The sequence below is a fragment of the Bradyrhizobium sp. NBAIM08 genome, from assembly GCF_020193935.1.
In the GTDB taxonomy this organism is placed as follows: Bacteria; Pseudomonadota; Alphaproteobacteria; order Rhizobiales; family Xanthobacteraceae; genus Bradyrhizobium; species Bradyrhizobium yuanmingense.
This window is the reverse complement of record NZ_JADYVR010000008.1, coordinates 222,596-318,655: the sequence shown is the minus strand read 5'-3', so window position 1 is coordinate 318,655 and position 96,060 is coordinate 222,596. Positions and strand designations below refer to the sequence as shown.

General features: G+C 65.3%; 89 protein-coding genes, 3 tRNA genes and 1 riboswitch (1 of these 93 running past the window's edge). Of the genes, 46 read left to right on the top strand and 46 right to left on the bottom strand.

Annotated elements, in window-relative coordinates; translation table 11 throughout:
* Nucleotides 1–1,639, top strand: a 1,639-nt coding sequence (locus tag I6F37_RS26940) for an OmpA family protein (RefSeq protein ID WP_225153170.1), incomplete at its 5' end; no start/stop codon positions are given.
* Nucleotides 1,640–1,689: 50 nt separating this feature from the next.
* On the opposite strand, the gene I6F37_RS26935 is transcribed toward I6F37_RS26940, so the two are convergent.
* Nucleotides 1,690–2,646: a homocysteine S-methyltransferase family protein gene (locus I6F37_RS26935; protein ID WP_036002790.1), complete on the bottom strand. Its 957-nt coding sequence runs from the start codon at nucleotides 2,644–2,646 to the stop codon at nucleotides 1,690–1,692.
* A gap of 231 nt (nucleotides 2,647–2,877) precedes the next feature.
* Here I6F37_RS26935 and I6F37_RS26930 point away from each other — a divergent pair, with 231 nt between their 5' ends.
* Complete coding sequence (locus tag I6F37_RS26930; protein ID WP_036002793.1) at nucleotides 2,878–3,498, top strand: TetR/AcrR family transcriptional regulator; 621 nt, start codon at nucleotides 2,878–2,880, stop codon at nucleotides 3,496–3,498.
* A 92-nt stretch (nucleotides 3,499–3,590) separates the two neighbouring features.
* Here the strand turns inward: I6F37_RS26930 and I6F37_RS26925 are convergent, their stop codons facing one another.
* The 7 genes from I6F37_RS26925 to I6F37_RS26895 form a co-directional block, all read right to left on the bottom strand.
* Nucleotides 3,591–5,348 (bottom strand): alkaline phosphatase, encoded by a 1,758-nt coding sequence (locus I6F37_RS26925; protein WP_225153168.1) that lies wholly within the window; start codon nucleotides 5,346–5,348, stop codon nucleotides 3,591–3,593.
* Between the two features lie 113 nt (nucleotides 5,349–5,461).
* Complete coding sequence (gene argG / locus I6F37_RS26920; protein ID WP_036002800.1) at nucleotides 5,462–6,799, bottom strand: argininosuccinate synthase; 1,338 nt, start codon at nucleotides 6,797–6,799, stop codon at nucleotides 5,462–5,464.
* Between the two features lie 91 nt (nucleotides 6,800–6,890).
* Complete coding sequence (locus tag I6F37_RS26915) at nucleotides 6,891–7,667, bottom strand: phosphatase PAP2 family protein (protein ID WP_036002803.1); 777 nt, start codon at nucleotides 7,665–7,667, stop codon at nucleotides 6,891–6,893.
* A gap of 57 nt (nucleotides 7,668–7,724) precedes the next feature.
* The gene (locus I6F37_RS26910; RefSeq protein ID WP_036002806.1) at nucleotides 7,725–8,219 is read right to left on the bottom strand and encodes a hypothetical protein; all 495 of its coding nucleotides are present in this window, start codon (nucleotides 8,217–8,219) and stop codon (nucleotides 7,725–7,727) included.
* Between the two features lie 163 nt (nucleotides 8,220–8,382).
* Nucleotides 8,383–9,585: a 23S rRNA (adenine(2503)-C(2))-methyltransferase RlmN gene (gene rlmN, locus I6F37_RS26905; RefSeq protein WP_036002808.1), complete on the bottom strand. Its 1,203-nt coding sequence runs from the start codon at nucleotides 9,583–9,585 to the stop codon at nucleotides 8,383–8,385.
* Nucleotides 9,586–9,771: 186 nt separating this feature from the next.
* On the bottom strand, nucleotides 9,772–10,440 hold the full coding sequence (locus I6F37_RS26900; RefSeq protein WP_036002810.1) for an invasion associated locus B family protein: 669 nt from the start codon (nucleotides 10,438–10,440) through the stop codon (nucleotides 9,772–9,774).
* A 116-nt stretch (nucleotides 10,441–10,556) separates the two neighbouring features.
* Nucleotides 10,557–11,396, bottom strand: a complete 840-nt coding sequence (locus I6F37_RS26895; protein WP_225113195.1) for an SDR family oxidoreductase — start codon at nucleotides 11,394–11,396, stop codon at nucleotides 10,557–10,559.
* 254 nt (nucleotides 11,397–11,650) lie between these two features.
* Between I6F37_RS26895 and I6F37_RS26890 the strand changes: the two genes are divergently transcribed.
* On the top strand, nucleotides 11,651–12,625 hold the full coding sequence (locus I6F37_RS26890) for an NADPH:quinone oxidoreductase family protein (RefSeq protein ID WP_225153166.1): 975 nt from the start codon (nucleotides 11,651–11,653) through the stop codon (nucleotides 12,623–12,625).
* A gap of 192 nt (nucleotides 12,626–12,817) precedes the next feature.
* Here I6F37_RS26890 and I6F37_RS26885 read toward each other — a convergent pair whose 3' ends face one another.
* Both I6F37_RS26885 and I6F37_RS26880 read right to left on the bottom strand, forming a co-directional pair.
* Nucleotides 12,818–13,204 (bottom strand): YkvA family protein, encoded by a 387-nt coding sequence (locus I6F37_RS26885; RefSeq protein ID WP_225153165.1) that lies wholly within the window; start codon nucleotides 13,202–13,204, stop codon nucleotides 12,818–12,820.
* Between the two features lie 114 nt (nucleotides 13,205–13,318).
* On the bottom strand, nucleotides 13,319–13,609 hold the full coding sequence (locus I6F37_RS26880; protein ID WP_225153163.1) for a 4a-hydroxytetrahydrobiopterin dehydratase: 291 nt from the start codon (nucleotides 13,607–13,609) through the stop codon (nucleotides 13,319–13,321).
* A 152-nt stretch (nucleotides 13,610–13,761) separates the two neighbouring features.
* Between I6F37_RS26880 and I6F37_RS26875 the strand changes: the two genes are divergently transcribed.
* From I6F37_RS26875 to I6F37_RS26865, 3 genes are all read left to right on the top strand, one after another.
* Nucleotides 13,762–15,207, top strand: a complete 1,446-nt coding sequence (locus tag I6F37_RS26875; RefSeq protein WP_225153161.1) for a TAXI family TRAP transporter solute-binding subunit — start codon at nucleotides 13,762–13,764, stop codon at nucleotides 15,205–15,207.
* Between the two features lie 186 nt (nucleotides 15,208–15,393).
* The gene (locus I6F37_RS26870) at nucleotides 15,394–16,935 is read left to right on the top strand and encodes an alkaline phosphatase (protein WP_225153159.1); all 1,542 of its coding nucleotides are present in this window, start codon (nucleotides 15,394–15,396) and stop codon (nucleotides 16,933–16,935) included.
* Between the two features lie 211 nt (nucleotides 16,936–17,146).
* Nucleotides 17,147–17,770, top strand: coding sequence for a hypothetical protein (locus tag I6F37_RS26865; RefSeq protein WP_225148239.1), 624 nt, complete (start codon nucleotides 17,147–17,149; stop codon nucleotides 17,768–17,770).
* 4 nt (nucleotides 17,771–17,774) lie between these two features.
* On the opposite strand, the gene I6F37_RS26860 is transcribed toward I6F37_RS26865, so the two are convergent.
* Nucleotides 17,775–18,155, bottom strand: a complete 381-nt coding sequence (locus I6F37_RS26860) for a response regulator (RefSeq protein WP_225153157.1) — start codon at nucleotides 18,153–18,155, stop codon at nucleotides 17,775–17,777.
* Nucleotides 18,156–18,333: 178 nt separating this feature from the next.
* On the opposite strand from I6F37_RS26860, the gene I6F37_RS26855 reads away from it, so the two are divergent.
* From I6F37_RS26855 to I6F37_RS26830, 6 genes are all read left to right on the top strand, one after another.
* A complete protein-coding gene (locus I6F37_RS26855; RefSeq protein ID WP_036002835.1) occupies nucleotides 18,334–19,098 on the top strand; it encodes a Crp/Fnr family transcriptional regulator in 765 nt (254 codons plus the stop codon).
* A gap of 222 nt (nucleotides 19,099–19,320) precedes the next feature.
* Nucleotides 19,321–20,037, top strand: coding sequence for a prolipoprotein diacylglyceryl transferase family protein (locus I6F37_RS26850; RefSeq protein WP_036002838.1), 717 nt, complete (start codon nucleotides 19,321–19,323; stop codon nucleotides 20,035–20,037).
* Nucleotides 20,034–21,479 (top strand): radical SAM protein, encoded by a 1,446-nt coding sequence (locus I6F37_RS26845; RefSeq protein WP_036002841.1) that lies wholly within the window; start codon nucleotides 20,034–20,036, stop codon nucleotides 21,477–21,479. Before I6F37_RS26850 ends, I6F37_RS26845 begins: the two co-directional genes overlap by 4 nt.
* A complete protein-coding gene (locus I6F37_RS26840) occupies nucleotides 21,476–21,760 on the top strand; it encodes a hypothetical protein (RefSeq protein ID WP_036002844.1) in 285 nt (94 codons plus the stop codon). The genes I6F37_RS26845 and I6F37_RS26840 overlap by 4 nt, the downstream gene beginning before the upstream one ends.
* A 239-nt stretch (nucleotides 21,761–21,999) precedes the next feature.
* A complete protein-coding gene (gene typA / locus I6F37_RS26835) occupies nucleotides 22,000–23,826 on the top strand; it encodes a translational GTPase TypA (RefSeq protein ID WP_036002847.1) in 1,827 nt (608 codons plus the stop codon).
* Between the two features lie 101 nt (nucleotides 23,827–23,927).
* Nucleotides 23,928–25,172: an NAD(P)/FAD-dependent oxidoreductase gene (locus tag I6F37_RS26830; protein WP_036002850.1), complete on the top strand. Its 1,245-nt coding sequence runs from the start codon at nucleotides 23,928–23,930 to the stop codon at nucleotides 25,170–25,172.
* A 22-nt stretch (nucleotides 25,173–25,194) separates the two neighbouring features.
* On the opposite strand, the gene I6F37_RS26825 is transcribed toward I6F37_RS26830, so the two are convergent.
* The 4 genes from I6F37_RS26825 to I6F37_RS26810 are packed head-to-tail and all read right to left on the bottom strand — an operon-like array spanning nucleotide 25,195 to nucleotide 28,354.
* Nucleotides 25,195–25,602 (bottom strand): thiol-disulfide oxidoreductase DCC family protein, encoded by a 408-nt coding sequence (locus I6F37_RS26825; RefSeq protein ID WP_036002852.1) that lies wholly within the window; start codon nucleotides 25,600–25,602, stop codon nucleotides 25,195–25,197.
* A gap of 60 nt (nucleotides 25,603–25,662) precedes the next feature.
* Nucleotides 25,663–26,982 carry an SDR family oxidoreductase gene (locus I6F37_RS26820; RefSeq protein WP_036002855.1) on the bottom strand — a complete coding sequence of 440 codons (1,320 nt, stop codon included), beginning with the start codon at nucleotides 26,980–26,982 and terminating at the stop codon, nucleotides 25,663–25,665.
* Between the two features lie 8 nt (nucleotides 26,983–26,990).
* Nucleotides 26,991–27,458 (bottom strand): DUF2269 domain-containing protein, encoded by a 468-nt coding sequence (locus I6F37_RS26815; protein ID WP_036002858.1) that lies wholly within the window; start codon nucleotides 27,456–27,458, stop codon nucleotides 26,991–26,993.
* Nucleotides 27,455–28,354 carry a S9 family peptidase gene (locus I6F37_RS26810; RefSeq protein WP_036002862.1) on the bottom strand — a complete coding sequence of 300 codons (900 nt, stop codon included), beginning with the start codon at nucleotides 28,352–28,354 and terminating at the stop codon, nucleotides 27,455–27,457. Before I6F37_RS26810 ends, I6F37_RS26815 begins: the two co-directional genes overlap by 4 nt.
* A 272-nt stretch (nucleotides 28,355–28,626) precedes the next feature.
* Between I6F37_RS26810 and I6F37_RS26805 the strand changes: the two genes are divergently transcribed.
* Nucleotides 28,627–29,136 (top strand): GNAT family N-acetyltransferase, encoded by a 510-nt coding sequence (locus tag I6F37_RS26805; protein WP_024338772.1) that lies wholly within the window; start codon nucleotides 28,627–28,629, stop codon nucleotides 29,134–29,136.
* A gap of 179 nt (nucleotides 29,137–29,315) precedes the next feature.
* Nucleotides 29,316–29,852: an inorganic diphosphatase gene (gene ppa, locus I6F37_RS26800; protein ID WP_036002867.1), complete on the top strand. Its 537-nt coding sequence runs from the start codon at nucleotides 29,316–29,318 to the stop codon at nucleotides 29,850–29,852.
* A gap of 104 nt (nucleotides 29,853–29,956) precedes the next feature.
* Here ppa and folD read toward each other — a convergent pair whose 3' ends face one another.
* Genes folD through I6F37_RS26785 form a run of 3 tightly spaced genes read right to left on the bottom strand, consistent with a single transcriptional unit; the run spans nucleotide 29,957 to nucleotide 31,523 of the window.
* Nucleotides 29,957–30,841: a bifunctional methylenetetrahydrofolate dehydrogenase/methenyltetrahydrofolate cyclohydrolase FolD gene (gene folD, locus I6F37_RS26795; protein ID WP_036002869.1), complete on the bottom strand. Its 885-nt coding sequence runs from the start codon at nucleotides 30,839–30,841 to the stop codon at nucleotides 29,957–29,959.
* A 10-nt stretch (nucleotides 30,842–30,851) separates the two neighbouring features.
* Nucleotides 30,852–31,217, bottom strand: coding sequence for a DUF167 domain-containing protein (locus I6F37_RS26790; protein ID WP_051056859.1), 366 nt, complete (start codon nucleotides 31,215–31,217; stop codon nucleotides 30,852–30,854).
* A gap of 15 nt (nucleotides 31,218–31,232) precedes the next feature.
* On the bottom strand, nucleotides 31,233–31,523 hold the full coding sequence (locus tag I6F37_RS26785) for a YggT family protein (protein WP_036002872.1): 291 nt from the start codon (nucleotides 31,521–31,523) through the stop codon (nucleotides 31,233–31,235).
* 204 nt (nucleotides 31,524–31,727) lie between these two features.
* Between I6F37_RS26785 and I6F37_RS26780 the strand changes: the two genes are divergently transcribed.
* Nucleotides 31,728–31,803: transfer RNA gene (locus tag I6F37_RS26780), tRNA-Ala, on the top strand.
* A gap of 122 nt (nucleotides 31,804–31,925) precedes the next feature.
* Here the strand turns inward: I6F37_RS26780 and I6F37_RS26775 are convergent.
* The 7 genes from I6F37_RS26775 to I6F37_RS26745 form a co-directional block, all read right to left on the bottom strand.
* Nucleotides 31,926–32,738 carry an enoyl-CoA hydratase gene (locus I6F37_RS26775; RefSeq protein WP_036002884.1) on the bottom strand — a complete coding sequence of 271 codons (813 nt, stop codon included), beginning with the start codon at nucleotides 32,736–32,738 and terminating at the stop codon, nucleotides 31,926–31,928.
* A 111-nt stretch (nucleotides 32,739–32,849) separates the two neighbouring features.
* Nucleotides 32,850–33,644 carry a glutamine amidotransferase gene (locus I6F37_RS26770; RefSeq protein WP_036024207.1) on the bottom strand — a complete coding sequence of 265 codons (795 nt, stop codon included), beginning with the start codon at nucleotides 33,642–33,644 and terminating at the stop codon, nucleotides 32,850–32,852.
* 129 nt (nucleotides 33,645–33,773) lie between these two features.
* A complete protein-coding gene (locus I6F37_RS26765; protein ID WP_225153155.1) occupies nucleotides 33,774–34,553 on the bottom strand; it encodes an SDR family oxidoreductase in 780 nt (259 codons plus the stop codon).
* A gap of 188 nt (nucleotides 34,554–34,741) precedes the next feature.
* On the bottom strand, nucleotides 34,742–35,263 hold the full coding sequence (locus I6F37_RS26760; protein WP_036002890.1) for a TerB family tellurite resistance protein: 522 nt from the start codon (nucleotides 35,261–35,263) through the stop codon (nucleotides 34,742–34,744).
* A 178-nt stretch (nucleotides 35,264–35,441) separates the two neighbouring features.
* Nucleotides 35,442–36,851 (bottom strand): adenylate/guanylate cyclase domain-containing protein, encoded by a 1,410-nt coding sequence (locus tag I6F37_RS26755; protein ID WP_036002893.1) that lies wholly within the window; start codon nucleotides 36,849–36,851, stop codon nucleotides 35,442–35,444.
* 50 nt (nucleotides 36,852–36,901) lie between these two features.
* Nucleotides 36,902–38,272 (bottom strand): cytochrome P450, encoded by a 1,371-nt coding sequence (locus I6F37_RS26750; protein ID WP_036002897.1) that lies wholly within the window; start codon nucleotides 38,270–38,272, stop codon nucleotides 36,902–36,904.
* Nucleotides 38,273–38,307: 35 nt separating this feature from the next.
* Complete coding sequence (locus tag I6F37_RS26745; RefSeq protein ID WP_225153153.1) at nucleotides 38,308–39,669, bottom strand: hydrolase; 1,362 nt, start codon at nucleotides 39,667–39,669, stop codon at nucleotides 38,308–38,310.
* 137 nt (nucleotides 39,670–39,806) lie between these two features.
* On the opposite strand from I6F37_RS26745, the gene I6F37_RS26740 reads away from it, so the two are divergent.
* Nucleotides 39,807–41,495, top strand: coding sequence for an MFS transporter (locus I6F37_RS26740; RefSeq protein WP_225153151.1), 1,689 nt, complete (start codon nucleotides 39,807–39,809; stop codon nucleotides 41,493–41,495).
* A gap of 113 nt (nucleotides 41,496–41,608) precedes the next feature.
* Here the strand turns inward: I6F37_RS26740 and I6F37_RS26735 are convergent, their stop codons facing one another.
* A complete protein-coding gene (locus I6F37_RS26735) occupies nucleotides 41,609–41,824 on the bottom strand; it encodes a hypothetical protein (RefSeq protein WP_036002903.1) in 216 nt (71 codons plus the stop codon).
* Between the two features lie 152 nt (nucleotides 41,825–41,976).
* Nucleotides 41,977–42,270 (bottom strand): hypothetical protein, encoded by a 294-nt coding sequence (locus tag I6F37_RS26730; protein WP_036038816.1) that lies wholly within the window; start codon nucleotides 42,268–42,270, stop codon nucleotides 41,977–41,979.
* 252 nt (nucleotides 42,271–42,522) lie between these two features.
* Between I6F37_RS26730 and I6F37_RS26725 the strand changes: the two genes are divergently transcribed.
* Complete coding sequence (locus I6F37_RS26725) at nucleotides 42,523–43,578, top strand: polysaccharide deacetylase family protein (protein ID WP_225113180.1); 1,056 nt, start codon at nucleotides 42,523–42,525, stop codon at nucleotides 43,576–43,578.
* A gap of 132 nt (nucleotides 43,579–43,710) precedes the next feature.
* Here the strand turns inward: I6F37_RS26725 and I6F37_RS26720 are convergent, their stop codons facing one another.
* From I6F37_RS26720 to I6F37_RS26700, 5 genes are all read right to left on the bottom strand, one after another.
* On the bottom strand, nucleotides 43,711–44,103 hold the full coding sequence (locus I6F37_RS26720) for a hypothetical protein (RefSeq protein WP_036002911.1): 393 nt from the start codon (nucleotides 44,101–44,103) through the stop codon (nucleotides 43,711–43,713).
* Between the two features lie 143 nt (nucleotides 44,104–44,246).
* Nucleotides 44,247–44,322: transfer RNA gene (locus I6F37_RS26715), tRNA-Thr, on the bottom strand.
* A gap of 99 nt (nucleotides 44,323–44,421) precedes the next feature.
* Nucleotides 44,422–46,221 carry a heme biosynthesis protein HemY gene (locus tag I6F37_RS26710; protein ID WP_225113179.1) on the bottom strand — a complete coding sequence of 600 codons (1,800 nt, stop codon included), beginning with the start codon at nucleotides 46,219–46,221 and terminating at the stop codon, nucleotides 44,422–44,424.
* 35 nt (nucleotides 46,222–46,256) lie between these two features.
* The gene (locus I6F37_RS26705) at nucleotides 46,257–47,477 is read right to left on the bottom strand and encodes a COG4223 family protein (protein ID WP_036002917.1); all 1,221 of its coding nucleotides are present in this window, start codon (nucleotides 47,475–47,477) and stop codon (nucleotides 46,257–46,259) included.
* Nucleotides 47,478–47,541: 64 nt separating this feature from the next.
* Complete coding sequence (locus I6F37_RS26700; protein WP_225113178.1) at nucleotides 47,542–48,288, bottom strand: uroporphyrinogen-III synthase; 747 nt, start codon at nucleotides 48,286–48,288, stop codon at nucleotides 47,542–47,544.
* 157 nt (nucleotides 48,289–48,445) lie between these two features.
* Between I6F37_RS26700 and tsaD the strand changes: the two genes are divergently transcribed.
* From tsaD to I6F37_RS26685, 3 genes are read left to right on the top strand one after another with little or no spacing between them, the layout of a single operon-like run.
* Nucleotides 48,446–49,513: a tRNA (adenosine(37)-N6)-threonylcarbamoyltransferase complex transferase subunit TsaD gene (gene tsaD, locus I6F37_RS26695; RefSeq protein ID WP_193375182.1), complete on the top strand. Its 1,068-nt coding sequence runs from the start codon at nucleotides 48,446–48,448 to the stop codon at nucleotides 49,511–49,513.
* A gap of 2 nt (nucleotides 49,514–49,515) precedes the next feature.
* Nucleotides 49,516–50,496: an NAD(P)H-dependent glycerol-3-phosphate dehydrogenase gene (locus I6F37_RS26690; protein ID WP_225113177.1), complete on the top strand. Its 981-nt coding sequence runs from the start codon at nucleotides 49,516–49,518 to the stop codon at nucleotides 50,494–50,496.
* Nucleotides 50,497–50,498: 2 nt separating this feature from the next.
* Nucleotides 50,499–50,912, top strand: coding sequence for an EVE domain-containing protein (locus I6F37_RS26685; protein WP_225113176.1), 414 nt, complete (start codon nucleotides 50,499–50,501; stop codon nucleotides 50,910–50,912).
* Nucleotides 50,913–51,004: 92 nt separating this feature from the next.
* Here the strand turns inward: I6F37_RS26685 and I6F37_RS26680 are convergent, their stop codons facing one another.
* A complete protein-coding gene (locus tag I6F37_RS26680) occupies nucleotides 51,005–52,099 on the bottom strand; it encodes an adenylate/guanylate cyclase domain-containing protein (RefSeq protein WP_225113201.1) in 1,095 nt (364 codons plus the stop codon).
* A 101-nt stretch (nucleotides 52,100–52,200) separates the two neighbouring features.
* On the opposite strand from I6F37_RS26680, the gene I6F37_RS26675 reads away from it, so the two are divergent.
* Entirely contained in the window at nucleotides 52,201–52,656 is a 456-nt protein-coding gene (locus I6F37_RS26675; protein WP_225113175.1) for an SRPBCC domain-containing protein, read from the top strand.
* Between the two features lie 37 nt (nucleotides 52,657–52,693).
* Here the strand turns inward: I6F37_RS26675 and I6F37_RS26670 are convergent, their stop codons facing one another.
* On the bottom strand, nucleotides 52,694–53,863 hold the full coding sequence (locus I6F37_RS26670) for a DNA topoisomerase IB (RefSeq protein WP_225113174.1): 1,170 nt from the start codon (nucleotides 53,861–53,863) through the stop codon (nucleotides 52,694–52,696).
* A gap of 392 nt (nucleotides 53,864–54,255) precedes the next feature.
* Here I6F37_RS26670 and acs point away from each other — a divergent pair, with 392 nt between their 5' ends.
* Nucleotides 54,256–56,202, top strand: coding sequence for an acetate--CoA ligase (acs, locus tag I6F37_RS26665; RefSeq protein ID WP_036002939.1), 1,947 nt, complete (start codon nucleotides 54,256–54,258; stop codon nucleotides 56,200–56,202).
* Nucleotides 56,203–56,638: 436 nt separating this feature from the next.
* Nucleotides 56,639–57,154, top strand: coding sequence for a L,D-transpeptidase (locus I6F37_RS26660; RefSeq protein ID WP_036024233.1), 516 nt, complete (start codon nucleotides 56,639–56,641; stop codon nucleotides 57,152–57,154).
* Between the two features lie 53 nt (nucleotides 57,155–57,207).
* Here I6F37_RS26660 and I6F37_RS26655 read toward each other — a convergent pair whose 3' ends face one another.
* Nucleotides 57,208–57,792, bottom strand: coding sequence for a thermonuclease family protein (locus I6F37_RS26655; protein ID WP_225153150.1), 585 nt, complete (start codon nucleotides 57,790–57,792; stop codon nucleotides 57,208–57,210).
* Between the two features lie 202 nt (nucleotides 57,793–57,994).
* Between I6F37_RS26655 and I6F37_RS26650 the strand changes: the two genes are divergently transcribed.
* From I6F37_RS26650 to cysN, 4 genes are all read left to right on the top strand, one after another.
* Complete coding sequence (locus tag I6F37_RS26650; protein WP_225153148.1) at nucleotides 57,995–59,713, top strand: methyl-accepting chemotaxis protein; 1,719 nt, start codon at nucleotides 57,995–57,997, stop codon at nucleotides 59,711–59,713.
* Between the two features lie 155 nt (nucleotides 59,714–59,868).
* Nucleotides 59,869–60,888, top strand: a complete 1,020-nt coding sequence (locus I6F37_RS26645; RefSeq protein WP_225144191.1) for a sulfotransferase family protein — start codon at nucleotides 59,869–59,871, stop codon at nucleotides 60,886–60,888.
* A 5-nt stretch (nucleotides 60,889–60,893) separates the two neighbouring features.
* Nucleotides 60,894–61,856 (top strand): sulfate adenylyltransferase subunit CysD, encoded by a 963-nt coding sequence (gene cysD / locus I6F37_RS26640; RefSeq protein ID WP_036024260.1) that lies wholly within the window; start codon nucleotides 60,894–60,896, stop codon nucleotides 61,854–61,856.
* Nucleotides 61,856–63,751 carry a sulfate adenylyltransferase subunit CysN gene (gene cysN, locus I6F37_RS26635; RefSeq protein WP_225153146.1) on the top strand — a complete coding sequence of 632 codons (1,896 nt, stop codon included), beginning with the start codon at nucleotides 61,856–61,858 and terminating at the stop codon, nucleotides 63,749–63,751. Before cysD ends, cysN begins: the two co-directional genes overlap by 1 nt.
* Before the next feature lie 49 nt (nucleotides 63,752–63,800).
* On the opposite strand, the gene I6F37_RS26630 is transcribed toward cysN, so the two are convergent.
* A complete protein-coding gene (locus tag I6F37_RS26630; protein WP_036024240.1) occupies nucleotides 63,801–64,010 on the bottom strand; it encodes a DUF1674 domain-containing protein in 210 nt (69 codons plus the stop codon).
* Nucleotides 64,011–64,199: 189 nt separating this feature from the next.
* Here I6F37_RS26630 and I6F37_RS26625 point away from each other — a divergent pair, with 189 nt between their 5' ends.
* The 3 genes from I6F37_RS26625 to purH all read left to right on the top strand — a co-directional run bounded on the left by I6F37_RS26625 (nucleotide 64,200) and on the right by purH (nucleotide 69,180).
* Nucleotides 64,200–65,546, top strand: a complete 1,347-nt coding sequence (locus I6F37_RS26625) for an RsmB/NOP family class I SAM-dependent RNA methyltransferase (protein WP_036024242.1) — start codon at nucleotides 64,200–64,202, stop codon at nucleotides 65,544–65,546.
* 157 nt (nucleotides 65,547–65,703) lie between these two features.
* A complete protein-coding gene (locus tag I6F37_RS26620; RefSeq protein WP_036002964.1) occupies nucleotides 65,704–67,422 on the top strand; it encodes a heparinase II/III family protein in 1,719 nt (572 codons plus the stop codon).
* A gap of 59 nt (nucleotides 67,423–67,481) precedes the next feature.
* Nucleotides 67,482–67,563: riboswitch (ZMP/ZTP riboswitch) on the top strand.
* Between the two features lie 24 nt (nucleotides 67,564–67,587).
* Entirely contained in the window at nucleotides 67,588–69,180 is a 1,593-nt protein-coding gene (gene purH, locus I6F37_RS26615; protein WP_225153144.1) for a bifunctional phosphoribosylaminoimidazolecarboxamide formyltransferase/IMP cyclohydrolase, read from the top strand.
* Nucleotides 69,181–69,301: 121 nt separating this feature from the next.
* Here purH and I6F37_RS26610 read toward each other — a convergent pair whose 3' ends face one another.
* Nucleotides 69,302–70,687, bottom strand: a complete 1,386-nt coding sequence (locus tag I6F37_RS26610; RefSeq protein WP_225153141.1) for an MFS transporter — start codon at nucleotides 70,685–70,687, stop codon at nucleotides 69,302–69,304.
* A gap of 100 nt (nucleotides 70,688–70,787) precedes the next feature.
* On the opposite strand from I6F37_RS26610, the gene ggt reads away from it, so the two are divergent.
* Entirely contained in the window at nucleotides 70,788–72,539 is a 1,752-nt protein-coding gene (gene ggt / locus I6F37_RS26605) for a gamma-glutamyltransferase (RefSeq protein ID WP_081494498.1), read from the top strand.
* A 30-nt stretch (nucleotides 72,540–72,569) separates the two neighbouring features.
* Here ggt and I6F37_RS26600 read toward each other — a convergent pair whose 3' ends face one another.
* Complete coding sequence (locus I6F37_RS26600; protein WP_036002974.1) at nucleotides 72,570–73,235, bottom strand: glutathione S-transferase family protein; 666 nt, start codon at nucleotides 73,233–73,235, stop codon at nucleotides 72,570–72,572.
* Nucleotides 73,236–73,386: 151 nt separating this feature from the next.
* On the opposite strand from I6F37_RS26600, the gene I6F37_RS26595 reads away from it, so the two are divergent.
* The 4 genes from I6F37_RS26595 to panE all read left to right on the top strand — a co-directional run bounded on the left by I6F37_RS26595 (nucleotide 73,387) and on the right by panE (nucleotide 77,154).
* Entirely contained in the window at nucleotides 73,387–73,983 is a 597-nt protein-coding gene (locus tag I6F37_RS26595) for a DUF2239 family protein (protein ID WP_109141984.1), read from the top strand.
* An 88-nt stretch (nucleotides 73,984–74,071) separates the two neighbouring features.
* On the top strand, nucleotides 74,072–75,421 hold the full coding sequence (locus I6F37_RS26590) for an MATE family efflux transporter (protein ID WP_225153139.1): 1,350 nt from the start codon (nucleotides 74,072–74,074) through the stop codon (nucleotides 75,419–75,421).
* 101 nt (nucleotides 75,422–75,522) lie between these two features.
* Nucleotides 75,523–76,131: a 2-hydroxychromene-2-carboxylate isomerase gene (locus I6F37_RS26585; RefSeq protein WP_193374950.1), complete on the top strand. Its 609-nt coding sequence runs from the start codon at nucleotides 75,523–75,525 to the stop codon at nucleotides 76,129–76,131.
* Nucleotides 76,132–76,230: 99 nt separating this feature from the next.
* Nucleotides 76,231–77,154 carry a 2-dehydropantoate 2-reductase gene (gene panE / locus I6F37_RS26580; RefSeq protein WP_225153138.1) on the top strand — a complete coding sequence of 308 codons (924 nt, stop codon included), beginning with the start codon at nucleotides 76,231–76,233 and terminating at the stop codon, nucleotides 77,152–77,154.
* A 21-nt stretch (nucleotides 77,155–77,175) separates the two neighbouring features.
* Here panE and I6F37_RS26575 read toward each other — a convergent pair whose 3' ends face one another.
* From I6F37_RS26575 to I6F37_RS26560, 4 genes are all read right to left on the bottom strand, one after another.
* Entirely contained in the window at nucleotides 77,176–77,772 is a 597-nt protein-coding gene (locus tag I6F37_RS26575; protein WP_225142298.1) for a c-type cytochrome, read from the bottom strand.
* 191 nt (nucleotides 77,773–77,963) lie between these two features.
* Nucleotides 77,964–79,238 carry a sorbosone dehydrogenase family protein gene (locus I6F37_RS26570; protein ID WP_036003007.1) on the bottom strand — a complete coding sequence of 425 codons (1,275 nt, stop codon included), beginning with the start codon at nucleotides 79,236–79,238 and terminating at the stop codon, nucleotides 77,964–77,966.
* Nucleotides 79,239–79,619: 381 nt separating this feature from the next.
* On the bottom strand, nucleotides 79,620–80,606 hold the full coding sequence (locus I6F37_RS26565; protein WP_225153136.1) for an NAD(P)-dependent oxidoreductase: 987 nt from the start codon (nucleotides 80,604–80,606) through the stop codon (nucleotides 79,620–79,622).
* Between the two features lie 75 nt (nucleotides 80,607–80,681).
* Nucleotides 80,682–80,756 (bottom strand) — tRNA-Gly (locus I6F37_RS26560).
* A 271-nt stretch (nucleotides 80,757–81,027) separates the two neighbouring features.
* Between I6F37_RS26560 and trxA the strand changes: the two genes are divergently transcribed.
* The gene (trxA, locus tag I6F37_RS26555) at nucleotides 81,028–81,951 is read left to right on the top strand and encodes a thioredoxin (RefSeq protein ID WP_025033093.1); all 924 of its coding nucleotides are present in this window, start codon (nucleotides 81,028–81,030) and stop codon (nucleotides 81,949–81,951) included.
* Nucleotides 81,952–82,056: 105 nt separating this feature from the next.
* Entirely contained in the window at nucleotides 82,057–82,734 is a 678-nt protein-coding gene (locus I6F37_RS26550) for an LON peptidase substrate-binding domain-containing protein (RefSeq protein ID WP_036003016.1), read from the top strand.
* Nucleotides 82,735–82,869: 135 nt separating this feature from the next.
* Here I6F37_RS26550 and I6F37_RS26545 read toward each other — a convergent pair whose 3' ends face one another.
* Nucleotides 82,870–85,371, bottom strand: coding sequence for an EAL domain-containing protein (locus tag I6F37_RS26545; RefSeq protein WP_074447583.1), 2,502 nt, complete (start codon nucleotides 85,369–85,371; stop codon nucleotides 82,870–82,872).
* Nucleotides 85,372–85,724: 353 nt separating this feature from the next.
* Complete coding sequence (locus I6F37_RS26540) at nucleotides 85,725–86,075, bottom strand: hypothetical protein (protein ID WP_036003036.1); 351 nt, start codon at nucleotides 86,073–86,075, stop codon at nucleotides 85,725–85,727.
* A 90-nt stretch (nucleotides 86,076–86,165) separates the two neighbouring features.
* On the opposite strand from I6F37_RS26540, the gene I6F37_RS26535 reads away from it, so the two are divergent.
* Both I6F37_RS26535 and I6F37_RS26530 read left to right on the top strand, forming a co-directional pair.
* Nucleotides 86,166–86,696, top strand: a complete 531-nt coding sequence (locus I6F37_RS26535; protein ID WP_225127953.1) for a TetR/AcrR family transcriptional regulator — start codon at nucleotides 86,166–86,168, stop codon at nucleotides 86,694–86,696.
* Between the two features lie 57 nt (nucleotides 86,697–86,753).
* Nucleotides 86,754–86,951, top strand: coding sequence for a Trm112 family protein (locus I6F37_RS26530; RefSeq protein ID WP_036003042.1), 198 nt, complete (start codon nucleotides 86,754–86,756; stop codon nucleotides 86,949–86,951).
* Between the two features lie 67 nt (nucleotides 86,952–87,018).
* Here the strand turns inward: I6F37_RS26530 and I6F37_RS26525 are convergent, their stop codons facing one another.
* Nucleotides 87,019–88,239, bottom strand: coding sequence for a ubiquinone biosynthesis hydroxylase (locus I6F37_RS26525; protein ID WP_225127955.1), 1,221 nt, complete (start codon nucleotides 88,237–88,239; stop codon nucleotides 87,019–87,021).
* Nucleotides 88,240–88,444: 205 nt separating this feature from the next.
* Between I6F37_RS26525 and tesB the strand changes: the two genes are divergently transcribed.
* Entirely contained in the window at nucleotides 88,445–89,308 is an 864-nt protein-coding gene (gene tesB, locus I6F37_RS26520; protein ID WP_036003028.1) for an acyl-CoA thioesterase II, read from the top strand.
* 30 nt (nucleotides 89,309–89,338) lie between these two features.
* Here tesB and I6F37_RS26515 read toward each other — a convergent pair whose 3' ends face one another.
* Nucleotides 89,339–90,217, bottom strand: a complete 879-nt coding sequence (locus tag I6F37_RS26515; protein WP_225127957.1) for a DUF4339 domain-containing protein — start codon at nucleotides 90,215–90,217, stop codon at nucleotides 89,339–89,341.
* A 260-nt stretch (nucleotides 90,218–90,477) separates the two neighbouring features.
* Here I6F37_RS26515 and I6F37_RS26510 point away from each other — a divergent pair, with 260 nt between their 5' ends.
* The 6 genes from I6F37_RS26510 to I6F37_RS26485 form a co-directional block, all read left to right on the top strand.
* Nucleotides 90,478–90,816, top strand: a complete 339-nt coding sequence (locus I6F37_RS26510) for a P-II family nitrogen regulator (RefSeq protein WP_008142802.1) — start codon at nucleotides 90,478–90,480, stop codon at nucleotides 90,814–90,816.
* A gap of 74 nt (nucleotides 90,817–90,890) precedes the next feature.
* Nucleotides 90,891–92,192 (top strand): ammonium transporter, encoded by a 1,302-nt coding sequence (locus I6F37_RS26505; protein WP_225153134.1) that lies wholly within the window; start codon nucleotides 90,891–90,893, stop codon nucleotides 92,190–92,192.
* Nucleotides 92,193–92,501: 309 nt separating this feature from the next.
* The gene (locus I6F37_RS26500; protein WP_008142813.1) at nucleotides 92,502–92,840 is read left to right on the top strand and encodes a P-II family nitrogen regulator; all 339 of its coding nucleotides are present in this window, start codon (nucleotides 92,502–92,504) and stop codon (nucleotides 92,838–92,840) included.
* 37 nt (nucleotides 92,841–92,877) lie between these two features.
* Nucleotides 92,878–94,326 (top strand): ammonium transporter, encoded by a 1,449-nt coding sequence (locus I6F37_RS26495; RefSeq protein WP_225127959.1) that lies wholly within the window; start codon nucleotides 92,878–92,880, stop codon nucleotides 94,324–94,326.
* A gap of 325 nt (nucleotides 94,327–94,651) precedes the next feature.
* Nucleotides 94,652–95,866, top strand: a complete 1,215-nt coding sequence (locus I6F37_RS26490) for an aminotransferase class I/II-fold pyridoxal phosphate-dependent enzyme (protein ID WP_109141975.1) — start codon at nucleotides 94,652–94,654, stop codon at nucleotides 95,864–95,866.
* 9 nt (nucleotides 95,867–95,875) lie between these two features.
* On the top strand, nucleotides 95,876–96,060 hold the beginning of the coding sequence (locus tag I6F37_RS26485; protein WP_225127960.1) for a DNA translocase FtsK. It continues 2,296 nt past the right edge of the window; the window shows 185 of its 2,481 coding nt (coding positions 1–185); it begins with the start codon at nucleotides 95,876–95,878; its stop codon lies beyond the right edge, outside the window.

The following is a 96,060-nucleotide window of genomic DNA, read 5'->3' as shown; positions in this document are numbered from 1 at the left end:
GCCGCCGCCCCCTCCCGCAGCGGCTCCGCCGGCTCGGCCGACTCCCGCGCCTGCGCCCACGGCAACACCGCCTGCTCCGACAGCCGCGCCCCCGGCCCGCCCCGGCGCGCCTGCGCCGGCAGTCACGCCGGCTCCAACGGCGACCCCGGCACCGACGACGCCACCTGCGCCAACCGCAACGCCGGCTCCCGGCAGCACGCCCGGCGCAGCGCCGGCTGGTCGCCCCGGCGCACCTCCGCCCGGCGTACGTCCTGGCGCGCCGCCGCCCCCGGCGGGATCACCCGCACCCGGCGCCACGCCCGCTCCAACGGCAACGCCCGCGCCCGGCAGCACGCCGCCACCCCCGCCGCCCGGACGTCCGGGGTCGGCAACGCCCGCGCCCGGCGCAACCCCGGCCCCGACAGCGACGCCAGCCCCGGGGCAGCAGGGTGGAACGCCTCCTGCCGGCGCGCCCGCCGCCGGGACTCCGGCTGCGCCGCCGCAGGCTGGTGCGCCCGCCCGGCTGCCGGCACCTCCGGCCGGCGCCGCGGCTCCGACCGTGGTGCCCGGCACGCCGGCCGCAGCGCCGCCGCCCGACCGGGCACAATACAGACCGCCGACGGTCGCGCCGGCTTTCCGCGCCGCGCCGACAGTCGCCGCGCCCCTGCCGCCGCCGCCGCGTCCGCAGCAGCGTGACCTGACGCCGCTCGCGATCGGCGCGGGCGTGGTGGCCGGCGCGGTGATCGGCGCCACCATCGCCGATATCCATAACCAGCGGCGCGAGGTCGTCGAAGGCGGCCGCACCGTCTACACCGAGCCGGACCGCATCATCATCCGCGATCCGGGCGGGCAGGCTTACGTCCGCGGCAACGATCTCTATCGCTTCCGCTATGGCGCCCGCGACATCCGCACCGACACCGTCGGCGGCGAAACCCGCACCGTCGTGATCCGTCCCGACGGCAGCGAGGTGATCACCGTGGTCGGGCCGGACGGCTCGCTGCTGCGTCGTATCCGCCGGGACCCGCGCGGACGCGAGATCGTGATCATCGACAACACCTACCGCGATCCGCGGGCGGTCGGCGGCTTCTACGTCGACGTGCCGCCGCCGGTGGTCAACATTCCCTACGATCGCTACATCGTCGACGCCCAGGAGGCGCCGCCGCAGGTGATCTACGAAACGATGCGGGCTCCGCCGGTGCAGCGGATCGACCGGCGCTACTCGCTCGACGAGATCCGCTACAGCCCGAATGTTCGCATGCAGATGCCGAGCATCGACGTCAACACGATCAACTTCGAGACCGGATCGTGGACCATTCCGCCGGATCAGGCGGCGCGGCTGCAAGTGATCGCCGACGGCATCAACCAGGCGCTCCAGGCCAACCCGCAGGAGGTGTTCCTGATCGAGGGCCACACCGATGCGGTCGGCAACGAGGTCGACAATCTGTCGCTGTCGGATCGCCGCGCGCAGGCCGCAGCCGAATTGCTGACGCAGCAATTCAGTGTGCCCGCGGAGAACCTGACGTCGCAGGGCTATGGCGAGCAGTATCTGAAGGAGCAGACGCAAGGCGCGAGCCTGATCAACCGGCGCGTCACCGTCCGTCGCATCACGCCGTTGCTCAACGGCGACCAGGCCAACGCGGCGCCTCCGCCGCGCCAGTAAGACCTTCGCAAGAAGACAATGGCCGGGAGCGATCCCGGCCATTTTTCTTGTCACGCCGTCATTGCTTCCGATGGCAGGCATGCCTCGCAAACGGCGGCAACATGCCGGTGATCGGTGCCGCAACAGCCGCCGAGAATGCGCATGCCGGGGAATGCGCGCCTGAGCAAATGGTAGCGGCGGCCGAGATCTTGGGGATCACCACTGTCCAGCGCCTCCGATTCGTCGAGCTCGGCATGGCTCTTGACCGATGCATTGGCTCTGATGCCGTGGATGCGCTGCACCCACGCCTCGCCTGCGGCGAGTGCACTCTCGAAGTGAGTTGGGTGCGCGCAATTGATCAGAAAGTATTCGCAGGCACGTTCAGTTGCGTCGTCGACCGCCTCGATCGCCTCGCGCAGCGACTCTCCCCGGACGAGGCGGCCATCGGTTTCGACCGTGAAAGAGATGGCGACCGGAATGTCCTGCCTCTTGGCTGCACGGACCACGCCCACCGCTTCGTTGATGCTGTTCAGCGTGAATGCAGTCACCATGTCGGCGCCCGCCTCGGCGAAGGCCGCAATCTGGCCTGAGTGGTAGGTTTCCGCCTCCGCCGCGTCCATGTTGCCGGCCTTGTAGCCGTCGCCTCGCGGACCGATCGCGCCATTGATGACGCAGGGCGTGCCGGGCAACTCCCAGACGCCGCGCAACTCGTCGAGGAAGCGGATGGCGCGCATGTTGATGGCCTTAAGCCTGGCCGCATCATAGCCGAGCTTGGCGCCCCAATCGGGGTTGGCGCGCCAGGTCGGACTGTCGAGGACAAAGCCGAGCCCATGCTGCCGCGCGATACGCAGGTAGGCTTCGTAGTACTGCCTCAAATGCGCGCGGCCATCCGCGCTGTCGAGCAGCACGAATGCCGCAAAGTGGGGCAGCTCCAGCCCGTGCTGAAAGATGAGGGTTGTTTCCATGCCGCCGTCGGTCAGGAAAATGCCGCCGCCGCGCTGCGGCAGACCATGTCTGTATCTGGCCATCGATCGCTCCATCATTTGGACGGGCCCGCTCTCTTCACTCGGTCGCGCTAGGCCCGTGTTCGGTCGCGGCATTTGGTGCCGCATAATGTCGCGTCGCTCTAGAAGCCCCGTGGTGCGGCTGAACTTCCACCCGCAAGCGGAGACAAATCAATGATTTGCACGAGTCACGCGGAGTGGGCCTTGGCCCCAAGAACCAATTTCCGCACCGTCGGTACAGTTCTGGAGACATCGATGGGAAAGGGCGAAGCGACGCGCGAGCGCATTCTGGAGATCGCGGAAGCGGCGGTGCTTGCAAAGGGCTTCGGCGCCACCTCGATCGAGGAGGTCATTGCCGAGGCCGGACTGACCAAGAGCGGGTTCTTCTATCACTTCAGGGACAAGAACGCGCTCGCACGGGAGATGCTGCGCCGGTACGTGGATACGAATGACCGCCTGTTCGACGAGATCTTCAGGCGCGGACGTGAGCTCTCCGACGACCCGCTGCAGTCGTTCCTGATCTCGCTGAAACTACTCGCTGAAGTCATGGCCGATCTGCCGAACGGCCATCCCGGCTGCCTGATCGCCAGCATCTGCTATCAGGAGCGCCTGTTCGACCGCGATGTTCGCGATCTAACCGCGCAATCGGTCCGGAGCTGGAATGCGCACTTCCGCGAGATTCTCGACGGCATCGCCGCCATCTATCCGCCCCGCGAGCCGATCGATCTCGACGATCTCGCGGAGATGATCTCGTGCGTAGTCGACGGCGCAATCATCATGTCGAAGACGCTCAACGACCCGAAGCGGCTGGAGCGACAGATCCTGCTCTTCCGCAGCTGCGTGAAGCTGGTCTTCACGCCGCCTCACTCGTCGTGAATTGATGGAACGTGAGCGGACCAGGGCGGCCCGGCCTGCCGCGCTCGCCTGCGGCAGGAATGTGATTGGGCCCAGGTTGGCAGTCGCCCCCATCATTCTCGCGCAGCCAATCCCAGCGCATCGGCCATGACACGGAACACTTCGGTATTGTCCATCGAGCCGTGCACGCGCTCGCTCCCCGGGCCCGCCGCCGTGACAATGACGTCCTCGCCCGAATGCACGCTGGCGCCGACCAGCGACGACAGATTGCCGGGGCGCAGCACCGCGCCCGGGACCTCCTTGTATTTGTCGTTGGCCTTGAAGGTGCCGTCGTCGCCGGCCTTGACGGTCGGCTCGTTGGGATTGTCGAGCTTCGGACGGAACGTCTCGTAATGATCGGGCAGGCTCGCCGAGAAGATGGCAAGCCGGCGGCTCACGTCGATGCGTGACGGGTAGCCTTCCGCGTCTGGGGCCGGATAGTTCGGAAATCCGGCCTTGTCGTAAACCCCGACGCGCTCGCGTAAGGGAACGTTGGGCACGGTGGCCATGTCGTCATTCACTGTGCCGACCAGGCTGTTGGGGTGATTGTGATCGGCCAGCACCAGGATGAGGGTGTCGTCGCCGCGGGCGCGCGCCCATTCGCGCGTCTGACGCACCGCGTTGTCGAGCATGATCGTGTCGTAGACGGCACGCTCCATGTCGAGCAAATGTGCGTATTTGTCGATCATTCCGGATTCGACCATCAGGAAGAAGCCGGCTTCGTTCTTCGAGAGGATTTTCAACGCCGCCTGCACCTGCTCGGTCAGATCAGGCTGCTCGGGGAATTTCTTGACGCCGCCGCCCTTGAGGAATTTGCGGTCGAGCGCGCCGTCCATGTTGCCGGTGGCGAACAGGCCGAGCAGCTTGCTCGTCTCCTGCTTGGCGGCAGAGGCGCTGAGCTCGCCCGCGGTGGTCGCCACCTGATAACCGGCATCGCGAAACTTCGCGATGTAGTCGGTCTCGTCCTTGCGCTTGGAGCCGGCAGCCGACTTCGGCAGAAAATTTGCGCTGCCGCCGCCCATCATCACATCCGGCTTTGCCGCGAAGAACTGCTCGACGATGTCGTCATAGGCGGCGCGGCGGCGGGTGTGCGCGACCATCGCCGCCGGCGTCGCGTCTTCGATCTCGGTATTGGTGACGACACCGATCGCCATGCCGAGCCGTCTTTTGGCGAGGCTGGTGATGGTTTCGACCTTGGGATCGTCGAGCGGGCTTGCGCTGCGGTCAGCGTAGACGCCGAGGGCATTGACGGCGCTCTTGTGCCCGGTCGCATAGGCGCTCGCCGAGTTCGCGGAATCCGTGATGATCGAGTCCGAGCCGGCGGTTGCCACCAGGGCCATATGGGGCATGTCGTCGATGGCGAGCTTGCCGCGGCTCTTGCCTTCCGAAATGCCCTTGGACAGGATTCGCGCGGCGACCCGATGCGCCGGCGACATGCCATCGCCGATGAACAGGATGACGTTCTTCGCCTTGCGCGGGCCGGTGTCGTAGACCGTCCAGGTGACGCTGCGCTGGCGCGTGCCGTCGCTCACCTCCACGGCGACGCTACCCGGCTTGGTCAGCGTGACGTCGCGCAGGACCAGGGCCGACTGCTCCTTGCCGTCCTCGCGCTCGACGAAGGTTCCGGAGCGGCCGAACGCGGCCGCGTAATCCGCGCCGTTCACCGTCACCTTCAACTTGGCGGGATCGACCAGCCCCGGGAGCTCGACCTTGAAGTCGAACTTGGCTCCGGCCAGGATCTCGGCGCGATCGATCGGATAGATCGTCTGCGCCGACGATGATGATGCCCAACAGAGAACAATGAGAGAGGCGAGTGCCGATCCCCTGACCATGTGCGATGCTCCGCAATCCCGTTTCCAACAGTGGAAGCGTAGCGGTCGAGAATGACAGCGTCATTAAGCTCGGTGCCCGGATGGAGCGAAGCGCAATCCGGCTCCGGAAAGCCTCAGCCCTTGTCGCTCTCGAGCCGGAAGATCTGCGAGCCTTCGCTGCCCGACAACAGGCCGGTCTTCGAATAGAGACCGAGCTTGGTGCGGGTGTCGGCGATGTCGAGGTTGCGCATGGTGAGCTGGCCGATGCGGTCGGCCGGCGTGAAGGCGGCGTCCTCCACCTTCTCCATGCTCAGCCGCTCCGGCGCATAGGTAAGGTTGGGGCTCTCGGTGTTGAGGATCGAATAATCGTTGCCGCGGCGCAGCTCGAGCGTGACTTCGCCGGTGACGGCGCGGGCGACCCAGCGCTGTGCGGTCTCGCGGAGCATCAACGCCTGCGAATCGAACCAGCGGCCCTGATAGAGCAGGCGCCCCAGGCGCATGCCGCTGATCCGGTACTGTTCGATCGTGTCCTCGTTGTGGATGCCGGTGACGAGGCGCTCATAGGCGATGTGCAGCAGCGCCATGCCGGGCGCCTCATAGATGCCCCGGCTCTTGGCCTCGATGATGCGGTTCTCGATCTGGTCGCTCATGCCGAGGCCGTGACGACCGCCGATCGCGTTGGCCTCGAGGAACAGCGAGACCGGATCGGAGAAGGTCTGGCCGTTCAGCGCGGTCGGCTGCCCTTCCTCGAAACGCACCACGACCTTCTCGGCCTTGACGGCGCAGTCGTCGCGCCAGAACGGCACGCCCATGATCGGGGTGACGATCTTGATGCCGCTGTCGAGGCTCTCGAGATCCTTTGCCTCATGGGTGGCGCCGAGCAGATTGCTGTCGGTCGAATACGCCTTCTCCGCGCTCATCTTGTAGGCGAAGCCTTGCGCGGTCATGAATGCCGACATCTCGGCGCGGCCGCCGAGCTCGTCGATGAACTGCTGGTCGAGCCAGGGCTTGTAGATCTTCAGGCCGGGATTGGTGAGCAGGCCGTAGCGGTAGAAGCGCTCGATGTCGTTGCCCTTGAAGGTCGAGCCGTCGCCCCAGATGTTGACACCGTCTTCCTTCATCGCTGCGACCAGCATCGTGCCGGTGACGGCGCGGCCGAGCGGCGTGGTGTTGAAATAGGTGATGCCGCCGGTCGAGATGTGGAAGGCGCCGGACTGGATCGCGGCGATGCCCTCGTGGACCAGCTGCGTGCGGCAATCCACGAGGCGCGCGTTCTCGGCGCCGAACTCCATCGCCTTGCGCGGGATCTCGTTGTAGTCGGCTTCATCCGGCTGACCGAGATTGGCGGTGTAGGCGTAGCAGCGCGCCCCCTTCTGCTTCATCCAGAGCAGCGCCGCAGAGGTGTCGAGGCCGCCCGAAAAAGCGATGCCGACTTTCTCACCCTTGGGCAGGCTTTTCAGGATCGTGGTCATGGGGCTTCCAATCGGGTCTCAAGCTGATGTGATGGGTGCGTTCGACCGCGCGAATATCAAATTTCGCGGGGCTCGGCACCCCTTTAATGGCTCAAACCGAGGGCTCGGGGCCGGTCTTGCGGCCGAACAGGCGCTGGCGGAGCCGGTAAGCGGGCATGTTCAGCCGGGTCAGGGCGGCATCCACCGCTTCGTCCGAGAACCGCGTGCGCGGCCAGCGATAGATCAGCGCGTAGGCGAACCAGATCACGACGAAGGTGACGAGGCCCGCGATCGAAACGTCGGTGAAAAAGTGCCCGCCGAAGGCCATGCGCAGGGCGCTGGTCAAGGCGCCGAACACCACGGCGGCGGCATAGGCGAGCGGCCGCCACGCCGGCGGCGCCAGCGCGGCCGGCGCCAGCGTCCAGAACGCCGTCGCGCCTTCGCCGGAGAAGAACGAGCAATTGCGCCCGCAAGTGCCGCGCGGATCCCACCACGGCACGAATTGCTGATCGCCGGCAAACTCGGTCACCACCACCGGACGCGGACGGCCCCAATAATTCTTGAACGTCAGGTTGGTCAAAATACCGGCCGACATGGTCATCGTCACCAGCAGGAAGATGACCGTACGCCCCGGCACCATCAGCGGCCGGTCGGGCCGGATCATCTTGACCACGAGCGCGACGATCGAGGGAAGGGCGAAGGCCCAGGCGATCCACATCGCCGCATCGCGCGCAAAGCCGGCCCACCCGTTCAGCTTGAGCGGAAACGTCTTGGTCTCCGCGTCGAAGAACAGCGAAGCGAGCTTGAGGTCGAGCTCGGGATAGAGGCCGAAGACGACGCCGATCACGAGCCACAGCGCCAGGGCGATGAAGAGTCCAGTCCTGTTCATGGCGCGCGGTTTAGCGGAGTGGGGCGGGGATGGAAACCCCAGGGGAGGGTAGGAAACTCACCGCGGGCCCGGCCTTGAATTCGCCGGCAATGGCGGCGGTGGTTTGCGCGGGGGCGGCGGGATGCGCCAGGCGCCGGCGTTGCGGCCGGCGATCAGCCAGTAGACGAAGCCGGCAACGATGCCCGCGCCGGTCATGATCTCCAGGTGACGCCGGACGATGCCCTCAAACTGCAACGTGTCGGAATGGAACGGGACGAGGCCGAGATAGCAGGCGAGCCCGACAAGGCCGCCGCCGACGGCATAGGCGATCGCACTGCGGATATAGAGCGCTTCGGTGATCGCGACGATCACCGCCGCCGGCACCACCGCAAAGCCGGACACGAAGATGAAGCCGAAGCCGAGCAGGATGTCGATCGTGCCCTGGTCGACCGGACCGGCGCCGAGATCGGCGAATTCCGGAAACAGCAGCGCGACGACGACGATCATGCCGCCGACAAAGCAGGCGGCGAGGAAGCCGATGAAGATGACGACGAGGCGGCCGATCAGGGACATGACGTCAAAATCACCTCGCCGTCATTGCAAGGAGCTCGCGACAAAATTGCGCAGCAATTTTGCGCTGATGCGACGAAGCAATCCAGACTGAGGCCGCGGAGATATTCTGGATTGCTTCGCTGCGCTCGCAATGACGAGGAGGCGAGAGCACGGGCATGACACACTAATCCGTCATCGCCATGGCGCGCAGCGCCTGGCGCTCGCGCGCTGAGAGCTTTTCCGTCTCCGACTTGAGCTGGCCGCAGGCGGCGAGGATGTCGCGGCCGCGCGGGGTGCGCACCGGCGAGGAATAGCCGGCGTTGAAGATGTATTCGGAGAACTTTTCGATCTGGTCCCAGTCCGAGCATTCATAAGCGGTGCCGGGCCAGGGATTGAACGGGATCAGGTTGATCTTGGCCGGAATGCCCTTGAGCATCTTTACCAGCAGCTTGGCGTCGTCGAGCGAATCGTTGACGCCCTTGAGCATCACATATTCGAAGGTGATGCGGCGCGCGTTGGAGGCACCGGGATAGTCGCGGCAGGCCTGCAGCAGCTCCTTGATCGGATATTTGCGGTTGAGCGGCACCAGCTCGTTGCGCAGCTCGTCGCGCACCGCGTGCAGCGAAATCGCGAGCATGACGCCGATCTCCTCGCCGGCGCGCACGATGTTCGGCACCACGCCCGAGGTCGACAACGTGATACGGCGGCGGGAGATGCCGATGCCTTCGTTGTCGCCGACGATCAGAAGCGCATCGCGCACCGCGTCGAAATTGTAGAGCGGCTCGCCCATGCCCATCATCACGATGTTGGTGACGCGGCGCGTGCCGTCCTCGCGATCGGCCCAGTCATTCAAACGATCGCGCGCGACCATCACCTGCCCGACGATCTCGCCGGCGGTGAGATTGCGCACCAGGCGCTGGGTGCCGGTGTGGCAGAAGGCGCAATTGAGCGTGCAGCCGACCTGCGAGGAAACGCAGAGCGTGCCGCGGTCGGTCTCGGGGATGTAGACGCATTCGACTTCATGCGCCTTCTGAACATTATCGCCGCTCGGCAGGCGCAACAGCCATTTGCGAGTGCCGTCGTTGGAGATCTGCTCGGCCACGACTTCCGGCCGGTCCACGGTGAAATGCTGGGCGAGCTCGGCGCGGATGCCCTTCGAGATCGAGCTCATCTCGTCAAAACTCTGGGCGCCGCGGAAATAGAGCCAGTGCCACAGCTGCTGCACCCGCATCTTGCGCTGCGCCGGTGCGACGCCGATCTCGCCGAGCCGATCGGCCAGCTCGGTGCGCGACAGGCCGATCAGCGACGGCTTGGCCGGCGGCACATAGGTTTCGAGCGGGGTCTTCTCCACCAGGAGGCCGTTGTGCGGCTCGGTCGTCGGTTGCATTGAATGGACCTAATGGCTTGGTCGTTCCGGGATGGTCCGAAGGGATCGCGAAGCGACCCTGAGGACCAGACCCGGAACCTCGGAGATTCCGGGTTCGTGCTGTGCGCGCCCCGGAATGACGAAGAAATCTGGAACGGCCCTATATAACAACCGGAACCGCCGATTGCGACCTTATCGCCCGCAGTCTTAACGCCGGCAATCCTGCGCGATCTTGTCGAGCGCCTGGGCGAGGCCCTTCAGCGAGAAGGTGTCGGTCGTCTCGGTCCCCTTGGCCGAGACGCCTTTGACGACGAGATCGGCGGATTTGCGCATGGCTTCGACCATCCGCTCCTCCTCGGCCGCGTTCTTGATCCAGAGCCCGTCCCCCTGCGTGTACATGGCGAAGGAGGCGCCGCCGACCTCGGCGGTCGATTCCGAGCCCGGCTTCAGCGCATAGCCGATCATGACCGAGACTTCGTTGTTGACCTTCTCGGCCGGCCGGGTCGAGACGAAGGCATAGGCGGGATCGCGCGGCCGGTTCGGCGGATTGGTCTTCGACGATGACGGCTTGGCCAGCGCGAAGCAGACCTTCTTGCCGTTCGGCGTCGCCGAATAGGCACCCCAGGTGCCGAACTGCCCGATCAGGGTCGGCTCCGCGCCCCCCGCAACGGCCGCAGCCGGGGCCGCCGGCTTGCTCTCGGGCTTCGGGGCCGCCTTTGCGTTGGTGTTGGCCGGCGGCGCCGCCGGCTTCGGTGCCGCCTCTTTTGGAGCTGGACTGGACTTGGGCGTCGGTTGCGCCGTCTGCGCCCGCGCAGACACGGCGATTCCCCCGGCCGCCACGCCAGTCATCAAAGCTAAAATCAGCACCCGCCACATGCCGCGTTGGTTCCCTCAATATTGTGACTGGAAGATGGCCCGAGCGCGCTTTGTCCCCGGGCAGGGATAGCCGGGAAAGTTCAATTTGGGAAGGCAGTTAGCGGTATCTTCGGCGGCTAGGCCCTGGATCGGGCGGCGCGTTGCGCGGCCCATTGCGCCTCGGTCCAGCCGAGCAAATCCTCGGCGCCGGAACTGCGCAGATGCGCGCCACCGTCGATCACCACCATCTCGCCATTGATGTAGGCGGCATGATCCGAGACCAGGAAGCTGGCGAGATCGGCGAGCTCGCCGTGCTCGCCGGTGCGGCCGAGCGGATTGCGCGAGGTCCAGCCTTCGTCGCGGCCTTCGGGACGGAGCTGCCCGGTGGCCCCTGCGGTCGGAAACGGGCCCGGCGCGATCGCCACGGTCCGGATGCCCTTCGGGCCCCATTCCACCGCAAGACTCCTGGTCATCGCCAGCAGTGCGGATTTCGCCATCGCCGAGGGAACGGTGAAGGCGCGGCCGGTAATGGTGGAGGTCGAGAGGATCGACAGCACGACGCCGCGATGGTTAGCCTCGATCCAGCGCCTGCCGGCGGCGAGCGTGCAATACATCGCGCCATGCAGTGTCGGTGCCAAGATCGCGTCCGCGGCGCGGAAGGAGAGATGCTCGCTCTGTGCGATGAAGGTGGCAGCGGCATTGTTGACGAGGATGTCGAGCGGCGCCTCGCGCCAGATCGCATCCATCATGCCGTCGACCGCCGCACCGTCGCGGATATCGCAGGCGATGGTGATGACCGTGCCGCCGGTCTCGTCGCGCATCTCGCGCGCCGTCGCCTCGAGCCGCTCGAGCTTGCGGCCGCAGATCACGAGCTCGGCGCCGAGCGCGAGGAAGCGACGCCCCATCGCAGCGCCGAGACCCGAACCACCCCCGGTAATGAGGATGCGCTTGTTCTTCAGCAGGCTTGTTTCAAACATCGTTTGAATCCTTTCTCCGCGGATTTCGTCATTGCGAGCCACCGGGTCCGCGCGAAGCGCGGCCCGATGACGGGCTTCGCGAAGCAATTCAGACTATTCCGCAGGACGGACTCTGGATTGCTTCGCTGCGCTCGCAACGACGGAGGATAGGCCGTCGCTGACCCCAGACAAAGAATCCGGATTGTCGCCAGTGCCTAAATCCGGCAGAAACGGCCAAACTATAATTCCACCCGAAACGCCCTCAAGGTGCCGCCATGAAAGCCATCCTCTGCTCGCAATATTGCCAGCCCGACGACCTCGTCCTGACTGAGGTGCCCGATCCGGTGGCGGGGCCCGGCGAAGCCGTGATCGCGATCAAGGCGGCGGCGCTGAATTTCTTCGACATCCTGATGATCCAGGGCAAGTACCAGATCAAGCCGCCGTTCCCGTTCTCGCCGGCCGCGGAAGTTGCGGGCCTGATCGAGAGCATCGGCGCTGGTGTCACTGATCTCAAGGTCGGCGATCGCGTGGTCGCCTCCTGCGGCCACAACGGCGCACGCGAGAAGATCGCGCTGCCGGCGGCATCGATCGTGAAGATCCCCGACAATCTCGACTACGACCGCGCGGCCGGCATCATCATCATCTACGGCACCGCGCTGCATGCGCTAGAAGATCGCGCCAGCCCCAAGCCGGGCGAGACGCTCGCTGTGCTGGGCGCGGCCGGCGGCACCGGCCTTGCGGCCTGCGAGCTCGGCAAGCTGATGGGCTTGAAGGTGATCGCCTGCGCCTCGTCGGACGAGAAGCTCGAATTCGCCAAGGCGCACGGCGCCGAGCTGACGCTGAACTACGCCAAGGAAGATCTGAAGGAAGGCCTGCGCAAGCTCACCGGCGGCAAGGGCGTCGACATCATCTTCGATCCCGTTGGTGGTGCTTACGCCGAACAGGCGCTGCGCTCGATCGCATGGGAAGGCCGCTTCCTCGTCATCGGCTTTGCCGCCGGCGACATTCCGAAGATGCCGCTGAACCTCGCGCTGCTGAAGGGTTGCGACATCCGCGGCGTGTTCTGGGGCGCCTGGACCCGGCTCAACCCGGCCAAGAACCGCGCCAATCTCGAGAAGCTGGTGAAGTGGACCGCGGAAGGCAAGATCTCATCGCATGTCGACCGCACCTTCCCGCTGGCGCAGACGGCCGATGCGTTGAAGGTGTTGGCGGGACGTCAGGCCATGGGCAAGGTGATCTTGCATCCGTGAGGATGCGAGACGGAAACGCGTTTGTCGCGACCTGCACACCACACACTCACTGTCATCGCCCGCCTAGTGCGCAATTGCGCACAGGGGCGGGCGATCCAGTACTCCGTGACGTCAGCGATTGAACCGAGAGGCCGCGGCGTACTGGATTCCCCGCCTTCGCGGGGAATGACAGCGGAAGGCGTGGCGAAACTGTTACGCTTCCTCGACGTCCGCCTCATCTACGCCGCGCCTCAGCACGGCGCGGGCGGCCTCGCGATGCTCGTTCGTGATGTGGCCGGCAACCATGCGGATGGCGGTGGCGAGCACGGCGGCGTCATCGGCGAAGCCGAGCATGGGCATCACGTCCGCGACGAAATCGAACGGCAGGACGAAATAGGCGATTGCACCGAGCAGCGAAGCCTGGACGTGACGCGGCGTCTGCCGGTCGAACGCGCAGTAATAGGCGGCAAGTAGATCCTCCGCGAACGGCAGATGCGCAGCGACCCGCTTCAGCTTGCGCCAGAAGCGGCGGCGCACGCTCTCGCGATCTTCCGCAAGCCGATCGGCCGGCTCGAAGCCAACGCTGTGCTCGGCAGCCATGCTCAAATGCTCCCCGTTCTGCGGGAGGCGGAGGACCGCCCGATCCCGGCTGATCACAAGATGGGGATGCAGCCGGTCCCTGCAAGACGTCTGCTTCAAGACGTCTGCTTGGTGTCAGCCTGCGATGGCGTTCATCGCCTTGGCGAGCGCCATGTCGCGCGCGGTGACGCCGCCGGCGTCATGGGTCGACAGCACCACCTCCACCGTCTTGTAGACGTTGCACCATTCGGGGTGGTGATCCATCTTCTCGGCGACCAGCGCGGCGCGGGTCATGAAGCCGAACGCCTCGTTGAAATCCTTGAAGACAAAGGTTTTCCCGATGGCGTCGCGGCCTTGGACGTCAGTCCAGCCGGATAGTCCGCCCAGCGCCTGCCTGCGCGCCTCCGCCGAGAGCCGTTCTGCCATGGTCGTCTCCGTCCTCTAGGGGGAACTTTACTCTAACACCGCCCCGGCGCCCCGGTTCATACGGGATTTCCTGCATCCGCTAACCATGACGGAGATGTAACCCCGCCGGACAAGAAATTTGCTACAATTGCGGGCGTAAATCGCCGGCCAAGATGAAACTGAGCCTGAAGCGCCTGTTTGGGAGATCGATGACCGGGGGATTGGACCTGGCCGAAGCGCCCCCTCCGCCTTCGCCGCGATCCGCGGCGCGGAAGACGGCGCTCGTGTCTCTGGCGTTCCTGCTTGCGATCGTCGGCGTGGTCGCCGGCGGCTATTACTTCGCGATGCGTCCCGTGACGCTCAGAATCGCGGTCGGCCCCGCCAACAGCGACGACGTCAAAGTCGTGCAGGCCCTGACGCAAGGCTTTGCGCAGCACAAGAGCTACGTGCGGCTGCGCCCGATCCAGACCGACGGCGCAACCGCCAGCGCGAATGCGCTCGCCGAAGGCAAGGTCGATCTCGCCATCGTGCGCGGCGATCTCGACGTGCCGAAGAACGCGCAGGCTGTCGCGACCCTGCGCAAGAACGTCGTGGTGCTGTGGTCCGTGCCCGCCAAAGGAAAGAAGAAGGGCGCGAAGATCACCAAGATCGCGCAGCTCGCCGGCCATCGCGTCGGGGTCGTCGGCCGCACCCAGGCCAACGTCAATCTGCTCAAGGTGATCCTGCACCAATACGGCGTCGACCCGGCCAAGGTCGAGATCGTGCAATTTCCCGTCAATGAAGTTGCCGAGGCGATCAAGGCGCAGAAGGCCGACGTCTACCTCGCGGCAGGCCCGGTCAACAGCAAGATCACGGCGGACGCGATCTCGGCATCGGTCAGAGAGGGCGGCACGCCAACCTTCCTCGCCATCGATTCCGCCGATGCGATCGCGCAAAACCATCCAGTCTATGAAGCGGGCGAGATCCCCGCCGGCACCTACGGCGGCTCGCCCGACCGGCCCGAGGACGAGGTCAAGACCATCAGCTTCGCGCACCACATCGTAGCGCGCAAAGGCGTGTCCGAGGCCGACATCGCAGCGTTCACGCGCCAGCTCTTCGCCGTGCGCCAGCAACTGGTGACGGAATTCCCGCTGGCGGCGAAGATCGAGACGCCCGACACCGACAAGGATGCAGTGATCCCGGTGCATCCGGGTGCGGCCGCTTTCGTCGACGGCGAGGAGAAGACCTTCCTCGACAAATACAGCGATTACATCTGGTGGAGCCTGATGGCGCTCTCGGCCATGGGCTCGGTCGGCGCCTGGTTCGCCGGTTATCTGAAGAAGGACGAGCGCGACAACAACAATCACCAGCGCGAACGCCTGCTCGACATGATCGCCGCGGCACGCAAGTGCGAGACGACCGAAGAGCTGGACCAGATGCAGACCGAGGCCGACGAGATCCTGCGCGACACGCTGCGCTGCTTCGATCACGGAGCCATCGAGGAAGCCGCGCTCACCGCCTTCAACATCGCACTCGACCAATTCCACGCCGCCGTCGCCGACCGCAAGGCTGTGCTGTTCAGCCTGCCGCCGAACCTGCAACGTGCCAGCGCGCAGTTCCGGGCCGCCGGCAACGCGTGAGCGCCCGCGCGCGTTATTGCTGCGTCACATTGTCTCAATATAGCTCCCAACGTCATTCCGGGGCGATGCGAAGCATCGAACCCGGAATCCATTGCGCAGCATTCGCGGGGAGACATGGATTCCGGGTTCGCGCTACGCGCGCCCCGGAATGACGGACTCCATCGCAAGCCCCGGGGTCGGAGCCTCATGACCATCACATTCTCCCGCCGCCGCTTCCTCACCAGCAGCGCCGGTGCGCTCGGCACGCTGGCGATGCCGTATCTTTCGCGCGCGGCCGACCGGCCGGCAGTCACCCACGGCGTGCAAGCGGGCGACATCACCGTCGACGGCGGCGTGGTGTGGGCGCGCGCCGACTGTCCATCGCAGATGCTGGTCGAGGTCGCCACGAGCGAGTCCTTTAGGGACGCCCGGGCATTGCCGCCGATTGCGGCGCTGCCCGAGAGCGACTTCACCGCCAAGATGCTGGTCGAAAATCTACCCGCCGGCCAGGACATCTTCTACCGCGTCCGCTTCCGCGATCTCTCCCACAGCGCGATCGAGGGCGAGGCGGTGACCGGCCGCTTCCGCACCGCGCCGGCCGACCGCCGCGACGTCAGCTTCGTCTGGGGCGGCGACGTCGCAGGGCAGGGCTGGGGCATCAATTCCGACGACGGCGGCATGGTCACCTTCTCGACCATGCGCAAGCACCGGCCGGATTTCTTCCTGCACTCGGGCGACACGATCTATGCCGACGGTCCCATCCAATCCGAGGTGAAGCTCGCCGACGGCAAGATCTGGAAGAATCTGACCATCCCGGAGAAGGCCAAGGTCGCCGAGACGCTGGACGAGTTTCGCGCCGCGTACAAATACAATCTCACCGACGACAATCTCCGCGCCTTCAATGCCGAGGTGCCGGTCTTCGTGCAGTGGGACGACCACGAGGTCACCAACAACTGGTCGCTGTCGAAAGACTTGCCGGCCGCCTACAAGGTGCGCGACATCTCACTGCTCGCAGCCCGCGCGGGCCGGGCCTTCCACGAGATGTACCCGATGCGGGAGAGCATCACTGAACCCGGCCGCGTCTATCGCCAGATCTCCTACGGCCCGCATCTCGACGTATTCGTGCTCGACGAGCGCAGCTATCGCGCACCGAACGGCGCCAATCTCGAAACCGCCTATGGCCCCGCCAGCTATTTCCTCGGCCCGGAGCAGATCGCCTGGCTCAAGCGCGGCCTGCTGAATTCGCGCGCGACATGGAAGGTGATCGCATCGGACATGCCGATCAGCCTGATCGTCTCCGACACGCCGAAGGGCGGCTCGGAAGCCGTTGCGCAGGGCGACGGCCCGGTGCGTGGCCGCGAGTTCGAGATCGCCGACATCCTACGCTTCATCAAGATGGCGCCGATCAGCAACACGGTGTGGCTGACCGCGGACGTGCACTACGCCGCCGCGCATTATTACGATCCGAACAAGGCGCAATTTCAGGAGTTCGAGCCGTTCTGGGAGTTCGTCTCGGGCCCGCTGCACGCGGGCACGTTCGGCCCGAACGCGCTCGACAATACCTTTGGCCCCGAGGTGCGCTTCATCAAGGCGCCGGGCAAGGACAGCCAGAATCTGCCGCCGTCCGCGGGCATGCAGTTCTTTGGTCACGTCAAGATCGACGGCGCGTCCGGCCGGATGACGGTGACCCTGCGCGATCGCGCCGACGTCGCGCTGTGGTCGACCACGCTCGATCCGAAGCTTGCGTGACGGCCAATTCGAAGCCGGATGAACCCTCCGGCCGGCCCGGACGACAATTGCGAGCGCCAGCGCATTTTCGAGGGCGTGATGCCGTCCGAGCCATGTTCGAGTTGATACCGTGCCGTTCAGCCGCCCAACGATCGTTATCGCGCTGCTGCTGAGCGCAGCATCCCCCACATGCGCGCAGACCCAAGAGAAGGCTCAGGACAGAGCGACGCTGGTGCGCGAGGCCCTCGCTTCGCCTTACGGCAAGGCGCTGACCGCCGAGCTCGGCAAGTCACTGCGCGCAAGCGCCGACCCGGCATGTCTGACGGATAAGGGGTTGGCTGCCGACCAGCTCGAACCGCGCGGCCGCGATATCGTCATCAGATGGGGCACGCGCATGTTGGAAGGCGCATCGGCGTTCATCGACCGGCAGATCTCCGACAATCCATTTGCCGGCGCAGCCGAATTGGAAAGCCTGAAGAGCAATCCGGATGTGAAGCGCTATCTCGCGATGGAAGAGCCGATACGTCAGGCGAAGATCCTGGATTTGATCTTCGAGCATTTCGACCGCTACAACGTGATCGCCCGCGTGAAACTTGGAGGGGTCTATCCATTGCAGACAGGCAACGAAGCTCTGCTCCGTCTCAATCCGACCGATGCAACGGAAGAGCGGTTGGAGACGTTCGCCAGGAAAAGTCGCTCGAAGGCGCTGAAACGTTTCCTGCAATTGTCCGATCAAGAGGCGATTGCGCAGAGTGCGGCGATCAGGAAGGCCTCATCGCCGGCGCCGTTTCCGCACACCTTCTTCAAGGGCGTCGAGACCGACCTCGCCGAGCTCTGCATTCGCTCCGGCAAATAGGCGATCAGGTGTCCCGTGCCTGCAGCGCCGCCTCCAGCGCCTCGCTCGAGCACGGCTTCTGCAGCCGCGGCCGGCCCGCCAGTTCGGACGGAATGCGCGCCTCTGCGCCGTAGCCGGTGACGAACACGAACGGAACCTTTAGCGCGATCAGCCGCTCGGCGATCGCAAAGCTCGTCTCGCGGATCAGCTCGACATCGAGCAGCGCGAAATCGGGTGTCCGTTTGGCGATGGCGTTCAACGCCTGCGTCACCGAACCCGCGGTCCGCACGGCGGCCACACCAAATCCGAGCAGGCGATCCTCGAAATCGATCGCGATGATCGGATCGTCCTCGACGATCAGAACATCGGCCGGCCAGCCTGTTCCATTGCAGTTTGCGGGTGCCATGATCGCATCTTGGTTCGAGGTTTTCGGATCAGGACTGCCGCGACACGATGCCTGCGCGCAGCGCATCGGGGGGTTCCCGGAACGAAACTCACCACATCATCGTTCTCTGGTCTGTCCACTTGTGCACACAGGAAACGGATGGAACTCGCTAAGGTGGGAGGAAGGGTGGGAGTTCAGAATGGATGCGCGTATCGGCAAGATCACCGAGGTCGAGAGCCGGCCGGCCAACAATCTGCTGCGGCGTTTGAGTCAGGTCGACTACGGCCTCGTGGCGCCGCACGTGACCGTCGAGGACTCTGCAGCCGGGCACTTGCTCTACAATCCCGGCGATGACGTGCAGGTGGTCCACTTCCCCTGCGGCCCGTCGCTCGCGACTTTCCTCGTCCCCAACGAGGATGGCCGCGACGTCGAAACCATTCTGGTCGGCCGCGAAGGCGCGGTGGGCGGCATCGTCAGCGAGGGGTTTCTGCCGGCCTATACCCGGATCTGCGTCAAATTCGGCGGACCGTTTGCGCGCATTCACGTTGCCAAGCTGGAAGCGGCCAAGCTGCGCTCGGCGTCGCTGCGCAACGTCTTTGCCCGCTATGCCGATTGCATGCTGGCCCAGATCTTCCAGTCGACCGCCTGCAACGCGATCCATTCGATCGAGCAGCGCACCGCCAAATGGATCCTGGCGGCGATGGAGCGGACCGGCGACGAGACCAGTGTGCCGCTGACCCACGAACAGCTCGCGACTTTGCTCGGCGTTGGCCGCTCCTATGCCAGCCGCGTGCTTCAGTCGTTCAAGGCCGAAGGCGTGCTCGACACGCGGCGCGGCTCGATCCTCGTCCGCAACCGCGACGGCCTGAGGCTGCGCGCCTGCCTGTGCAACGATGCGGTGAAGATGCATTTCGAGGAGGTGCTGCGCGGGGTCTATCCGACCGAGGAGCGGGAGGCCGGGTAAGCGGTTCTTGCTTTCTTCCTTCTCCCCCTGTGGGAGAAGGTGGCGCGAAGCGCCGGATGAGGGGTTCTCTCCGCGCTCACACTTGCAAATGAGTATGCGGAGAGACACCCCTCACCCCAGTGAGCCTGTGTCTGCGAGCGGTGATGCCCTCTCCCACAAGGGGAGAGGGCGCAATCATGCGCATCGCGCTGTTTGAACGTAGCCGTGCTATACTGGCCCCGCATGAGCGGGGCTTTCCTTCACACTCTCTTCGACATTCTGGCCTGGCTGGCGGCGGCTGCCGCCGTCTATTGGCTGTCGCGACGGGGCTTGCAGTTTCCCTCGCAATCCTTCGCGCTGCCCTATATCGCCACGCTGGTGTTTGGCGCAGGCCTTGGCGCCTATCTGTTCGGCTCCGCCAATCTGTGGCTGTCCGGGCAAAGCGGCATTGCGCGCTCGGTCGAGGGCGGGCTGGCCGGCGGCATCGTGGGAATCGAGCTCTACAAATGGTCCGCAGGCGTCACGGTGCGAACCGGCGCGCGCTTCGCGCTGCCGCTGGCGCTCGGCATCGCGATCGGCCGGATCGGCTGTTACCTCGCGGGCCTCGACGATTTCACCTATGGCACGCCGACGGCGCTGCCCTTCGGCCATGATTTCGGCGACGGCGTTCGCCGCCATCCCGTGCAGCTCTACGAGAGCGCGGCCATGGCCCTGTTCGCGCTCGCCTATGTGGTGGCGGTCTTGAACCGGAACGCGTTCACGATCATCAATGGTTTCTACCTGGTGCTCGCCTATTACGGAATGCAGCGCTTCCTATGGGAATTCCTCAAGCCCTATGGCACGCTGGTCGGGCCCCTGACCCTGTTTCACCTACTGTCGCTGTCCGTCCTGCTCTACGCCGCATTCATGCTCGCGACGGCACCCCAAGCGAGACGCTTACAAAACGAGTCACTTGCATGAACGCGCCGCTGCGTAAGTCGCGCCCCTACATCTTCTGGGGCCAGACCCAATCTGTTTGCGAGACCTGCCTGAAGCTGGTTCCGACCAAGATCCAGATTCTCGGCAACGAGGTCTGGTACGAAAAGCGTTGCAGGGAGCACGGCGTGCAATCGACGTTGGTGTCGACCGATGCCGCCTATTGGCGGCTGTGCAAGGATTTCATCAAGCCGGGCGACCGGCCGCTGCAATTCCAGGAACGAACCCAATTCGGCTGCCCCTATGATTGCGGCCTCTGTCCCGACCACGAGCAGCATTCCTGCTTGGCGCTGATCGAGATCACCGAGCATTGCAACCTCACCTGCCCGGTCTGCTTTGCGGAGTCCTCGCCGGCACGAACCAAATTCACGCCGCTCGCGACGGTGGAGAAGATGCTCGACGCGCTGGTCGCGAGCGAGGGCGAGCCCGATCTCGTGCAGATTTCCGGTGGCGAGCCGACGCTGCATCCCGACTTCTTCGCGATCCTGGACGCCGTGCGCGCCCGGCCGATCCGCCACGTCATGATCAACACCAACGGCCTGCGCATCGCCCGCGAAAAGGATTTCGTGGCGCGGCTCGCCGAGAACAAGCGCGGGCTGGAAGTCTATCTCCAATTCGATTCGCTGCAGCGCGACGCGCTGATCAATCTGCGCGGCGCGGACTTGCGAAAAATCCGCCAGCAAGCGCTGGAGAATCTCGAGCATTACGGCATCTCGACCACGCTGGTCGCGACCATCAAGCGCGGCGTCAACGACTCCGAGATCGGCGACATCGTGCGCCACGCGCTGACCTGGACGTGCGTGCGCGGGGTGACATTGCAGCCGGTCCAGGATGCCGGCCGCAACGAGAGCTTCGACAAGAATACCGACCGCATCATGCTGTCGGAGATCCGCAAGCGCGTCGTTGAGACTGGCGTGTTCGGGGACAAGGACATGATCCCGCTGCCCTGCAACCCCGAGAGCATCTCGATCGGCTATGGCCTGCGCAACGGCGAGAAGGTGCTGCCGCTGACCTCGTTGATTCCGCAAGAGCAGCTGGTTGCGGTGATGCCAAACACGATCAGCCCGGAAAAGTATCCGATGCTGCGGGAAAAGTTCATCGACCTGTTCTCGCTCTCCTCAGGGCCCCTCAACACGTCCGAGCGCGTCTGCGAATTGTTGTGCTGCCTGCCGAGCTTTCAGGTGCCGGACGGCCTCACCTACGAAAACGTCTTCCGCGTCACCATCGTGCAGTTTCTCGACCGCTTCAATTTCTGCGTCGGCAACGTCAAGCGCAGCTGCATCCATTTCGTGACCGAGCAGGGGGCGATCATCCCGTTCGACACCTACAATCTGTTCTATCGGAATGGCGCCATCTCCCGGATTCGCGCCGGGCTCGAGGGGCAGACCTATCACGAGGCGAGGCAAACCGAGGAGGCACCACGATGAGCGACACGCCACCGCCGGTTCTACCACCCGCACCAACGCCCGACCCAGCTCGCAGCGGCTGCCTCACCGCCCTGATGGCGATCGCCGGGATCTTCATGCTGCTGCCGGGTGTCTGCGCGCTGCTGTTCGGCGGAGTGTCGATGTTCGAGGACGGCAAGATAGCTGGCGACATCGCGCCGTTCGTCCTTCTGGGACTGGTCGTGGGCATCGGCGGGGTCGCCATGATCTGGGCGGCCATCAAGGGGCGCAGGGTCCCCGCTCACCCCCCGACCCAGCCCTAAGCCCCGGGGATTCCCGGACAAAATTCAGTCAACCAACGGTCAAAGAACACATTGTTTTTTGGCCGTTTTTGCATATATTGCGCCGCAACGCGCAGGGCGCCCGGTCTGATATGGCCGGGCTTCCTTTTTGGGCGGAAAGCGCCCCGTTTCCAGTCTTCCAGCGTTGTTTCGAGAAGAGGTCCCGGTCCGACCGGCGAGATCGCGCTTAACCCATTGTTCGACCGCAAAGAAGCTCACTCATGAATCTTCGTAACGTCGCCATCATCGCCCACGTCGACCACGGCAAGACGACCCTGGTCGACAAACTCCTGCAGCAGTCCGGCACGTTCCGCGAGAACCAGAAGGTGACCGATCGCGCCATGGATTCCAACGATCTGGAGCGCGAACGGGGCATCACCATCCTGGCCAAGGCGGCGTCGGTGCAGTGGAAGGACACCCGCGTCAACATTGTCGACACCCCCGGCCACGCCGATTTCGGCGGCGAGGTCGAGCGCATCCTGAACATGGTGGACGGCGCCCTGGTGCTGGTCGACGCCGCCGAAGGCCCGCTGCCGCAGACCAAATTCGTGGTCTCCAAGGCGCTCAAGGTCGGCCTCAAGCCGATCGTCGTCATCAACAAGGTCGACCGCCCCGACGCGCGCCCGACCGAAGTCATCAACGAGGTGTTCGACCTGTTCGCGGCGCTCGATGCCAGCGAGGAGCAGCTCGATTTCCCGATCCTCTACGGGTCGGCCAAGCAGGGCTGGATGGCGGATAGCCCCGAAGGTCCGCAGGACAAGGGCATGGAGCCGCTGTTCGACCTGATCCTGCGCCACGTCGCCCCGCCGAAGGTCGAGGAAGGTCCGTTCCGCATGATCGGTACCATCCTCGAAGCCAACCCCTATCTCGGCCGCATCATCACCGGCCGCATCTCTTCCGGCACGCTGAAGCCGAACCAGCAGGTCAAGGTGCTGAACGCCGACGGCAAGCTGGTCGAGTCCGGGCGCATCACCAAGATCCTGGCATTCCGCGGCCTCGAGCGCACCCCGCTCGATGAAGCCGAAGCCGGCGACATCGTCGCGATCGCGGGCCTCACCAAGGGCACCGTCGCCGACACCTTCTGCGACCCGACCGTCGAGGTGCCGCTGCCGGCGCAGCCGATCGATCCGCCGACCGTGTCGATGTCGTTCATCGTCAACAACTCCCCGCTCGCCGGCACCGAAGGCGACAAGGTGACGAGCCGCATGATCCGCGACCGTCTCCTGCGCGAAGCCGAGGGCAACGTCGCGCTGCGCGTCGTCGAATCCGCCGACAAGGACGCGATGGAAGTGTCGGGCCGCGGCGAACTCCAGCTCGCGATCCTGATCGAGACCATGCGCCGCGAAGGCTTCGAGCTCTCGGTGTCGCGTCCGCGCGTCGTCTACCAGAAGGACGAAGCGACCGGCGCCACCATGGAGCCGATCGAGGAGGTCGTGATCGACGTCGACGAGGAGCATTCCGGCGTCGTCGTGCAGAAGATGAGCGAGCGCAAATCCGAGCTGATCGAGATGAAGCCCTCCGGCGGCAATCGTCAGCGCCTGGTGTTCTACGCGCCGACCCGCGGCCTGATCGGCTACCAGGGCGAATTGCTCACCGACACCCGCGGCACCGCGATCATGAACCGCCTGTTCCACGGCTATGCCCCTTACAAGGGCGAGATCCAGGGCCGCCGCAACGGCGTCCTGATCTCCAACGACCAGGGCGAAGCGGTGGCTTACGCCATGTTCAAGCTGGAGGATCGCGGCCCGATGATGATCGAGCCGGGCTGGAAGGTCTATCGCGGCATGATCGTCGGCGAGCACACCCGCGACAACGATCTCGAGATCAACGTGCTCAAGGGCAAGCAGCTCACCAACATCCGCACCACCTCGAAGGACGAGGCGGTGCGCCTGACCCCGCCGATCCGCATGACGCTGGAAAAGGCGCTCGCCTATATCGAGGACGACGAGCTGGTCGAGGTCACCCCGAAGTCGATCCGCCTGCGCAAGAAGCACCTCGACCCGAACGAGCGCAAGCGCGCGGAAAAGGCCAAGGAAGCGGTGGCGTAAGCGGGCGAATGGGGATTGGCGAGTAGCGAATAGGGCCGTTTGGCCACAGGCCCTAGTTCCGATACTCTATTCGCCATTCGCCACTCACTATTCGCTTTTTCATGTCCCTCCCCTCCTCCGTCGACGTCGCGATCATCGGCGCTGGTGCCGCCGGCCTCGGCGCGGCGCACGCGCTGGCGGGCCGTGGCCTCTCCGTCATCGTGCTGGAGGCACGTGACCGGCTCGGCGGCCGGGCCTGGACGGTGCAGGCCTCACCCGAGGTGACGTTCGACGTCGGCTGCGGCTGGCTGCATTCGGCCGACAAGAACTCTTTCGTGCCGATCGCGCGACAGCTCGGTTTCGAGCTCAACAAGGACCTGCCGCCCTGGCGCGAGCGGGCCTACGGCAATGCCTTTCCGGAAAGCGAGCGCGACGATTTCATGCGCGCAATGGACGCGTTCTATGAGCGTCTGTGGGAAGCGGCGCAAACAGGTAAGGACGAGGCCGCGAGCTCGCATTTGGAGCCCGGTAATCGCTGGAATCCGATGATCGACGCGATCTCGACCTATATCAACGGGTGCGAGCTGAAGGATATGTCGACGCTGGACTGGGACGCCTATGAGGACACCAACTTCAATTGGCGCGTCCGCCGCGGCTATGGCGCGCTGATTGCGGCCTATGGTGCGCCCTGCCCGGTGGCGCTGAATTGCAATGTCGCGCTGATCGATCATTCGGACAAACGCGTCCACATCGAGACGTCGCGGGGCGCGCTGACCGCGGACAAGGCGATCGTCACCGTGCCGACCAATCTCATCGCGGAAGAAGCCATCCGCTTCTCGCCGCCGCTCCCCGCAAAGGTGAACGCAGCGGCGGGCCTGCCGCTCGGCGTCGACGATAAGGTGACGCTGGCCCTCGATGACGCCGAGACCTTTCCGACAGAAGGCAATCTACGCGGCGCCACCATGCGCACGGAGATGGGCACCTATCACATCCGCCCGTTCGGCCAGCCCTGCATCGAGGGCTTTTTCGGCGGCAGCTTTTCCCGCGCGCTGGAAGATGCCGGCGACGGTGCCATCGCCGCCCAAGCCATCAGCGAGATCGCGGGTTTTCTCGGCAACGATATCCGCCGCAAGCTGAAGCCGCTGTATGAATCGCGTTGGGCCCGCGATCCCTTTGCGCGGGGGTCGTATTCGCATGCGCTGCCCGGCCATGCCGGCGACCGTGCCGTGCTGGCTGCGCCGGTGGATGCACGTCTGTTCTTCGCGGGCGAGGCGACGTCGCCGACCTTCTTCACGACCGCGCATGGTGCACGGGACAGCGGCGAGCGGGCGGCGAAGGAAGTGCTGGCGGCTCTGGGCAAGCCTTAGCTGCAAGCTCCGTCATTGCGGGCTACTCGATCACTCGCGCTCGCAAATCCGCATCTGGCACGAAGCAGGGGTCATACTTTCCGAAGATGCGATAGCGGTTGCGCGCGACGAGGCTGTAGACCGCATCCCGCAGCGGCTTCGGCAACACGAATAATGCGCGCACCCAGCGCCAGCCTGGGAGTTGCGACAGCACCGTCAGCACAGCATCCGACTTCATGAACACCTCGCCGCCGTGGACAACCGCGTTGGTGTCGGGATCATCGGGGTCGATGCCGAACGTGCGCGCGAGCCGGGCGCCATAATCCGACTGGATCGGCGTGAACCGAAACTGCCTCGCCGTGTCGCGCTTGGCGACGAAGCGGACCCAGCGTGAGCAGAAGATGCAGACGCCGTCGAACAGAATGACGTCGTCCTCAGGCCATTTGGGCATCAGACTCTCTTTTTGACGCGTTTTCTTCACGCGAACCGGAATCCACTTCGCTCGAAAACGCTATCGGTTATCCAGCATCAGGAGCGCGACGACCATCAAGACGATCGCCGGCCCGGTCTTCACCAGCGCGCCAAGCGGCTCGATCCAGAGGTCGGGCGTCAGGATCGCCGCGCCCAGCATATAGCCGAGCGAAGCGAAAATACCCGCGACCAAGCCGATCGCAGCCGTTCGGCGGAAGGCGATCAAGACACCGATGCTCATGTCCATCAGGCTGGTGCCGATGGTGATGGGATCAACCAGCGCGGGCGGAAAGTTGTGCGCGGTCAAAATGCCGGCGGCGGCACCGTAGGACACGAACAAGGCGATGAAACCGGAGACGACCCAGAACGCGACCAGGCTTGCGAAAATCAGCGCCTTGACCAGGAACAGGCGCGCGAACCATTTGTCCTGGATGCTGGCAGGATGGCGTCCGATCGCCTCAGCCAGATGCTTCGGCGCGATACCCGTCGCGGCGCTCCACGCTGACGGATCGCCAGTCACGCCGCGACGCAGCTCGGCAATGGCGGTCGAGCGCATCGGCGGCGTCCAGCCGAGATAGCAGGCGACATCGCCGAGTTTCACGCCGAGATCGAGCAGGAAGCGGGGCATCGCGATGCGCGGCCAGCCGTCCGTGCCGAACGCATGGCGAAACGGCTTGATGACGCCGGCCATGGTGATCGGTTCGGCCTGCATCAGGTCCCAGCTCACCGCCCTCAACGAGGCATCGTCGATGTCGCGCGCGGCGAGCCAGGCGATGGTCGCCGTAATATCCTCGATCGCCACGGGCTGAAATGGCGTTGCCATGTCCTTGGCCGGCAAATCGATCGGAAAGGCTGCAAGCGCGCGGAGCATGGCGCTACCGCCATAGGCTGACGGTGCGACCACGAAGCCGGGCCGCAGGATGGCATGAGGAATGCCGCTAGCCCCGATCAGGCGCTCGGCCTCGCGTTTGGTCGTAGCGAAGGCGGTGCGGTCCGCCTCCGCGGAGCCGGGGATCGAGATGTGCACCAGCCGGATTGCGCGGCCGCTGCCGCCGATCGCCCGAAGCAGTCGCGCGACGAAATCGCGATGCACCGCGCTCGTGTTGCTGCCGGGGCCATCCTGGAGCACGCCGAGACAGTTCACGACGACGTCTACCGCGTGCTCGCTGAGGAGACGCGTCAGCGCGGCCGTGTCGAGGATGAGGATCGGCAGCTCGATGTCCAGCGCGCTCATCCTCTGCGCCGGCGACAGGCTCCGCGCCACGCCGACGACGCGAAAGCCCCGCGTGCGCAGATCGTCGGTGACGAAGCGGCCGATCAGGCCGGAGGCGCCGAGCACCAAAACGGTTCGCTCACTCATCGCTTCTCTCAAAACGGTTTCGCGATCATCAGCCACAGGATGGCCATCGTCGCGCCGAAGCCGGGGAAGCCGAACGCGAACCAGCGGCGGAATAGCACGAAATAGCGCTGTGGGAGCGCACTGCGCTGCGCAGCAGCCTTGCGCGCGAGGTCGCGCATCTCGATCTGCATGAACACGACCGGCACCCAGAACAAGCCGGCAATCGCGTAGAGCGCGAGTGAGGCCAGCAGCCAGCGCTCCGTGATCGAGGTCGCCGACAGCATCATCAGCACGCCGCCGCTGACCGGCTGGAGGATCACGGCCGACAGCGTGAAGATCGCATCCGCGATGACCACGACCGAAGCGGTGCGGGCGATGAACTCCGGGTCCTGCGTGCGATGCGCCATCAGCATGAAGAAGGCGATGCCGGTCCCGGTGCCGAGAATGACGATGGCTCCGAGGACGTGTACAAATTTGACCAGGAAATACAGCGTCATGGCTTCTTGGTCGCCACAGGCTTGGGCGGGTTCAGCGCCCGCGCGAGCTCGCCGCTGGCGGCTTTGACGCCGGCTTCGGTTTCGATCATCCAATGGCCTTCGCTGCCGACGGCCGCCAGCGGGCGAAACTCAGCCTTGCCGCCCGTGCCGCGAAACGCATCGACGAGTTTCTGCGAGAATGCCGGCGCGAAATAGCTGTCATTGGGCGCAACGAGCCAGGTGACGGGAATGCGCGCGGTCTTGCCGAATTCCGCTGCGGCGGCGAGCAGGGTGTGCGGCGCGCAGATTCGGTTCGGTTCATCATTGGCATGGCCGCCGCGTCCCGGTGCAAACACGGTGATGGCGGAGATCACCTTCGGATCGGCACCGGCGAGCGCCAGCGCACCCCATCCGCCGGCGGAATGGCCGATCACGATCGCGCCATCCTTGCGGATGAAATCCTGCTGTTGCAGCTGGACCAGCGCCAGTTTGATTGCGTCGGCCGTTGCGCGGCCCGAGCGCGTGTAGTCGGGCTCGCCGCAGCCGCCCTGATCCTCGAGGTAGCGGCCGCCGGTGGCACCATGGCCTGGCCGCTCCGGCACCAGCACGGCAAAGCCGCGCGCGACGAGATAGCCGGCGAGCGGGCGGTATTCCGGCTGCGGCATTTGCACCCGACGTAGCGTGTTCTGCGTCGAGGCGTGTGCGATCACCGCGAGCCGGAACGGACCTGGGCCCGAGGGGCGAAACAGCAGGGCATGCGCAGCAAGATCGGTATCCGGCGTTGGCACGCGCCATTCCTGCCGACGAAACGGTTCGCCCTCCTCTCCCGATGGACCGAACCTGACCTCTGCGCACAGAGGCGGCGCGGTCAGCAAGGCCAGCAGAGGCAGGAGCGCGATGGTATTGAGGAGCCGCATGAATTGCCGAGGGCGAACAAGAACAGCGACAGGCACACTAGTAGGAACGAATCACAATGAGCGGACTTTCTGCGGTGCCCATTGCCGTTCTTTCGTTGCCGCAAGCAACAGGAGTTTTGCACCGACGGCACGCACGCAGGTGCCCTCGGAGTTGCCGTCCTGTCTTTTTTCGGCACAACTCGGTTGAAATACTGATGCAGAAAGTCCACAGGTTAACCGATAATTAACGATAGGTCTTGCCGCCGGCGCGGCGACTTGGTTTGATCGCGTCCATGAGCACAACCCTGATCGAGGTCCGGCCGGCCAAAGCCGCAGATGCAACTGCGGTGGCGTCGACCCATGACGAAGCCTGGCGTTCGGCCTATCAGGGCATCATTCCCGGCGCCGAGCTGGAGAAGCTGATCAACCGCCGCGGTCCGCAGTGGTGGGACAGCGCGATCCGCAAGGGCAGCCGTGTCAGCGTGCTGGTGTTCGGTGACAAGATCGCCGGCTATGCCAATTACGGCCGCAACCGGGCCCGCAGCCTGCATTTCGACGGCGAGATCTACGAGCTTTATCTGCGGCCCGAGTTTCAGGGCCTCGGCTTCGGCCGCCGCCTGTTTGCCGCCGCCCGCCGCGACCTGATGCAGAGCGGGCTGAAGAGCATGGTGGTGTGGGCGCTCTCGGACAACGATCCCGCTACCGAGTTCTACCGCGCCCTGGGTGGTCGCATGGTGGCGCGCTCGTCGGAGCGTTTCGGACCGAAGGCGCTCGACAAGGTTGCCTTCGCTTGGACCAATTGAGCTGCTGAAACCCTAGCCGGGCAGCGTTCCCATCCGTCGATACCGCAGGCCGCTTGCGCCGGTGATCGCCGGATTCATTATTTCACAAAAACGCGATGGATCAGCGGGCCAAGCCCGCGTATGACAGCGCCAAAATCGCTGCCGGGCGCGATTTATCCTCGGCAACAACGGAGCCTTGAATGCGTATCGATGCGGTCTCGATCGGAAAGAACGTCCCCCACGACGTCAATGTCATCATCGAGGTCCCCGTGGGCGGCGAACCGATCAAGTACGAGATGGACAAGGAGGCCGGCACGCTGGTGGTCGACCGCTTCCTCTACACGCCGATGCGTTACCCCGGCAATTACGGCTTCATCCCGCATACGCTGTCGGATGACGGTGACCCCTGCGACGTGCTGATCATCAACACCCGCGCTATCATCCCCGGCGCCGTCATGAGCGTGCGCCCGGTTGGGGTGCTGTTCATGGAGGACGAAGCCGGCGGCGACGAGAAGATCCTGGCGGTGCCGTCGTCCAAGCTGACGCAGCGCTACGACAAGGTGAAGTCGTATTCCGATTTGCCTGACATCACGCTGCAGCAGATCCAGCACTTCTTCGAGCACTACAAGGATCTCGAAAAGGGCAAGTGGGTGAAGATCCTGCGCTGGGGCGGCCCGGAGGAAGCGCACCAGCTGATCCAAGAAGGCATCGAGCGCGAGAAGAAGAAGAAGGGCTGATCCGCACGGTCATTCCGGGGCGCGTCAGAGCGAACCCGGAATCCAGAGGTCGGGGCGCGAGATTCCGGGTTTGGCTCTGCGAGCCGCCTCGGAATGACGCTCAACTACACCGCCGGCTTCGGCAGGCCGGCGATCGCGCAGGCCGCGCGGAGCGTGTTCACCAACAGGCACGCCACCGTCATCTGGCCGACACCGCCCGGCACCGGCGTGATCGCGCCGGCAACGGCAAGCGCTTCCTGATAGGCGACATCGCCGACGAGGCGCGTCTTGCCGTCCTCCTTCGGGATGCGATTGATGCCCACATCGATCACGGTCGCACCCGGCTTCAGCCAGTCGCCGCGCACCATCTCTGGCCGGCCCACCGCCGCATAGACAAGATCCGCTTTCTTCACGAGGCCAGGCAGGTCGCGCGAGCGCGAATGCGCGATCGTCACCGTGGCGTTCTCGTTCAGCAGCAACTGCACGAGCGGGCGGCCGACCAGGTTGGAGCGGCCGATGACGATGGCGTTCATGCCTTCGAGCGAGGCGTGCACGCTTTTGGTCAGGATGATGCAGCCGAGCGGCGTGCAGGGCGACAGCGCCTCGAAGCCGCCGGCGAGCCGGCCGGCATTGTTCGGATGCAGCCCGTCGACATCCTTGGCGGGGTCGATGGCGTTGATGACGGCCTCGGTGTTCAGCCCCTTCGGCAACGGTAATTGCACGAGAATGCCGTGCACGGCGGGATCCCGGTTGAGCTTTGCGACCAGCGCCAGCAGATCTGCCTGGGAGACGTCGGCCGGCAGCTTGTGCTCGAACGAGGCCATGCCCGCGGCCTGGGTCTGGGTGTGTTTTGAACGGACATAGACTTCGCTGGCGGGGTCGTTGCCGACCAGGACCACTGCAAGGCCTGGCACCAGATTGTGCTCGCGCTTGACGCGGGCGACCTCCTCGGCGACGCGGCCACGGAGTTCCGCCGCAATGACTTTTCCATCGATGATATCAGCGGTCATGTCCGTTCTCTCAATCTGTCGGTTTGGCCGATGTGAGCTGGCGCAGGGTTTCGCCGAGACGCGCCGGATCGCCGTCGACCGCGATCTGCTTCAGCCGCGACGTGGCTCCGGATAGCAGCTTTACATTGCTCTTGGGCACGCCGAGCGATTTCGCCAGCAGCGCCAGCACGGCCTTGTTGGCCTCGCCGCCATCGGCAATGGCGCGCACCCGCACCTTGAGCACGCTGCGGCCATCCGAAAGCTGCTCGATCCCGTCGATGTCGTCGCGGCCGCCGCGCGGCGTCACCCGCAGCGCGATGCTGATTCCTGCGGCCGAGTAGCGCCAAGGGTCCTTAGGGCAAGGCTCCTGACAACAAGGCTCCTTGTTGGCAACCAAGGCGCTCCCGCCCGCTTAGACCACGTTCGGGTAGATGTAGTACAGGATCACCCGCTCGATGAACATGATGATCAGGATCAGGATGATCGGCGAGATGTCGAGACCGCCGAGGCTGGGCAGGAAATTGCGAATCGGCGCCAGCAGAGGCTCGGTGATCCGGTAGAGGAACTCCGCCACCGCCGACACGAACTGGTTACGGGTGTTCACCACGTTGAAGGCGATCAGCCAGGACAGGATCGCGGAGGCGATCAGCAGCCAGACGTAGAGGTCGAGCACGATGATGACGATGTCGAGAACGGCACGCATGGCTTATGAGGCCTCTGGCTTTTGGAAACTCTGGCTCGGTCGGGATTGACGCCCCGTTTGCTAGATATCGGTTCCGTCAGGCCCAAACAAGGGAAGTCGGCACCCTGAGAGCTAAAACCGGGTTACGCCCGTCCTTGACTTGACCTTGGCGGGGACTTAAATGGCGCCCGGTTGTCGGCCGCGTTCACCAGAGCGGCCAGCAAAGGGGCCATAGCTCAGCTGGGAGAGCGCGTCGTTCGCAATGACGAGGTCGGCGGTTCGATCCCGCCTGGCTCCACCAGCCTTCGCTCGCTTCGCGAGCTACGGCTAGGCAAGCCAGCCGTGCTCTCTCGTAGCGAAGTGAGCGAAGGCTGTCCCGCCATAGCCCGAAGGGCGACGGCGGACCCTCTCCGTGAACTCCCCCTACCTCCCCGTAAACCTTGGCGGCCGCTTCTCCATGAAGCTCGCCACGCCCTCCCTGAAATCACTCCCGTTCAGCGCCACCATCATCTCCCTGTTGGCCTCGATCGTCGCCTCGGCCAGCGTCTGGAACGGCACCTCGTAGAGCTGGCGCTTGATCACGGCCATCGCGCTCGGCGAGACGAAATCGGCGAGATCGCGCGCGTAAGTATACGTCTCTTCACGCAGCTTCTCCGGCGGACAGAGCCGGTTGACCAGCCCGATCCGCAGTGCCTCCTCGCTCGACACGCGCCGCGCCGAGAGCAGCAGATCCAGCGCATTGGCGTGGCCGACGATGCGCGGCAGCATCCAGCTGATGCCGTGCTCGGCGATCAGGCCGCGCCGCGCGAAGGCGGTGGTGAACACGGTGTTGTCGGCGGCAAAGCGAAGGTCGCAATAGAGTGCATGCACCAGTCCAATGCCTGCCGTCGCGCCGTTCAGCATGGCGATCACAGGCTTCTTGATGGAAGGATAATAGCCGTACCGCGTCTGCCAGTCCGGCCGGCGATTCATGTCGAACGGCGGCAGGTTCGAGGCGCGCCTGACGTCGTTGGGATCGAGGCCCTTCAGCGCATCCATGTCGGCGCCGGCGCAGAAGGCGCGGCCCGCGCCGGTGAGGACGATGACGCGGACATTGTCGTCGGCGCTCGATGCCTCCATCGCGTTGCGCACGTCGCGCTCCATGACCGGCGTCCATGCATTCATGCGATCGGGGCGGTTGAGCGTGATGGTCGCGATCTTGTCGCTCACCTCATAGAGAATGTGTTCGTAGGCCATGACGCTCTCCCTTGTTTGCCGGCACGCGTTCGCACGCGCTCGTTAGAAGCGAGCCTAGCATACCCCGGGATGGGAGAAGGACTTGCGCCAAGGACTTGCGCGAAGCCGCGATCACTCGGCGGCTTGCGCCAGCATCGGCCGGCGCTCCAACCAGCCGTCGAGGAAATGATCGAGCCAGGCGCGTTCGGCGACATCGTAGACGGCGCGATCCGCGAAATGATGATGCCGCTGCCGTGCACCGGGCGCGCTGAATCCGTCATAGCCGCGCGTGGTCCAGCGGCACATCATCGCATAGGTCACATCGGGGTGGAACTGCACGCCGAAAGCATTGCCCGTGCGGAACGCCTGCACCGGGAAATCATCGCCTTCGGCGAGCAAGTCGGCGCCTTCAGGCAGCTCAAAGCCCTCGCGATGCCAGTGATAGACCTGCGCCGGCCAGTGCGGGCAGAGCGCGCGGCCGGCGGCGGTCGGCCTGATCGGGTAGTACCCGATCTGCGTCAGCGCCTGCGCATGCGGCGCGACACGGGCCCCGAGCTGCATCGCCAGCATCTGCGCCCCTAAGCAGATGCCGAGCAACGGGCGCTGCTCGCGGAGCGGAATTTCGATCCAGTCGATCTCACGGCGAATGTAGTCGTCGGAATCATTGGCGCTCATCGGCCCGCCGAAGATCACGGCCCCGGCATGCTGATCGAGCGTCTCGGGCAGGGGATCGCCGAAGCGAGGACGGCGGATGTCGAGGCGGTGGCCGAGCGCGCGCAACGCATTGCCGACGCGGCCGGGTGTCGAGCATTCCTGATGCAGGACGATCAGAACCGGCAGCCGGGTTTCAGCGGCGGCGACGCTCGCCGCCCTCTGTGGGAAGGCGACCACCTCTGCGCCACCAAACCTGTCCGTCCGGAACGACATGGCCTCTGCGAGTGCTATCGGTTCAGACCGCCAGCATAGCTAAGCGATGGTTAACATCGTGTGAGTTTGCGCACACACGCGCACGTCTGGAAGCAAGCTCCGGGCCACTACGGACGCGGGCGGCGGCGTTCAGCGCCGCTGCCGCTGGAACCGGCTAGTGGCCGCCAGGATGAAGCCGCGTGGGAAGAAGCGCAGCGCGAACGGCACAATCTTGTTGCCGAGGCCGGGCAGCACTGCCCGTTTGTTGGCCATCAGAGCGCGATACGCCTCCCGCGCAACTTCGGCGGCAGAGACGTTGAGCATGGCCGTATCGTGTTGCGAGCCAACGCCGGCGCGGGCCTGGAATTCCGTGGGGACCGGGCCCGGGCAAAGCACGGTGACACGGACGCCGCGGGGAGCGAGCTCCGCCCGCAATGCTTCGGTGAAGGAAATCACATAGGCCTTGGATGCGTAGTACACGGCCATGCCGGGGCCGGGCAGGAAGCCTGCAACCGAGCCGACATTGAGAAGACCGCCCTTGTTCCGGATGAGCTGATCGGCGAAGCGCAGCGACAGATCCGTCAGGGCGCGGACGTTGACATCGACGATACCGAGCTGCGCGACGCGATCGCGCTCGATGGCATCGCCGAATACGCCGAAGCCGGCATTGTTGACGAGATGATCGAGCTCGACGCCTTCGGCGGCAAGTGCCGCGGCGATCCTCTCACCGGCATGCGGGTCCTCGAGATCGCAGGCGATCACGATCGGCTTCTTGCCACCCTTGGCGGCGATCTCGTTCGCGAGCGCTTCGAGCCGATCCACCCGTCTCGCCGTCAATGCGAGGCGATGTCCATTGGCGGCAAACACACGCGCCAGCTCCATCCCGATGCCCGCCGAGGCACCGGTGATCAACGTTACCCGCTCAGTCACGATCGAAGTCTCTTGAATCGAAGTCTGTGGTCCCGGCAATACCAGAACGAGAGCATAAGCCGTGCGCGCCAGGCAAGCGGCGCTGGCAGCATGGCTGCTTGTGAGAGCGACAGTGGAAGCAGGAAAGACCGGTATTTGCAGTCGAATCAGCAGAAGCGGGGGACCGCCGGGCTTATATTAAAGTTTCGTCATGTGGCTCGCAGGCCAGGCAATCCGCCGGGGACCGGTCCGACGGCGCGATCCTTGACCTGGCCACCGGCACGCTCCGCAATGGCGTGCTTCAGCTCGATCCGGTCACGCTGGGAGATGCCGAGCAGGTCGGACGCGCGCCAGACCACATTGTCCTCGAACTCGCTGACCTCTCCGTCGGCATAGACCAGCTCCCACATCATCTGCACGATCCGCTTGCGACCCGCTTCGTCGAGCGAGCGCATGATGACGCTGGTGAAGTGATAGAGGTCGACGGCCTCGCCTTCGACCTGGGTGGCGTCGGCGATGAGACGGTCAGCGGTGCCGCGGTCGAGCCCGAAATGGCTTTCGATCAGGCTGTGCAGCTTGCGCTGCTCGGCCGCGCTCGGCTGGCCGTCCAGCGAGACCACATGGACCAGCAGCGCGGTCGCGGCCAGCCGGTAATCGCTGTCGCCAAATGCGCGGTCCTGGGCTTGGGGACCGACAATGTCGGCGATGAATTGGCGCAAGCCGTCGAGCATAGGTCCTACCGAGATTGATGACGCCGCAAGGAGCGCGGCCGTTACCAGCATTATATGAGCAAGAAACCCAACCGGCGCAACGTGCGTCAGTTCCGCGCGCGTATTACGTTTCGGCAATCTGTTCACGGTCATTCCGGGGCGATGCGCCAGCATCGAACCCGGAATGACGAATGATGCCTCACGGTATCTCGTACACCACCATCTTGTCGGCGATGCCGCGCAGCGCGGCCTGCTTCTGGATCGGCTTGATCGCGCGCTGCTCGAGCACCTCGGCGACTGCGGGAGCGTCCAGCACCGGGCCGGTGATGTGGATCTCCTGCGCGGTCGACAGGCTCTGCACGCGGGCGGCGATGTTGACGGTCTGGCCGAAATAATCCTGCCGCTCGTTGAGCATGACCGCGAGGCAGGGGCCTTCGTGGATCCCGATCTTGAGAATGAGGTCGTTGGCGCCGCGCTGCTTGTTCAATTCGTCCATCGCCGCGCGCATGCGCAGTCCCGCGGTGATGGCGTGCTCGGGCCTGACGAAGGTCGCCATCACGGCATCGCCGATCGTCTTCACGACCGCACCCTTCTCGGCGGCGATGATCTCCAGCAGCGCGCGAAAATGCGCCCGCACGAGGTCGAAGGCATTGAGGTCGCCGACCCGCTCATACAGCGCCGTCGAACCCTTCAGGTCGGTGAACAGGAACGTCAGGGACGTGATCTTCAGTCGCTGGTCGACATTGAGGTTGTCGGCCTTGAAGACGTCGCGGAACGTCTGGTTGGACAGCATGCGCTTGGCGGTCAGGATCGGCTTGCGCTTGCCGATCATCTCGTGCAACGCGTGGTCGGCAATCCAGACCGAGGGCAATACGCGACTGTCCGATTGGTTCTCGAGCATGAGACGCAACGGTCCGGGGCGCATCACGGTGGTCCCCGTCGGCGCCTCCAGCTTGTTGAACATGATCGACAGCTGCTGACGCTCGCTGGTCGGCTCACCCTGAACGTCCAGGAAATGGGCGGAATGGGTGACCGGCTCGAACACGATGATGAACTGGCTCGGCAGATTGAGTGAGAGGATCGCCTTCTCGCCGGCGGGCAATTCGAGGGCTTCGAGCGTTACCTGGTTGATCAGGCGGGAAAAGGATTCGTCGTTGATGTCGACGCCTGAGCTCCAGAACATCTGCCGCACATACTCCCAGATCGGCAACGTGTCGGGATCATGAGCACCGATGCGGCGGACCCGCGGGCTGACGGTGAAGGCCACTTCGACCATCTCGTCGACGGAGGCCTCGTATCCGGCGGCGCAGAGCGCGCAATTGTAGTCGTCGTGCTTCAACGACTTCAGTGTGGCGTGCGCGCCCAGCACGCCTCCGCAGCCGGGACACAGCACGTTCCAGCTCATGTCGAACAGGCCGAGCCGCGAGGCGTGCAGGAAGCCGGAAATGACCTTCTCCTGGTCGAGCCCGGTCCGGTCGGCAAAATCCAGCGCATTGATCCGGTTGAGATCGCGATCATGACCGTTGGCGATCAGCTGCGCGATGGCCTCCACCACAACGGAATCGGCGGTCTGCTTCAGAACGGAGAACTGGGCCTGGATGTCGCTCATGGCGGAACTCTATGTAGGCTGGGTCACGCCAGCGGCCAGACGCGAGCCTGTCACCGACGCGTGATGCGGAACAGGGGTGAATGGTCCGGCTGGGTGGTGACGACGCCGAGCGGGATCACGGGGGTCGCGGGGTCGGCAAGCTCGATTCGATACGCTCCGATCAGCCGCGCCAGCGCCAGCACGGATTCGGCTTGGGCAAACGGTGCGCCGATGCAGACGCGCGGACCTGCGCCGAACGGCAGGTAGGCAAAACGGTCCGGCGCCTCCTGCGACATGAACCGTTTTGGAATGAAAGCGTTCGGCTGATCCCACAGCTTCTCGTGCCGGTGCAAGAGCCAGGGCGCGATCATGATGATGTCGCCCTTGCCGATCTCGACGCCCGCCGCATTGTCCCTATCGCGCGCGGCACGCGCGACCAGGAAGGCCGGCGGATAGAGCCGCATGGTTTCGTCGATCACCGCGCGGGTGAATTTCTGGCGATCGATGTCGGCCATGCTGTCGAGATGCTCGCCGCGGGTCTCGGACGCCACCTCCTCCTGCGTATCGGGATCGAGCGCGAGCAGGTAGAGCGCCCAGAACAGCGCCGTCGCCGTGGTCTCATGACCGGCGAGGATCATGGTCGCGACCTCGTCGACCAGCTGCTCGTCGGAGAAGCCCTGGCCCGTCTCGGGATCGCGTGCCTCGTCCATGAGATCGAACAAATCGCGCGGCGGCGCACCGTCCTTCTTGCCCGCCTTACGCCGCTCGGCGATCAGCATGGCCACGAACTCGGTCCAGCGCTTGCGGAAACGGGCGCGGGCAAAATCCATCGGGCTCGGCCAGGACACCGGCAGCACCATGTCGAGGAAGTACGGACGCCCCAACCGCGCGGCATATTCCATGATGAAGTTGCGCAGGGTTGCGCCGTGCTGGTCCATGCCGAACGAGAACATCGTGCGACCGGCGATCTCGAGCGTCATGCGCTGCATGATCGCGCGCAGGTCGACCGGCTCACCGGTTTGCGCGTCCAGCTTGGCGATGGTTTCGTCGAGCACGGCCGTCATGTGCGGAACGAGGTTTGCGGTCGCGCGCGGCGTGAAGGCCGGCGCCAGCGTGCGGCGCTGAAACGTCCAGGAATGACCTTCCGCGATCAGAAGGCCGTCGCCGAGAACGGGGCGCAGCATGCGGATGCCGGCCGGCGTGCGCGTGTAGTTCTCGTAATTGCTGAGCAGCACGTGCCGGATCGCGTCCGGCTGGTTCAGGATGAAGCTATTGCGGAAGAAGAAGCGGCCAGAAATGACCTCTTCCTCGTAGGCGCGTTGACCCCAGGTCGCGATCATATTCTGCCTGATGACCGCGAGCCGGCCGAAGAACGACATATCGTCGGGCGCTCGCGGAGGAGCCGGAGGGGTGATGGGCCGACGCACGCTGGCGATATTCATGGCTCTCTCCCGCAAGGTGGGACGCAGGTAAATAGCTAGTAAGTCAGCTCGGCGATGGCAATCCGGTTCTCGGACGCAGCCCAGGCGCGTGCCACAATCCGTTCTTCGCCGAATTGGGCCACGATGTTACGGCCAACCTCGGTGGCGGGAAGCCGCAGGGTGGCTGCCGCATCCGTGGGCACGCCCGGCTTGACGTCGGCCGGCTCCTTGCCGTCGAGCAGCACCACGTCGCGCGGCAGGCCGAAATAGCCGCGCGGACGCGACATGATCACGACGGCGCCGGCGGCCTTGTCGGCCGGCCCGAGCGGCCGCGCGGGCCGCAGATGCACAACCTCGGACGAGCGCGGGAAGGGCGAGCGGTAGATGTGCGTCGTCGGCGCATCCGGCGAGGTCAGCACGAATTCGAGCGACCAGGCGGGATCGACCTGCGCCGGCCCCCAACGGCCATCTGAGCCTGTTGTCGAGCTGTACAGCGCACCGTCTTTGCGCTCCCCGGTATCAGGATCGTCACGGAAGACATCGACGATTGCACCCGCGACCGGACGATTGGTCGGCACGCCGCCGGGCGTACCCGTGACGAGGCCGCTCAATCTCACGCTGGTCTCCGGCACGATCGCGATGCGCGCAGGTTCGCGCCCCGCGATGAACTTGTAAATCTCGCGGAACGCGCGCGGGTGAAACGCCACCTCGCGATGGTCGAGCGCGCCGAGCACGAGATTGGTGGCGCCCTTCAGCTCCGGCCCTTCGGCGGTGACATTGGTCGGCATGCCGGGCTTGCCGATAAAGCGGCCATCGGGTTGCGCGAATTTGTCCAGACCGTCGCTGCGCAGCGTGAGGAAAGCGACTCCCGGCGTCACCTCACTCTCGCCCTCGTTCAGTCCGCGCAGGAACGTGCCGCGGCCATTGAATTCGTTGTTCGGCTGGTCGTCTGTTGCGAACACGCCGTGATTGGGCGTACCGCACAGCACCGCATGGCTGACATCACCGGCGCCGCCGTTCTTGATGACGTTACGGATCGCGTAGCCGCCGCGCGAGCTGCCGACCAGCGCCACGCGGGCTGCGCCGGTGCGGCGCTTCAGCTCGGTGATGGCGGCAGCGAGCTCGAGGCGCTGGTCCTCGGTCGAGGAGCGACCCGCCTGCTCGACCTTGTCGTCGTTGCGCGCCAGCGGGTCGGTGAAATTGATCGCCATCATGCGATCGCGCGCGATACCGTTGGACTCCATCCGCCAAAGCGTCGTCATCCAGAGCGCGCCGTAATCGCCATTGCCGTGGACGAACAGAATCGGCGGCAGCTCCGTGGCGGGCGCGGTCTGCGCCGGCGCGCCCGTCCGCAAGCTCGCAAGTGCGAAAGGCACGCTCGCAGCCCCTTGCAAGATCGTCCGTCGCGACAGCTTCATCTGTTCCTCCCCGGCAAACCTAGCTCTTTGCACTGCTTATACCGGCCTAAGCACTGGACAGCGAAGGACTTTCGCGGGCATCACTGAATTGGCCGGAATCACCACGACCACTTCTGCCATCCGACATGGAAGGGGATATGACCGAGCAGCCGAACCGCCCGAAATTGGCCGCCGACGGCATCACTGCGCCCCTGCGGTACACCGTGTTCCGGCGGATCTGGCTCGCCAGCCTGCTCTCCAATCTCGGCCTCCTGATCCAGGGCGTGGGTGCGGCCTGGGCGATGACGCAGATGGCGGCCTCGGCAGACAAGGTGGCCCTGGTGCAGACCGCGCTCATGCTGCCGATCATGCTGATCTCGATGCCGGCCGGCGCCATCGCCGACATGTATGACCGCCGCATCGTCAGTGTGATTTCGCTGTCGATCGCGCTGATCGGCGCGAGCGTGCTCACCGTGCTGGCCGGCTTCAACCTGATCACCCCGGAATTGCTGCTCGCCTTCTGCTTCATCGTCGGCAGCGGCAATGCGCTGTTCGGTCCGGCCTGGCAGTCCTCGGTCAGCGAACAAGTGCCGCCCGAGGCATTGGCGTCCGCGGTGGCGCTGAACGGCATCAGCTACAACATCGCGCGCAGCTTCGGTCCGGCGGTCGGCGGCGTCATCGTCGCTGCGCTCGGTGCGGTGGCCGCATTCGCCTGCAATGCGATCCTCTATCTGCCGCTGCTGGTGGTGCTGCTGCTCTGGCGCCGCAACACCGAGGTGTCGCGCCTGCCGCGGGAAAAGCTCAACCGCGCCATGGTCTCGGGCGTGCGCTACATCACCAATTCGCCGCCGATCAAGATCGTGCTGTTGCGCACGCTGGTGATGGGCCTGATCGGCGGCGCGGTGATGGCGCTGATGCCGCTGGTCGCGCGCGACCTCCTGCATGGCGGCGCGCAGATGTATGGCATCATGCTCGGCGCCTTCGGCATGGGCGCGGTGATCGGCGCGCTCAACATCCACGAATTGCGCAAGCGCATGAGCGGCGAGGCCGCGATCCGCGCCTGCACCATCACGATGGCCTTCACCATGGCCGCCCTCGCTTTGAGCACGGAGCCGGTGCTGACGGCGGCCGCGCTGGTGCTAGGCGGCGCAGTCTGGATGGCGGCGATCGCGCTGTTCAATATCGGCGTGCAGCTCTCGGCCCCGCGCTGGGTCGCCGGTCGCTCGCTCGCAGCCTTCCAGGCCGCGATCGCCGGGGGCATCGCGATCGGCGCATGGGGCTGGGGCCATCTCACCGACTATGCCGGCGTCGAGATCGCATTGCTGACCTCGGCCGGCCTGATGCTGATCTCGCCGCTGCTCGGCATCTGGCTCACGATGCCGCGTGTCGGCGCCCGCAACGAGGATGCGGACATGCTGGCCGATCCCGAGGTGAGGCTGTCGCTGACAGGGCGCAGCGGCCCGCTCGTGGTCGAGATCGAATATCGGGTTGCGCAAGAGAATGCGCGCGCGTTCCACAACGTGATGCAGGACGTGCAGCTCTCGCGCCAGCGCAACGGTGCCTATGGCTGGTCGATCGCGCGCGACATCGCCGACCCCGAGCTGTGGACCGAGCGCTATCACTGCCCGACCTGGCTCGACTATTTGCGTCAGCGCAACCGTGCGACCCAGTCCGAACGCGCGCTGCATCAGCAGGCGATCGATTTCCACATCGGTCCCGAGCCGGTGCGGATCCGCCGCATGCTGGAGCGCCCCTTCGGTTCGGTGCGCTGGAAGGACGACACGCCGGACCGCGCCAACAGCGAGGTGCTGCCGGTGGTCGCGACCGCGGCGGGAAGCAGTACGTAGTCCTCTCGTCATTCCGGGGCGCGCCGTAAGGTGCGAACCCGGAATCCATTTATCGCAGGAGTTGGTCGCGCGATGGATTCCGGGTTCGCGCTTCGCGCGCCCCGGAATGACGATCACTGCCCGTGCTGGGTCAGCACCTTGTCGCAGGCCTTGCTCAGCTTGGTGCGGTTCTGCTTCAGGCAGGCCAGCACGGCACCGTCGCCATTGTCCATTACGGGACGGCAGAAGCGCGTGACGTCGCGCGCGCAGGCATCATGGCCGGGCTGCTGTTGCGCGGAGGCGCTCGATGCGCACAGGAGCAAGGAAATAACGAAAAGCAGTCTGGTCATCGCGCAATTGCCTCTTACCCGGAAAGACGTGCGGGCGAAGCTAGTGCGACGATCCCGCACCTGCAACGGCTTTGTTGACTAGCTGCAGGGCGCCGCCGCATCACCCCGGCTACATGCCGGGGGGCATGACGAGGGGAGCTGCAGCGTCTTGGTTACTGTGTGTCCTGAGCGTCAGCGACCTTGCGCGAGGCGCCCTTGGCGAGGGTCTTGTCCATCACCGCGCGGCATCCGGCGCTGAGGTCCGAGCGATGCTTGATCATGCACGCGGTGATCTTCGGGATATTGGGGATCTCGGCCGAGCAGAGACGGAAGGCATCGCCCGTGCACATCTGCTGCGCCTCGGCCGAGAAGGCGAAGCTCGCGCCCGTCGAAGCGATCGAGACGATGGCGGCAAAGCCCAGGGCCAGGCTGGTGTCGCGGATCTTGCCGGTAAACGACTTGGTCATTTGAAGCTCCCGTTGGCGCCGCCTCAGCGGGCCCGTTGTCGATGGGAGCTACGATGCTCCGGCAAAACCGTTTCCACTGTGATGACGCTCACGGGAGACCCGTCCTCTGTGATCTCAGTCACTCAGACGCAGCCCACTGAAATTCCTTCGCAACCGCTGTCGTGTTGGTGTCACGTTAACTCTTACTTCGCATTAATGGCTCGTCGCGCGGGAAATTCCGCCGGTTTGGTTGCGTAATTGGAAAGAGTAACGATGCGTAATGCGTTGGGCCTGATGCTGGCCAGTGTAGTTGCGGCGGTCGTGATCGCCGCCGGCGGTTGGTTTTATTATTCCGCGCGCGCCGACCAGGGCGCTCCCAAGACAGTTGCCGCCCGTGCCGCCGACCCATTGCCGGCACAGGCGAAGCTCGCCGCCAAGGACGACGTCGAGACCACCGCGGCCGTCGCGGCCAAGCCGGCCGCAGCAGCTCCAGCACCTGCCCCCGTGCCGGTCATGCCGATGCAGTCGAAGCAGGCCTGCGCCAATCCGAACGCGCTGGGTGTGTCCCGCGTCGTCGAGATCGACACGACGGGCGGCCCCGGCTTCGGCTTCGAGCATTTCAAGCAGTTCGACTTTCTGACCGAGAAGGAGGTCGTGCTGACCTTCGACGACGGTCCGTGGCCGGTCAACACGCCCACGGTGCTGAAGGCGCTCGCGGACGAATGCACCAAGGGCCTGTTCTTCTCGGTCGGCAAGCACGCGACCTACCATCCGGAGATCCTGAAGCAGGTGCTGGCCCAGGGCCACACGGTGGGCACGCACACCTGGTCGCATGTCAATCTGAACAGCAAGAAGTTGACCGAGCAGCAGGTCAAGGACGAGGTTGAGAAGGGCTTCAGCGCAGTGAAATTCGCGCTCGGCACCAACCCGGCGCCGTTCTTCCGCTTTCCGCAGCTTCAGCACAATCCCGCGATGGTGAGCTATTTCGGCACCCGCAACGTCGCGATGTTCTCGACCGAAATCGACTCCTTCGACTTCAGGAAGGGCGCGACGCCGGAGAAGATCGTCGAGACCGTGATGACGAGGCTGGACAAGCTCGGCAAGGGCATCATCCTGATGCACGACTTCCAGAAGAACACGGGCCTCGCCCTGCCGACGCTGCTCGCGCGGCTGAAGGCCGGCGGTTACAAGGTCGTGCAGATGAAGGCCAAGACGAGCCTCCAGACGCTGCCGGAATATGACGAGGCGCTGATGAAGGACATGAAGGTGCCGACCGCGGGCACGAACACGCGCCCGATCGCGAGCGTCGTGCAAACGGTCTCGCAGTAAGCGCCAAATCCAAAACTCTTGCGTCATGGCCGGGCTTGTCCCGGCCATCCACGTTTTAGGATCAGGCGCGAAGACGTGGATGCCCGGGTCAAGCCCGGGCATGACGGCGAGATCCGGGTACAGGTCGGCGCCTCACCAATAGATGCCGTGTCGATGCAGCTCGCTGATGATGCGGCGCTCGGTCCAGCTGCGCTTGGGCTTCGGCTTGTCCGCCTTTGCCGTGGTCTTGGCCGCGGGCTTGGTCGTCGTGACCGGCACGGAGGCCGTCGCCGGTGTGGTGACGGTCGGAGTGGTCGCCACTGTCGGCGCGGAGAGCGACACCGCCGGCGGACGATCATGATATTTCTGAACCTCGGTGGCCGGCGCGGCTTCGCTCACCTGCGCCGTCACGGTGCTCGCCGATGTCGTGGTTTGCGGAGTGGAGGTCTGTTCGCCTGCCGCCGCCAGCGACAGACCGCGGGAGCCGCCTGCCTGGGCGGAGGCAGAAGCCAGCAGCATGGCGGCAATCAGAATGATCTTGCGCATGTGAAGTCTCCCCGTGTTGGCGTGACAGGACGTTAGGGGAGCCATGTCTGCGATTATGTGATCGCGATCACGCAGCCGAGCGAGCCCTGATGCAGGCTGATGCCTGGTCATCGGAGCGCTTGAGGTCGGATGAACCGGGGCGCTGGTGCCGCAAGAGGGATTCGAACCCCCGACCCCGTCATTACGAATGACGTGCTCTACCGACTGAGCTATTGCGGCGAACCTGCCGGGACCAAAGCAATGCCGGCCCCGATACGTGCGCCCCTGATATCGGGCATGGCCCGAATTGGCAAGGACAAGCGGGAGGCGAAATACCGCTCACGCGCCCCAGCGGGACCAGAATCCGCGCCAGCCGCCCGCCTGGGCTTTGGGCGTGCCGATTTGTTCCGTAAATTCGTCGCTTGGGCCGTCGTCGTCGATCCCGGGATCGTCCGGTGCGCGGACGATCGGGATGACGGTCTGGGTCGGCGCCGATGCGGGCTTGCTGAGGTCGGCCCGGGTCCGGAAGACCGGCGTCGGCGCCGGCGGCGATGATTCGGCGGGCGCCGGAGCCGGATTCGCCGGCTCGGCGGGCGTGACGACCGGCTCGTCGACCTTCGCAGTTTGCTCCCCAGTCTCCTTGGCCACTTCCTTGGTAGCCTCCTTCGCGGCGTCCTTGGCCTGAGGGGGTGAATTGTCCTGCGCGGCCGGTGCCGGCAGCGGGGCCACCTCCGGCGGTTCCACCGCGGCTTCGCTGGGAGCGGCGGTCACCCGCTTCGGCGGCGGAGCGGCCAGCATGGCTTCCTCGAAGGCCGAGGATTCGAGCGTGGGGCCCTTGTCCGAGGGCAGACTCGCGACCGGCGCCTGCCACTGGAACGCATCGAGGCGGCCGGTGACCGGGGAGACCGGACGCCAGCGGTCGCTGACATAGCCGTCCGCGGTCCAGGCGGGATCGAGCCGGGCGCGCACCGCGCGCAAGGTCCAGGCGCGGGCGCGGCCGCCGTCACCATGCTCTGTGCGCTCGATCTCGGCCATCAGCAGCGCGACGCGCTGGGTCGGATCCTTGAGATAAGGCGCGAGCACCTCGCGCGCGCGGGCGAACTCGGAGGCCTCGATCGCAGCACGCGCGATCGCGAGCTGCCCTTCGACATAACCGGGCTTGTCGGCGGGGGTCTTCGCGGCGAGAGTTTCTACCCGCTGCAAGCGGTGCCATGCGGAATCGCCGAGCTTCACATGCGCATAGGCGTCCGCGAGATCGGGATGCGGATTGGAGAGCCAGGCGGCTTCCACCAGCTTCATGGCGCGGCGCACCTGATGCGCCTCGCTCTCGAATTTTGCCGCGAGCACGGCCGCCGGCACCAGGGTCGGCGCGAGCTTGACCGCCTCCAGCACGCTCTCGCGCGCGACGTCGCGGTCCATCGTTTCCAGCTCCAGCGCACGCGCGGCGAGCAGCACACCGCGCTGCCGGCGATAGGTCTGCTTGTCGATCAGGCCCGCGGACAGATTCGAATCGAGGATCGCGAGCGCGCCGCTCCAGTCGCCGCGCGCGCAGCGGAAGCCGAGCACCGCGTGCGAGGCCCAGGTCGCGGACGGCGACAGCTTGATCGCTTCCTCCGCAATCATCACGGCGCCGACCGCATCATCGGCGCGCTGCGCCTCGATGAAGAGACCGCGCAGGCCGAGCAGCCGCGTGTCCTCGCGTTCGGCCATGGCGCGGAAGACGCGTTGCGCCTCGTCGCGATTGCCTTCGAGCTGCGCCGACTGCGCGTGCAAAAGCAGTGCGAGCGGATCGTTCGGCGCATGCCGCCGCGCCGCCTCGGCGTGCCGGCGCGCGAGCGCGGAATCGCCGTGGCCGATCGCGAGCAGGCCATGGGTGATGGCGTGACGGCCGCGGGCATGGCGCTTGTCATGACGGCGTCGGCGCAAGCGCCCCGGCATGCGCCAGATCATCGTCAGGATGCTCCAGACCAGCACGACGGAAGCGGCGAAGAGGCCGAGCAAGAACACGAACCTCGGCAGCGTCGTCGAGATGCGGAAGCTGCCCGCGGTCAGGACGAGATCGCCGGACTGGTCGGCGACCCAGGCCGCGCCGGCCGCCGCCAGTGCGATCAAGACGAGAAAGAGGACGATGCGAAGCATGGCGATCCCTATACGCGCCGATTGTTGCGCGAATCTTATTGAGTAGATTTGGCGAGATCCGCCATGGCATCGTCGGCGAATTTGCGGGACGCGGCGAGCGCGGCGTCGCGGGCGTCGGCTTTGTCGAGCCAGGCCTGCGCCGGAGCACGATCAGCCTCGGGCAGCGTCTTCAGCTCGCGCCGCGCTTCGGCGAAATCGCTACGGAGCGCCGCCGCCGTGACGCGCGTCACGATGGCGCCGCGATCGTTGCCGACGCCATCGGTGCGCTCGATCCGCACGAGCTTTGACGCACCCGCCTGGAGACGCTCGACAATGCCGGCTTCGCTCGACGGAGCTTCAGCCGGCGGCGACAGCTTCGGCACGATATTGAGGAGCTCGCGGCTCAGCGCCGCCGATGTCGGGATGCCGGACGATGCAAACGCCTCGAGCGGTTTGAGCATGTCGGGCTTGGTCGCCAGCGACCGCGCCGCGGCCAATTGCGATTGATAGGGATCGCCGTGGCGAACGGCAACGTCGAGCAGGGACGCCGCCACCACATAGCGGAGCGGCTTGTCGTCCATCGTCTTGGCCTCGGCGATCTTCTCGCCCTGCTGCGCAAGCTCGGCCCGCTCGGTCTTGCTCGCGCGCTCGAGCTGGGCGATGCGGTCGGTGAGCGCGGCAAGATCGGGCGCGGCACTCGGCGGCGCGGATTTCGCATCGTTCAGCGCGCTCGCCGTCTTATCGAACTGTGCGCGCAAATTGGCGATGTCGCCGCGCAGTGCGCTCGCCGCTTTCTCCAACGCGTCGATCCGCGCGACTTGGGCCGGATCGGCCGCCGGCCTCGCGGCCCTGGCTTCGACCGCAGCAACGCGTCCGCTCAGCGCATCGACGGTCGCACTTGTGACCTGCGGCGCGGCCGGCGGGGCCTGCACCGCGGGCCAGCCCAGCATCCAGCCGACTGCGATCACGACCGCAGCCGCGGCAACGCCGGAGAACGGCGCGATGACCCAGGGCGAAATCGGCGCCGATACAGGCACCGCCGCGGAGGCCTGCTGCTCTGCAGATTCGGACTGAGGCTCGGCCTTGACCTGTTCCGAGCCGGGCTCTTCCACCCTGGCCTGCTCCTGCGCGACATGCTCGGATGCCTCGGGCTCGCCCGCGACCTGCTGCGGCTGGGTCGAGACTTCCGTCGCCTCGAGGTCGATGGTGGGCGGGGTGCGCTTGGCACGACCCGGATCGGGCGCCAATCCAGCGTCTTCAGGCTTGTCGTCGGCCATCGTGACGGTTCCTCACACTTCCATACCAGGGATGGATTAGATTGCGTCGGATTCGGCCCGACCTTTACGCCAAACGGGTCCGCAACGCACGCTCCAAGGTGTCGAATAAGGCAGTTTCGTCCGGCGTTGCGGCCACCAGAACCTGTGACGCGCCGGCATCGCGCAGCACGCCCGCAACGGTCTCGGACAGGCAGCAATGCGGGATCGCCAGCGCCGAAATTTCGACACCTTCGTCCCGCGCCGCATCGAGGAACGCACGTGCGCTGCGCCGGGAGTAGTGCAGCACCGCCTCGATCCCGTGGGCGGCAAAGCCCTCGCACACCTCGCGCGGCAGATGCTTCACCGGCGCCATGCGGTAGGTCGTCTGCGTCACCACGCGGAAACCTTCCGCCCCGAGTTCGCCGCCGAGGTCGCGCGACAGATCCGCGCCGGCGAGATACAGCAGCGTGCTGTTTTTCTTCAACACCTTGTCGCGCGCGCTCTGCATCACCTTGTCGCGCAAGGACGCGGCGTCGCCCCCGGCGACGATCACCTCGGCAAAACCAGCCTCTCGCGCCGCTGCAGCCGTATGTTCGCCGACCGCGAACAATGGCAGCACCAGCAGACCGAGATCCGGCAATTGCGGCGCTATGGCGCGAATCGCGTTGGCCGAGGTGACGAGAACGGCATCATAAGAAACTTCGCTCTCGCCTTGGAAGGCGACCGGCTCGAGCTTGAGCGCCGGCGCAAGCAGTACCGCATGCCCGCGCGTGCGCAGATTGTCCGCCGTCGCCGCATTGTCGGGATGCGGCCGTGTGACAAGAATGGACATCGCTGCTGTTCCCGGACCATTTGGCGGTGACGCATTGACCAGAACGGCTGCGCGTGACGATTGCGCAAGCCGACCCCGGGATGCTACCGGACGTACCAGAACTCTGCTTTATGGATGAGCGCAAGGGCGCAAATTGGATAACAATTCGCCAATGCTGGTGCTGGGCATCGAAACCACCTGCGACGAGACCGCCGCGGCCGTGATCGAACGCGCGGCCGACGGCAAGGGCAAGATCCTGTCCAACATCGTGCGGTCGCAGATCGAGGAGCATGCCCGCTTCGGCGGCGTGGTGCCGGAGATCGCCGCGCGCGCGCATGTCGACGTGCTCGATGGGATCATCGACCGCGCCATGAACGAGGCCGGCATCGATTATGCTCAGCTCGACGGCGTCGCGGCGGCCGCGGGGCCCGGGCTGATCGGCGGCGTCATCGTCGGACTCACCACCGCGAAGGCGATCGCGATGGTGCACGACACGCCGCTGGTCGCGGTGAATCATCTCGAAGCGCATGCGCTGACGCCGCGTCTCACCGACGGCATCGAATTTCCCTATTGCCTCTTCCTCGCCTCCGGCGGCCATACCCAGATCGTCGCAGTCACCGGTGTCGGTCAGTATGTGCGGCTCGGCACCACGGTCGACGACGCCATCGGCGAGGCCTTCGACAAGGTCGCGAAGATGCTGGGCCTGCCCTATCCCGGCGGCCCGCAGGTCGAGCGCGCGGCGGCAGGCGGCGATGCCACGCGCTTTGCGTTTCCCCGGCCGATGCAGGGGCGCCCCGATGCCAATTTCTCGCTGTCGGGACTGAAGACGGCGGTGCGCACCGAAGCGAGCCGGCTGGCCGAGCTCATGCCGCAGGACATCAGCGATCTCTGCGCGAGCTTCCAGGCCGCCGTGCTCGATTCAACGGCCGACCGGCTGAGCGTCGGCCTGAAGCTTTTCCGCGAGCAGTTCGGCGCACCGCGCGCGCTGGTCGCCGCCGGCGGCGTTGCCGCCAATCAGGCGATCCGCGGCGCGCTTGACGATGTCGCGAAGCAGGCCGGGACGCAGCTGATCATGCCACCGCCCGCGCTGTGCACCGACAACGGCGCCATGATCGCCTGGGCCGGCGCCGAGCGCCTGGCGCTTGGCCTGACCGACACGATGGACGCGCAGCCGCGCGCACGCTGGCTGCTCGATGCCAACGCGACCGCGCCCGCGGGCTACGGCAAGACTCGGGCGGGATTCTAGGGATGACCGCGTTCCAATCCGTCGCAGTGATCGGCGCGGGCGCCTGGGGTACGGCGCTGGCGACGGTGGCGGCGCGAGCAGGGCGAAACGTGACGCTGTGGGCACGCAATGCCGAGCACGCCGCGCGGATCGCATCGACGCGCGACAATCCGCGGCTGCCCGGGATTCGGATCGTGCCTGAGCTCGTCGTGACGAGCGATCTGGCGCTCGCCGCGCGTGCCGACATGCTGCTGATTGCGACGCCGGCGCAACATTTGCGCGGTGCGGTCAACATGCTGGCCTCGCACATCACGAAGGCGGTGCCGATCGTCGCCTGCGCCAAGGGTATCGAGCACGGCACCCATAAGTTCATGACCGACGTGATCGCCGAGGCCGCGCCGCACGCGCAGCCGGCGATCCTGTCGGGGCCGAGCTTTGCCGACGACGTCGCACGCGGCCTGCCGACGGCAGTGACCCTGGCGGCAAGCGATGAGGCGCTCGCCAGCAGCCTGGTGCAGGCGCTGGGCTCGCGGACATTCCGCCCCTATCACTCCACCGACATTCGCGGCGTCGAGATCGGCGGCGCCGCCAAGAATGTGCTGGCGATCGCGGTCGGCATTGCGGTCGGGCGCAAGCTCGGCGCCTCCGCGCAGGCGGCGCTCACGACCCGCGGCTTTGCCGAGCTGACGCGCCTCGGCCGTGCGCTCGGCGCACGCAGCGAGACGCTCACCGGCCTGTCGGGCCTCGGTGATCTCATTCTGACCTGCTCGAGCCCGCAATCGCGCAACTTCGCGCTCGGCCTCGCGCTCGGCCGCGGCGAGCAGCCTCCCGCCGGCAAGCTCGCCGAGGGCGAGTTCACCGCCCCCGTGCTGATCGAGCTCGCCGCTTCGCAAAACATCGAGTTGCCGGTATCTGAGGCGGTCGCATCGATCCTGAGCGGCCGAAGCACGATCGATGCCGCGATCTCGGCGCTGATGACGCGCCCCTTCAAGGCAGAGGAATAAGCATGGCGTACTGGCTCGTGAAATCCGAACCGTCGGTGTGGTCCTGGGACCAGCAGGTTGCGAAGGGCGCCAAGGGCGAGGCCTGGACCGGCGTGCGCAATTTCACCGCCCGTCAGAACCTCGTGAACATGAAGAAGGGCGACAAGGCGTTCTTCTATCATTCCAACGAGGGCAAGGAGATCGTCGGCATCGCCGAGATCATCAAGGAGGCCTATCCCGATCCAACCGACAAGACCGGCAAATTCGTCTGCGTCGACATCAAGGCCGACAAGCCCCTGAAGACGCCGGTGACGATGGCCGCGATCAAGGCGGAGAAGAAGCTCGCGGATATGGCGCTGGTGAAATATTCGCGCCTCTCCGTGCAGCCGGTGACGGCAGAGGAGTGGAAGCTAGTCTGCAAGATGGGCGGGATGTAGTTACGTCGTTTCGTAGCCCGGATGGAGCGCAGCGCAATCCGGGAAAGTCTCGATTGAAGCCCGATCCCGGATTACGCTTCGCTCCATCCGGGCTACGATATCCGGGCTTGCGACTCCTCCAGCGCAAACACCTCGCACGGCGCGGCAATGCCGCGCAGCTCATGCGTCCCAAGCGCAACCAGCGGCATCTCCGTCTCGGCGGCGAGCGCGCCCGACACCAGCACCGTCCGGCCCAGCGGCTTGCACAATCCCTCCAGACGGCTGGCGAGGTTGACGGCGGGGCCGATCGCGGTGAAGTCGAGCCGGTTCGCGGCGCCGATATTGCCCCAGAGCATCTCGCCGAGATGGAGCGCGGCGCCAAACGACAAAGGCGGCAGCCCTTGCGCGCGGCGCTCCTTGTTGAGATACGCCATCCCGGCTTCGGCTGCGCTTGCCGCGCGCAAAGCAGCGTCACAGGCGCGGCGCGGGGACGCCTCGAGCACCGGAAAGATCGCGAGCACGCCGTCGCCGATGAATTTCAGCACCTCGCCGCCGAAGGCGTGAACCGCGCCGGCGATGCGATCGAACCAGGCATCGAGCGCCGCAATGACCTCGGCCGGCGGTGTCGTCTCCGACAGGGTCGTGAAATTGCGCAAATCCGCATAGAGCAGTGCGGCCTGGATGGTCTCGCCGAGATCGCGGCGCAGAGGCGCCGCCAGTACCCGCTCCGCGCTGCGCGTGCCGAGGTAAGCATCGAGCGTCGCCCGCAAGGTGGCGCGCGCGGCGAGGAGGGCCAGCGGCGTTGCGGCGAAACGCGCGGCTAGACGCAATTGCTCGATCTGATCCGCCGTGAACGGACGCGGTCCGATCCAGCCGAGCAGCGGCCCATCGGACCGTCCGGCGACATCTTCATGCACCTCGCCGCCGGCGATATCGCGCAGCCAGCGGCGGCCGGCGTCGTCGGGTGGATCGGGCGCGAGGCCGCCCGGCGCGAAGCCGAGCGCTTCGATCACCTGGCCGCTGTCGGCACGCCACAGCCAGGTCCGCTTCGCGATCAGCGGATGCGGCACCTCCAGCGTCAGGGCGCCTGCCGCGAGCGGCACGCCATCGGCGGCCAGATGCGCGCCGAGCTCCGCGAGCAGGTGGTCGGCCCCGCGACAATCCGAGGCCGCGTCGAGGAGCCAGGCGAGGGTCGGGGAGAGCTGCATCCGGCGATCATGGCGAAACAGGGCCGTCTTTGCCACGGGCAATCCTTGACGGAGCACAGGGCCGCCGCCATGTCCCATCGTCAGACCAGGGATGATTGCCGATGCCCGAACCCTTCATAGTGCGACGCGAGACCCAGATCGCGGCCCCGCGCGCCACTGTCTTCGCCTACCTCACCGACCCCGAAAAGATCCTGAGCTGGATGGGCTCCGACGCAACCACGGAGCCTTATCCCGGCGGGCTCTACCTGCTCAAGGGCGTCAGCCCGGACGGCGCCGCCGCCCGCGGCGCGTTCCGCGAGGTCGTGCCGGTGCATCGTCTGGCCTATACGTTCGGCTGGGAGGGTGGTCAGGAAGTGCCGCCCGGCTCGAGCCTGATCGAGATCGACCTGATCGAGCAGGACGGCGGCACGCTGCTGCGCATGACCCAAAGCGGCCTGCCGAACGAAGCGCAGGCGGCCGCTCATGCAACGGGTTGGGCGCACTACCTTAAGCGGCTCACGATCGCAGCCGCAGGCGGCGATCCCGGTCCTGACAAGGGTGTCTCGGCCAGGACGTAGCTCTTGTAGCAACTATCAGGTTGCTACGGCCGTGTCGTTACACCGCCGCGGTTGCCACCACCTGCGCCAGCAGCTGCTCGCGCCTGGCCTGCGAGCGCTGACCCGTCATGGTCGCGGCGAAGCGCTCGAGGATGCCCTCCTCGAAGGCGGTGACGATGGTGTCGTGGACGTAGCTCTTGCGGCAGATCGCCGGCGTGTTGGAGAGCTGGTCGGCGGCGGCGCGGATCGCATCCAGCACCTGCTTCTTGCGGCCGCGCTGGCTGCTCGCCGGCGTGATCCGCGACAGCGATTCCACCACGACGGCGGACGCCATCAGCGTGCGGAAATCCTTCAGCGAAATCTTGATGCCGGCGATCTCGCGCAGAAACGCGTTCACCTGGGTGGTATTGACCGCGCGCACGATGCCGGAGGCATCGCGATACTGGAACATGCGCTTGCCGGGAACGCTCTGCAAAATGCCGATGGCGCGCACCAGCTTGGCGGCGTCGCACTCCTTGCGCACCGCCTTACCGCCCTTGGCCTTGAAGGTCAGCACGAAACAATCGTCTTCCAGCGTGACGTTGGACTTCAGCAGCGTGGTCGCGCCGCGGGTGCCGTTGAGGCGGGCGTAGGATTCATTGCCGGGGCGGATCGCGGTGCGCGCGATCAGCTCGATCACGGCCGAGAGCGCGAACTCGCGCGTCGGCTCGTCCCCTGACAGGAACGCCGAGACCTTGCGCCGGATTTTCGGCAGCGCGCCGACGAGCTTTGCCAGGCGATGCGCCTTGCGCTGCTCGCGGACCTTCTCCCAGTCGGCGTGATAGCGGTATTGCAGCCGGCCCGCGGCATCGCGGCCGACGGCCTGCAGATGCGAGTTCGGGTCGGCGGAGTAGCGCACCTCGCGATAGGCCGGCGGCACCGCCATGGAATGCAGCCGCCGGATGGTGCGGGCGTCGCGGATATGCGCACCGTTGGGGCGGACGAAGGAATAGCCCTTGCCGCGCCTGATACGACGGATGGTCAGCTCGTTCTGGTCGCCGAGCCGCAAGCCGAGCTCCTTGGCGAGGGCCTCGACCGTCGCCGCAGGCGCCGCGTCGTAGGTCTTCTTGGGGCTCGGGCGCCTGAAACCGGTCGGTTTCGGCCATTGTCCGAGGGCCTTGGCTAGGGCAATGGCTGCAGGATCGGCTGAAGCGGGCCGTATCGTCCCGAGATTCTGCTGATCCATCATGGTCTTACGCCTTAGCCCTGTCCTGTTGTCGATCAATGCCGCTGTTGTGATTTTTGTTCCAAGGGGTCTCTTTGGACCCGGGTTGGCCATTTAGGGTGTTCCGAACACGATTGCGAGTCCCGAATCAGTGAGAAGAGGTTACTAAATACCTCTCCTCGCCGCATGGGGGCTCTGCGGTCTCTGTTCTGGCGGTTTGGGTGAAGAGCCGGAAAGTGCTCGTCGGCCCTGTTTCAGATTTGCGACAGCGGGCCTTCCGGAGCTTGATTCTCCGCATGGCCGGCTGCCCGTCGAAGGTCCAGCTTGTGCTCCTTGTCGGGTCCGGTTAGCCCGACGCATAATCCATCAAATGATGCTGTCGGCATTGCCTTAGCTTGCCGCATGTGGAGGGAAGCATGTCCGAGAAGATCTACGATATCCCCGCGGAGTGGGCGAAGCGCGCCTGGATCGACCAGGCCAAGTACAAGGAGATGTACGCCCGCTCGATCTCGGACCCGAACGGTTTCTGGGCGGAGCAGGCCAAGCGCATCGACTGGATGAAGGCGCCGACGAAAATCGAGAACGTCTCGTTCGCGCCGGGCAACATCTCGATCAAATGGTTCGAGGACGGCATCCTGAACGTCGCCTACAATTGCATCGACCGGCATCTCGCCAAACGCGCCAACCAGACCGCGATCATCTGGGAGGGCGACGATCCCTCGCAGTCCAAGCACATCACCTACAAAGAGCTGCATGACGAGGTCTGCCGGATGGCCAACATCCTGCGCACCCGCAACGTCGGGAAGGGCGACCGCGTCACCATCTACCTGCCGATGATTCCCGAGGCCGCCTATGCAATGCTGGCCTGCGCGCGGATCGGCGCGATCCACTCCGTGGTGTTCGCGGGCTTCTCACCTGACAGCCTCGCCCAACGCATCAACGACTGCCAATCCAAGGTGATCATCACCGCGGACGAAGGCCTACGCGGCGGCAAGAAGGTGCCGCTGAAGGCCAATGTCGATGCGGCGCTTAGCAAGGCCGACGGCGTCGACTGGGTCGTCGTGGTCAAGCGCACCGGCGCCAAGGTCGACATGAACCCCACGCGCGACCTCTGGTACCACGAGGCCGCGGCGATGGTGACCACAGAATGCCCGGTCGAGCACATGCACGCCGAGGATCCGCTGTTCATCCTCTACACGTCGGGCTCGACCGGCCAGCCCAAGGGCGTGCTGCACACCTCCGGCGGCTATCTCGTGTTCGCCTCGATGACGCATCAATGCGTCTTCGACTATCACGACGGCGACATCTACTGGTGCACCGCCGACGTCGGCTGGGTCACCGGCCACAGCTACATCCTCTATGGGCCGCTCGCCAACGGCGCGACCACGCTGATGTTCGAGGGCGTGCCCAATTATCCGGATAATTCGCGGTTCTGGAACGTCATCGACAAGCACAAAGTCAACATCTTCTACACCGCGCCGACCGCAATCCGCGCGCTGATGCAGTCCGGCGACGAACCGGTGAAGAAGACCTCGCGCGCCTCGCTCCGCCTGCTCGGCTCGGTCGGCGAGCCCATCAATCCCGAAGCCTGGGAGTGGTATCACCGCGTCGTCGGCGACGACCGCTGCCCGATCGTCGACACGTGGTGGCAGACCGAGACCGGCGGCATCCTGATCACGCCGCTGCCGGGCGCGACCAAGCTGAAGCCCGGCTCGGCGACGCAACCGTTCTTCGGCGTGGTGCCTGAGATCGTCGATGCCGACGGCAAGGTGCTGGAAGGCGAAACATCAGGCAATCTCTGCCTGACGCGGTCCTGGCCCGGCCAGATGCGCACGGTCTACGGCGACCACGCCCGCTTCGAACAAACTTACTTCTCGACCTACAAGGGCAAATACTTCACCGGCGACGGCTGCCGCCGCGACGCCGACGGCTATTACTGGATCACCGGCCGCGTCGACGACGTCATCAACGTCTCCGGCCACCGCATGGGCACCGCCGAAGTCGAGAGCGCGCTGGTCGCGCATGAGAAGGTATCGGAAGCCGCCGTCGTCGGCTTCCCGCACGACATCAAGGGTCAGGGCATCTACGCCTATGTCACCCTGATGGCCGGCGTGCAGCCGAGCGACGAGTTGCGCAAGGAGCTCGTGACCTGGGTGCGCAAGGAGATCGGCCCGATCGCCTCGCCCGACCAGATCCAGTTCGCCCCGGGCCTGCCCAAGACCCGCTCCGGCAAGATCATGCGCCGCATCCTGCGCAAGATCGCCGAGGACGAGCCGGGCAGCCTCGGCGACACCTCGACGCTCGCCGATCCCGCCGTTGTCGATGATCTCGTCAAGAACCGGCAGAACAAGAAGTCGGCGTAAGGCGAGTTCGTGCCCCGGACGCAGCGCAGCGCTCCTTCAGCGGTGCGCTGCTGAGCCGGGGCCCATCTAAACGTCAGAACGTGTAGCTTCCTGGACTCTGCGCAGCAGCGTTTCACGCTGCAGCGCATCCGGGACACGCGATTAGTTTTCGCGTCAGCGCGCCCTCTCAACCAACGGCCATTCACACCCTCACGCTGTTGTCAGCGGGCGCGGCAGCGCGCCTGCATCTTTCCCGCCCAGTGTTGTTTTCAGGTCATTTACTTTATTTCGAACATTTTCTTTGTTCCCCCTGCTGGCCGGCCCTCGGCAGCCGCGGCTGGAAACCATTGGGTTAACGGGCGCGGTTAAGAATGAGCATCGACGAGGGCTTGGTGCGGCGACGATTGCCGGTTCTGCGTCATTTTGGACGATCCGTTTTGGGCAAGGGGAAGCATCGATGTCGATGAGGATTGCGGTGGCGCTGGCCGCCACCATCGCGGCTGGGGCCTTGACGTCGACGGCGGCGCAGGCGCGGCCCGAAATGGTGGGGGCGCACTTGGCCGACTATTCGCCGGGCACCATCGTGGTCAAAACCAGCGAGCGGCGGCTTTATCTCATCCTCGGGAACGGCCAGGCCGTGCGCTATCCGGTCGGCGTCGGCAAGGCCGGCAAGCAGTGGGCCGGCACCACGAAGATCGACGGCAAATATCTCAATCCGGCCTGGGCGCCGCCCGCTGAGGTGAAGCGCGACAAGCCTGGTATCCCCGACGTCATTCCGGGCGGCTCGCCGCGCAACCCGATGGGCGTTGCGGCGATGACGCTCGCCGGCGGCGAATATGCGATCCACGGCACCAACGTGCCGGGCTCGATCGGCGGCTTCGTCTCCTATGGCTGCATCCGCATGCTCAACGACGACATCACCGATCTCTACGGCCGCGTCTCCGTCGGCACGACGGTGGTCGTGACGCGCTGATCGCCTGAATCAGCCGAGATGAAATGAAAGGCCGCGTCTTCGACGCGGCCTTTTTATTGCCAGAACCGCCAGCCGCGCGCGCACCAGCCGTCGCGATGGCCGCCATTGTAGCTGCGCACGAAGCCGCCGGCGAGCAGTGCCGCCGAGACGTTCGCAGTCCGCAGGGTCGCGACGTCGGCGAGGACTCGGCCGTATTTGTCGGGAGCGAGATTGGTGATGGTCACGCCGCCCTGGCCGAGTAGATCGCGCAAGGCACGGGCCGCAGCTTCGGCCTTGTCCAGCTCCTCCTGGCAGGATGCTTTCAGTTCGGGCGCATCGATGCCGCGCAGCCGAATGCGGACCACGGGATCGCGTCCCTCGTGCAGACGAACACGGGCGAGAAAAGTGTCGCCATCGATCGCGCGGATGAATTCGACCGGACGCACATCCGCGTGGCCGGTCTGCTGAAGAACGATCTCGGCATCTCCATTGCGATCGGTATCGCGAACAAGCCAGTGCGTTCCATGACGGAATGTGAGCACGACGGCCAGCGCGATGCCCACCACGAACATCCAGGGCAATAGGCCGGAGAGGCGGCGGCCGAACGGCGAGCCGCTGAACTGCGGCCGGTAGGAATTGGGGCGATCCTGGAAACGCATCAACTCACGCTATGTCTGAGTCGGGGGAACTCACAAGCACGAGCGTGTCCACAAACGACGCCGAATGCGCCGGAGGCCATGCACGAAAGTTCCGTCTGTCAAAGAGGTTAGCCGTAGTTCTACTGGGGATCCGCGAATATTTTCCAAATCTCAATCATTGGTTGCGAATAGCTGTTATACGACAAACCGAGGGGAGATTGCCGTGAGGTCATTCAGGTTTCGCATTGGAACAAAGCTCGGCATCGTGACGGGCGTGAGCGTCGTGCTGGTCGGCGGCATGCTGACCAATCAGATGCTCGGCAACCGCTCCATTGCCGAATCCAATCGCCTCGTCACGATCAACTATCTCAACAAGGGCAATGCGCAGGCGGCTCAGACGGCGATGGCACGCGCGCAGCTCGCCGCTCTCGAACTCGGCTCGGCACCGTCAGCCGGAGAGGTCGACAGGCTCCTCGAGCTTCTCCGTACCCGGGCCGGCGAAGCCGGCACCGAAATCGATGCCGCGAGAGAGCGGGCGACCCGCAAGGTCACACAGGACGCTTACCGCGAGGCCAAGAAGTTCGTCGATGCGTATCTGGCCAGCGGCGTCGAGCTCGCCGCGGCGCAAAAGGCGGTCATCGCCGCCCCCGCGGGTGACGCCAAGCTTGCAGCAGAGTCGGCCAAGGCAAGTATTCTCGCAGAGCATATGCGTCCGGCAGCGCAGGAAGTCAGCAAGCGCATCGACGATCTCGTCGGCGTCGCCAACGAATTCGCCGCGCGCCGCAAGGGCGAGATGCTGGCCGAGTTGGACCGCGTCGCCAATTTCGCTTTGATCGTCGGCCTATTCGTCGTCCTGACGTTGGTCGGCTCCGCGGTCTTTTCCGTCTCGAACGTCGCCCGTCCGATCCGTCGCATCGGCGATGTGCTCCTGCAGCTCGCCGGAGGCAACAAGGCGATCGAAATTCCCTACACCCGCCGTGGCGACGAGGTCGGCGACAACGCCCGCGCGGCACAGACCTTCAAGGACAATCTGATCCGCATCGAGCAGATGGAAGCCGAGCAGAAGAACCATCAAGCCGCTGCGGCCGCTCAGCGCAAGCAGGAGATGACGCGGCTTGCCAACGCGTTCGAAACTGCGGTCGGCGGCATCATCAACTCGGTGTCAACCGCATCCCAGGAGCTCGAATCCGCGGCCGGCACGTTGTCGGGTACGGCCGAACAAACCCAGCAGCTCTCCGGAATGGTCGCCGCCGCCTCGGAGGAAGCCTCGACCAATGTCGGGGCCGTGGCGTCCGCGGCCGAGGAAATGAGCACGTCGGTCGTCGAGATCGGCCGTCAGGTGCACGATTCCAGCCGTATCGCCGGCGATGCGGTCAAGCAGGCCGAGCGCACCGATGCCCGGATCAACGAGCTGCTCAAGGCGGCGGGCCGCATCGGCGACGTCGTCAAATTGATCACGGCGATCGCCGAACAGACCAACCTCCTGGCGCTAAACGCAACGATCGAGGCGGCGCGCGCCGGCGAGTCAGGCCGCGGCTTTGCGGTCGTGGCGAGCGAGGTCAAGGCGCTCGCGGCGCAAACCGCGCGAGCGACCGAGGAAATCAGCGCGCAGATCGCCGGCATGCAATCGGCAACGCAGGACTCCGTCGGAGCGATCAAGGAAATCGGAACGACCATCGGCCGCATCTCCGATATTTCCACGACCATTGCCGCGACGATCGAACAGCAGGGCGCAGCGACGGCCGAGATTGCGCGAAACGTCAGCGAAGCCGCCAAGGGAACGGTCGAAGTCGCAGACAAGATCGCCCAGGTCAGCCATGGCGCGAGCGCGACCGGCGCGGCGTCGGGACAGGTGTTGGCGTCGGCGCGTTCGCTGTCGAGCGAAAGCAGCCTCCTGAAGACCGAGGTCGAGAAGTTCCTCAGCACCGTGCGCGCCGCGTAATGCGCAACGGAGCGGCGAGCACGATTGCCGTGCTCGCCGGACATTCATGAAGCCCCCGGGATTTCCCGGGTTTGACCGGGGTCGTAATCAACACTAGGTTGAACATTGAGCCGCAAGCAACTCGCTTGCGGAACCTGTTCAGCGAGTCCCCCGCCATGAATATCGATGCGTCGTCCCCCGATTCGCTCGAGCGAATCGCCGAGCTCGTTCGTCGGCAAGATAGTTCTCTCGACACCACGCTGCTTCCGCCGGTGGAGGGGTTCCAAACCAGGACCGTCGCGCTCGAAACACTGATGCGCGAGGTGACGGAGTGCCTGGCGGACGGCTTCCGGCATCGCTCGCCGCAAGACTTTCCCATGCTCTATTTTGCATGCGGCAAGGCGCGCGTCGGATCGACGGCCCTGAGCAATCTGTTCGGCATGACCGGGATGCCTTCCTACTATCAGCCTTTGAAGGCCATGCTGCGCGATGCGCTCGTCGGCAAGAGGCCGGCGCCGTGGGCCGTGCCGTCGGCAGACGACGAGCCGCACATCTTCAGCAAGGAAACGATCGGGCCCTACGTGCTCGCCGAGAGCCTGTTCAATCCGCTCAAGCTGCTGATCGAGGCGGGCTATCCGCGGCACCGGCTGCATCTCATCATGCTCGACCGTGAGCCGGCGAGTTCACTGGCATCGTGGCTCGACAAGCTGATCTCGCGCGCGCCTGAAGATGTATTGCTGCGGCACTATGTCGTCGCCGCGCTCAGCGCGGCTCAAGTCGCAAGCTACGCCCAGCGACAGGGCGTTGCCGTCACTCACTACGTCTACGAGGTGAGCAAGGAGGCCGTGTCCTCGGTTCGTGTCCTGTTCGAACGGATCGGCCTTTCGGGCAGCTTCAACGAGAATGCCGTGACGTCCTGGCGTGAGCCGGGAGACTCGCACGCGAACAATGCGCGCGTCATCTTCCCGAGCGAAGCGACGATCTACAAGGTGCCCAATTTGCACACCTCCGACAGTGCCTATCGCTACCAGCGCCGTGCGACGGCCTCTCTGAGCGAAGCGCAACGCGAGGCTCTGGAGCGCTGCGGGGTCAATGATGCCTATCGCGTCGCGGTCGCCGCCTGTGTTCGCGATCTCGGCCTGAATGCGGCACTGTCGCAACGTCTGTTCGGCGACTGGTTTGCTGCGGCTGCGTGATGGTCATGCTGGACGTTCCCACCGGAGCCGATTCCGCACTCCGTGAAGGTGCTGGCGGCAAGCAGCGTCACGTCGCCAGCCACCTCCGCCGTCTGGAGGCGGAAAGCATCCACATCCTGCGAGAGACGGCGGCCGAGTTCCGCAAGCCGGTCATGCTGTATTCCATCGGGAAGGATTCCTCGGTGCTGCTGCATCTGGCGATGAAGGCCTTCGATCCCGGCAAGCCGCCGTTTCCGCTGCTGCATGTCGATACGACCTGGAAGTTTCGCGAGATGATCGCGTTTCGGGACCGACGCGCGCGCGAGCTCGGCCTCGACCTGATCGTCCATACCAACAATGACGGATTGAGCCAGGGCATCGACCCTTTCACCCACGGCTCGGCCCGCTACACCGACGTCATGAAGACGCAAGCGCTGCGACAGGCGCTGGACTTCCACGGCTTCGACGCCGCGATCGGAGGCGCGCGGCGCGACGAGGAGAAGTCGCGCGCCAAGGAGCGCGTGTTCTCACACCGCAGCGCTGCGCATCGCTGGGATCCGAAGAACCAGCGGCCGGAGCTGTGGGGCTTGTACAACACGAGGCTCGCGCCCGGCGAGAGCATGCGTGTGTTTCCGCTGTCGAACTGGACCGAGATCGACGTGTGGGACTACATCCTGCTCGAGGACATCCCGATCGTTCCGCTCTATCTCGCAGCGTCGCGCCCCGTGGTCGAGCGCGACGGAGCATTGATCATGGTGGACGACGACCGGATGCCGCTGCAGCCCGGCGAGGAGCCGCAATCGCGCTCCGTCAGGTTTCGCACCCTCGGCTGCTATCCCCTCACCGGTGCAACGAGCTCGACGGCGGCAACCCTGCCCGAGATCGTGCAGGAGATGATGGCGTCGCGCACCTCCGAACGACAGGGACGCATGATCGACCGGGACAGTCCCGCATCGATGGAGCGCAAGAAGGCGGAAGGTTATTTCTGATGTCCTATCACGAGGCACCGGCGATCGCCGCCGCCGATGCGCCGCAGCTCGAGCAAGACGATCGCCCGACGTTGCGTTTCGTCACCTGCGGCAGCGTCGACGACGGCAAGAGCACGCTGGTCGGTCGGCTGCTCTACGATTCGAAGACGCTGCTCGACGACCAGCTCGACGCGCTCGCCTCGGAGAGCAGGACCGCCGGCACCACCGGCGGCGACCTCGACTTCGCGCTGCTGGTCGACGGGTTGCAGGCCGAGCGCGAGCAGGGCATCACCATCGACGTGGCCTACCGCTTCTTCGCCACGAAGCTGCGCCGCTTCATCGTCGCCGACACGCCGGGACATGCGCAATATACGCGCAACATGGCGACCGGTGCCTCCAATGCTGATCTCGCCGTGGTGCTGGTCGACGCGCGCAAGGGCGTTATCACGCAGACGCGGCGTCACAGCCACATCCTGTCGCTGCTCGGCGTCCGCCACGTCGTGCTCGCCGTGAACAAGATGGACCTGATCGGATTTGACGGCGATCGCTTCGCTTCCATCACCGCCGAATACCTGACTCTGGCCGGTCAGCTCGGGATCTCCCAGGTCCAGTGCATCCCGGTCGTGGCGCCCGACGGCGACAATATCGTCGCCGCGAGCACGCGCACGCCCTGGTACGAGGGACCGACCGTTACGGCCTATCTGGAATCCGTAGACGTGGCCGGGGACACCTCGCAGCAGCCGTTCCGGCTGCCGGTGCAATGGGTGAGCCGGCCGCATGCGGATTTTCGCGGCTTCTGCGGACGGATCACGAGCGGAACGATCTCGGTGGGCGATGCCGTTCGCGCGCAACCGTCGGGACACCAGACCCGCATCGCGCGCATTCTCACGCCCGCCGGCGAGCGCAATCACGCAAGGTCGGGCGAGTCCATCACCCTAACGCTCGCCGATGAGATCGACGTCAGCCGCGGCGACGTGCTGACCGCCGGATCTGCAGCGCCGGTGTCGGATCAGCTCGCGGCCCATCTCGTCTGGTTCGATGGCGAGGCCATGGTCGCCGGCCGGCGCTATTTGCTCCGGTGCGGTACCGCCTCGACCGGCGCGGTGATCACGGAACTCAAGCACCGGATCGCCATCGACACCATGGCGCGGGAAAGCGCCGCCACGCTCGACGTCAATGAGATCGGCTATGTCCATCTCGATCTCGACCGCCCGCTGGTGTTCGAGGCCTATCGCGACAACCGCGATATGGGCAGTTTCATCCTGATCGACCCGATCAGCCATCGCACTGCCGCGGCGGGAATGATCGACATGTCGCTCCGCCGCGCCACCAACGTTCATTGGCAGCGGCTTGCGGTCGACAAATCCGTGCGAGCCCGGCTGAAGCAGCAACGGCCCTGCGTGCTCTGGTTCACGGGGCTGAGCGGGGCCGGCAAATCGACCATCGCCAATCTCGTCGACAGCCGGCTCGCCGAGCTCGGGCGCCATGCCGCGTTGCTCGACGGCGACAATCTTCGTCACGGCATCAACCGCGACCTCGGCTTTTCCAACGCGGAGAGAACGGAGAATGTCCGGCGCGTCGCGGAGATCGCGGGGCTGTTCGTCGAGGCCGGCTTGATCGCGCTGGTGGCGCTGATCTCGCCGTTCCGCAGCGAGCGCCAGCTGGCGCGCCAGCGGCTCGAAGCGGGCGAGTTCATCGAGATCCATGTCGCGACGCCGCTTGCCGAATGCGAGCGCCGCGATCCCAAGGGGCTCTATCGCAAGGCTAGGTCGGGCCAGCTGCCGGCATTCACCGGCATCGATGCCCCCTACGAAGCGCCGCTGGCGCCCGACATCACCATCGACACCTCGGAGCTGTCGAGCGAGGCGGCCTGCGAACGCATCATCCGCTACTTGCGAGCGCACAACTACCTGTGACGACCGGGACGAGATCTGCCGGCGTTATCCAGCCGCTCCGACTGCAAGCTCAGAAGTCGGAAGCGATGCCCTTGCGCTCCCAATCGCCGTAGCGGGTGGGCTCGGGCCCCTTCGGCCCCTGCAGCTCCTTCGCCTTGGTCTTGTTCTTGGCCTCATCCTTGGCCTTGGCGGCCGCAGCCTGCCGGCGCGCCTCGGCCTCGGCCAGCGCGCGCTGGGCGGCCGGCGACAGCGGCTTGCGATCGGGAACGGGGTCACTCATCGCTGCGCTTTCTAGCGCAGGACCGGGCACAACGCGATGCCCAATAACGCATTCCTGAAATCGGTTCGGAGCGCTGAAAAAACCCGCAAGCGATTCTTACATTTGGCATATTCGCGTGTCAGAGATCGCCTTCTCAAGGCATGCGCCCATCGCGGCGGAACTGCCGCTCGTTCAGAACCTTGCTTCCGCATGCCATCTCAACGTTTCGTCCCTCCGTCCGAAGTGCCCGGCCTTGCGGCGCGACGGATTGCCGCCGACATCGTCGACGGCGTGCTGCACAAGCACCGCACGCTCGACGACCAGCTCGACGGCGGCGGTGCCCATCCCGGACTGAAGACGCTGGCCGACCGCGACCGCGCGCTGATGCGGCGCCTGGTCGCCACGGTGCTGCGCCGGCTCGGCACGCTCGGCCATGTGCTGTCCCGCCTGCTCGACAAGGGCGTTCCCTCCGACGCGCCACGAGCGCAGAGCGCACTTTTGATCGGCGCCGCCCAGATCCTCTGGATGGACGTGCCGGATCACGCCGCGGTCGATCTCTCCGTCCGCCTCGTGCAATCCGACCGCCGCGCCGCGCGCTATGCCGGGCTCGTCAACGCCGTGCTGCGCCGCTGTGCGCGCGAGGGCAAGGCGCTGGTCGAGGAGGTCGCGACGCAATCGCTGGATCTGCCGCCATGGCTGCTCGCGCGCTGGAGCGCTCATTATGGCGAGGCGACCGCACGAGACATGGCATCGGCGCTCGGCCACGAGCCCTCGCTCGATCTCACGGTGAAATCGGATCCCGCCCAATGGGCAAGCCGCCTGCATGGTGAGATGCTGCCGACGGGAACGGTGCGGATGCTGCTGCATGGTGCGGTAACCATGCTGCCCGGCTTCGCCGAAGGACAATGGTGGGTACAGGACGCCGCCGCCGCGTTGCCCGCCCGGCTGTTCGGCGATGTCAAAGGCAAGTCCATTGCCGATCTCTGCGCCGCCCCTGGCGGCAAGACCGCGCAGCTGGTGCTCTCGGGCGCGCAGGTCACGGCGATCGACCGCTCGCCGGCGCGGGTGGCGCGTTTGCGCGAAAACCTGGCGCGGCTGTCGCTGCAAGCCGAGACCGTCGTCGCTGACGCCGTGGAATGGGCCGGCCCGGCGGAGGCGTTCGACGGTATTCTGATTGATGCTCCCTGCACCTCCACCGGCACGATCCGCCGGCATCCCGACGTCGCATGGCTGCGGCAGGACTCCGACATCGCTACCTTGGCCGCGCTCCAGCAGCGGCTGCTGCGCAAATCGGTGTCGCTGCTCAAGCCGGGCGGGACGCTGGTCTATTGCACCTGTTCGCTGGAACCCGAGGAGGGCGAGCAGGCGGTGGCGGCACTGCTCGCCGCCGAGCCCGCGCTTCGCCGCGCTCCGATCATGGCATCGGAGGTTGCGGGCCTCGACGAAATCCTCAACCGGGACGGCGACCTGCGCACCCTGCCCTGCCATCTGCCGAACGCCGATCCCAGGCTCGGCGGGCTCGACGGATTTTTTGCGGCTCGGCTCGTTAAATCCTGATTTTGCACTGGATTTTGCGACCGCGGCGCTGATTCGCGCCGTTCAAGGTGGTGTTAGACGTCCGATTTTGGGATTAATAAGGATTCGTCACTGATCCTCTCCCCCATCAAGGCAAGGCGTGTCGGTCGCTCAACGCAGACGTATCTCGACGCTGGTCATGAACCGCTTCGCGCGGAACATGCTCGCGCGCGCGAGCGGCGGTTCCGTTGTGCTGTCGCGGGTCTGGCCCGGCCGCACCGACCGGCTGATCATCGCGCCGCATGACCTGCGGACCGCGGATGCGACTCGCGCTGCCGAGATCTATGCCGGTCGCTTCGTCTTCGCCGGCAAGATCGTCAATTGCCATGGCCGCTCGATCTTCGACCTCGAGCCGCCGTCGGAGGATTGGGAGGTTGCGCTGCTCGGCTTCGGCTGGCTGCGGCACTTGCGCGCCGCCGATACGGCGCTGACGCGGGCGAATGCGCGCGCGCTGATCGAGGACTGGATCTCGAATCCCGCCAACAAGCGCCGCCCCGTCGCGCGCCGCGCCGACGTACTGGCGAGGCGCGTGATTTCGCTGCTCTCGCAGGCGCCGCTGGTGCTGAGCGAGACCGACAACAAGTTCTACCGCCGTTACTTGCGGGCGCTGGCGCGCGAGATCCGCTTCCTGCGCTACACCATGGTCGACATTCCGGACGGGGTGCCGAAGCTGCAGGTGCTGATCGCGCTGTGCTATGCGTCCCTGTGCCTCGCCAACCAGACGCGTCACATCCGCAGCGCCTCCAAGAAGCTGTCCGACGAATTGCAGCGGCAGATCCTGCCCGATGGCGGCCACATCTCGCGCAATCCGGGCGCGCTGATCGAGCTCCTGATCGACCTCTTGCCGCTGCGGCAGACTTTTGCCGCGCGCAATATCGCGCCGCCGCCGGCCCTGCTCAATGCGATCGACCGCATGATGCCGATGCTGCGCTTCTTCCGGCACGGCGACGGCAATTTCGCCCTGTTCAACGGCATGAGCGCGACCTCATCCGACCTGCTCGCCACGCTGCTTGCCTATGACGACACCCACGGCGCACCGATGGCGAACATGCCGCATACCGGCTTTCAGCGCCTCGATGCCGGCCAGACCACTGTGATCATCGACACCGGCCCGCCGCCGCCGGCCGGCGTCAGTCACGACGCCCATGCCGGCTGCCTCTCGTTCGAATTGTCGTCCGGCATCAGCCGCATCGTCACCAATTGCGGCATGCCGACCACCGGCCGCGACAATTGGCGGCCGTTCGCGCGCAGCACGGCGGCGCATTCGACGCTGACCTATCACGAGTCGTCGTCATGCCAGTTCGTCGAGATGTCGGCGATGAAGCGGCTCCTGCACGGCGCGCCCGTCACCAGCGGCCCGGTCGAGGTCGAGAGCTATCGCGAGGTCGTGCAGAACGGCACGCTGCTCACGACCTCGCATGACGGCTATCTCGCCAAGTTCGGCGCGATCCACCGCCGCGTGCTGATGATCGCCAATGACGGCGCGCGCATCGACGGCGAGGACGCGCTGTCGCCGCCGCAGGGCGGACGCTTCAAGGGCGCCGATGCCGATTTCGCGCTGCGCTTCCATCTGCATCCCGCAGTGAAGGCAAGCCGGCTGTCGGATGCGCGCGGCGTCATGCTGGTGCTGCCGAACCGCGACGTCTGGACCTTCGAGGCATTGGACGACAAGGTCGATCTCGAGGACAGCGTATTCCTGGCCGGCAATGACGGCCCGCGCCGCACCGCCCAGATCGTGATCCGTCAGAACGCCCGCCAGGCCCCCTCGATCCGCTGGAGCTTTGTCCGCTCCACCGCCTCGCCCGCAGTGACCAATGCCCGCCGCAACGCCCGGCGCGAGCCGGAACTTCCGTTGTAAACAGGCGCGATCGGGCCCTATCTACCCGTTGAGAGCGACGCCAAAAGCTGCTATCGAGCGCTCGCTCGCGCGACTGGCGACCTTGGATGGAGCACCATCGGGAAGCGCGGGACATATAAGCCGCGCGCCTGGGCATAGACACTCCCTGAACAGAGGATCTTGCTCATGACTGACCATCCCCGCCGCGTCACCCGCGCCCTTCTCTCCGTCTCCGACAAGACCGGCCTGATCGAGTTCGCCAAGGCGCTCGCCGCGCACGATGTCGAGCTGGTCTCGACCGGCGGCACCGCGAAAGCGATCGCAGCGGCCGGCCTTAAGGTGAAGGACGTCTCCGACCTCACCGGCTTCCCCGAGATGATGGACGGCCGCGTCAAGACGCTGCATCCGAAGGTGCATGGCGGCTTGCTCGCGATCCGCGACAACAAGGACCATGCCGAGGCGATGAAAGCGCACGGCATCGCGCCGATCGACCTGCTCGTCGTCAATCTCTATCCGTTCGAAGCCACCGTCGACAAAGACGCGGGCTTCGAGGATTGCATCGAGAACATCGACATCGGCGGTCCCGCGATGATCCGCGCCGCCGCCAAGAATCACGACGACGTCGCCGTCGTGGTCGAGGCGCAGGACTATCAGGCCGTGCTCGACGAGCTCGCCGCCAACAAGGGCGCGACCACGCTGAAGCTTCGGCGGCGGCTTGCCGCGAAGGCCTATGCCCGCACTGCGGCCTATGACGCCGCGATCTCGAACTGGTTCAACCGTCAGCTCGAGATCGACGCGCCCGACTTCCGCGCTTTCGGCGGCAGGCTGATCCAGTCGTTGCGCTACGGCGAGAACCCGCACCAGACCGCCGCATTCTATGCGACGCCGGACAAGCGCCCCGGCGTCTCCACCGCGCGGCAGCTCCAGGGCAAGGAGCTCTCCTACAACAACATCAATGACACCGATGCCGCCTACGAGTGCATCGGCGAGTTCGACGCCAAGCGCACCGCGGCCTGCGTCATCGTCAAGCATGCCAATCCCTGCGGCGTCGCCGAAGGGCCGAACCTCGTCGAGGCCTATCGCAGGGCGCTGGCCTGCGATTCGACGTCCGCGTTCGGCGGCATCATCGCGATGAACCGTCCGCTCGATGCCGATAGCGCGCGCGAGATCACCAAGATCTTCACCGAGGTCATCATCGCGCCAGATGCCAGCGAAGAGGCGATCGCCATCATCGGCGGCAAGAAGAACCTGCGCCTGCTGCTCGCCGGCAGCCTGCCCGATCCGCGTGCGCCGGGCCTGACCGCCAAGACGGTGGCCGGGGGCCTGCTGGTGCAAAGCCGCGACAACGCCGTTGTCGACGACATGACGTTCAAGGTCGTCACCAAGCGCGCGCCGACGGATGCGGAGATGCGTGATCTGAAGTTTGCGTTCCGGGTGGCAAAACACGTCAAGTCCAACACCATTATCTACGCCAAGGATCTCGCCACCGTCGGTATCGGCGCGGGTCAGATGAGCCGGGTGGATTCAGCGCGGATCGCCGCACGCAAGGCGCAGGATGCTGCTAGCGAGCTGAAGCTCGCCGAACCGCTCACCAAGGGTTCGGTGGTGGCCTCGGATGCATTCTTCCCGTTCGCCGACGGCATGCTCGCCTGCATCGAAGCCGGCGCCACCGCCGTGGTGCAGCCCGGCGGCTCCATGCGCGACGACGAGGTGATCAAGGCCGCCGACGAGCACGGCATCGCCATGGTGTTCACGGGAACGCGGCACTTCAGGCATTGAGTCCATCGACTCGTCATTGCGAGCGAAGCGAAGCAATCCAGTCTGTCTCCGCAAGGAAGGTCTAGATTGCTTCGTCGCAAGTGCTCCTCGCAATGACGAGGATAGAGTTGCATGATGCGGGCTAATCCCGCACCCGCATCAACAGCCCCAATCCCGCAACGAAGAACACCACCAGCACGGCCATGCCGGCCTTCTGGCTGGCGGTCAGCGCGGTGACCAGGCCGATCAGGAGCGGGCCGATGAAGGACGTCACCTTTCCCGTCAGCGCAAACAGGCCGAAATATTGCGCGATGCGATCCTTCGGCGCGAGATGGATCAGCAGCGTGCGGGAAGCGGCCTGGAGCGGGCCGCCGGCTGCACCGATCAGGCAGCCCAGCACGAGATAGGCGCGCTCGGCCGTACTCGAGAACAGGGCAGCGCCCGCTTGCGGCGGCGCGGTCTTGACGAACAGGACGCTGTCCTTGTCGACGAGGAGAATCGCGGCCACCGACAGCAGCAGGACCAGCAGGCTGCCGGCGATGACGCGCTTCGGCCCGAGACGATCATCCAGCTTGCCGCCGAACCAGGCGCCGAGCGCGCCGGCGATCGCGAGCATGATGCCGAACGTCCCGATCTGGATGGTGTGCCAGCCGAAGGTGCCCGCGGCATAGATGCCGCCGAAGGCGAACAGCGACACCAGACCATCGGTGTAGATCATGTTGGCGAGCAGGAATGCCGCGAGCGATTTCTGCCTCGGCAGACTGTTGATCGACTGCTTCAGCTCCGACAGGCCCTCGCGCAACGCCTCGCCCAGCGGGCGCTTCGCCGGATAATCCGGCGTGAACAGGAACATCGGCGTCACGAAGATGATGAACCACAGCGCGGTCAGCGGCCCCGCGGCACGATCGCCCTGACGTGTGAGGGGATCGAGGCCGAAGAGCGGCGTGACGCCGAGCAGCGTGCGGCCGGTCTCGGGATTGGCGGCGAGCAGGCCGAGCACGATGATCAGGCTGACGATGCCGCCAATGTAGCCCGTGGCCCAGCCGGTGCCGGAGAGACGACCGATCCGCTCCGGCGGCACCAGCGTCGGCATCATCGCGTTGTTGAAGAGCGTGGCAAATTCCGCACCAACGCTGGCGAGCGCAACTGCGGTGAGCACCAGCGGAATGACGGCATGATTGCCGGGCTTGCCGATCCAGAGCGTGCAGGACGCCAGCACAAGCACCGTACCGAAACCTGCGATCCACGGTTTCCTGCGGCCCGAAGCGTCGGCGATGGCGCCGAGCACCGGCGACAACAGCGCGATCGCAAGGCCCGCGGCCGCCATCGCAAAGCCCCACAAGGATTGACCGGCGGCGGGATTTGGCGCAATGGCCGTCGCGAAATAGGGCGCGAACACGAAGGTCGTGATCAGCGTGAAATATGGCTGCGCGGCCCAATCGAAGAAGATCCAACTCACGACGGCGGCGCGCGGCGGATAGGTCCGCGCCACGCCGGCCATGCGCGCATCCGGAGCGATTGTCGTCATCACGCAGCACCCATCACGAACAGTTTTGCCTCTCTTAGAGCAAACGGTATAGCATTACAGTGACGGGCGTGAACCGGTGCAACGCCACGGCGGGAATTTGATGATGTCGTCATATTCGACACGGCGGAGATTTTTAGCCGCCATTGCCGTCCTGGTGCTCGGTCTCGCCCCTGCGACCGCTCAGGATGCACGGCAGGGCTATGTTCCGCCCGCACGCGAGGCAGTGCGCGCCGTCGCCGCCGAGCACGGCATGGTGGTGGCGCAGGAGAAGATCTCCGCGCAGATCGGCGCCGACATCCTGCGGCGCGGCGGCAATGCCATCGACGCTGCGGTCGCGACCGGCTTCGCGATGGCCGTGACCTATCCGCGTGCCGGCAATATCGGCGGCGGCGGCTTCATGGTGATCCATTCCGCCGATCGCAATGAAGACATCACGATCGACTATCGCGAAACCGCGCCGGCCGCGACCACGCCGCAGATCTTCCTCGGCGCCGACGGCAAGCCCGACGCGACGAAGTCACGGGATTCCGCGCTCGGCATCGGCGTGCCCGGCACCGTCGCCGGCCTTGCGCTCGCGCTCGAGAAATACGGCTCGGGTCAGTTCACGCTGGCGCAACTGCTGGCGCCTGCGATCGCGCTCGCACGCGATGGCTTCATCGTCAGCGACGACATGGCCGATACGTTGCCGGGCTGGCACCGGCGGCTGGCACGCTGGCCTTCTTCGGCCAGGATCTTCTCGCGTCCGGACGGCACGCCACTGGGCGAAGGCGATCGGCTGGTGCAGGGCGATCTCGCCGAAACGCTGGCGGCCGTCGCTGCACAGGGGCCGCGGGGATTCTACGAGGGGCCGATCGCCGAGAAACTCGCCAAGGCCGTGACCGATGCCGGCGGCATCATGACGCCGGCGGACCTCAAGGCCTATCAGCCGGTCATCCGCACGCCGGTGCGTGGCAGCTACCGCGGCTATGACATCGTGTCGATGCCGCTACCCTCATCAGGCGGCGTCGTGCTGATGGAGACGCTCAACATCCTCGAGGGCTTCCCTCTGGCCGATCTGAAGCAGGGATCGGCGGCGTCGCTGCATCTCTTGATTGAAGCCATGAAGCGCGCTTATGCCGATCGCGCCCGCTATCTCGGTGATCCCGCCTTCGTCAACGCGCCGATCGAGACCCTCATTGCGAAGGACTATGCCGCGAAGCTGCGCGCAAACATTTCCCTCGAACGCGCCACGCCGTCAAAAGAGCTCGTGACCTCTCCTGCCGCGCCACGTGAGGGCAGCAACACCACGCATTTTTCCGTCGTCGACACCCGCGGCAATGCCGTCAGCAACACCTACACGCTGAACTTCAGCTACGGCGTCGGCCTCGTCGCCGACGGCACCGGCGTGCTGCTCAACAACGAACTCGACGATTTCACCGCGGCAATCGGCGCCTCCAACGCCTATGGCCTGGTCGGCTTCGAAGCGAATCTTCCCGGTCCCGGTAAGCGGCCGCTGTCGTCGATGTCGCCGACCATCGTGCTGAGGGATGGCAAGCCGGTGCTGGTGACGGGCTCGCCTGGTGGCAGCCGCATCATCTCGACCGTTCTTCAGGTGATCGTGAACGTGCTCGACTACAAGATGGATGTTGCGGCCGCCGTCGCAACGCCGCGGCTGCACCACCAATGGCTGCCGGATGAAGTGCGCGCCGAGCGCGGCTTTCCCGAGGGCGTGCTGCTCGAGCTGAAGGCGATGGGGCACCTCGTCCTCGAGCCGATGGGGCAGACATCTGCCAACTCGATTCTGGTGACGCCGAACGGAACGCTGGGCGCAGCCGATCCGCGCACGCGCGGCGCGGAGGCGGCGGGGCAGTAACCTGCTCCCGGAATGACGGGGTAAGGGAGCTTACCGCCCGACCTGATACGGCCCGCCCTTCTCCAGCGCGCGCGCATATGCAGGCCGGGCGTGGATGCGCTCCAGGAACGCCATCGCCTTGGGATGGCCCTGCTCGAGGCCGCCGCGAGCTTGGGCGGCTTCGAGCGGAAAGCTCATCTGGATGTCAGCCGCGGTGAACTCGCTGCCGGCGAACCATTCGCTCTTGCCGAGCTCGCCTTCCCAATAGTCCATGTGTTGCTTCAGCTGCGGATTGACCAGCGCGGTCAGCGCCTGGTTGGAGACCTTGCGCACCAGCGGGCGCAGCAAGGCCGGCGCACGTTTCGGCATCAGCGTGAACAGCAGCTTGAGCAGCAGCGGCTGCATCGCGGATCCTTCCGCATAGTGCAGCCAATAGGTGTAGCGCAGCCGCTCCGGCGTGTTCGGCGGCGGGATCAGCCGCCCGTTGCCGTAGGTGGCGATGAGATATTCGATGATCGCGCCTGATTCGGCGATGGTGTTGCCGTTGTCGGTGATGACGGGCGATTTGCCGAGCGGATGGATGGCGCGCAGCTCCTTCGGCGCGCGCATGTCCGGCTGACGCTGATAGCGCACGATCTCGTAGGGAACGCCCAGCTCCTCGAGCAGCCACAGCACGCGCTGCGAGCGGGAATTGTTGAGGTGGTGAACGGTCAGCATCGCGGGGTCCTCAAGGCTTGGTCGTGGTCATCGGCCGCGCCGTTGGTGCCAGCCCGGGAACACATTGTCGAGCCGTCGCTGCGGATATTTTTATCCGGGTATATTGACGCGAGTAATTTACCCGGGTATTAAGAAACCCAGCATCGTCAAAATGGCAATGATTCCAATGCAGAAATTTTTCACCGCTTTCCAGGGACAGCGCCGCCTGGTGTCCGGGCCGGCTGGAGAGGTTGCGCTGGTCGTCAAGCGGGTGGCGTCACAGCCGGACGAGCCAATCATCATCTTCGAGGACGCCACGGGCCGATCGATCGACTTCGATCTGCGTGGTGGAGATCGCGAGGTGTTGGCGCGCTTGGCGAAGCTTGTCCCGCCGTCGGCTGAGGCGACCGAAGCACCCGCAGAGCCGCGCGGTCGCGGCCGGCCGAAGCTCGGCGTGGTCGCGCGCGAGGTGACCTTGCTGCCGCGGCACTGGGAGTGGCTCAACGCACAGGCCGGCGGCGCTTCGGTCGCGCTGCGCAAGCTCGTCGACGAAGCCAGGCGCGCCAGCGGCGACAAGGACCGCGAGCGGCAGGCGCGCGATGCGGCCTACCACTTCATGTCGACCATGGCCGGCGATCTGCCGCAGTTCGAGGAAGCCTCGCGCGCCCTGTTCGCGGATGACCGGCGACGCTTCACCGGCCTTATCGCCGACTGGCCGACCGACATCCGCGACCACATCGTCAAGCTCGCCTACAGCGACCGCGCTTAAACCGCGCGCCGCTTCTCACGCCCCATCGACGGCCGAGCCGCGCATTGCGCGGCAACGGCTTCGCACGCCCTGATGAAAGGCCAATGCCATGTCTGCCGCAAAGCCGCTCTGGACCACATTCCTCCGCTTTCTCGCACCCCTGATGCTGAGCAACGCGCTGCAATCGCTGTTCGGCACCGTCAGCAACGTCTATCTCGGCCAGATGGTCGGCGTCGGCGCGCTCGCCGCGGTCTCGGCGTTCTTCCCGGTGATGTTCTTCCTGTTCGCCTTCGTCATGGGCCTCAGCACCGGCGCCACCGTGCTGATCGGCCAGGCCTTCGGCGCCGGCGAGCATGGCCGGATCAAGATCATCGTCGGCACGACACTCGCCGTCGGCCTGCTGCTCTCGATAGCGATTGCACTCGTTGGCGGGATCTTCAGCCGGCCCCTGATGGTGATGCTCGCCACGCCCGCGGACATTCTCGATGAAGCCAGCGCCTATGCGCGCATCATGCTGTTGACGATGCCGCTCGGCTTCATCTTCCTGCTGATGACGGCGATGATCCGCGGCGTCGGCGATGGAGTGACACCGCTGCTGGCGCTGGCCTTGTCGACGGCGATCGGCCTGATCCTGACGCCGATGCTGATCCGCGGCACGTTCGGATTGCCGGCTGTCGGCATCACCAGTGCTGCCTGGGCGGCTGCGATCGCGAACACGCTGACGCTGATCGTGCTGGCTGCCTATCTGCTGCGGAGAAAGCACGCGCTCGCGCCGGATGCGACGCTGCTGCGTCACCTCCGACTAAACGGCGCCGTGCTCGGCAAAGTCCTCGGGATCGGCCTGCCGAGCGCGATCGGCATGGTGGTGATGGCGATCGCCGAGCTTGTGCTGCTCGGCCTCGTCAACGGCTTCGGCTCGAATGCCACCGCGGCCTATGGCGCCGTCAACCAGGTGATGGGCTACACCCAGTTCACGGCGATGTCGATTTCGATCGCGGTCTCGATCCTCGGCGCCCAGGCCGTCGGCGTCGGCGACCGGGCCCAGCTTGACGGCATCGTGCGGATGGGCCTTGCGTTCAATATCGTCCTGACCGGCGGGTTGGTGGCGCTGATCTACCTCGCGCCACGCGCGGTGCTCGGTATCTTCATCACCGAGGGCGCCGTGCTGGATCTGGCGAAGGGATTGCTCAACATCGCCTTGTGGAGCTCGGTGCCGTTCGGGCTCGCCACGGTGTTCTCGGGCGCAATGCGCGGCGCCGGCGTCGCGTTGACGCCGATGCTGCTGTCGATCTTCGCGATCGCCGCAATCGAGCTGCCGGCTGCAATCATCCTCAGCCACACGGTCGGCCTGAACGGCGTGTGGGCCGCCTATCCCATCGTGTTCTGCGCCATGTTGATTCTGCAGATGGGCTATTACCATCTGGTGTGGCGCAAGGGGGCGATGCAGCGCCTGATCTGACGGTCAAAGTATTATGACCGTCATTAAACGATAGACCTGTGGGGCGGCCTGCGCCACAATGAGAAAAAGCCGCTCAGAAAGCCAGGCCAGGGAGAATGATTTTGACCCGCACCGCCCCGCAATTCCTGTTCGATTTCGGTAGCCCCAACGCCTATCTCAGCCATCTGGCGATTCCCGCCATCGAACAGCGGATCGGCGTCAAGTTCGAATATGTGCCGATCCTGCTCGGCGGCATCTTCAAGTCGACCAACAACAAGTCGCCGGCCGAGACGCTCGCCGGCATCAAGAACAAGCGGGAGTTCCAGCAGGTCGAGACCGAGCGCTTCATCAAACGCTTCCATGTCCAGCCCTATGTCTGGAATCCGCACTTTCCCGTCAACACGCTGAACCTGATGCGCGCAGCGATCGCAGCGCAGCTCGAGGGCGTGTTCGAGACATATGTCGAGGCCACCTTCCACCACATGTGGCGCGAGCCGAAGAAGATGGACGATCCCGAGATCGCGGCGAAGGCGCTGGCGTCGTCTGGTCTCGATGCGCAAAAGCTGTTCGCCCGCGCCGGGGAACCCGAGGTGAAGGCCAAGCTGATCAAGAACACCGAGGAGGCGGTCGCCCGCGGCGCCTTCGGCTCGCCGACCTTCTTCGTCGGCAATGAAATGTTCTTCGGCAAGGAGCAGTTGCGCGAGGTCGAGGAGATGGTGTCGGGAAAGTGAAGCGCGCGAATGGCGAGTAGCGAATAGCGAGTGGAAATCGCGCCCACTATTCGCTACTCCCTATTCGCCATTCGCCAATAGTAAAAGCGGAGTTCTCCCATGCGCATCCTCGTGGTCGGCGCCGGCGCCATCGGCGGCTATTTCGGTGGCAGGCTGTTGCAGGCCGGCCGCGACGTGACCTTCCTGGTTAGGCCTCGCCGCGCCGGCGAGCTCGCGAGCGCCGGCCTCGTCATCAAGAGCCCGAACGGCGATGTGACCTTGAAGAACCCGCCGACGGTTCAGGCCGACGCGATCAAGAACAAATTCGACGTCGTGCTGCTCAGCTGCAAGGCATTCGACCTCGACGATGCCATCAAGTCGTTCGCCCCCGCGGTGGGGCCGAACACCGCGATCATCCCGATGCTCAACGGCATGAAGCATCTCGACACGCTGGACACGAGGTTCGGCAAGGAGCGCGTGCTCGGCGGCCTCTGCGCCATCGCCGCGACGCTGAACGAGAAGCGCGAGGTGGTACAGCTCCAGCCGATGCAGTCGCTCACTTACGGCGAGCGCGACGGCGGGATGTCGGAGCGGGTGAAGGCGATCGACGAGGCCTTCAAGAGCGGCATCAATGGCGCCAGTGCCAGCCAAAATATCATGCAGGACATGTGGGAGAAGTGGGTGTTCCTGTCCTCGCTCGCAGCAAGCACCAGCCTGATGCGGACGTCCGTCGGCAACATCCTTGCCGCACCCGGCGGCCGGGATTTCCTGCTCGGCATGTTGGATGAGACCAGCGCGGTTGCCGCGGCGTCCGGCTATCCGCCGGGCGGCCCGTTCTTCGATCGCGTCAAAGGCAATCTCACCACCGAGGGCTCGCCGTTGACGGCATCGATGTTCCGCGACATCAAGGCCGGCCTGCCTGTCGAGGCCGATCACGTCATCGGTGATCTCATCGCGCGCGCCGACGCCGCCAAGGTGCCGGTGCCGAAGCTGCGCATCGCCTATACGCATCTGAAGGCGTATGAGAGGCAGCGGGCGGGGTAGGGCGCGCGCAACAACCCCGCGCTATTTCAAATGCGCGAGATAGTGCGAGACGGCGGTGATCTCCTCATCGCTCATGTGATAGGCGACGTCGGCCATCGCGGCGACGCCGCCGCCGACACGCTGGCCGGCCTTGTAATCGTGCAGCGCCTTGACGAGATATTCCTCACGTTGCCCCGCGAGCCGCGCCACCGCCTTGGTGCCGGCATAGCTGTCGGTATGGCATGAGGCGCAGCGGCGGCCGGCGGCCACCTGCGCCCCCTTCTTCGACAGGTCGGGATCCCCGTCTTCGGGTCCCTTCGGCGGCGCCAGCGAGGCGAAGTAAGCGCCGAAATTGCGGATGTCCTCGTTGGTGATCCCTTCCACGATCGGCTGCATCTGATCGTTCTTGCGCGCGCCGGCGCGGAAGAACACGAGCTGCCATTGCAGGAATTGATCGGGCTGGCCGGCGAGCGAGGGGATGTTCTCGGTCTGCGAAATGCCGTTCTCGCCGTGGCAGCCGGAGCAGGCGGCGGCCTTCTCCTTGATCGCGGCATTGTCGGCGGCCGTAGCCGGGATGAAGGCGTCGAGCGTCAGGAGCGCAACCGCGCTGATTGCGTGCGAAATGATCTGCCGGCGCATGGGGGAGGATTCCGATCTATCGAGCTCGTCATTCCGGGGCGTGCGGAGCACGAGCCCGGAATCCATAACCACGAGCCGGGGTTATGGGTTCCGGACTTGCGCTGCGGCGCAATCCGGAACGACAGCATGAGGCACTGAAACGGAAGAAGCTGCGGCCGTCACCCGGTCGCAGCTTTCTCCGTCAGGTCGCGCTACTTCTTGCTGTAGCTGATGCGATAGATCGCGCCGGCCCAATCGTCGGCCACAAGGATTGATCCGTCCTTGGCGATGATGATGTCGTTGGGACGGCCGAGATAGCCCTGGTCACCCTCGAGCCAGCCGGAGGCGAAGACCTCCCGCTTCGGGTTCTTGCCGTCAGGCCCGACGATCACCCGCACGATGCGCGCGCCCTGGTACTTGTGGCGATTCCAGGAGCCGTGCTCCGCGATCAGGATGTTGTTCTTGTAGTCGGCGGGGAACTGGTCGCCGGTGTAGAACTTCATGCCGAGCGGTGCGACATGGGCACCGAGGTTCAGTACGGGCGGCGTGAACTCGGAGCATTTGTGGCCCATCGCGAACTTGTCGTCAGGCAGATTGCCCTGATGGCAATAGGGATAGCCGAAATGCTCGCCGATCCGGTTGATCATGTTCAGCTTGTCCGAGGGCAGATCATCGCTGATCCAGTCGCGGGCATTCTCCGTGAACCAGAGCTTGCCGGTGCGCGGATCGACGTCGCCGCCGACCGAGTTGCGGACGCCGAGCGCCCAGATTTCGGCGTTGCCGGTCTTGGGATCGACGCGCCGGATCTGCGACACGCTGGTCGGCGGAATGCCGATGTTGAAGGGCGGGCCGAACGGCAGGAAGAACCAGCCTTCCTTGTCGACCGCGATGTATTTCCAGCCATGCGCGGCATAGGACGGCATGTCGTCATAGACGACCTTGCCCTGGCCGAGATTGTCGAGATTGGCTTCGGCGTTGTCGTAGCGGATCAGCTTGTCGACGGCGATGACATAGAGCGCGCCGTCCTTGAAGGCGAGACCGGTGGGCATGTTCAGGCCCTTGAGGACGGTCTTGACCTCTTTCTTTCCGTTGTTGTCCTTGATGGCATAGACGTTGCCGAGACCGAACGAGCCGACGAACAACGTGCCCTTGTCACCCCAGGCCATCTGCCGCGCGGCCAGCACGCCGGAGGCGTAGACCTCGATCTTGAAGCCCGGCGGCAGCTTGATCTTCTTGACGATGTTGGCGAGCTCGGCGTCGGAGGCGCCGGTCGGCGGGCCCGACGGCGGCGCGAGGCCCTTCTGCGCCTCGGTCTCGTCACCGAGGAACCAGTCATCCGGCGGATGGGTCCAGAACTCCTTGGTGCTGGAATCGTATTTCTTCAGCGGCTTGTTCTTGTCCTGCTGCTGCGCGTTGCCGGCGCCGGTCCCCGCGAGAAGGGCCACGGCTGCAAGCGCCAACACGGATCGATGGAACATCGATGTCATCGCATCACTCCCCTAAGGCAGCCATCAGGGCTGCGCGTTATTTTGTTTTGCTAGTCGAGAGGCGAAGTCTTGAGCCCGTCGGGACGACAGACGCAAAAAGGGTAGCACATCTGCCCATCGTGAGAAGCGCGCCGGATGCAGCGCGGCTGCGCGCAGCAAAAATTGAGACGGAATGTCAATGAACGGATGAACGCTGCGACGACCGCGCCTCGCGCTGCAACGCGGAATCAACAGCGCGCGCGCAACGTCGTCAGGCGGTCCGCCGGGGTGGGCATACAAAAGTGCGAAAACAACCCCATGCACAGTAGAACTGCGCAAGTTGATCCGCGCGCGGTGACGCCGGACAATCATTTGAAGCGTCGAGTAAAATAATCGCGGCGCTCACGGGGCGACGGGGTAGGGTCCGTCGTCGAACAGCGTGTCGTGGTAGCCTTTCGATCCGACCTCACGCGCCAGCGTGCTGCGGACGTCGCGGCCATCGCGCAGGCTGCGCAGCACATGCGCGAAGTCGAATTCGGGTCGCCAGCCGAGCTCCCGCCGCGCGCGCTCGTTGACATAGACCCGGTCAATCGCGGGGAAGAGCCGCCAGCCGCGCGCCGCATAGAGCTGCGCGCACTCCGGATAGAGCTCGCGCACCACGCCGGCGGCATCGCGCGCCAGCGCTCCGAGATGACGTTGCTCGAACGGGCTCGTCGCCGAGACGATGTAGCGGGCGAAGCCGATGCCGGGCGCACGCTCGACGGCGAGCAGATGCGCGCTCACTGCGTCCGCGATATCCAGCCGGCGGTAGAGCAGCTCGTTGGCCTGCGCGTTGTCCAGCGTGTAGGCCAATCGCATCGCCGGATCGTCGTCGTCCTCCGGAAAGAAGCGCGAGGTCCGCAGAACCACGATCGGTAGCGCGCGCTCGCGAAAGAACAGCTCGCAGAGGTTCTCGGCCATCAGCTTGGTCGTGCCGTAGATGTTCTTCGGCACCGATGGCAGCTCCTCGGTGACCCACACCGCCGCCTGTCCCGCCTCGGGCCGCAGCTGCGAGCCGAATGCGCTGGTGGTGCTGGTGAAGACAAAGCTCTTCACGCCGGCCGCGACTGCCGCCTCGAGCAGGTTCAGCGTTCCTGACACGTTGGTGTCGACAAAATCCTGCTTGGAATGGGTCGCCACATGCGGCTTGTGCAGCGTCGCGGTGTGGACCACGGCGGTGACGCCGTCCATCTGGCGCCGCACGAAGGCGGGATCGACGATGGAGCCAACGGCATCGGTGAAGGGGGAGGGCTTCAGGTCAAGCCCGCGCGCGGGGACACCACGCCCGCGGAGGATCCGGAGAAAGGCTTCACCGAGGTGGCCTGCGCTGCCTGTGACCAGAATTGTCATGTGAGACCCGAACAGCCGCCAGCGGCGCGGAGAACCGCGGCCCGATCCGGTTTGGCTGGATGCTTTGGAGAAAACTGGAGCGGGCGAAGGGGCTCGAACCCTCGACCCCGACCTTGGCAAGGTCGTGCTCTACCACTGAGCTACACCCGCATCCTGTGTCGGTCGCGTGACGCGCCGACAACGGCTGTCGTATGCCAAAAGCGGGAGGGGAATGCAACAGCTACAGGCGGCCTCAATTCGCAATTCGGACCCCGTATGGAGCCCGAACCCGGCCAAATCGACCGGAAACGTCTCGGAACCGGCGAATCGGGGTGCCTGGATTGAAATTCGGCCCATTCGGCCCAATTTAGGAGCCGACCACAAGCATATGACGCGGCGGCGTGCTAAAGAGCCGCCATTCCAGACATGACGAGGGAATCCCGTGACGATCATCGACCAGGGTAACGGAGCGGCGGGCCCGGCTGCGGCCGACCTGATCAAGGACACCACCACCCAGACCTTCGTGAAGGACGTCATCGAGGAATCGAAGCGCCAGCCCGTGCTGATCGATTTCTGGGCGGAATGGTGCGGCCCCTGCAAGCAGCTCACCCCCGTCCTGGAGAAGGCGGTGAAGGCGGCCAAGGGCAAGGTCAAGCTGGTCAAGATGAATATCGACCATCATCCGGCGATCCCGGGCCAGATGGGCATCCAGTCGATCCCGGCCGTGATCGCCTTTGTCAACGGCCAGCCGGCCGACGGCTTCATGGGCGCGGTGCCGGAGAGCCAGGTCAACGCCTTCATCGAGCGGCTGACCAAGGGCGTCACCGCGCCGGGCGAGGTCAACGTCGCCGAGATCGTGCAGGAGGCCGACGCGGTGCTCGCCGAGGGCGACGCGGCGGCGGCGGCGCAGATCTATGCCGAGGCGCTGCAGCATGATTCCACCAACATCGCGGCGCTTGCGGGCCTTGCGAAGTGCTACGCCGTTTCCGGCGCGATGGAGCAGGCCAAGCAGACGTTGGCCATGGTGCCGGAATCCAAGCGCAACGACCCGGCCGTGAAGGCCGTGCAGACCGCAATCGATCTCGCCGAGCAGGCGAAATCGCTTGGACCGGTCGCCGAGCTGGAACAGAAAGTCGCCGCAAATCCGCTTGATCATCAGGCCCGGTTCGACCTCGCCACCGCGCTCAACGCCCAAGGCAACCGCGCGGCGGCGACCGAGCAGCTGCTCGAGATCATCAAGCGCGACCGCAAATGGAACGACGACGGCGCCCGCAAGCAGCTGGTGCAGTTCTTCGAGGCCTGGGGCGGCACGGATGATGCAACCGTCGAAGGCCGCAAACGTTTGTCGACGATCCTGTTTTCGTAACGGCCTTTTTTGAGCATGATCTGTTCGGAAAACCGCTCCACACTTTGCGCTAACGCGGTCCTTCGGATCCGGATCATGCGCTAGCAACGCCAGGGGACCGGGCAGATGCCGATCAACATCGAATATCGCGGGCCCGCCGACCTCCCGGAGATCATTCCGGTCTTCCCGCTGCCGGGCGCGCTGCTGCTGCCGCGCGGCCAGATGCCGCTCAACATCTTCGAGCCGCGCTACCTTTCGATGGTCGACGATTCCTTCCGCGACGGCCATCGCCTGATCGGCATGATCCAGCCCGACATCGCGCATTCGCGGAAGGATTCCGACAAGCCGGCGCTGTTCCGCGTCGGCTGCGTCGGCCGCATCACCCAGCTCGCCGAGTCCGGCGACGGCCGCTACATCCTCGAGCTCACCGGCGTTTCGCGCTTCAAGGTGGTCGAGGAGCTCGAGGTGCTCACCCCCTATCGGCAGTGCAAGGTGGACTTCTTCGCCTACGTCGACGATTTCACCGCGCGCCGCGGCGAGGAGGAGGTCGACCGCGAGGCGCTGCTGGCGGTGCTGGCGGACTTCCTGAAGGCCAACAACCTCAAGGTCGACTGGGAGGGCGTCGAGAGCGCGCCCAATGAAGCCCTCGTCAATGCGCTCGCGATGATGTCGCCCTACGGCCCCGCGGAAAAGCAGGCCATGCTGGAGGCGCCCGACCTGAAGACCCGCGCCGAGATCCTGATCGCCGTCACCGAGATGGACCTCGCCAAGAAGCGCACTAGCGGCGACCCGCCGCTGCAGTGATCGTCAAGCGACCCAAAGCGCGATGCGATTAGGATAAATCCTCATCGCGCTTTGGGTTTTTTGGTTTGAGCATGATCTTTTCGGAAACCGCTACACACTTTGCGCTGACGCGGCCCTTCGGGTCCGGATCATGCTCTATGCGGCAAACTCGCCGGCCTCGGCCTTTCGATCCGCAAGCCGTGCGACCGTCGAGGCCCGTATCGGCGGGCTGAGGTGGAAACCCTGGGCCTCGACGCAGCCCTCCTGGCGCAGGATGTCCAGCTGCTCGGCGGTTTCGACGCCTTCGGCGGTGGACGTCTTACCGAGACTCGTGGCGAACTGGACCACGGCCCGCGCGATCCGATGGGGCTCCTCCATCGGACTGGACAGCTCGCTGACGAAGCTGCGATCGATCTTGATCTTGTCGAAGGGAAACTTCTGCAGAAAGCTGAGCGACGAATAGCCGGTGCCGAAATCGTCGAGGGCAATCCGCACCCCGAGCTCGCGCAGCTGGCTGAGTGCTGCGAATACGGTCCCGCTGTCATGCATGATGACGGTTTCGGTGACCTCGAGCTCGAGCCGGTCTGAAGCAATCCCCGACGCCGCCAGTGCGCTCACGATCGTCGACACGAGCTCCTTGCTCCTGAATTGCGCTGGAGACAGGTTGATCGCGATCTTCAGGTCGGAACGCCATTTTGCCGCTTCGGCACAGGCGGTTCTCAACACCCATTCCCCCAGCGGCAGGATCAAGCCAGTTTCCTCCGCGACGGGAATGAATTCGCCGGGCGAGACCAGACCCCGCTCGGGGTGATGCCAACGCAGCAACGCCTCGAAGCCACAGGTCTCGCCGCTCTTCAAATTGACGAACGGCTGGTAGTGGAGCTCGAATTCGCTCCTCGCAAGCGCCTTCCGCAGATCCCGCTCCAGGTTGCGGCGCGCATGCAGGAGCCGGTCCAGCTCCGGCTCGAAGAAGCGGAATGCACCACGTCCGCCGCTCTTGGCCGAGTAGAGGGCAAGATCTGCGCTCCTGAGGATCGTGTCGGAATCGGCGCCGTCTCGGGGCGCAAGGGCGATCCCGATGCTGGTGCCGACAATGACCTGATGATCGCCGAGATCGAACGGCTCGCTGAGCGCGCCATGGATCGCCTCGGCGAGAGAGGCCGCGTCCGCAGCCGGATTGGTCACGTAGTCGACGATTGCGAATTCGTCGCCGCCCAGTCGGGCGACGAACGTCGTCTCCCTGATGCAATCCAGCAAGCGCGCCGCGACTGAGCGCAGCAGCAGGTCGCCCGCCGGATGTCCGAGCGTGTCGTTGACCTCCTTGAAGCGGTCGAGGTCGAGCAGGAGAACCGCCAGATGGAGATTTCCGCCACGCGTATCGGCGAGTGCAGGCTCCAGACGCGCCTTGAGCAGCACGCGGTTCGGCAACTCGGTGAGCGCATCGTGTTCCGCCATGTAGGTGATCTTCGCTTCGGACCGGCGTTGCTCGGTGACATCCAGATGCGTAGCCACCCAGCCGCCGCCGGCCATCGGCTGCCGCGTCACGCAGATCAGCCGCCCATCGGCGAACGCATCGATGCGGCTCGAGACGGCATGGATCGGCAGTGCTTCGAGCCTGGCGATCTGCCGTTCGGCGGCGAAATCGCTGGCCTCGCCTTCGAGTATGCCGCTGGTAACGCGATGACGGATGATGTCGCGGTGCGGAGTTCCCGCACGCAGCAATTCCGGCGGCAGCCGGTACAAACGGGCGTAACGCTCGTTGCAGATGACGAGCCGCTTCCCGGCGTCGAACATGCAAAGGCCCTCGACCATATGGTTGATGGCCGTGTCCAGCCTCAGCTTCTGTTCCTTGAGCTCGTTCTGCGACCCTTCGAGCTGCTGCCGGGCGATGGAGAGCTGGCTGATGATCTCCTCGAACCTAGCGGTTCTGGTCGCCAGACGACGATCGGCCAGCACTCCGATCAGGCTCATGCCCAGCACGGACAATGCGACGCCGGCGATGGCGAGCGCGAGGAAGGCCGGAGACAGCGAAAGCGTATCGGTCGCGAGCGCCGGATCCGGTGTGATCTGCACGGCGCCCATGGCCGTGAAGTGATGCGACACGATGGCGAGCGTCAGCAGGGTGGCGGCTGCCAGCGTGCCGCTATAACCCTGACGGGTGAGCGCTGCCGCCAGCGCAGCGTAGCCAAAACACATGCCCAGAACGATGGAGAGGAGCACGAGGTCCACGGACCAGGAGACTCGGCCCGGCACTTCGAGCGCCCACATTCCGAGATAGTGCATGCTGGCAATGCCGCCACCGATGATGACGCCGCCAGCCGCCGCGCGCCAGCGGCCGGACGTGACGACCGCGACGCCGAAGCCGACCGAGGTCAGCAGCATTGCCGCCGCGAGAGAGGACGCCGTCAACACGATGCCGTAGCCCGTCGTGACCCCGGGCTCGTAGGCGAGCATCGCGACGAAATGCGTAGCCCAAATGCCGTATCCGATGGCCGCACCGGCAATGGCGATCCAGATCCACCGGGTTCTCCCGCGCGTTGCGATCGCGCGGTGGAAGATGCTGACCGCGACGATGCTGGCAACGAAGCAGACCAGAGCAGCGAGCACGACGAGCCGCCAATCGTGTTCGGCCGTAAGGCAGGAGAAAACGCGGAACATTCAGTTTCGCCCCATCGTCGATATTGTTGATGTTTGTCGATGCTGGACCGGCTAATCGCCCTTCGCGTTAATTTTGTGCCGCGCCTGATCGCATGCTTAGCGGCTTGCCAACACCGTCCGTAAAATTTGATCTGTGGGGCTAACACGTTCCGCGCGCCGGTCGCGCCGGAAGCCCGCTGCGCGCGTTTGCGGATGACCGGAGATGGACGCGGATGCGCTTGCGTCCGGTGATCATCACGCTGCAGGAGTCCTATCAGCGCCACACCAGCAACGTGGAGCACGACCAGGACGATGACGGCATCCGAAGAATGCCTGGTCGATCGGTAACGGATCTGGTCCGCTTTAGATGAGTTCTAGTACCCGGCAACCGACATCACGACGACCGCACTGAGCGCCATCCAGCCGAAATGCCGGCCCCGCGTCGCCCATGCGTTGGCGAGGGCGGAGCAGCCGAACACGCAGGCCATGGTCGCGACGATCCAGTGACGAGCCGGCTCCGATTGCATCCACGGCGCCGCGATCAGCAGCACGCCACCGCCGATCCAGGCCACGGTCGAGGCCTGCCACACCAGCCGGATCAAGGTGCGGAGGCGCTCCGGCTCGATGCGCGCGCGGGCGAAGACCTTGGCTTCGCCGAGGTAGCCGTGAACGAGCGCAACGGCGATGGTCACGACGCCCGCACACTGGAGCAGCAGATCCCGCATCGACGCCTCCATACACTCATGTATGTTTCGATAGCGTCTGGCCAAGCGCTTGTCAATACACTAGTGTATGGTGCGCTTCCGGGAAACGACATGAACCAACAGCTCTCCGCTGACGATTGGACTGGCCAGGGCCTCAAGGCCCTGGCCAAGAGCGGCTTCACGGCCTTGAAGGCCGAGCCGCTCGCCAAGGCCATGGGCGTGTCGCGCGGCAGCTTCTATTGGCATTTCGCCGATCTCGCCGCGTTTCACGCCGCGGTGCTGAGGCGCTGGCGCGAGATCGCGGCCGAGCGGATCATCGCCGACGTCGAAGCCGCCGGCGACGAGCCGGTCAAGATGCTGCTGCGGAGATCCTTCGGCGCGCGGCTCGACCTCGAACGCGCGGTGCGCAATTGGGCGGCGTTCGATGCGAGCGCGCAAGGGGCGGTGCGTGCCATCGATCGCCGCAGGCTCGATTATATCGAGGAGCTGCTGCAAAAGCGGGGACTCGCCCCGGCAACGGCGCAGGCCCGCGCGCAGATCCTGTACTGGACATTTCTCGGTTTCGCCCTGTCAGGCCCGTCAATCCCGGCCGCGCGGCTGCGGACCATGCTCGACGAGCTCCTGGCGATGGTCTCCGCCTAAAGCGCGATGGCGGGCGCGAATTTCTATGCTAAAGGCAAGCAAGTGCCGGAGACTTCCATGAACGCGCCCACCGAACGTCCCGAAGCCAGCGTCGATCCAAAATTGCTGGAGATCCTGGTCTGCCCGCTGACAAAGGGCCCGCTGGAATTCGATGCTGAGCGGCAGGAGCTGATCTCGCGCAGCGCCAAGCTCGCTTATCCCATTCGCGACGGCATCCCGATCATGCTGCCGGAAGAGGCGCGCAAGATCGATTGATAACAGCGAGTGGGGAGTGGCGAATGGCGAATGGGTCCACTCGCCACTCGATACTCACCATTCGCCCTTACAACGCCTCGCCCTTCAACAGCCGCGGCACCTCGCCGGTGAGGCCTGCGGCCTGGCGGATGAAGAGGTTCTTCAGCGGCGGGGCGCGGTCGACGAGGCCGAGGCCGATGTCGCGCACCGTGCGCAACAGCGTCGACTGGTTGGAGAACAGGAAGTTCAGCGAGTTGGTGGCGACGCCCATCGCCATGGTGTCGAACCGGCGCCAGCGCTGGTAGCGTTCGAGCACGTCCGCCCCGCCGATATCCAGGCCGAGCCGCGCGGCATCGACCACCACTTCCGCCAGCGCAGCGACGTCCTTCAGGCCCATGTTGAGGCCCTGGCCCGCGATGGGGTGGATGACATGGGCAGCGTCGCCGACCAGCGCGAGGCGCTCGGCGATGAAGGACCGCGCGACGAAATAAGACAGCGGAAACGCCCGCGGCTTGTCGAGCACCTTGACCTCGCCGAGATGCAGGCCGAAGCGCTGCTCGAGCTCGGCGTGGAATTCCTCGTCGCTGAGGGCGATGATGCGCGCGGCCTCAGTGCGGCGCTCGGTCCACACCAGCGAGGAGCGTTTGCCGGTGAGCGGCAGGATCGCGAACGGGCCGGCCGGCAGGAAGTGTTCCTCGGCGCGGCCCTCGTGATCGCGCTCGTGGCCGACGGTGACGACGATGCCGGACTGATCGTACTCCCAGCCATGAGTGACGATGCCGGCGCGCTCGCGCAGCTTCGACCGCGCGCCATCGGCGGCGACCAAGAGGCCCGCCGCGATCACGCTGCCGTCGCCGAGCGTCACCTCGATGCCGTCGGTGCGCGCATCGTAGGAGGCGACCGGGGTGGCGCGAAGATCGATGCCCTCGGCCTCGGCGCGCACCACCAGCGCGTCGATCAGGCGGCGGTTCTCGATCATATGCGCGAAGGGCTCGCCCGGCGCGACGTCGCCGGCGAAGTTCAGGAACACTGGGCGGGTGGCGTCCTCGAGCTTGGAATCGGTGACGACCATGTCGAGGATCGGCTGGGCCTCGCCCCGGACGTCGTCCCAGGCGCCGATCGTCTCGAACAGGCGGCGGCAGGCGGCGACGATCGCGGTGGCGCGGGGGTCGCGGCTCGGCCGCGTGCCGAGCGCGGGATCGGCGACGATGATTGGGATCTCGGGCCCGAGCCCCTGGCGTAGCGCCAAGGCCAGCGCAAGGCCGGCAAACGCGCCGCCACCGATGACAATGCTACCCTGTACCGACATACCAAAGCTTCCCGGACAATTCTCGGTCTTGCTAGCAGACTTGAGCTGGGCGAAACAGTGCGGTGAAACGAGGACCGCTAGCCCTTCGTTCCGTCATTCCGGGGCGCGCAACGCGCGTACCCGGAATCCGGAGGTTTATCAGCTCGAGATTTTCGGGTTCGCACCGCGTGCGCCCCGGAATGAGGCATCACTGGAAAGCACCATCATGTCCAAAGGACTGATCGACCTCATCGGGATCCTCGACCTCGAGCAGCTCGAGGTGAACCTGTTCCGCGGCAACAGCCCGAAGACGAGCTGGCAGCGGGTGTTCGGCGGCCAGGTGATCGGGCAGGCGATGGTCGCGGCCTGCCGCACCGTGGAGGGCCGGCTGCCGCATTCGCTGCATTGCTATTTCATCCTGCCGGGCGATCCGCAGATCCCGATCATCTATCAGGTCGAGCGCCTGCGCGACGGCAAGAGCTACTCGACCCGCCGCGTCACCGCGATCCAGCACGGCAACGCGATCTTCTCGATCATGGTGTCGTTCCACGCCGAGGAGGAGACTGCGTTCGACCACCAGGACAAGATGCCGGACGTGCCGCCGCCGGAAAAGCTCACGGCGGAGGAGGTGGCGAAGCAGCCGATGTTCAAGGAGATGCCGGACTTCATCCGCCGCTACTACGAATCCGATCGGCCGATCGAGCTGCGCCCGGTCGAGCTCGGCCGTTATTTCGGCCAGAAGATCGACGACGGCCGCATCCACGTCTGGATCAAGACCGCCGCCAAGCTGCCCGACGATCCGGCGCTGCACATGTGCGCGCTCGCTTACGCCTCGGACTTCTCGCTGCTCGACGCGATCATGGCGCGCTATGGCCGCACGCTGTTCGACAAACGCATGATGCCGGCGAGTCTCGACCACGCGATGTGGTTCCATCGCCCGTTCCGCGCCGACGAATGGCTGCTCTACGCGCAGGATTCGCCGAGCGCGCAATCGGGCCGGGGGCTGACCCGCGGCTCGATCTTCAAGCCGGACGGCACGCTGGTCGCCTCCGTCGCGCAGGAAGGCTCGGTGCGCGAACGGAAGGCCTGATCGCTTCAAGCAGCGCCTGAAGCGTTCGGATCATGCCCCGAGCGAGCCGCGCGGCGCGAGCTCGGTCTGCGAGGCGAACCAGTTCATGATCCAGCGGTACACCCACGGGATCGGGATGATGAAGCACATCAGGATGGCGGCCACGATGCCGCGCCAGAGGATATCGAGGCCGCTGCCCTTGAAGACGATCTCGCGCCGGGTGCCCTCGACGTTGCGGCAGAACCAGCGCATCTGGGCCGCGGCCACCCAGGCCCAGCCGATGATGGTGATGATGGAAATCGCAAACAACAGATTCCAGCCGATATAGGCCCAGACCGAACCGGTGAAGCTGAGGCCCAGCGGCTGCTCGTTGGAGGCGAGGTTCGCGACCATCCATTTGATCAGGAGCCAGTAGAGCACGATCTGCACGATGAACAGCAGATTGCTCAATATCTCGCTGCCGACGAAGCCGAGCGCGATGGCGAGAACGATGAAGCCGAAATACCACGGCACCAATGTCATCGCATTGCCGGTGAAGCTGAGGTTCGGCCGCCCAGGGACCTTCACGCAGGAGACGATCCATCTGGTGTACCAGACGAAGGCCCAGGGCGCCGGGATGACGAAGATCATTCCGATCAGCAGGACGATGCTGCGCCAGGTGAATTCGAGGATGCTGAAATCGACCGAGAGCGATCCACCGCTTGCATAGCCGGCAGCGCCGCCATAGCCACCTCCGCCCGTCGGGACCATCGGCGGCGCACCGCCGCCGATCAGGCCGGGAATTTCGGCGGCCTTCTGCCAGCCGGCCATGCCCTCGGTCCAGACCAAGGTGTCCGGACGCACGACGCCCTGGGCAACGAGGTCGCGGAATTGCCCTTCCGGAAAGGGCCCCTGCTGCTTACCCTCGGATGCGTAGAACCAACTCGCCATGGAACGTCCCCCTCGAACTTAGGTATGTACCGGCCGGGACGCTTCGGTTCACGCCTGGGTTCACCGCATCCATGCCAAAAATGCATTGTGAATGATGAACAGCTGCCCTGTACAGAGGCGGCCGTTCACATGATCGCCCTTGGCCAAACGTTTTTCCGCTTCAATCTGCAACTTTTTTGTGCCATTTGCCCGGAAAGATGCCAGATTGACGCAGCGCCGGGGACATACGGCGCGGCGCATCCCGGGGAATAGGCCTGACCATGAAACTCGTCGTCGCGATCATCAAACCCTTCAAGCTCGATGAGGTCCGCCAGGCCCTAACGGCGATCGGCGTGCACGGCATGACCGTGACCGAGGTGAAAGGCTATGGCCGGCAGAAGGGCCACACCGAGATCTATCGCGGCGCCGAATATGTCGTGAACTTCCTGCCGAAGCTGCGCATCGAGATCGCGGTCGCTTCCGACGTCGCCGACAAGGCGGTCGCCGTGATCACCGCGACGGCGCGCACCGGCCAGATCGGCGACGGCAAGATCTTCGTCACGCCGATCGACCACGCGCTGCGCATCCGCACCGGCGAGACCGACAGCGACGCGCTTTAACACAAATTATTCTTCGATCGCACCGGGCAACGACGCCACAGCGTGCGACGCCAATTGATGCCGGGGGGAACGATATGGCGGGATTGTCGCGCCGCGCAGCTGCAATGGCTGCGCCAATCGGATTTGTGTCCGCCATGGCTTCGCCGGCGCGCGCGGCGGCAAACGAGATCAGCACCGCCGACACCGCCTGGATGATCGTCGCGACAGCGCTGGTGCTGATGATGACGATCCCGGGGCTTGCGCTGTTCTACTCCGGCATGGTGCGCAAGAAGAACGTGCTCGCCACCATGGCGCAGAGCCTGGCCGCGGTAACGCTGATCTCCATTCTCTGGGTGGCGTTCGGCTACTCGCTGTGCTTCGTCGGCGACGGCCCCTGGATTGGCACGCTCGATCGCTGGTTTCTCGCCGGCATGACCATGGACAGCGTCAACCCGGCGGCGAAGACGATTCCGGAATCGCTGTTCATGCTGTACCAGATGACGTTTGCCATCATCACGGTGGCGCTGGTCGCCGGCTCGGTCGCCGACCGCATGCGGTTCTCCGCCTATCTCCTGTTCTCGGTCGCCTGGTTCATCTTCGTCTACATTCCGCTGGCGCATTGGGTGTGGGGCGGCGGCTTCCTCGCCAGCATGGGCGTGCTCGATTTCGCCGGCGGTCTCGTCGTGCATCTGTCGGCCGGCACCGGCGGCCTCGTTGCAGCCAAGGTGATGGGACGCCGTCACGGCTACGGCACCGAGAATCTCTCGCCGTTCGATCTGTCGCTCGCAGTGATGGGCACCGGCCTGTTGTGGGTCGGCTGGTTCGGCTTCAACGGCGGCTCGGCACTCGGAGCGAACTCACGCGCGGTGATGGCGATCATCGCGACCCATCTGGCCGCCTGCGCGGGCGCGCTGACCTGGGGCGCGATCGAATGGGCGACGCGGCGCAAGCCCTCGGTGCTCGGCATGATCTCCGGCGCGGTCGCAGGTCTCGGCACCATCACGCCGGCCTCGGGCTTCGTCGCGCCATGGCACGGCATCGTCATCGGCATCATTGCCGGTGCACTCTGCTACTGGGCCTGTACCTGGCTGAAGCACCGCTTCGACTACGACGATTCGCTCGACGTCTTCGGCGTCCACGGCATCGGCGGCCTGACCGGCACCCTGCTCGGCGGCGTGTTCGCCACCAGCGCCATCGGCGGCACCGCCGGCCTGCTGGAGGGCAATCCGCAGCAGCTCCTGATCCAGTTCTATGGGGTCGCCGTGACCTTCGTCTGGTCGGCGGGCGTCAGCTTCATCCTGCTCAAGCTGGTCGGCCTGTTCGTGCCCTTGCGCGTATCCCGTGAGCACGAGCTCGAGGGTCTGGATATTTCGCAGCACGGTGAAGCCCTGCAATAGGTCCCGACGCTACGTAAATACCGCCTCGCTGCCCGACACGTGAGCAACATTGTGTCGGGAGCCTGTCTTGCCCTTATTTTCAGCAGGCGTGACCACGTTTTGAGCGCGACGTAATAGCGCACTGCATCGCAGCACCCGCCAAAGGCGAAAACCCCCGTCTTCATAGTCCGTTAGGCAATCCGCCTGATCTGGCACGGCATTTGATTCTAGGGGTCCGGCTGTGCCCGCGTAGTGAAACTTCTCCCTCGTGGCGAACCAGTCGAGAACGCCCGGCCACGTCCGGACCGGGCCCAAGCGGGGATAGGACCCATGAAAATTGTTATGGCGATCATCAAGCCATTCAAGCTTGAAGAAGTCCGTGACGCCCTGACCGCCATCGGCGTTCACGGTCTCACGGTGACGGAAGTCAAGGGGTATGGCCGCCAGAAGGGCCATACGGAAATCTATCGCGGCGCCGAATATGCCGTGAGCTTCCTGCCCAAGATCAAGATCGAGGTCGCTGTCGCCTCCGACCAGGTCGACAAGACCATCGATGCCATCACGTCCGCGGCGAAAACCGGACAGATCGGCGACGGCAAGATCTTCGTCATCAACCTCGACCACGCGGTGCGTATCCGCACCGGCGAGGCCGATGCCGCGGCCCTCTGATTTCGCGCTCAACCTTATCCAAGCAGGAGTAAACAATATGACGTTCAAGCGTCCCTATGGCGCGGGACTGGCGGCTCTCGCAGTCGGCCTGTTCGCTGCGACCGCAGCCTACGCCGAGCCAACGGTCAACAAGGGAGACAACGCCTGGATGATGACATCGACAGTGCTGGTGCTGTTGATGACGATCCCCGGCCTCGCGCTGTTCTACGGCGGTCTGGTTCGTTCCAAGAACATGCTCTCGGTCCTGATGCAGGTGTTCTACACCGTCTGCGTCGTCTGCGTGATCTGGGCCGTATACGGCTACAGCCTCACCTTCACCGGCGGCTCCGACTTCATTGGCGGCTTCTCCAAGGCCTTCATGATGGGCGTCACCACTGATACGAAGGCGGCGACCTTCTCGGTCGACGCCAACATCTCGGAGCTGATCTACGTCTGCTTCCAGATGACCTTCGCGGCGATCACGCCCGCCCTCATCGTCGGCGCCTTCGCCGAGCGCATGAAGTTCGCGGCGATCGCGCTGTTCGTTCCGCTCTGGGTGACGCTGGTCTATTTCCCGATCGCGCACATGGTCTGGTACTGGCAGGGTCCGGACCTGATCCAGGATGCGGCCAAGGCGCTGGCAGCCGCCACTGACGCGGCGGCGAAGACCGCGGCGCAGGCCAAGCTCGACGAGCTCAACGCCGACGCCGGCTGGATCTTCAAGATGGGCGCGATCGACTTCGCGGGCGGCACCGTGGTGCACATCAACGCCGGTATCGCGGGCCTGGTCGGCGCTCTCCTGATCGGCAAGCGCGTCGGTTACGGCAAGGAGCTGATGGCCCCGCACTCGCTGACCATGTCGATGATCGGCGCCTCGCTGCTCTGGGTCGGCTGGTTCGGCTTCAATGCCGGCTCCAATCTCGAGGCCAGCGGCGGCGCTGCGCTCGCCATGACCAACTCCTTCGTCGCCACCGCAGCCGCCGCGCTGTCGTGGATGTTCGCGGAGTGGATCATCAAGGGTCATCCCTCCGTGCTCGGCGTGATCTCAGGCGCCGTCGCGGGCCTCGTGGCCGTCACGCCCGCCGCCGGCTTCTCCGGCGTCATGGGAGCGATCGTCCTCGGCCTCGTGGTCGGCGTGGTCTGCCTGTTCTTCTGCACCGTGGTGAAGAACGCGCTCGGCTACGACGACTCGCTCGACGTGTTCGGCGTGCACTGCATCGGCGGCATCGTCGGCGCCATCGGCACCGGCATTCTGGTCAACCCCGCGCTCGGCGGCGCCGGCATCATCGACTATTCGGCGATCCCGCCGAAGGTCGCCGATTACGACTTCGCCACGCAGATGCTCGCCCAGATCAAGGCCGTCTGCACCACGCTGGTGTGGTCGGGCGTCGGCTCGGCGATCCTCTTCAAGGTTGTCGATGTGATCGTCGGCCTCCGCGCCAATGTCGAGAGCGAGCGTGAAGGCCTCGACATCACCGAGCACACCGAGCGCGCCTACAACATGTGACCCTCTCCTCCCGGGCGCGGTCTCTTCGGGGACCGCGTCCACAACTACGGTTCGGGCACATACCCGGCAATGCCCTGACCGTTGAGGGGCTCCAGCGCAAGCTGGAGCCCCTTTCTTTTGATCGCTCCGCCTGCAGGCGCCTCCGGGGGAGGGGGGACCGTCCATGCACGCCGCTGTCTCCGGCCCCATTATTCCCGCTCTGGACGCGGGCGGCGGCCGATGGTTAATCGCGTCTTAACCTCGCCCTATCTATGGTGAACTGAACCGCTTCCCGCCGGCGCCTTTGGTAGCGACCGGCCGTTCCAAGAGTACTGGCGCCCAACGAATGGCTCTGACCGCTTCATCCCGTGCGCCGCAGGGCGGTAATGGCTCCGATTCCGAACGCTCGCCCTTCGTCCGGCTGAACGAGCTGCTGGCCCCGCATCAGCCGGGCAAGCCCTTGATTTCGCTTGCGGTCGGTGAGCCCCAGCATCCCGTACCCGACTTTGTCGGCCCGGTGCTGGCCAAGCACATCGCCGATTTCGGCCGTTATCCCGCGAACAAGGGTACCGATCCGTTCCGCAACGCCGCCGGGGCCTGGCTGTCGACGCGCTTCAAGCTGCCGCGGCCGCTCGACCCCGAGAGCGAGATTCTCGTCCTCAATGGCAGCCGCGAGGGGCTGTTCCTCGCCGCGATCGCGGCCGCGCGCTATGTCGGCCCGCGTCCGGGCAAGCCCGCGATCCTGATGCCAAACCCGTTCTATCCGGTCTACGGCGCGGGCGCGCTTGCGGCCGCTTGCGAGCCGGTCCATCTGCCGACCACGGTCGAGAACGGCTTCCTGCCCGACCTCGACGCCATCGACGAAGCGACCCTGGCGCGCACGGTGGCGTTCTACTTGGCTTCGCCCGCCAATCCGCAGGGCTCGGTCGCGAGGCCCGGCTATTTCAAACGCTTGAAGCAGCTCGCCGACCGCTACGGCTTCGTGATCCTCAGCGACGAATGTTATTCCGAGATCTACACCCGCGAGGCACCCGGCAGCGCGCTGGAATGCGCCGGCCCCGACTTCACGCGCGTGGTTGCGTTCCAGTCACTGTCGAAGCGCTCCAACCTGCCGGGCCTGCGCGTCGGCTTTGCCGCCGGCGACAAGAGGTTCATCGGCATGTTCCTCGAGCTGCGCAACATCGCCGCGCCCCAGGTGCCGGTGCCGCTGCAGCATGTCGCGACGGTCGCCTATGGCGACGAGGCGCATGTCGAGGAGAATCGGCGGCTGTACCGGATCAAGTTCGACCTCGCCGACCAGATCATCGGCAATCGTTACGGCTATCGCCGCCCCGATGCCGGCTTCTGCGTCTGGCTCAACACCTCCGAGATCGGCGACGACGTGTCGGTGACGCTCAAGCTGTTCAAGGAAGCCGGCGTGCGCGTGGTGCCCGGCAGCTTCCTGGCGCGACAGCAGCCTGACGGATTCAATCCCGGCGCAGGCTATATCCGCCTCGCACTGGTGCAGGACGGCGAGACCACGGCGCAGGCGCTGCACCGGCTGGTCGAGACTCTGGGTTAGGCGGGGCCCGTGAGCATGTCGGCAATCGAACGCGTCATTCCTCTGGTCGGCCATCTGCCGCCCTCGATCCGCGAGGGGCTGGCGCGGCGCATGCGCGAGCTCGCCGGCCTCGGCCTGATCGCGCTGGCGGGCATCGCCGCGGCGGCGCTGATGACGTGGTCGGTGCAGGATCCCAGTCTCAGCCACGCGACCTC

Coding starts and splice junctions, on each gene's coding strand:
- I6F37_RS26935 (WP_036002790.1), bottom strand. CDS start 2,646: ATGGCCAGATACAGACATGGTCTGCCGCAGCGCGGCGGCGGCATTTTC.
- I6F37_RS26930 (WP_036002793.1), top strand. CDS start 2,878: ATGGGAAAGGGCGAAGCGACGCGCGAGCGCATTCTGGAGATCGCGGAA.
- I6F37_RS26925 (WP_225153168.1), bottom strand. CDS start 5,348: ATGGTCAGGGGATCGGCACTCGCCTCTCTCATTGTTCTCTGTTGGGCA.
- argG (WP_036002800.1), bottom strand. CDS start 6,799: ATGACCACGATCCTGAAAAGCCTGCCCAAGGGTGAGAAAGTCGGCATC.
- I6F37_RS26915 (WP_036002803.1), bottom strand. CDS start 7,667: ATGAACAGGACTGGACTCTTCATCGCCCTGGCGCTGTGGCTCGTGATC.
- I6F37_RS26910 (WP_036002806.1), bottom strand. CDS start 8,219: ATGTCCCTGATCGGCCGCCTCGTCGTCATCTTCATCGGCTTCCTCGCC.
- rlmN (WP_036002808.1), bottom strand. CDS start 9,585: ATGCAACCGACGACCGAGCCGCACAACGGCCTCCTGGTGGAGAAGACC.
- I6F37_RS26900 (WP_036002810.1), bottom strand. CDS start 10,440: ATGTGGCGGGTGCTGATTTTAGCTTTGATGACTGGCGTGGCGGCCGGG.
- I6F37_RS26895 (WP_225113195.1), bottom strand. CDS start 11,396: ATGTTTGAAACAAGCCTGCTGAAGAACAAGCGCATCCTCATTACCGGG.
- I6F37_RS26890 (WP_225153166.1), top strand. CDS start 11,651: ATGAAAGCCATCCTCTGCTCGCAATATTGCCAGCCCGACGACCTCGTC.
- I6F37_RS26885 (WP_225153165.1), bottom strand. CDS start 13,204: ATGGCTGCCGAGCACAGCGTTGGCTTCGAGCCGGCCGATCGGCTTGCG.
- I6F37_RS26880 (WP_225153163.1), bottom strand. CDS start 13,609: ATGGCAGAACGGCTCTCGGCGGAGGCGCGCAGGCAGGCGCTGGGCGGA.
- I6F37_RS26875 (WP_225153161.1), top strand. CDS start 13,762: ATGAAACTGAGCCTGAAGCGCCTGTTTGGGAGATCGATGACCGGGGGA.
- I6F37_RS26870 (WP_225153159.1), top strand. CDS start 15,394: ATGACCATCACATTCTCCCGCCGCCGCTTCCTCACCAGCAGCGCCGGT.
- I6F37_RS26860 (WP_225153157.1), bottom strand. CDS start 18,155: ATGGCACCCGCAAACTGCAATGGAACAGGCTGGCCGGCCGATGTTCTG.
- I6F37_RS26855 (WP_036002835.1), top strand. CDS start 18,334: ATGGATGCGCGTATCGGCAAGATCACCGAGGTCGAGAGCCGGCCGGCC.
- I6F37_RS26850 (WP_036002838.1), top strand. CDS start 19,321: ATGAGCGGGGCTTTCCTTCACACTCTCTTCGACATTCTGGCCTGGCTG.
- I6F37_RS26845 (WP_036002841.1), top strand. CDS start 20,034: ATGAACGCGCCGCTGCGTAAGTCGCGCCCCTACATCTTCTGGGGCCAG.
- I6F37_RS26840 (WP_036002844.1), top strand. CDS start 21,476: ATGAGCGACACGCCACCGCCGGTTCTACCACCCGCACCAACGCCCGAC.
- typA (WP_036002847.1), top strand. CDS start 22,000: ATGAATCTTCGTAACGTCGCCATCATCGCCCACGTCGACCACGGCAAG.
- I6F37_RS26830 (WP_036002850.1), top strand. CDS start 23,928: ATGTCCCTCCCCTCCTCCGTCGACGTCGCGATCATCGGCGCTGGTGCC.
- I6F37_RS26825 (WP_036002852.1), bottom strand. CDS start 25,602: ATGCCCAAATGGCCTGAGGACGACGTCATTCTGTTCGACGGCGTCTGC.
- I6F37_RS26820 (WP_036002855.1), bottom strand. CDS start 26,982: ATGAGTGAGCGAACCGTTTTGGTGCTCGGCGCCTCCGGCCTGATCGGC.
- I6F37_RS26815 (WP_036002858.1), bottom strand. CDS start 27,458: ATGACGCTGTATTTCCTGGTCAAATTTGTACACGTCCTCGGAGCCATC.
- I6F37_RS26810 (WP_036002862.1), bottom strand. CDS start 28,354: ATGCGGCTCCTCAATACCATCGCGCTCCTGCCTCTGCTGGCCTTGCTG.
- I6F37_RS26805 (WP_024338772.1), top strand. CDS start 28,627: ATGAGCACAACCCTGATCGAGGTCCGGCCGGCCAAAGCCGCAGATGCA.
- ppa (WP_036002867.1), top strand. CDS start 29,316: ATGCGTATCGATGCGGTCTCGATCGGAAAGAACGTCCCCCACGACGTC.
- folD (WP_036002869.1), bottom strand. CDS start 30,841: ATGACCGCTGATATCATCGATGGAAAAGTCATTGCGGCGGAACTCCGT.
- I6F37_RS26785 (WP_036002872.1), bottom strand. CDS start 31,523: ATGCGTGCCGTTCTCGACATCGTCATCATCGTGCTCGACCTCTACGTC.
- I6F37_RS26775 (WP_036002884.1), bottom strand. CDS start 32,738: ATGGCCTACGAACACATTCTCTATGAGGTGAGCGACAAGATCGCGACC.
- I6F37_RS26770 (WP_036024207.1), bottom strand. CDS start 33,644: ATGTCGTTCCGGACGGACAGGTTTGGTGGCGCAGAGGTGGTCGCCTTC.
- I6F37_RS26760 (WP_036002890.1), bottom strand. CDS start 35,263: ATGCTCGACGGCTTGCGCCAATTCATCGCCGACATTGTCGGTCCCCAA.
- I6F37_RS26755 (WP_036002893.1), bottom strand. CDS start 36,851: ATGAGCGACATCCAGGCCCAGTTCTCCGTTCTGAAGCAGACCGCCGAT.
- I6F37_RS26750 (WP_036002897.1), bottom strand. CDS start 38,272: ATGAATATCGCCAGCGTGCGTCGGCCCATCACCCCTCCGGCTCCTCCG.
- I6F37_RS26745 (WP_225153153.1), bottom strand. CDS start 39,669: ATGAAGCTGTCGCGACGGACGATCTTGCAAGGGGCTGCGAGCGTGCCT.
- I6F37_RS26740 (WP_225153151.1), top strand. CDS start 39,807: ATGACCGAGCAGCCGAACCGCCCGAAATTGGCCGCCGACGGCATCACT.
- I6F37_RS26735 (WP_036002903.1), bottom strand. CDS start 41,824: ATGACCAGACTGCTTTTCGTTATTTCCTTGCTCCTGTGCGCATCGAGC.
- I6F37_RS26730 (WP_036038816.1), bottom strand. CDS start 42,270: ATGACCAAGTCGTTTACCGGCAAGATCCGCGACACCAGCCTGGCCCTG.
- I6F37_RS26725 (WP_225113180.1), top strand. CDS start 42,523: ATGCGTAATGCGTTGGGCCTGATGCTGGCCAGTGTAGTTGCGGCGGTC.
- I6F37_RS26720 (WP_036002911.1), bottom strand. CDS start 44,103: ATGCGCAAGATCATTCTGATTGCCGCCATGCTGCTGGCTTCTGCCTCC.
- I6F37_RS26710 (WP_225113179.1), bottom strand. CDS start 46,221: ATGCTTCGCATCGTCCTCTTTCTCGTCTTGATCGCACTGGCGGCGGCC.
- I6F37_RS26705 (WP_036002917.1), bottom strand. CDS start 47,477: ATGGCCGACGACAAGCCTGAAGACGCTGGATTGGCGCCCGATCCGGGT.
- I6F37_RS26700 (WP_225113178.1), bottom strand. CDS start 48,288: ATGTCCATTCTTGTCACACGGCCGCATCCCGACAATGCGGCGACGGCG.
- I6F37_RS26690 (WP_225113177.1), top strand. CDS start 49,516: ATGACCGCGTTCCAATCCGTCGCAGTGATCGGCGCGGGCGCCTGGGGT.
- I6F37_RS26685 (WP_225113176.1), top strand. CDS start 50,499: ATGGCGTACTGGCTCGTGAAATCCGAACCGTCGGTGTGGTCCTGGGAC.
- I6F37_RS26680 (WP_225113201.1), bottom strand. CDS start 52,099: ATGCAGCTCTCCCCGACCCTCGCCTGGCTCCTCGACGCGGCCTCGGAT.
- I6F37_RS26675 (WP_225113175.1), top strand. CDS start 52,201: ATGCCCGAACCCTTCATAGTGCGACGCGAGACCCAGATCGCGGCCCCG.
- I6F37_RS26670 (WP_225113174.1), bottom strand. CDS start 53,863: ATGATGGATCAGCAGAATCTCGGGACGATACGGCCCGCTTCAGCCGAT.
- acs (WP_036002939.1), top strand. CDS start 54,256: ATGTCCGAGAAGATCTACGATATCCCCGCGGAGTGGGCGAAGCGCGCC.
- I6F37_RS26660 (WP_036024233.1), top strand. CDS start 56,639: ATGTCGATGAGGATTGCGGTGGCGCTGGCCGCCACCATCGCGGCTGGG.
- I6F37_RS26655 (WP_225153150.1), bottom strand. CDS start 57,792: ATGCGTTTCCAGGATCGCCCCAATTCCTACCGGCCGCAGTTCAGCGGC.
- I6F37_RS26645 (WP_225144191.1), top strand. CDS start 59,869: ATGAATATCGATGCGTCGTCCCCCGATTCGCTCGAGCGAATCGCCGAG.
- cysD (WP_036024260.1), top strand. CDS start 60,894: ATGCTGGACGTTCCCACCGGAGCCGATTCCGCACTCCGTGAAGGTGCT.
- cysN (WP_225153146.1), top strand. CDS start 61,856: ATGTCCTATCACGAGGCACCGGCGATCGCCGCCGCCGATGCGCCGCAG.
- I6F37_RS26630 (WP_036024240.1), bottom strand. CDS start 64,010: ATGAGTGACCCCGTTCCCGATCGCAAGCCGCTGTCGCCGGCCGCCCAG.
- I6F37_RS26625 (WP_036024242.1), top strand. CDS start 64,200: ATGCCATCTCAACGTTTCGTCCCTCCGTCCGAAGTGCCCGGCCTTGCG.
- I6F37_RS26620 (WP_036002964.1), top strand. CDS start 65,704: ATGAACCGCTTCGCGCGGAACATGCTCGCGCGCGCGAGCGGCGGTTCC.
- purH (WP_225153144.1), top strand. CDS start 67,588: ATGACTGACCATCCCCGCCGCGTCACCCGCGCCCTTCTCTCCGTCTCC.
- I6F37_RS26610 (WP_225153141.1), bottom strand. CDS start 70,687: ATGACGACAATCGCTCCGGATGCGCGCATGGCCGGCGTGGCGCGGACC.
- ggt (WP_081494498.1), top strand. CDS start 70,788: ATGATGTCGTCATATTCGACACGGCGGAGATTTTTAGCCGCCATTGCC.
- I6F37_RS26600 (WP_036002974.1), bottom strand. CDS start 73,235: ATGCTGACCGTTCACCACCTCAACAATTCCCGCTCGCAGCGCGTGCTG.
- I6F37_RS26595 (WP_109141984.1), top strand. CDS start 73,387: ATGGCAATGATTCCAATGCAGAAATTTTTCACCGCTTTCCAGGGACAG.
- I6F37_RS26590 (WP_225153139.1), top strand. CDS start 74,072: ATGTCTGCCGCAAAGCCGCTCTGGACCACATTCCTCCGCTTTCTCGCA.
- panE (WP_225153138.1), top strand. CDS start 76,231: ATGCGCATCCTCGTGGTCGGCGCCGGCGCCATCGGCGGCTATTTCGGT.
- I6F37_RS26575 (WP_225142298.1), bottom strand. CDS start 77,772: ATGCGCCGGCAGATCATTTCGCACGCAATCAGCGCGGTTGCGCTCCTG.
- I6F37_RS26570 (WP_036003007.1), bottom strand. CDS start 79,238: ATGACATCGATGTTCCATCGATCCGTGTTGGCGCTTGCAGCCGTGGCC.
- I6F37_RS26565 (WP_225153136.1), bottom strand. CDS start 80,606: ATGACAATTCTGGTCACAGGCAGCGCAGGCCACCTCGGTGAAGCCTTT.
- I6F37_RS26550 (WP_036003016.1), top strand. CDS start 82,057: ATGCCGATCAACATCGAATATCGCGGGCCCGCCGACCTCCCGGAGATC.
- I6F37_RS26545 (WP_074447583.1), bottom strand. CDS start 85,371: ATGTTCCGCGTTTTCTCCTGCCTTACGGCCGAACACGATTGGCGGCTC.
- I6F37_RS26540 (WP_036003036.1), bottom strand. CDS start 86,075: ATGCGGGATCTGCTGCTCCAGTGTGCGGGCGTCGTGACCATCGCCGTT.
- I6F37_RS26535 (WP_225127953.1), top strand. CDS start 86,166: ATGAACCAACAGCTCTCCGCTGACGATTGGACTGGCCAGGGCCTCAAG.
- I6F37_RS26530 (WP_036003042.1), top strand. CDS start 86,754: ATGAACGCGCCCACCGAACGTCCCGAAGCCAGCGTCGATCCAAAATTG.
- I6F37_RS26525 (WP_225127955.1), bottom strand. CDS start 88,239: ATGTCGGTACAGGGTAGCATTGTCATCGGTGGCGGCGCGTTTGCCGGC.
- tesB (WP_036003028.1), top strand. CDS start 88,445: ATGTCCAAAGGACTGATCGACCTCATCGGGATCCTCGACCTCGAGCAG.
- I6F37_RS26515 (WP_225127957.1), bottom strand. CDS start 90,217: ATGGCGAGTTGGTTCTACGCATCCGAGGGTAAGCAGCAGGGGCCCTTT.
- I6F37_RS26510 (WP_008142802.1), top strand. CDS start 90,478: ATGAAACTCGTCGTCGCGATCATCAAACCCTTCAAGCTCGATGAGGTC.
- I6F37_RS26505 (WP_225153134.1), top strand. CDS start 90,891: ATGGCGGGATTGTCGCGCCGCGCAGCTGCAATGGCTGCGCCAATCGGA.
- I6F37_RS26500 (WP_008142813.1), top strand. CDS start 92,502: ATGAAAATTGTTATGGCGATCATCAAGCCATTCAAGCTTGAAGAAGTC.
- I6F37_RS26495 (WP_225127959.1), top strand. CDS start 92,878: ATGACGTTCAAGCGTCCCTATGGCGCGGGACTGGCGGCTCTCGCAGTC.
- I6F37_RS26490 (WP_109141975.1), top strand. CDS start 94,652: ATGGCTCTGACCGCTTCATCCCGTGCGCCGCAGGGCGGTAATGGCTCC.